This window comes from Hominiventricola filiformis (genome assembly GCF_020686965.1).
GTDB classification, from domain to species: domain Bacteria; phylum Bacillota; class Clostridia; order Lachnospirales; family Lachnospiraceae; genus Hominiventricola; species Hominiventricola filiformis.
The window spans coordinates 57,672-173,014 of record NZ_JAJEPS010000006.1 but is presented as its reverse complement, the minus strand read 5'-3'; the positions used below and the strand labels follow the sequence as shown (position 1 = coordinate 173,014).

General features: G+C 43.8%; 105 protein-coding genes and 1 other annotated feature (2 of these 106 cut by a window edge). Of the genes, 98 read left to right on the top strand and 7 right to left on the bottom strand.

What is annotated here, in order from left to right; genetic code table 11:
* The 12 genes from LKD36_RS08335 to LKD36_RS08280 form a co-directional block, all read left to right on the top strand.
* Positions 1–189 carry the 3' portion of a DUF3791 domain-containing protein gene (locus LKD36_RS08335; protein WP_118769930.1) on the top strand. 51 nt of this gene lie to the left of the window's left edge, so the window shows 189 of its 240 coding nt (coding positions 52–240); the start codon falls outside the window, past its left edge; it ends in the stop codon at positions 187–189.
* On the top strand, positions 186–656 hold the full coding sequence (locus tag LKD36_RS08330) for a DUF3990 domain-containing protein (RefSeq protein WP_118769931.1): 471 nt from the start codon (positions 186–188) through the stop codon (positions 654–656). Before LKD36_RS08335 ends, LKD36_RS08330 begins: the two co-directional genes overlap by 4 nt.
* Entirely contained in the window at positions 653–877 is a 225-nt protein-coding gene (locus LKD36_RS08325) for a DUF3791 domain-containing protein (protein WP_118769932.1), read from the top strand. The genes LKD36_RS08330 and LKD36_RS08325 overlap by 4 nt, the downstream gene beginning before the upstream one ends.
* 477 nt (positions 878–1,354) lie before the next feature.
* Positions 1,355–3,997 (top strand): BREX-1 system phosphatase PglZ type A, encoded by a 2,643-nt coding sequence (gene pglZ, locus LKD36_RS08320; protein WP_308459313.1) that lies wholly within the window; start codon positions 1,355–1,357, stop codon positions 3,995–3,997.
* 485 nt (positions 3,998–4,482) lie between these two features.
* Positions 4,483–4,857, top strand: coding sequence for a GntR family transcriptional regulator (locus LKD36_RS08315; RefSeq protein ID WP_118769934.1), 375 nt, complete (start codon positions 4,483–4,485; stop codon positions 4,855–4,857).
* Complete coding sequence (locus tag LKD36_RS08310) at positions 4,857–5,702, top strand: ATP-binding cassette domain-containing protein (protein ID WP_118769935.1); 846 nt, start codon at positions 4,857–4,859, stop codon at positions 5,700–5,702. The genes LKD36_RS08315 and LKD36_RS08310 overlap by 1 nt, the downstream gene beginning before the upstream one ends.
* 1 nt (position 5,703) lies before the next feature.
* Positions 5,704–6,372, top strand: a complete 669-nt coding sequence (locus LKD36_RS08305; protein ID WP_118769936.1) for an ABC-2 transporter permease — start codon at positions 5,704–5,706, stop codon at positions 6,370–6,372.
* A gap of 107 nt (positions 6,373–6,479) precedes the next feature.
* Positions 6,480–7,160: a GntR family transcriptional regulator gene (locus tag LKD36_RS08300; protein WP_308459312.1), complete on the top strand. Its 681-nt coding sequence runs from the start codon at positions 6,480–6,482 to the stop codon at positions 7,158–7,160.
* Positions 7,161–7,187: 27 nt separating this feature from the next.
* On the top strand, positions 7,188–8,396 hold the full coding sequence (locus LKD36_RS08295) for an NADP-dependent isocitrate dehydrogenase (protein WP_308459311.1): 1,209 nt from the start codon (positions 7,188–7,190) through the stop codon (positions 8,394–8,396).
* 76 nt (positions 8,397–8,472) lie between these two features.
* Entirely contained in the window at positions 8,473–9,948 is a 1,476-nt protein-coding gene (gene spoIVA / locus LKD36_RS08290) for a stage IV sporulation protein A (protein WP_308459310.1), read from the top strand.
* Between the two features lie 86 nt (positions 9,949–10,034).
* Entirely contained in the window at positions 10,035–12,092 is a 2,058-nt protein-coding gene (gene recG, locus LKD36_RS08285; RefSeq protein WP_308459309.1) for an ATP-dependent DNA helicase RecG, read from the top strand.
* A 148-nt stretch (positions 12,093–12,240) separates the two neighbouring features.
* Positions 12,241–12,444 (top strand): alpha/beta-type small acid-soluble spore protein, encoded by a 204-nt coding sequence (locus tag LKD36_RS08280; protein ID WP_308459308.1) that lies wholly within the window; start codon positions 12,241–12,243, stop codon positions 12,442–12,444.
* 48 nt (positions 12,445–12,492) lie between these two features.
* Here the strand turns inward: LKD36_RS08280 and LKD36_RS08275 are convergent, their stop codons facing one another.
* Genes LKD36_RS08275 through LKD36_RS08265 form a run of 3 tightly spaced genes read right to left on the bottom strand, consistent with a single transcriptional unit; the run spans position 12,493 to position 14,418 of the window.
* Positions 12,493–13,104 carry a histidine phosphatase family protein gene (locus tag LKD36_RS08275; RefSeq protein ID WP_118769941.1) on the bottom strand — a complete coding sequence of 204 codons (612 nt, stop codon included), beginning with the start codon at positions 13,102–13,104 and terminating at the stop codon, positions 12,493–12,495.
* Between the two features lie 21 nt (positions 13,105–13,125).
* A complete protein-coding gene (locus tag LKD36_RS08270) occupies positions 13,126–13,545 on the bottom strand; it encodes a Fur family transcriptional regulator (protein WP_118769942.1) in 420 nt (139 codons plus the stop codon).
* 24 nt (positions 13,546–13,569) lie between these two features.
* The gene (locus LKD36_RS08265; protein WP_118769943.1) at positions 13,570–14,418 is read right to left on the bottom strand and encodes a putative manganese transporter; all 849 of its coding nucleotides are present in this window, start codon (positions 14,416–14,418) and stop codon (positions 13,570–13,572) included.
* Between the two features lie 476 nt (positions 14,419–14,894).
* Between LKD36_RS08265 and LKD36_RS08260 the strand changes: the two genes are divergently transcribed.
* From LKD36_RS08260 to LKD36_RS08185, 16 genes are all read left to right on the top strand, one after another.
* Positions 14,895–15,284: a cobalt transporter gene (locus LKD36_RS08260; RefSeq protein WP_118769944.1), complete on the top strand. Its 390-nt coding sequence runs from the start codon at positions 14,895–14,897 to the stop codon at positions 15,282–15,284.
* A 16-nt stretch (positions 15,285–15,300) separates the two neighbouring features.
* A complete protein-coding gene (locus LKD36_RS08255; protein ID WP_118769945.1) occupies positions 15,301–15,495 on the top strand; it encodes a CooT family nickel-binding protein in 195 nt (64 codons plus the stop codon).
* Between the two features lie 58 nt (positions 15,496–15,553).
* Positions 15,554–16,486 carry a methylenetetrahydrofolate reductase gene (locus LKD36_RS08250; protein WP_118769946.1) on the top strand — a complete coding sequence of 311 codons (933 nt, stop codon included), beginning with the start codon at positions 15,554–15,556 and terminating at the stop codon, positions 16,484–16,486.
* Between the two features lie 35 nt (positions 16,487–16,521).
* Positions 16,522–17,292: an ATP-binding protein gene (locus LKD36_RS08245; protein ID WP_118769947.1), complete on the top strand. Its 771-nt coding sequence runs from the start codon at positions 16,522–16,524 to the stop codon at positions 17,290–17,292.
* 25 nt (positions 17,293–17,317) lie between these two features.
* Positions 17,318–19,210 (top strand): anaerobic carbon-monoxide dehydrogenase catalytic subunit, encoded by a 1,893-nt coding sequence (gene cooS / locus LKD36_RS08240; RefSeq protein ID WP_118769948.1) that lies wholly within the window; start codon positions 17,318–17,320, stop codon positions 19,208–19,210.
* Between the two features lie 44 nt (positions 19,211–19,254).
* Positions 19,255–20,022 (top strand): ATP-binding protein, encoded by a 768-nt coding sequence (locus tag LKD36_RS08235; RefSeq protein ID WP_308459307.1) that lies wholly within the window; start codon positions 19,255–19,257, stop codon positions 20,020–20,022.
* A gap of 19 nt (positions 20,023–20,041) precedes the next feature.
* Positions 20,042–22,171 (top strand): acetyl-CoA decarbonylase/synthase complex subunit alpha/beta, encoded by a 2,130-nt coding sequence (acsB, locus tag LKD36_RS08230; RefSeq protein WP_118769950.1) that lies wholly within the window; start codon positions 20,042–20,044, stop codon positions 22,169–22,171.
* A gap of 172 nt (positions 22,172–22,343) precedes the next feature.
* Positions 22,344–23,285, top strand: coding sequence for an acetyl-CoA decarbonylase/synthase complex subunit delta (gene acsD / locus LKD36_RS08225; RefSeq protein ID WP_118769951.1), 942 nt, complete (start codon positions 22,344–22,346; stop codon positions 23,283–23,285).
* A 25-nt stretch (positions 23,286–23,310) separates the two neighbouring features.
* Complete coding sequence (gene acsC / locus LKD36_RS08220; protein ID WP_308459306.1) at positions 23,311–24,657, top strand: acetyl-CoA decarbonylase/synthase complex subunit gamma; 1,347 nt, start codon at positions 23,311–23,313, stop codon at positions 24,655–24,657.
* 64 nt (positions 24,658–24,721) lie between these two features.
* Positions 24,722–25,507 (top strand): carbon monoxide dehydrogenase/acetyl-CoA synthase methytransferase subunit, encoded by a 786-nt coding sequence (gene acsE / locus LKD36_RS08215; protein WP_308459305.1) that lies wholly within the window; start codon positions 24,722–24,724, stop codon positions 25,505–25,507.
* Between the two features lie 102 nt (positions 25,508–25,609).
* Positions 25,610–27,541: a corrinoid activation/regeneration protein AcsV gene (gene acsV / locus LKD36_RS08210; protein WP_308459304.1), complete on the top strand. Its 1,932-nt coding sequence runs from the start codon at positions 25,610–25,612 to the stop codon at positions 27,539–27,541.
* A gap of 1 nt (position 27,542) precedes the next feature.
* Positions 27,543–28,181 (top strand): DUF3786 domain-containing protein, encoded by a 639-nt coding sequence (locus LKD36_RS08205; protein WP_308459303.1) that lies wholly within the window; start codon positions 27,543–27,545, stop codon positions 28,179–28,181.
* Between the two features lie 174 nt (positions 28,182–28,355).
* Positions 28,356–30,044, top strand: a complete 1,689-nt coding sequence (locus tag LKD36_RS08200) for a formate--tetrahydrofolate ligase (RefSeq protein WP_308459302.1) — start codon at positions 28,356–28,358, stop codon at positions 30,042–30,044.
* A 106-nt stretch (positions 30,045–30,150) separates the two neighbouring features.
* Positions 30,151–30,780, top strand: a complete 630-nt coding sequence (locus LKD36_RS08195) for a cyclodeaminase/cyclohydrolase family protein (protein ID WP_308459301.1) — start codon at positions 30,151–30,153, stop codon at positions 30,778–30,780.
* A 26-nt stretch (positions 30,781–30,806) separates the two neighbouring features.
* Positions 30,807–31,688, top strand: coding sequence for a bifunctional 5,10-methylenetetrahydrofolate dehydrogenase/5,10-methenyltetrahydrofolate cyclohydrolase (locus tag LKD36_RS08190; protein ID WP_118769958.1), 882 nt, complete (start codon positions 30,807–30,809; stop codon positions 31,686–31,688).
* Between the two features lie 3 nt (positions 31,689–31,691).
* A complete protein-coding gene (locus tag LKD36_RS08185) occupies positions 31,692–33,194 on the top strand; it encodes a PucR family transcriptional regulator (RefSeq protein ID WP_308459300.1) in 1,503 nt (500 codons plus the stop codon).
* Positions 33,195–33,443: 249 nt separating this feature from the next.
* On the opposite strand, the gene LKD36_RS08180 is transcribed toward LKD36_RS08185, so the two are convergent.
* Positions 33,444–33,782, bottom strand: coding sequence for a helix-turn-helix domain-containing protein (locus LKD36_RS08180; protein ID WP_118769960.1), 339 nt, complete (start codon positions 33,780–33,782; stop codon positions 33,444–33,446).
* Between the two features lie 140 nt (positions 33,783–33,922).
* On the opposite strand from LKD36_RS08180, the gene LKD36_RS08175 reads away from it, so the two are divergent.
* The 69 genes from LKD36_RS08175 (at position 33,923) to LKD36_RS07835 (ending at position 113,344) form a co-directional block, all read left to right on the top strand.
* On the top strand, positions 33,923–34,333 hold the full coding sequence (locus LKD36_RS08175) for a hypothetical protein (protein ID WP_308459299.1): 411 nt from the start codon (positions 33,923–33,925) through the stop codon (positions 34,331–34,333).
* A gap of 19 nt (positions 34,334–34,352) precedes the next feature.
* A complete protein-coding gene (locus LKD36_RS08170; protein ID WP_308459298.1) occupies positions 34,353–35,024 on the top strand; it encodes a YARHG domain-containing protein in 672 nt (223 codons plus the stop codon).
* An 18-nt stretch (positions 35,025–35,042) separates the two neighbouring features.
* A complete protein-coding gene (locus tag LKD36_RS08165) occupies positions 35,043–35,609 on the top strand; it encodes a zinc ribbon domain-containing protein (protein WP_118769962.1) in 567 nt (188 codons plus the stop codon).
* Between the two features lie 12 nt (positions 35,610–35,621).
* Positions 35,622–36,554, top strand: coding sequence for a zinc ribbon domain-containing protein (locus LKD36_RS08160; RefSeq protein ID WP_308459297.1), 933 nt, complete (start codon positions 35,622–35,624; stop codon positions 36,552–36,554).
* A gap of 25 nt (positions 36,555–36,579) precedes the next feature.
* Positions 36,580–37,110: a zinc-ribbon domain-containing protein gene (locus LKD36_RS08155; protein ID WP_308459296.1), complete on the top strand. Its 531-nt coding sequence runs from the start codon at positions 36,580–36,582 to the stop codon at positions 37,108–37,110.
* A 24-nt stretch (positions 37,111–37,134) separates the two neighbouring features.
* Positions 37,135–37,599, top strand: coding sequence for a zinc ribbon domain-containing protein (locus LKD36_RS08150; protein ID WP_308459295.1), 465 nt, complete (start codon positions 37,135–37,137; stop codon positions 37,597–37,599).
* Between the two features lie 24 nt (positions 37,600–37,623).
* Positions 37,624–40,575 carry a S8 family serine peptidase gene (locus LKD36_RS08145; protein ID WP_308459294.1) on the top strand — a complete coding sequence of 984 codons (2,952 nt, stop codon included), beginning with the start codon at positions 37,624–37,626 and terminating at the stop codon, positions 40,573–40,575.
* Position 40,576: 1 nt separating this feature from the next.
* Positions 40,577–41,194, top strand: a complete 618-nt coding sequence (locus tag LKD36_RS08140; protein WP_118769967.1) for a zinc ribbon domain-containing protein — start codon at positions 40,577–40,579, stop codon at positions 41,192–41,194.
* A gap of 55 nt (positions 41,195–41,249) precedes the next feature.
* Positions 41,250–43,754 carry a leucine-rich repeat protein gene (locus tag LKD36_RS08135; protein WP_308459293.1) on the top strand — a complete coding sequence of 835 codons (2,505 nt, stop codon included), beginning with the start codon at positions 41,250–41,252 and terminating at the stop codon, positions 43,752–43,754.
* Between the two features lie 56 nt (positions 43,755–43,810).
* Entirely contained in the window at positions 43,811–48,472 is a 4,662-nt protein-coding gene (locus LKD36_RS08130; RefSeq protein ID WP_308459292.1) for a hypothetical protein, read from the top strand.
* A gap of 125 nt (positions 48,473–48,597) precedes the next feature.
* The gene (locus LKD36_RS08125; RefSeq protein ID WP_308459291.1) at positions 48,598–49,830 is read left to right on the top strand and encodes an ATP-binding protein; all 1,233 of its coding nucleotides are present in this window, start codon (positions 48,598–48,600) and stop codon (positions 49,828–49,830) included.
* 47 nt (positions 49,831–49,877) lie between these two features.
* On the top strand, positions 49,878–51,794 hold the full coding sequence (locus tag LKD36_RS08120) for an ABC-F family ATP-binding cassette domain-containing protein (protein ID WP_308459290.1): 1,917 nt from the start codon (positions 49,878–49,880) through the stop codon (positions 51,792–51,794).
* Between the two features lie 70 nt (positions 51,795–51,864).
* Positions 51,865–52,509: a redox-sensing transcriptional repressor Rex gene (locus tag LKD36_RS08115; protein ID WP_118769972.1), complete on the top strand. Its 645-nt coding sequence runs from the start codon at positions 51,865–51,867 to the stop codon at positions 52,507–52,509.
* Between the two features lie 85 nt (positions 52,510–52,594).
* Positions 52,595–53,440, top strand: coding sequence for an NAD(P)H-hydrate dehydratase (locus LKD36_RS08110; protein WP_308459289.1), 846 nt, complete (start codon positions 52,595–52,597; stop codon positions 53,438–53,440).
* On the top strand, positions 53,437–54,621 hold the full coding sequence (gene alr, locus LKD36_RS08105; protein WP_308459288.1) for an alanine racemase: 1,185 nt from the start codon (positions 53,437–53,439) through the stop codon (positions 54,619–54,621). The genes LKD36_RS08110 and alr overlap by 4 nt, the downstream gene beginning before the upstream one ends.
* 52 nt (positions 54,622–54,673) lie before the next feature.
* On the top strand, positions 54,674–55,021 hold the full coding sequence (locus LKD36_RS08100; protein WP_118769975.1) for a type II toxin-antitoxin system PemK/MazF family toxin: 348 nt from the start codon (positions 54,674–54,676) through the stop codon (positions 55,019–55,021).
* 102 nt (positions 55,022–55,123) lie between these two features.
* Positions 55,124–55,852, top strand: coding sequence for a YebC/PmpR family DNA-binding transcriptional regulator (locus tag LKD36_RS08095; RefSeq protein ID WP_308459287.1), 729 nt, complete (start codon positions 55,124–55,126; stop codon positions 55,850–55,852).
* Positions 55,853–55,854: 2 nt separating this feature from the next.
* Entirely contained in the window at positions 55,855–56,778 is a 924-nt protein-coding gene (locus LKD36_RS08090) for a CFI-box-CTERM domain-containing protein (RefSeq protein WP_308459286.1), read from the top strand.
* Between the two features lie 75 nt (positions 56,779–56,853).
* A complete protein-coding gene (locus tag LKD36_RS08085) occupies positions 56,854–57,510 on the top strand; it encodes a ClpP family protease (protein WP_118770106.1) in 657 nt (218 codons plus the stop codon).
* Between the two features lie 93 nt (positions 57,511–57,603).
* Positions 57,604–59,052: an aminoacyl-histidine dipeptidase gene (locus tag LKD36_RS08080; protein ID WP_308459285.1), complete on the top strand. Its 1,449-nt coding sequence runs from the start codon at positions 57,604–57,606 to the stop codon at positions 59,050–59,052.
* 151 nt (positions 59,053–59,203) lie between these two features.
* A complete protein-coding gene (gene rsxC, locus LKD36_RS08075; RefSeq protein WP_308459284.1) occupies positions 59,204–61,168 on the top strand; it encodes an electron transport complex subunit RsxC in 1,965 nt (654 codons plus the stop codon).
* A gap of 1 nt (position 61,169) precedes the next feature.
* A complete protein-coding gene (locus tag LKD36_RS08070; protein ID WP_308459283.1) occupies positions 61,170–61,790 on the top strand; it encodes a methylenetetrahydrofolate reductase C-terminal domain-containing protein in 621 nt (206 codons plus the stop codon).
* Positions 61,791–61,811: 21 nt separating this feature from the next.
* Positions 61,812–62,690 (top strand): methylenetetrahydrofolate reductase, encoded by an 879-nt coding sequence (locus LKD36_RS08065; RefSeq protein WP_118769981.1) that lies wholly within the window; start codon positions 61,812–61,814, stop codon positions 62,688–62,690.
* 188 nt (positions 62,691–62,878) lie between these two features.
* Positions 62,879–63,604, top strand: coding sequence for an ABC transporter ATP-binding protein (locus LKD36_RS08060; protein WP_308459282.1), 726 nt, complete (start codon positions 62,879–62,881; stop codon positions 63,602–63,604).
* A complete protein-coding gene (locus LKD36_RS08055; RefSeq protein ID WP_308459281.1) occupies positions 63,585–64,982 on the top strand; it encodes an efflux RND transporter periplasmic adaptor subunit in 1,398 nt (465 codons plus the stop codon). Before LKD36_RS08060 ends, LKD36_RS08055 begins: the two co-directional genes overlap by 20 nt.
* A 3-nt stretch (positions 64,983–64,985) precedes the next feature.
* Entirely contained in the window at positions 64,986–66,200 is a 1,215-nt protein-coding gene (locus LKD36_RS08050) for an ABC transporter permease (RefSeq protein WP_118769984.1), read from the top strand.
* 126 nt (positions 66,201–66,326) lie between these two features.
* On the top strand, positions 66,327–67,937 hold the full coding sequence (locus LKD36_RS08045; protein WP_308459280.1) for an acyl-CoA carboxylase subunit beta: 1,611 nt from the start codon (positions 66,327–66,329) through the stop codon (positions 67,935–67,937).
* A 113-nt stretch (positions 67,938–68,050) separates the two neighbouring features.
* The gene (locus tag LKD36_RS08040) at positions 68,051–69,025 is read left to right on the top strand and encodes an L-lactate dehydrogenase (protein WP_308459279.1); all 975 of its coding nucleotides are present in this window, start codon (positions 68,051–68,053) and stop codon (positions 69,023–69,025) included.
* A 51-nt stretch (positions 69,026–69,076) separates the two neighbouring features.
* Positions 69,077–69,323: a binding site (T-box leader), on the top strand.
* Between the two features lie 111 nt (positions 69,324–69,434).
* Positions 69,435–70,373, top strand: coding sequence for a bile acid:sodium symporter family protein (locus tag LKD36_RS08035; RefSeq protein WP_118769987.1), 939 nt, complete (start codon positions 69,435–69,437; stop codon positions 70,371–70,373).
* Between the two features lie 114 nt (positions 70,374–70,487).
* Positions 70,488–70,922: an efflux RND transporter periplasmic adaptor subunit gene (locus tag LKD36_RS08030; RefSeq protein WP_308459278.1), complete on the top strand. Its 435-nt coding sequence runs from the start codon at positions 70,488–70,490 to the stop codon at positions 70,920–70,922.
* Positions 70,923–71,320: 398 nt separating this feature from the next.
* Positions 71,321–72,829, top strand: coding sequence for a Y-family DNA polymerase (locus LKD36_RS08025; protein WP_308459277.1), 1,509 nt, complete (start codon positions 71,321–71,323; stop codon positions 72,827–72,829).
* Positions 72,826–73,239 (top strand): hypothetical protein, encoded by a 414-nt coding sequence (locus LKD36_RS08020; RefSeq protein WP_331465195.1) that lies wholly within the window; start codon positions 72,826–72,828, stop codon positions 73,237–73,239. The genes LKD36_RS08025 and LKD36_RS08020 overlap by 4 nt, the downstream gene beginning before the upstream one ends.
* Before the next feature lie 125 nt (positions 73,240–73,364).
* On the top strand, positions 73,365–76,025 hold the full coding sequence (gene mutS / locus LKD36_RS08015) for a DNA mismatch repair protein MutS (RefSeq protein ID WP_308459276.1): 2,661 nt from the start codon (positions 73,365–73,367) through the stop codon (positions 76,023–76,025).
* Positions 76,026–76,040: 15 nt separating this feature from the next.
* On the top strand, positions 76,041–78,086 hold the full coding sequence (gene mutL, locus LKD36_RS08010) for a DNA mismatch repair endonuclease MutL (RefSeq protein ID WP_308459275.1): 2,046 nt from the start codon (positions 76,041–76,043) through the stop codon (positions 78,084–78,086).
* A gap of 54 nt (positions 78,087–78,140) precedes the next feature.
* Entirely contained in the window at positions 78,141–78,965 is an 825-nt protein-coding gene (locus LKD36_RS08005) for a hypothetical protein (protein ID WP_308459274.1), read from the top strand.
* Positions 78,962–79,906 carry a tRNA (adenosine(37)-N6)-dimethylallyltransferase MiaA gene (gene miaA / locus LKD36_RS08000; RefSeq protein WP_308459273.1) on the top strand — a complete coding sequence of 315 codons (945 nt, stop codon included), beginning with the start codon at positions 78,962–78,964 and terminating at the stop codon, positions 79,904–79,906. The genes LKD36_RS08005 and miaA overlap by 4 nt, the downstream gene beginning before the upstream one ends.
* Positions 79,903–81,189 (top strand): methionine gamma-lyase family protein, encoded by a 1,287-nt coding sequence (locus LKD36_RS07995; protein WP_308459272.1) that lies wholly within the window; start codon positions 79,903–79,905, stop codon positions 81,187–81,189. Before miaA ends, LKD36_RS07995 begins: the two co-directional genes overlap by 4 nt.
* Before the next feature lie 6 nt (positions 81,190–81,195).
* Positions 81,196–81,936, top strand: a complete 741-nt coding sequence (locus LKD36_RS07990) for a zinc ribbon domain-containing protein (RefSeq protein ID WP_308459271.1) — start codon at positions 81,196–81,198, stop codon at positions 81,934–81,936.
* The gene (locus LKD36_RS07985) at positions 81,926–82,099 is read left to right on the top strand and encodes a hypothetical protein (protein WP_308459270.1); all 174 of its coding nucleotides are present in this window, start codon (positions 81,926–81,928) and stop codon (positions 82,097–82,099) included. Before LKD36_RS07990 ends, LKD36_RS07985 begins: the two co-directional genes overlap by 11 nt.
* Entirely contained in the window at positions 82,089–82,763 is a 675-nt protein-coding gene (locus LKD36_RS07980) for a hypothetical protein (protein ID WP_308459269.1), read from the top strand. The genes LKD36_RS07985 and LKD36_RS07980 overlap by 11 nt, the downstream gene beginning before the upstream one ends.
* Entirely contained in the window at positions 82,760–83,176 is a 417-nt protein-coding gene (locus LKD36_RS07975) for a hypothetical protein (protein ID WP_308459268.1), read from the top strand. The genes LKD36_RS07980 and LKD36_RS07975 overlap by 4 nt, the downstream gene beginning before the upstream one ends.
* 3 nt (positions 83,177–83,179) lie before the next feature.
* Positions 83,180–84,406: a BaiN/RdsA family NAD(P)/FAD-dependent oxidoreductase gene (locus LKD36_RS07970; protein WP_308459267.1), complete on the top strand. Its 1,227-nt coding sequence runs from the start codon at positions 83,180–83,182 to the stop codon at positions 84,404–84,406.
* Positions 84,407–84,409: 3 nt separating this feature from the next.
* Positions 84,410–86,026 (top strand): NAD(P)/FAD-dependent oxidoreductase, encoded by a 1,617-nt coding sequence (locus LKD36_RS07965; RefSeq protein WP_308459266.1) that lies wholly within the window; start codon positions 84,410–84,412, stop codon positions 86,024–86,026.
* A gap of 29 nt (positions 86,027–86,055) precedes the next feature.
* Positions 86,056–86,310 (top strand): DUF4321 domain-containing protein, encoded by a 255-nt coding sequence (locus LKD36_RS07960; RefSeq protein ID WP_118770000.1) that lies wholly within the window; start codon positions 86,056–86,058, stop codon positions 86,308–86,310.
* Positions 86,311–86,374: 64 nt separating this feature from the next.
* Complete coding sequence (gene radC / locus LKD36_RS07955; protein WP_308459265.1) at positions 86,375–87,064, top strand: RadC family protein; 690 nt, start codon at positions 86,375–86,377, stop codon at positions 87,062–87,064.
* Between the two features lie 24 nt (positions 87,065–87,088).
* Positions 87,089–88,096, top strand: coding sequence for a rod shape-determining protein (gene mreB / locus LKD36_RS07950; RefSeq protein ID WP_118770002.1), 1,008 nt, complete (start codon positions 87,089–87,091; stop codon positions 88,094–88,096).
* 18 nt (positions 88,097–88,114) lie between these two features.
* Entirely contained in the window at positions 88,115–88,990 is an 876-nt protein-coding gene (gene mreC / locus LKD36_RS07945; RefSeq protein ID WP_118770003.1) for a rod shape-determining protein MreC, read from the top strand.
* A 16-nt stretch (positions 88,991–89,006) separates the two neighbouring features.
* Positions 89,007–89,528 carry a rod shape-determining protein MreD gene (gene mreD / locus LKD36_RS07940; RefSeq protein WP_308459264.1) on the top strand — a complete coding sequence of 174 codons (522 nt, stop codon included), beginning with the start codon at positions 89,007–89,009 and terminating at the stop codon, positions 89,526–89,528.
* Positions 89,521–92,415 (top strand): penicillin-binding transpeptidase domain-containing protein, encoded by a 2,895-nt coding sequence (locus LKD36_RS07935; protein WP_308459263.1) that lies wholly within the window; start codon positions 89,521–89,523, stop codon positions 92,413–92,415. The genes mreD and LKD36_RS07935 overlap by 8 nt, the downstream gene beginning before the upstream one ends.
* Positions 92,416–92,425: 10 nt before the next feature.
* Positions 92,426–93,094 (top strand): septum site-determining protein MinC, encoded by a 669-nt coding sequence (gene minC, locus LKD36_RS07930; RefSeq protein WP_118770006.1) that lies wholly within the window; start codon positions 92,426–92,428, stop codon positions 93,092–93,094.
* Positions 93,095–93,136: 42 nt separating this feature from the next.
* Entirely contained in the window at positions 93,137–93,922 is a 786-nt protein-coding gene (gene minD / locus LKD36_RS07925) for a septum site-determining protein MinD (RefSeq protein ID WP_118770007.1), read from the top strand.
* A 12-nt stretch (positions 93,923–93,934) separates the two neighbouring features.
* Complete coding sequence (gene minE / locus LKD36_RS07920; protein ID WP_118770008.1) at positions 93,935–94,207, top strand: cell division topological specificity factor MinE; 273 nt, start codon at positions 93,935–93,937, stop codon at positions 94,205–94,207.
* 14 nt (positions 94,208–94,221) lie between these two features.
* Entirely contained in the window at positions 94,222–95,325 is a 1,104-nt protein-coding gene (locus LKD36_RS07915) for an FtsW/RodA/SpoVE family cell cycle protein (RefSeq protein ID WP_308459262.1), read from the top strand.
* Between the two features lie 18 nt (positions 95,326–95,343).
* Complete coding sequence (locus LKD36_RS07910) at positions 95,344–95,739, top strand: methylglyoxal synthase (protein ID WP_118770010.1); 396 nt, start codon at positions 95,344–95,346, stop codon at positions 95,737–95,739.
* Complete coding sequence (locus LKD36_RS07905; RefSeq protein WP_308459261.1) at positions 95,723–96,712, top strand: D-alanyl-D-alanine carboxypeptidase family protein; 990 nt, start codon at positions 95,723–95,725, stop codon at positions 96,710–96,712. The genes LKD36_RS07910 and LKD36_RS07905 overlap by 17 nt, the downstream gene beginning before the upstream one ends.
* Before the next feature lie 69 nt (positions 96,713–96,781).
* A complete protein-coding gene (locus LKD36_RS07900; RefSeq protein WP_118770012.1) occupies positions 96,782–97,192 on the top strand; it encodes a twitching motility protein PilT in 411 nt (136 codons plus the stop codon).
* Positions 97,193–97,280: 88 nt separating this feature from the next.
* Entirely contained in the window at positions 97,281–98,687 is a 1,407-nt protein-coding gene (locus LKD36_RS07895; RefSeq protein WP_308459260.1) for an HlyD family efflux transporter periplasmic adaptor subunit, read from the top strand.
* 13 nt (positions 98,688–98,700) lie between these two features.
* Positions 98,701–99,393, top strand: coding sequence for a YggS family pyridoxal phosphate-dependent enzyme (locus LKD36_RS07890; protein ID WP_118770014.1), 693 nt, complete (start codon positions 98,701–98,703; stop codon positions 99,391–99,393).
* An 18-nt stretch (positions 99,394–99,411) separates the two neighbouring features.
* Complete coding sequence (locus LKD36_RS07885; RefSeq protein WP_308459259.1) at positions 99,412–99,930, top strand: cell division protein SepF; 519 nt, start codon at positions 99,412–99,414, stop codon at positions 99,928–99,930.
* Between the two features lie 72 nt (positions 99,931–100,002).
* Entirely contained in the window at positions 100,003–101,115 is a 1,113-nt protein-coding gene (aroB, locus tag LKD36_RS07880; protein WP_308459258.1) for a 3-dehydroquinate synthase, read from the top strand.
* Positions 101,099–101,632: a signal peptidase II gene (lspA, locus tag LKD36_RS07875; protein WP_408610916.1), complete on the top strand. Its 534-nt coding sequence runs from the start codon at positions 101,099–101,101 to the stop codon at positions 101,630–101,632. Before aroB ends, lspA begins: the two co-directional genes overlap by 17 nt.
* Positions 101,629–102,552, top strand: a complete 924-nt coding sequence (locus LKD36_RS07870) for an RluA family pseudouridine synthase (protein ID WP_118770018.1) — start codon at positions 101,629–101,631, stop codon at positions 102,550–102,552. The genes lspA and LKD36_RS07870 overlap by 4 nt, the downstream gene beginning before the upstream one ends.
* A gap of 105 nt (positions 102,553–102,657) precedes the next feature.
* On the top strand, positions 102,658–105,249 hold the full coding sequence (locus LKD36_RS07865; RefSeq protein WP_308459256.1) for an FtsK/SpoIIIE family DNA translocase: 2,592 nt from the start codon (positions 102,658–102,660) through the stop codon (positions 105,247–105,249).
* 23 nt (positions 105,250–105,272) lie between these two features.
* Positions 105,273–106,145, top strand: coding sequence for a chitobiase/beta-hexosaminidase C-terminal domain-containing protein (locus tag LKD36_RS07860; RefSeq protein WP_308459255.1), 873 nt, complete (start codon positions 105,273–105,275; stop codon positions 106,143–106,145).
* Positions 106,146–106,296: 151 nt separating this feature from the next.
* Entirely contained in the window at positions 106,297–107,181 is an 885-nt protein-coding gene (locus LKD36_RS07855; protein ID WP_118770021.1) for a sulfide/dihydroorotate dehydrogenase-like FAD/NAD-binding protein, read from the top strand.
* The gene (gene gltA / locus LKD36_RS07850; protein WP_308459254.1) at positions 107,181–108,569 is read left to right on the top strand and encodes an NADPH-dependent glutamate synthase; all 1,389 of its coding nucleotides are present in this window, start codon (positions 107,181–107,183) and stop codon (positions 108,567–108,569) included. The genes LKD36_RS07855 and gltA overlap by 1 nt, the downstream gene beginning before the upstream one ends.
* Before the next feature lie 305 nt (positions 108,570–108,874).
* Entirely contained in the window at positions 108,875–111,397 is a 2,523-nt protein-coding gene (locus tag LKD36_RS07845) for a UvrD-helicase domain-containing protein (RefSeq protein WP_308459253.1), read from the top strand.
* Positions 111,381–112,100, top strand: coding sequence for a hypothetical protein (locus tag LKD36_RS07840; protein WP_308459252.1), 720 nt, complete (start codon positions 111,381–111,383; stop codon positions 112,098–112,100). The genes LKD36_RS07845 and LKD36_RS07840 overlap by 17 nt, the downstream gene beginning before the upstream one ends.
* 59 nt (positions 112,101–112,159) lie before the next feature.
* Positions 112,160–113,344: an MBL fold metallo-hydrolase gene (locus LKD36_RS07835; protein WP_308459251.1), complete on the top strand. Its 1,185-nt coding sequence runs from the start codon at positions 112,160–112,162 to the stop codon at positions 113,342–113,344.
* On the opposite strand, the gene LKD36_RS07830 is transcribed toward LKD36_RS07835, so the two are convergent.
* The gene (locus tag LKD36_RS07830; protein ID WP_308459250.1) at positions 113,339–113,923 is read right to left on the bottom strand and encodes a pseudouridine synthase; all 585 of its coding nucleotides are present in this window, start codon (positions 113,921–113,923) and stop codon (positions 113,339–113,341) included. The genes LKD36_RS07835 and LKD36_RS07830 overlap by 6 nt on opposite strands.
* A 5-nt stretch (positions 113,924–113,928) precedes the next feature.
* On the bottom strand, positions 113,929–114,387 hold the full coding sequence (locus tag LKD36_RS07825; protein ID WP_308459249.1) for a hypothetical protein: 459 nt from the start codon (positions 114,385–114,387) through the stop codon (positions 113,929–113,931).
* Positions 114,388–114,566: 179 nt separating this feature from the next.
* Here LKD36_RS07825 and LKD36_RS07820 point away from each other — a divergent pair, with 179 nt between their 5' ends.
* Complete coding sequence (locus LKD36_RS07820; RefSeq protein WP_118770025.1) at positions 114,567–115,175, top strand: ATP synthase subunit B family protein; 609 nt, start codon at positions 114,567–114,569, stop codon at positions 115,173–115,175.
* Here the strand turns inward: LKD36_RS07820 and LKD36_RS07815 are convergent.
* Positions 115,081–115,343 carry the final stretch of a nucleoside recognition domain-containing protein gene (locus tag LKD36_RS07815; RefSeq protein ID WP_308459248.1) on the bottom strand. Its footprint extends 691 nt past the window's final position, so the window shows 263 of its 954 coding nt (coding positions 692–954); its start codon lies off the right edge, out of view — the gene reads right to left on this strand; its stop codon occupies positions 115,081–115,083. The two genes, LKD36_RS07820 and LKD36_RS07815, sit on opposite strands and share 95 nt — an antisense overlap.

The following is a 115,343-nucleotide window of genomic DNA, read 5'->3' as shown; positions in this document are numbered from 1 at the left end:
TTTTGTATTGAAAATGTAGCGGCAAAGTTGGGCGTAGATGCAGAGCGTGTTTATCAGGCATTTACTGAACAAAGCAATATTCTGTACGGTTACATTGTGCCGGAATATGAAGTGCTACATACTCAGAGTCGGGAATATATTGTTGACGACCTCCTTGATGTGATGAAAGAAAGGGGTGTGGAAGTATGATTCTCTATCATGGTTCTTTTTTAGAGATTGCAAAGCCGGATTTGGTTCATTCCCGCCCCAATGTGGACTTCGGGCGTGGCTTCTACGTCACGCCGCTGTATGAACAGGCGGCGAAGTGGTGCGGCAAGTTCAAACGCCGTGGGAAAGCCGGTATTATCTCCCGGTATGAATACAATGAAAGCCGGGAATCCGAACTGAAAACACTGAAATTCGATTCTTATTCCGAAGAATGGCTGGATTTTATTCTGAACTGTCGCAGTGGAAAAGATTTGACGGATTATGACCTTGTTGTAGGCGGTGTTGCCAATGATAAGGTGTTCAATACCGTGGAGCTTTTCTTTGACGGACTGATTGATAAAACGGAAGCTATCAACCGCCTGTGTTATGAAAAGCCGAACCTGCAAATATGTTTCCGCACAGAAAAAGCACTGTCTCTGCTGCGTTTTGAAGGGGGTGAAACACTATGACAGCGAATCCGATTTTGCTTCAGAGAAAATATGCCCGTGTTATTGAATGCTTTGCTAAACAGCAGGGACTTTCACTGGATGCGGCATTGGATTTCTTTTATCATTCCCAAGTCTATCAGCTGATCCGTGACGGCGTTTCTGATATGCATTGCATGAGCGATCTGTATCTTGCAGAAGAACTGGAACAAGAATATGTGGAAAAAATGGCGAAGAATAAATAATCTCATAAAATATGAAAAAAGTCCCCGTGATTCAAGCATCTGCAGGCAGACACCATCACGGAGACTCCAAAGGCTGGAATACAGGCAACATAGCATCTGTAAACAGATACCAGAAAGGATGCTCTATAAACCTATTTATAGTATATAAAATGAAAAGATAGTTGTCAAATTTTGGAAACAAAATAAAAAACCGGTAATCGCAATACGAAAACCGGATTCTCCTTCTAAACGTGTTAGATGAGTTAATATTATTATATGCGTTACAAGGGAAAAAAGTCAATGCGAAAAAACAAATAACGCCACCATTAACGCCATAAACAACGCCAATGGCACTGAAAATGGCGTTAATGATAGAGAGTGTGCCGGATAATGGCGTTAAAGTGCCAGATAAGTGCCGATAAAGTGCCGGATACTGAAAAAAGTGCCGGATAAGTGCCGATAAAATGCCGGATACCAAGGAAGGAAAGAAAGTGACTTATGGATACAGACAAAGTAATACAGGACTTGAATCGCAGATTTGCTGCACCTCTGCCGGAGTTTTATCAGCGTCGTATCATCTTCTGGTATGATGAAGATAAGGAATTTGAGGATAAGCTGGACGAAGTGGTTCTGGAAAATGCAAAGGTCATTGCTCTGACTGGCAATAATGCGTTTTCTGTGAAGAAACTGCTTTCGGTAGATGATCTGACCACAAACTATCTGGTTTACAGTCCTTGTAGCTATAACCGCCCGGATGATAACTGGCTTCTGGATGTGGAGCTTTACAGTGAGGAGTTCCGGGCAGACCTGATTTCCATTTGGATGGATGAGATGGGTCTTGCATCGAATCCGGCCATGCGCAAGCAGGTCAAGAATTACCGTGCTTATTTTAATGCGAAAGACCGCCGCTTGAAAGTCAGCACACAGAATAAAGTTCCGGCAACTCCGGCACAGCTGCACATAGCTGTCATGGCGGCAATCTGCGGATTGAAAGACGCACAGCCGAACCGGATTCTCCGCAGCGTGTTCCGTGCCGGACTGGATATGAAGAACAATACGAGTTGTCAGGATTTTGTAAAATATCATGCAGACGGTGCATTTTGGGCGATGGTTCGTCAAGGATGCGGATTTGCAGAGGAAGAACCAGACCTCGGACGGCTGGCAATTCATTTGCTGTTGACTGCCGCTACCCGTACCATGCGGCAGGAGTATCTTGCCGGACTGGATGGATTCATTTCCATGCCACATCAGGCATATTGCTATGATTTTATTTCTGAATGGCTTCACAGCGAGGACATTCAGCAGCTTTATGATGTGGCTCGGTATGTTGAGGATGAAGCCCGTTTGAATCAGCGTTTTGAGAAGCTGACAGTGGATGATCTGGCAGGAACCGAATGCTTTCCGTGTATCAACGAAGTGATTCTGACAAAGCTGATGACAGAGATCAGCGACCATATTATTGATGTGGATGCCATTACTTCCACTGTTGAGAAGCGGAGAACCTGTGCATGGTATGAGCCATTTAAGAATTTCTATGACGGTATCCTGCAAGTAGCGAATATGCAGAGCTTCTTCAAGGAACATTCTGCCGGATTCCATACCGCAGAAGCAAAAGGCATCTGGAAAGAATATACGGAAAGCTACTATCAGATGGATACCTATTATCGTTTGTTCCATCTGAGCTTCCAAAAGAGCCTGGAGACTTCCAATATTTTGTTGGACGATTTGTTTAAGCACGTCGTCGATAAAGTGGAAGGACTTTATACCCATTGGTTCTTGGGCGAGCTGGGCAACAACTGGTCAGATGTATGTGCAGATGAACTGGCGAATTACGGTAAAGTTTTGGAAGTACCGCAACAGGAGGAGTTTTATCGTTCCCGCATTCAGACTTCGGATACGAAAGTATTTGTAATTGTCTCAGATGCCATGCGGTATGAAGTGGCAGCAGCTATGGCAGATCAGCTTCAGAGAGAAACACAGAGCAAGGTTTCTATCAGCAGTATGCAGAGCATCTTCCCTTCGATTACAAAGTTTGGTATGGCAGCACTATTGCCGCATAAAGAACTGACAGTAGAAGTTCGGAACGATATTTTGACGGTTTTGGCAGATGGCCAGTCTACGGCGAGCCCTTACCGGGATAAGGTTCTGAAATCAGAAGATCCGGCAAGTGTGGCTTTAAAGTACAATGAGATTATTGCTATGAAGCGGGCAGAACGAAGTGCGCTGGTAAAGGGCATGGATGTGGTTTACATTTATCACGATACCATTGATGAAGCCAGCCATACTTCTGATACTGCGGTTTTCGCTGCCTGTGAGAAAGCAATTTCGGAACTGAAGAACCTTGTGCGTATTATTGTAAATGAATTTGGCGGAACGAATATTCTGATTACGGCTGACCATGGATTCCTCTATACATACAGTCCGCTGACTGAAGACGATAAAGTAGGAAGAAATGAGTTTTATGATGTAGACAGGGGTAATACCAGCGACTTGAAAAAAGAAAATGCGAGACGTTGTGTGGAATATGGAAGACGTTATGCCATCATGAAGAAGGGCGCACAGCCGAATTATCTGCTGCCTGTGAAGTTCTTGGGTGGAAATACGGAATTTGATGGATTTGCACCGAGAGAAAGCATTCGTATTAAGATGAATGGTGGCGGCATGAACTTTGTGCATGGCGGTATCAGCTTGCAGGAAATGGTTGTTCCGGTGATCGAATATCACTATCTCCGCAATGATTCGATGGAATATAAGCGTAATAAACAGAAATACGATACCAAGCCGGTAATGGTCAATTTGCTGTCCGCAAACCGTAAAATCAGCAATATGATTTTCTCATTGAACTTCTATCAAAAGGACGCAGTCAGTGCAAACCGAGAAGCGGCCACCTATCAGGTTTACTTTACGGACGAAAACGGCAAGCAGATCAGTGATGATCAGAAGATTATTGCAGATAAAACCAGCGATAACGGTGCAGAAAGAACATTCCGCTGCCAGTTTAATCTGAAGTCTCTGAAATACAGCAATACCGCTACTTATTATCTGGTAATTGCGGACGAACAGGGATTGCAGATGCCGCAGCGGGAGCCGTTCCAGATTGACATTGCCTTTGCGGTGGATGAGTTCGATTTCTTTAGTTAATACCGCAAGAGGAGAGAAAGATGGAGCAATTTACAGAGGGTGAAAGTACCCGTGAAGAAGTATTGTTCTGAATTAGAATAATATCTCTGTGGAAATGGCATTTTCGAGCTGCTTGCGGGTATTATGAGAGGATCTTGTTTGAAATACCCATGGAATTTCAGGTAAAGACTTTACCTTGGGTATTATAGAAGCTTATGAATTGCAATACCCTGAAAAATTATATACATTTCCCGAATAGTCAATAGTTTCTATGCTTTTCAGGAAAATTTGCTTAATCTGGCGGGTAGGATACGACATATGGGCGTATTTTACCCACTAGATTTTTTTTCATATTTTTGTAAGGGTAAAAAATTTAGAAGTTCCTCTGATTACCCGCCAAACGAAATATATGATTTCGCACAAAGCATTCCTTCGAATAAACACCATATAACAGTTGACAACAGTTATAAACTGTTATATACTGTTTGTAGACAGGAGGGAAGAAGATGCAGTTTATTATCAATCATTCTTCTATGGAGCCCATCTATGAACAAATTATGGGACAGATTCGTTCCGGAATCGCAAAGGGAACCATGAAAGAAGGCGATGCGCTGCCGTCGGTGCGTGCACTGGCAAAGGATTTGAAGGTCAGTGCGTTGACCGTTAAAAAAGCCTATGACGGACTAGAGCAGGAAGGCTTCATTATGACTGTTCACGGGAAAGGCAGCTTCGTGACCTGTTCCGGACAAGACATTTACCTGGAAGAGAGGCGGAGAGAAGTCGAGGAGGAACTGGCAGCAGCGGTCCGAAAGGGCAGAAGCTGCGGCATGGAGCAGGAGGAACTGCTGGAATTATTTCAGATGGTATTGGAGGAACCGTGATGATCAGACTGGAACAAGCAGAAAAACAATATAAAAACTTTCACCTGGACTGTTCTATGGAGGTGCAGGAAGGTATGGTAACTGGCTTGATTGGCCCTAATGGAGCTGGCAAGAGTACCACATTCCGGCTGCTCACCGGACTGGCAAAGCCGGAGGCCGGACGGGTCGAGATCTTTGGAAAAGAGATTTCAGAGCTTATGGCAGAAGACCGGAGGAAGATTGGCGTGGTCTGGTCAGATGCTGGATTTTCCGGATACCTCATGGGAAAAGATCTGATTGCCGTATTAAAAAATATGTATCCGGCATTTGATGAAGGCTGGTTTCAAAAGAAATGTGAGGAATTTCATTTGCCGATGGATAAGAAATTAAAAGATTTTTCCGCAGGCATGAAAGCAAAGCTGAAAGTATTGTCAGCTGTTGCCAATGGAGATGTCAGACTTCTTATTCTGGATGAGCCGACAGCAGGGATGGATGTGATGGTGAGGGAACAGATTCTTGATCTTTTACGGGAATTTATGATGCCGGGAGATCGGTCGATTCTCATCAGTTCCCATATTTCCAGTGATCTGGAAGGATTCTGCGATGATGTTTATCTGATGAATCAAGGAAAGATCATTCTTCATGAAGATGTGGATACACTTCTGGAACAGTATGGAATTCTGAAGGTAACAACGGAACAGTATGACACTCTTGATAAAGAATATCTTCTTCGAGTGAAAAAAGAAGATTATGGTTATGCCTGCCTGACTGGACAGAAAGATTTTTATCAGGAAAACTGGCCGCAGATAATTGTTGAAAAAGGAACCATTGATCAGATCATGACCATGATGGTGGAGGGAAAGTAAGATGAAAGGATTATTGATCAAAGACGGAAGACTGATGATTACACAAGGGAAAACACTTCTCGGAATTGCTGTTTTTATGATCGTATGCTCTTTTTTACAGGGTGACAGCTTTCCTCAGTTTGCAGCCAGTTACAGTATTATGATGACGACTATTTTTACAATCAGCACGGTCAGTTATGATGAATACGATAATGGAATCAAATACCTTCTGGTGTTGCCGGTAGAGCGGCGAACGTATGTGAAGGAAAAATATTGTTTTGGTATCCTGATGTCCTGCATGGTATGGGGAATCTGCAGTTTAATAGGAATTGCAGGCGCATTTTTTCAAAATGCAGATGGGTTGGAAGAATATCTGATTTCCAGCCTGTCTGTAGCCATGCTGGCAGTTCTGCTTCTTGGTATTTGCCTTCCGGTTATCTTCTATTATGGAGCCGAAAAAGGAAGAGGCATCTATACCGGAATGCTGGCCTGCATCTTCTTTGCAGCGATTGCATTTTTCAAATTGAAATGGAATGTAGCATTGATGGAAAATGAATGGTTCCAGCAGATGTTGTTAATGATGGGGCGCAATCGTTTCCTGTTCATAACAGTCGGTGTATTCATATACCTGGGGATTCTGTCGATAGCCTATCAATGTGCTGTGAAGATTATGGAGCGTCGGGAGTTTTAATTAAATTACTCAAACTCATTGACATCTTCCTCTAACATGGTAAAATGTATACGAAGTTAGATTGTATACAATAATGCAAAAACTGAGGAGGACATGGAACAACTAACATGAGCAGTACACAGGGGCAAAAAGACGGACGTGATAAATATTCTCTCAGAGGAAGAGTTTTTCAGAGCATTCGGGAAGATATTTTGAGCGGACGTTATGAGCAGAATACAGAATTAAAAGAAGCAGCTATCGGAGCAGAACTTGGCGTGAGCAGAACACCGGTCAGAGAGGCCCTTCGACAGCTGGAGTTAGAAGGTTTGGTGACGATTATTCCCAACCGCGGCGCTTATGTCAATATGATTACCGCAAAGGATGTGCAGGATATCTATGTGATCCGTTCCATGCTGGAAGGATTATGTGCCAGATGGGCAACCCAGTCTATTACGGCAGAACAGTTGGATTCTATGGAAGAAACGCTGTGTCTGTCGGAATACCATACCAGTAAAAAGAACTATGAAAAGCTTTATGAGCTGGACAGCCTGTTTCATGAGCAGCTCTATGAAGCAGGAGGAAGCCGGATTTTAAATCATATACTGTCAGATTTTCACGATTATGTGAAGATGGTAAGAAAAGCAACCATTTCCACCAGCAGCCGTTCCGTGACATCCACGGAAGAACACAGGGCAATTTTTGAAGCAATCAAAGAGAAGGATCCTGATAAGGCGGAAGCTCTGGCAAAGGAGCATGTAAAACATACCATTGAAAGTATTCAGGCATACGGACTGGAGAAAATATTATAACTGCAGAATGAGGAGGACATGATTTCCATGGCAAAGATTGAGATGAAGACCCCGCTGGTAGAGATGGACGGAGACGAGATGACCAGAATTCTCTGGCAGATGATCAAAGATGAGTTATTACTTCCTTTTGTGGATCTGAAAACCGAGTACTATGATCTGGGACTGAAGAAAAGAGACGAGACGAACGATCAGATTACGATAGATGCAGCAGAAGCGACGAAGAAATACGGTGTAGCTGTCAAATGTGCAACCATTACACCAAATGCAGCACGTGTCAAAGAATATGACCTGAAAGAGATGTGGAAGAGTCCCAACGGAACCATCCGCGCCATTCTGGATGGAACGGTTTTCCGTGCTCCCATCATCGTAAAAGGAATTGAACCTTATGTAAAGACCTGGAAGAAGCCGATCACTTTGGCAAGACATGCTTACGGTGATGTATACAAGGCTTCCGAGATGCAGATTCCGGGACCGGGAAAGGTAGATCTGGTTTACACAGCAGAAGACGGAAGCCAGACTTCCGTTCTGGTACATGAGTTTAAGGGACCGGGTGTAGTACAGGGTATGCACAATCTGGATGCTTCCATTGAAAGCTTTGCAAGAAGTTGTTTCCAGTATGCCATTGATACAAAGCAGGATGTATGGTTTGCAACGAAGGATACCATTTCCAAGAAATACGACCATCATTTCAAGGATATTTTTCAGGAAATCTATGAAAAAGAATACAAGGCACAGTTTGAAGCAGCCGGACTTACCTATTTCTATACACTGATTGATGACGCAGTAGCCAGAGTTGTAAAATCCGAGGGCGGTTTCATCTGGGCCTGCAAGAACTATGATGGTGATGTCATGAGCGATCTGGTGGCAACGGCATTCGGTTCTCTTGCCATGATGACCTCCGTTCTGGTATCGCCCAAAGGATACTACGAATATGAGGCTGCTCACGGAACCGTGCAGAGACATTACTATCAGCATCTGGAAGGAAAAGAGACTTCCACTAATCCCATGGCGACCATCTTTGCATGGAGCGGTGCCTTGAGAAAACGTGGAGAACTGGATGCCATTCCGGAACTGGTACATTTTGCAGATGTACTGGAGCAGGCGTCCCTGAAAGTGATTGAGTCCGGAAAAATGACGAAAGACCTGGCATTGATCACCAGCCTTCCGAATCCGCAGGTTCTGAATTCTTCTGATTTTATTAAAGAGATTCGAAAAGAAGTGGAAGCAGCGCTGTAAAAAGAGCTTTTGCGGTCATATGAATAAAAATACGAACCCTCCCATATATTAGGTACAAATATGGGAGGGTTTTTGAATGGACAAAGAATTTCATCTGTATAATGATATCAGAGAGCGCACAGGCGGAGAGATCTATATAGGAGTAGTAGGACCGGTTCGTACCGGAAAATCTACCTTTATCAAACGTTTTATGGATGTGCTGGTACTGCCAAATATGGAAGATCGTAATGAGCGGGAGCGTGCGACAGATGAACTGCCCCAGTCTGCGGCGGGCAAGACGATTATGACAACAGAACCCAAATTTGTACCCAAGGAAGCAGTGGAGATCAGAGTGGCAGATGGAATTCCGGTCAGAATCCGTCTCATTGACTGTGTCGGATATATGGTGGAGGGGGCAGCCGGGCATCTGGAAAATGATAACGAACGGATGGTAAAGACACCGTGGTATGACAGTGAGATCCCATTTACAAAGGCGGCAGAGCTTGGCACGCATAAGGTCATTCATGATCATTCGACGATCGGAATTGTGGTGACCTGTGACGGCAGTTTTGGTGAGATCCCTGCAGAAAATTACCGTCAGGCAGAAGAGAGGACCGTAGAAGAATTGAAATCTATCGGAAAACCGTTTGTGATCCTTTTAAATACAGTCAGGCCATACAGTGATGCCGTGCGGAAGCAGGCGGAAGAAATGTACCATAAGTATCAGATTCCTGTGCTTCCTGTGAATTGTGAGCAGCTGAAAAAGGATGATATTACAATGATCCTTGAGCAGGTGCTGCTGGAATTCCCGATGGTGGAGATTCGTTACCAGATTCCGGGATGGGTGGAAATGCTGCCATTGGACCATCCGGTAAAGCAGGAGATCATTGAAAAAGTTCGTGCCACGATGGATGGCTTCCGCGTGCTCAGAGATGTGGGAAAAGGACTGCCGAACTGTGACAGTCCTCATATCAGCCGAATCAAACTGGATCAGGTACATCCGAATTGTGGAATCGCAACCTATTCCGTGGAGATGGAAGAAAACAGCTATTATGAGATGCTCAGTGAACTGACCGGCATGGAACTTCATGACGAATATGATCTCTTAAATCAGCTGAAGGAACTGTCCTCCATGCAGAAAGCATACGGAAAAGTGATGGCTGCCATGGATACTGTCAGGCAGAAAGGATACGGCATGGTGCTGCCGGAAAAAGAAGAAATTCGGATGGAAGATCCGGTGCTTATTCATCAGAGTGGAAAATTTGGAGTAAAATTAAAGGCCTATTCCCCGTCAGTTCATATGATTCGTGCCAATATTGAGACGGAGATTGCTCCGATTGTGGGAAGCGAGGAGCAGGCAAAAGATTTGATTCAGTACATTCAGGAGGGACGGAAACAGGAAGATGGTATCTGGCAGATTAACATTTTTGGAAAAACTATCGAGGAACTGGTAGAAGACGGTATTCGCAGCAAGCTTTATCAGATAGGGGAAGAAAGTCAGGTGAAATTGCAGGATACCATGCAGAAGATTGTAAACGATTCCAATGGCGGTCTGGTATGTATTATTATCTGAAAATGAAATTAGCTTGCAACCGGGGAGAAAACTGCTTATAATAAAGAGAACAGATGTTCTGAAAAGTACAGGATAGGAGAAAACATATGAACCTTCATTCGCCAGTGACAGATTTGAAAGGAATTGGAGAAAAAACAGCAGTTCCCTTTGCAAAAGCAGGAATCCATACCGTACAGGATCTGATCGAATATTATCCAAGGGCATATGAACTTTTTGAGGAACCGACAGAACCGGAAGAAATGGAAGATGGTAAAAAATATGCAGTGCATGCGTGGGTGCAGTCGGTTTCCCCGGTAAAGAGGTTTAAACGCTATCAGATTTTCAGCGCTCAGTTAAAAACAGGAGATACCGTTATTCAGGCTGCCTGGTTTAATATGCCGTTTCTTCGGAATTATTTTCAGAAAGGCGGGCAGTATATTTTCAGAGGAGTTGTCACGGTCAGAAACGGGCAATATCGAATGGAACAGCCGGAGCATTACACGCTGGCTGATTATGAGAAACTTCTGTATATAATGCAGCCAAAATATCCGCTGGTTTCCGGACTGACAGAGAAGATGGTGACGAAAGCTGTCCGTCAGGTGCTGGCAAATGATCAGATCCGGGTGCCGGAGTATCTTCCTGATGCCTGGCTTTCTGATTATGATCTGGAAGAAGAATGGGAAGCTTTAAGACAGATCCATTTTCCAAAAGACGATGGGGCTATGAGAAAAGCAAGAAAACGGATCGTATTTGACGAATTCCTGATGTTTATTCTCGGAATCCGGAAAATGAAGGAACACCAGGAGGAGCTGGTGAGCCAGATTTCTATGGTGGAAGTAGCAGAAACTTCACGTCTGATAGAAACCCTTCCTTATGAACTGACCGGTGCACAGAAGCGCGTCTGGAAGGAAATTGTATCTGATATGACTGGCGGTAAAGTCATGAGTCGGCTGGTACAGGGAGATGTTGGTTCCGGTAAGACTATTCTTGCTGTGCTGGCACTGATTATGACCGGCTGCAACGGCTGCCAGGGAGCGTTGATGGTGCCTACGGAAGTGCTTGCCCGACAGCATTTTGAATCTGTAAAAGAGATACTGGAAGAGCATCAGATTCCGCTCGTTCCGGTGCTGCTCACAGGTTCCATGACAGCAAAAGAAAAGCGTCTGGCGAAAGCGGAGATCGAGAGCGGCAGCGCTCAGATTATCATCGGTACTCATGCGCTGATTCAGGAAGATGTACAGTATTACCGTCTGGCTCTTGTGGTTACGGATGAACAGCACCGGTTTGGTGTGCGTCAGAGAGAAACTCTGGCAGATAAAGGAATTACGCCGCATGTGCTGGTTATGAGTGCAACGCCGATTCCTCGGACGCTGGCAATCATTGTCTATGGTGATCTCGATATTTCAGTAGTAGATGAGATGCCAGCACATCGGCTTCCAATTAAAAACTGTGTGGTGGATGAGTCCTATCGACCAAATGCATATCGTTTTATGGAAAAGGAAGTTGCTGCAGGCCATCAGGTTTATATCATCTGTCCCATGGTGGAAGAAAGTGATGAACTGGAGCTTGAAAATGTAACTGATTATACAGAAAAGCTGCAGAAGATCCTTCCGATGATCCGAATCGCATGTCTTCATGGAAAAATGAAGCCAAAAGAAAAAAATGAGATCATGGAACGGTTTGCAGCGGGGGATATTCAGATTCTGATATCGACTACTGTTATTGAGGTAGGGATCAATGTACCGAATGCCACGGTTATGATGGTGGAAAATGCAGAGCGGTTTGGCCTGGCGCAGCTTCATCAGCTCAGAGGACGTGTGGGAAGAGGTTCTGCGCAGTCATACTGTATTTTTATGAGTGGAAGCAAAGGAAAAGAAACTAGGAAGCGTCTGGAAGTTCTGAACAAATCCAATGATGGATTTTATATTGCAAGTGAGGATCTGAAACTTCGGGGTCCTGGCGATCTCTTTGGAATCCGTCAGAGCGGAATTCTGGAATTCCGGATGGGTGATGTATTTCAGGACTCGGCAGTGTTGGGGCAGGCAAGTGAGGCAGCCGGAAGACTTCTTAAGGAAGATCCGCAACTTCTTGATCCGTTATATGAAGGAATCCGAAAAAAACTGGAGCACATCATCAGCCAGAGCAGTGAATCTCTACGATTGTAGGCAATTTGTATGATTTTGTCAGATTAACAAGAACTTGGATGGTTTATTTCTGAATAGATGCACATACTAACACCGTAACAAACAACAACAAATTGCGAAGCATGTGTTACAGATTACAAATCAGCTTTGCAGTAAGGAGGAGTTTATTATGGCAGGTTCTACAAACAAAGCAGCAGTACCAGAGGCAAAAGGTGCACTTGACCGTTTCAAATATGAGGTGGCAAGCGAGATCGGTGTTCCGCTGACGGATGGCTACAATGGAGACCTGACTTCCAGACAGAACGGATCTGTCGGAGGTGAGATGGTAAGAAAGATGATAGAGGCGCAGGAGCGCCAGATGTCCGGTAAATAAACCGGTATAGGAAAAGCGGCATAGCCATTGGACTGTGCCGCTTTTTTACTAATAATAGAGTCTATTCTCGAATTCAATGTTAAATTTACCATGTTCCACATGGAGCTTGGTCACGCCACAGTTTTTATGTACCGGTCCGCTCCAGAATTCAGCCAGTGGAAGATTCTGCAGTCCGGAGAGAATGCCGCGGATAGCAGCGCCGTGGGCTGTCATCAGAAATGTCATGTTTTCGTTGGCAGGGTCATCCATAATACTGCGTACAAAGGAAGAGGTTCGTTCTCTTAGATGAAGAAGGCTCTCTCCGTGAGGAGGTGTATCATAGTGTTCCGGATCATCAAAAAATTTACGAAATCCGGGTTTGGGAATGGTGTAATTATCCGGAAGATAGCAGAGTCCTTCGTAATCACCAAAGCTGATTTCTTTCAGGCCGTCTGTTTCGATGATTTCGATGGGGCGGTCTCCGCGAATGATTTCTGCAGTCTTTCTGGCCCGGATCAGAGGGCTTGTATAGATACGGTCAAAAGGAACAGCTTTTAACCCTTCAGCAGTTTTCTCTGCCAGTTCGATTCCATATGCATTCAGGGGAATATCGGTAGTTCCCTGCAGTTTCTTCATGCGATTCCAGTTGGTTTCACCGTGGCGGATCAGATAAATATCCATGATAGTACTCCTTTTTATCTCTTATACGTTTTTTACCTGACATTCTCTGCAGATACCGTATAAAATAGAATTTTTGCATTGCAGGGAAAATCCGTGATCCTTTTGGATGTGTTCGGAGATTTCTTTCATGAATTCGCAGTCCAGGTGAAGAATTTTTCCACATTTTACACATTTCAGGTGCAGATGACCTTCGCATCCCTGACCCTGTTCTACATATTGATAAGAAGCCTGTGTACCCTGGCCGGAAGCATAACGGATCACAGTTCCATCTTTTTCCAGACGGTCAAGATAGCGGTAGACAGTTGTGATATTGACTTCACTCTCCATGGCTTTTAGCTGGTCACCGATCTGTGCAGCTGTGATGGTTTTGTCTTTGCTTTTTTTTAAGATCTCAAGTATTTTTTTTCGGCTTGATGTCGAATAATGATTTTCTCCTGACATAATTTCTCCTTCGCAATTGCACTATCAGAATAACACTCCTGATGCCTCTATGACAAGCCCCCAGAAGACACCCAGTCCGTAAAGAATGGAAATAATCCGGAAAATATCTTTTTTGTCATGATCCAGACGGAACAGGACCAGAAGTCCAACACCGGCATTGACCAGCAGGCCGGACATCATGGCACCGGCACTTAAGATTCCGGACAGATAAAGCTCCGTAAGTATGACAGAAGAAGCACAGTTTGGAATGAGCCCCACAAGAGCAGCTGCAAATTCTCCGACGACAGGAAGCCCGGTAAAAATACCTGCCAGAGTCTGCTCGCCGATCAGAGCAATCAGAAGATTCAGTAGAAAAGAAATTACAAAAATATAAAAGAAGACTTCTGCTGTATGTCTGAGGGCAGAGATGAGCAGATGTTCCTCGCAGTCCGGTTCTCCGGTATGGCTGTGGTGCTCGTGGTGGTCTGCATTTTTTTGCTGATCCCTGATCAGAAGATCGATAAGCAGACCGGATATCATTGCGATGATGACTTTGACAGCCAAAATACGGACAATTCGTGTGATTCCAACAGCAGAGGATATTAAAATAGGAAGCATTTCGTCGGAGGTGGAGAGAAAGACTGCCATCAGAGTACCAAACGTGATGATATGCCCACAATAAAGCCCTGATGCAGCTGCAGAAAAACCACACTGAGGGATAATGCCGAATAAAGCCCCCCAGACAGGTCCGGATGCATTTGCAGCTCCGATTCTGGCCCGCCCGGCTTCTCCGGCGCGATGCTCAAGAAATTCCATCAGGAGATAAGTGAGAAAAAGGAATGGCAGCAGACGGAGGCTGTCGAACACGGTGTCTTTTATAACTTCCAATAACATAAAGATATCTTCCCTTCTATTGTATAGGATCATGAAAGTGCAAATGCAATTTGACTGCATTTGCAAATCATTTGCAAATTCACAGAAATAAATTATATGCAAAACAGAGAAAATGTCAAGAGAGTTGGAAAAATGTTTCTGGCTGAGAGTGAGCATAGTGGAAAAATTCCGGTAAAAAATTCACAATGTTCGTCTCTGAAATACATAAGATGCCCCGAAAAACACAATTGTTAGATAATTCACAAAATATTCAAATATTGTCATTAATTTAACGAGATATAAATCTATTTGGCAAAAGTTACATAACCTGATTTCATACAATATTCGCTTTGGTTAAAATGAATGAAACTGCTTGCAAAAAGCGGGGGGAGGGGATATAATAAACACAACTATTCCAGACAGGGATACTTTGTACTTTGAAATGTTAAAAAAATAACGATTCAGAAGCTGGAAGTTAAAAGGAGGATAGATAGACAATGCATATGACAAACGAAGAACACAGCCATTGCGGATGTGGATGCGGCGGACATGATCATGATCATGAGCATGAGCACAGCCATGAGCATACTCATGATGGAGTAACGCACACTCATGCACATACACATGAGGGCGAGCATCAGCATGATCATACACATGGAGAATGCGGATGCGGTCATCATCACGGTGAACAGCCGAAAGATGAGGATACAGCAGTACTTGCATACATGCTTGACCATAACCGCCATCATGCTCAGGAGCTTGCAGCCATTGCAAAGCATTTAAGAGAGCAGGGCAAGGATGATGCGGCGCTTCAGATTGAGAAGGGCGTTGAAGATTTCGAAAAAGGAAACATGAGACTTTCCATCGCTCTTTCCCTGGTACAGTAAGGAGGTTGACTTTAAGATGTGTCTTGCAACTGTATATGGAAAGAAAAAAGAAGGTGAAAGCATTCTGATCAAGAATGCCAGCCGGATGGATGTGGATGGAACAACGATCCGCATCAGAGACATTATGGGTGCAGAGATTGAAGTAGAGGGAGCCATCGCCATGGTGGATCTGGCGAACTCTGTAGTAAAGATTAACTGCATCGAAGACTAATTCAGTTTGGTAGTTTTTTGTAGGTTACAATTTAAATAAGATGTGGAGGTATGTAACTATGAAAATCTCACAGGCACTGAGAGAGAAGACTCTTCTTTCTTTCGAGCTCTTCCCGCCGAAGACAGAGAAAGGAATGGAGAATCTGCCTGGTACCATCGACCATCTGATGAAGTACAAACCGGCATATATTTCCTGTACCTATGGCGCAGGTGGCGGAAACGTCGGCGCTAACAGAGAAGTATGTCAGATGATCAAAAAAGCAGGTACCACACCGGTTACCCACTTTACGGTTATCAAAAATACCAAAGAGGGTATCAAAGAGCAACTGGATCAGTATCTTGCAGAAGGTGTTGATCACATGCTGGCACTCCGTGGAGATATTCCGCTGGGTGAGACCACGACTTGTGGTGACTTTAATTATGCAACGGACCTTGTAAAATTTGTTCGTGATACTTACGGCGACAAATTTGAGATCGCAGTAGCAGGATCTCCGGAGGGACACATTGCATGCCGCAGCCTGGATGCAGACATTGCAGTCCTGAAACAGAAGCAGGACAATGGCGCTGACTACATCATGACTCAGCTTTGCTGGGATATGGAGCAGTTCAGATACTGGCTGGATGCAATCCGCGAGGCAGGTATTACCATGCCGGTAGACGTGGGAGTTATGCCAATTCTTGATATGGGAGCTACCATCAACATGGCACTTTCCCGTAATGGCTGTGTGATGGACAGCGAGCTTTGCAGAATGATTTCCAGACACTGGCTGTTCCCGAATCCGTTCGCAGCAAAAGATGCAGACGGAAAACCGTTCGACATGTTCTATGATAAGAAAGTCGAAGAGTTCAAAGAGGAAGGTATCCAGTATACCATCAGACAGATTGATGAGTATCGTGCAATGGGCGTAAACGGAATTCATCTGTATGCTCTGAACAAGTGGAAAGATGTATCCCGCATCATCGACGAGTCCGGACTTTGCACTCTCGTTTAAGAAAAAGACAATAGACAGATTTAGGAGATGACAATATGCCATATACAATTGCAGTGGCAGGAAAAGGCGGCGTGGGCAAAACCACGCTGACCGGTATGATGATTCAATATTTGGCTGACAAGAAGGAAGGCCCGATTCTGGCAGTTGATGCCGATGCGAATTCTAATTTGAATGAGGTCCTAGGTGTGGATGTGGAAATGACACTGGGAGATATCCGAGACGAGCTCTCAAAAGCGGAAGTTTCTGATGACAGCCCGATTCCGAAAGGAATGTCCAAGCAGGATTATACCGAGTTCAAGTTTGATTCCGCATTGGTAGAGGAAGATGACTACGATCTGCTGGTTATGGGTCATACACAGGGAAAAGGGTGCTATTGCTTTGTAAATGGTCTGCTGTCGGCTCAGGTCGGAAAGCGTGCCCAGAATTACAAGTACATCGTGGTAGATAATGAGGCTGGTATGGAGCATATCAGCAGAGGAATTCTTCCGGGTGTAGATGCCGTGATTCTGGTCAGCGACTGTTCACGCAGAGGAATTCAGGCAGTAGGACGCATTGCACGCCTGATTCCCGAGTGCGGACTGAAACCGAAGAAAGTCGGTCTGATCGTAAACCGCGCTCCGGGCGGAGTTATTAATGACGGTGTCCGCGAGGAAATTGAGAAACAGAATCTCGAACTTCTGGGAGTGGTTCCCCAGGATGAAGGTGTATTTGACTATGACAGTGCCGGAACTCCTACAACGCAACTTCCGGCAGATAATCCTGTCAGACAGGAATTGTATCATATTTTAGAAGGTCTTGGGCTTTAAAAGCCTGACTATAAAGGAGATTTATATGGGAGACTTTAAATTAACCACAGTCGAAGAAATGGAAGCAGCTACCAACCGGCTGCTCGAGACCGGCGCTAAAGTCGGTGCTGATGCATGGCAGATTCGTGTAAAGAATCAGACTCCGCACTGTAAATTCGGTGAGCAGGGTATCTGCTGCCGTATCTGTGCAATGGGACCGTGCCGTATTACCCCGAAGGCTCCGAGAGGAATCTGCGGATGCGATGCTCATGGTATCGTAGGACGTAACTACCTGAAATTCACTGCAGGTGGTGCAGCTACTCACTCTGATCACGGACGTGAGATCTGCCATACTCTTTACGCAGCTGATCCGAACGGCGCTTACAAAGTAAAAGATCCTGATAAACTGATCCGTATCGCAAAAGAGTGGGGCGTAGAGACCGAAGGAAAAGATATCTACGATCTGGCACATGAGATGGCAGAACTGGCTCTGATGGAGTATGGTAAACCGTTCGGCGTTCAGAGATGGCTGAAGAGAGCACCGGAGCATACCCAGAAGCTGTGGCATGATGCTGAAATCGAGCCGCGGGCAATTGACCGTGAGGTTGCTACTTCCTTACATATGACCCATATGGGATGTTCATCTAAACCAGAAGCACTGGTTCGTCAGTCCTTAAGAGCAGGTCTGGCTGATGGATGGGGCGGTTCCATGTGTGGTACCGAGTTCTCTGACGTACTGTTCGGAACTCCGAAGCCGATTGATACTGAGGCAAACCTTGGCGTTATGAACGCTGAGAACGTAAACATCGTAGTACACGGACATGATCCGTCACTGTCTGAGATGGTCTGTGAATATGCAGACGATCCGGAGATGATCGCTTATGCAAAGAGCATGGGCGCTAAGGGCATCACCGTATCTGGTGTCTGCTGTACTTCCAACGAGGTAGCAATGCGTCGTGGTATTCCGATGGCTGGTAACTTCCTGCAGCAGGAGAACGTAGTTCTGACAGGAGCATGTGAGGCTATCGTAGTAGACGTTCAGTGTATTTTCCCGGCACTTGGACCTCTGAGTAAATGTTTCCACACCAAGTTCATCACCACTTCTCCGATCGCTCAGATGCCGGATTCCGATTACATCCGTTTTGATGTAGGAACCGCAGCAGAGAAGGCAAAACAGATCGTTAAGACTGCATGCGAGAACTTCAAGAACCGTAAACCGGAGCTGGTATACATTCCGGATATGAAACAGAAAGCAACCGTTGGTTACTCTCTGGAAGCTCTTGTAAAAGTACTTGACGGTGTTACTAACAGCCAGGTAGATGTAACCGGAACAACCAAACCGCTTCTTGAGTGTGTTACTTCCGGTGTTATCCGTGGTGCAGTTGCAATGGTAGGATGTAATAACCCGAAGGTTCGTCCTGATACCGCACATATCGAAATGATGAAAAAACTCATTGCTAACGATATCGTAGTTGTAGCTTCCGGATGTTCCGCACAGGCTGCTGCAAAAGCAGGTCTGATGGACAAAGCTGCAAAAGATCTCTGCGGCGCTGGCCTGAAACGTGTATGTGAGCTGGCAGATATCCCGCCTGTACTTCATATGGGATCTTGTGTAGACATCAGCCGTATGATGATTCTGGTATCTGAGCTGGCAAAAGACTCCGGTCTTAAGATTTCCCAGCTGCCGGTAGTTGGATGTGCTCCGGAGTGGATGTCTGAGAAGGCAGTTTCCATCGGTAACTACGTAGTAGCAACCGGTATCGATACCTTCCTTGGCGTTGATCCTTATGTATCCGGTTCCAGCGAGATGGGTGAGTGGCTGACCAATGGCGTTCGCGATTGGGTAGAGGCTGCTTACACGGTTGAAACTGATATCGATAAGCTGTGTGACAAGATGATCGAGCGTATCGAAGAGAAGAGAACCGCAATCGGAATCTAATCCGGATAAGAAAGTAAATTGATATAAGACCGGAGGGAAAGACATTGAAGATAGCAATTACCGGAAAAGGCGGCGTTGGAAAGACGACCTTTGCGGCCACACTTGCGAGATTATATGCGGAAGAGGGACGCACCGTTCTGGCAGCTGACGTAGACCCGGATGCCAATCTGGGACTGGCGCTTGGATTTCCGGAAGAGGTGTTGGACTCCATTATCCCCATCAGTAAGATGAGAAAACTGGTGGAGGAGCGTACAGGAGCCGGACCGGATAATCAGATGTATAAACTGAACCCGAAGGTGGATGATATTCCTGATACATACAGCAAAACCTATAACGGCGTGAAGCTCCTGCTGCTGGGCACGGTGGAAACCGGCGGCGGCGGGTGCGTCTGCCCGGAGCATGTGATGCTGAGAAGAATCATCAGCCACCTGATGCTGAGAAGCAAAGATGTAGTAATCATGGATATGGAGGCCGGTCTGGAGCATCTGGGCAGAGGCACCTGTGAATCCATGGAGCAGTTCATCGTTGTGATTGAGCCGGGAGCTAGAAGCGTTCAGACCTATAAGAATGTAAAACGTCTGGCAGCAGATCTGGGAATCCGTCAGGTGCGCGTAGTCACAAATAAAGTCCGAAGCGCTGAGGACGAGGAGTTCGTTCGTTCCAAGATTCCGGCAGAGGATTTACTGGGATTCATTCATTATAATACAGAGGTAATCGACGCGGATCGTCAGGGAAAAGCTCCCTATGATGTAAGTCAGTCCGCGACAGATGAGATTCGGAAAATCAAAGCGATTCTCGATGAGTCAAAATAAATTTTGGAGGTATAATACCGTGACACTTTTTGATAGAGTATTCAGCGGAAATGATGCAGTTTATGGTTTAACTGAAGCTGCCATCGACAATGCAATTGCGCAGTACGGCGCAGATCAGGCGGTATCTTTTCCGCATACCGCATACAGCCTTCCGTGCTACTATGCAGTAACCGGAACCAAGGTTGCTAATCTTGGAGAATTAAAAGAAGCTCTCGGCGTTGTAAAAACTCTCATGACCAGAGAGCAGAAACTGAATGATGCGTTCATGAGCGGTGTTGCTACTGCACTTTGCGCAGAGTTCATCGAGGTTCTGAAATACATCAATGGTGCAGAACCGTATGCAGAGCCGTACTACGGACATCTGGCAGATGCCATTATCCGTGAGCTTGGTGTACCGCTGGTAACCGGAGATATCCCGGGTGTAGCAGTTATTCTTGGAAAAGCTCCGAGCAACGAAGAAGCAGTAGAGCTCGTTAAGAGCTATCAGGCACAGGGTATTCTGGTAACTCTGGTTGGTGATGTGATCGATCAGTGTGTAGAAGCAGGCCTGAAGATGGGATATGCACTTCGTATCGTACCGCTTGGTAAAGATGTGACTTCCGTAATCCATGTTGTATCCGTAGCACTTCGTGCAGCTCTGATCTTCGGCAACGTAACACCGGGTGATGCAGGCGCTCTGATGAAATACACCATGGATCGTGTACCGGCATTTGTAAACGCATTCAAACCGCTGGATGACGTAGTAGTAGCTTGCGGTGCAGGCGCTATCGCACTTGGTTTCCCGGTAGTTACCAACGAGACCGAGAATATCTTCCGTGTACCGAAGAGCCTGATTGTTCAGGAAGACGTATCCAAATTCAATGCTACCTCTCTTGAGGCACGTGACATTAAGATTAAGATTACCAAGATTGATATCCCGGTATCCTTCGCATCCGCATTCGAGGGCGAGATCATCCGTAAGGGTGATATGCAGGTTGAGTTCGACGGTTCCAGAAAAGACTGCTTCGAGCTGGTTTGCACCAAAGATGCAAGCGAGGTTGAGGATCACAAGTTCACTCTCATCGGACCGGATTTCGATCAGATGGAAGTAGGAAGCAAACAGCAGATCGCTTACATCGTAGACGTAGCCGGAAAGAATATGCAGTCCGACTTCGAGCCGGTATTTGAGCGTAAATTCCACAGCTATGTAAACTGTGTAGAGGGTGTTATGCATACCGGACAGCGTGATATGATCCGTATCCGTATCAGCAAATCTACCTTTGAGGCTGGTTTCCGTGCAAAAGACCTTGCAGAGGTTCTGTACGCAAACATTAAGAACGAGTTTGACGCAGTAGTAGATAAATGTGCAGTTACCATCGTAACTGATGAAGCAGAGTGTACCAAACTTCGTCATGAGCTGGCTATCCCGGCATATGATCGTCGTGACGAGCGTCTGACTTCTCTGACAGACGAATCCGTACCGGTATACTACAGCTGTATCATGTGCCAGGCATTCTCCCCGAGCCATGTATGTGTAGTAACTCCGGAGAGACTTGGACTTTGCGGTGCTGTTTCATGGCTGGATGCAAAAGCAACCAACGAGCTGGATCCGCAGGGACCGTGTCAGGTAATCACCAAAGAGAGAGTTATCGATGAGAACCTTGGACGTTATGAGGATGTTGATGAAGCAGTTGCTAAATTCTCACAGGGTGCTCTGGAGCACGTTACTCTGTACTCCATCATGGAAGACCCGATGACATCCTGTGGATGCTTCGAGTGTATCTGTGGTATCGAGCCGTTCTCCAACGGTGTTATCATTACCAACCGTGAGTACACTGGAATGACTCCTCTGGGAATGACCTTCGGTGAGCTGGCATCCATGACCGGTGGTGGAGTTCAGACTCCTGGATTCATGGGACATGGAAAACACTTCATTTCTTCCAAGAAGTTCATGAAGGCTGAGGGTGGTATCGAGCGTATCGTATGGATGCCGAAAGAGCTGAAAGAGCAGGTTGCTGAGAGAGTAAACAAGACCGCACAGGAACTGTACGGAATTGAGAACTTCTGCGATATGATCGGTGATGAGACCATCGCAACTGATCCGGAAGCACTGCTTGAGTTCCTGACCGAGAAAGGTCATCCGGCACTCGGCATGGATCCGATGATGTAATTAGAAGGCGGAAAATCAAGCACGAGCGTGGCGAGTATTTGATTTTACCCAATTTTGGGCACCCTGCATAGCAGGGTTGCCCTTTTGGAATGCATAAAACTCTTTACGAAAAGGAGTTTTATGGTATAATATAGTATTTGTGTGATATATTTTTTGAGGAGGAGAATTACCAATGCCATTCAATGGAAAATCAGGAAAATTCAACGCTTCCATCAATGCAGTTGAAGTAGGCTGCGGCGAGAAAGCAATTAAAATTGGCGGCGAGAATGTATTACCTTTCTATACATTTGATGCACCGATTGAGAACGCACCGAAAGTTGGTGTTATGATCACAGACCTCGGTCTGGACAACGAGCCGGAAGGTGTAAAAGCATACTATGCTGGATGCAGCACCATGGGCGAGATCGCTAAGAAAGCATCTGAGATGCCGGGTGCAGATTTCGTATGTCTGAGACTGATCGGAGCTGATCCGAACGGAGCAAACAAATCTACAGAAGAATGCATGGAGATCGTAAAAGAGGTCATTGACGCCATCGATGTACCGCTTGTAATCGAGGGATGCAAGAATGTAGCAAAAGATACTGAGCTTCTGTCCAAAGCTGCTGATGTAGCTCAGGGCAAAAATGTCATCATCCTGTCCGCAAGAGAGGAAGATTACAAAGGTATCGGTGCAGCAGCAGGTCTGGCTTACAATCAGAAAGTCGGCGCTGAGTCTGCAGTAGATATCAACCTTGCAAAACAGCTGAACGTGCTGATCACCCAGCTGGGTGTACAGCCGGCAAATATTGTCATGAACGTAGGTACCGCAGCAGTTGGATACGGTTTTGAGTACGTAGTTTCTACGATGGACCGTGTAAAAGCTGCAGCACTTTCCCAGAACGACGCACAGTTACAGATGCCGATCATTACTCCGGTAGCAGAGGAAGCATGGAACGTAAAAGAGGCTATGGCTTCTGAAGAAGATATGCCTGAGTGGGGTCCGGTTGAGCAGCGTGGTATCGATATGGAAGTTTCCACAGCCGCTTCCGTACTGGCTTGTGGTTCCAATGCTGTAATCGTGAAACATCCGGTTACCGTTGCCACCATCTCCAAGATGATCAAAGAACTGATGTAATTGTGGTAAGGAGGGAAATAAGACAATGGCATTAAAAGGCTTAGATATCTTTAAAATGACACCAAAAACAAACTGTAAAGAGTGCGGAAGCCCGACCTGTATGGCATTTTCCATGAAGGTTGCTCAGGGTGCTGTAGACATTTCCAAATGTCCGCATATGTCCGCAGAAGCTCTTGCAACTCTGTCTGAGGCAACTGCACCGCCTATGAAATCCATCAAAGTTGGTACCGGCGACGCAGAGTACACCCTTGGTGGTGAGACTGTACTGTTCAGACATGAGAAAACCTATGTTAGCAAACCTAGATTCGCTGTACGCATCACTCCGGATATGGATGCAGATGCTGTGCTTGCAGCAGTTAACAAAGTTGACTATGACCGTATCGGTGAGAGAATGCATGCAGAGATGGTATTCGTTGAGTATACCGGAGATGCAGCTGCTTACGCTGAGACGGTAAAACATGTAACCGGTATTGGCAAAACCATCGTTCTGGAGTGCGCTGATGCAGAAGCAGCAAAAGCAGCTCTGGAAGTATGCAAAGCTGAGAAACCGATCCTTGATGGAGCAAACGCTTCCAACTACGCTGAGATGGTTGAAGTAGCAAAAGCAGCAGGTGCTGTTCTGGGTGTATCCGGAGCATCTCTGGACGAGCTGTATGATACTACCGCAGCAATTGAGAAGCTTGGCTATAAAGAGCTGGTTCTGAATACGACCGGTGCAACGATCAAAGAGACCTTCGCTAATACCGTTCAGGTAAGACGCGCATGTCTGGACAAGAACCCGGACAGAACCTGTGGATATCCGTCCCTGGTAAATCTGGCAAAACTTGCTCCGGCAGATGAGGCTATGCAGACTGCACTGGCTTCCCTGTTTGTTCTGAAATATGGTTCCATCATCGTTATGGATACCATGAACTACGCAGAGGCACTTCCGCTGTATGGTTTAAGACAGAACGTATACACCGATCCGCAGAAGCCGATGAAGGTAGAGCCGGGTATCTATCCGCTGAATGGCGGAGATGAGAACTCCGTAGTTCTGACTACCGTTGACTTCGCACTTACATACTTCGTTGTATCCGGTGAGCTGGAGCGTTCCGGTGTTCCGTGTAACCTGGTTATCAACGATGCAGGCGGACTTTCTGTACTGACTTCCTGGGCTGCAGGTAAATTCTCCTCTACTTCTATCTCTAAATTCATCATTGAGAACGTAGAGCCGAAGATCAAATGCAGAAAACTGGTTATCCCGGGTAAGGTAGCAGTCTTAAAGGGCGATCTGGAAGCAAAACTTCCGGGTTGGGAGATTATCGTAGCTCCGAACGAAGCTGTACAGCTTGTAAAATTCCTGAAGGATATGAAAGCAAACGGCGAAATCTAGAATAGATACGACTGCCGGTTTTAACCGGCAGCCGCAAATAATATAATCAAAGGAGATTACTACCATGGCAAAATTCATTACGATTGGTGAAAGACTTTCCACTACTGCTCCGGCAGTCAACAAGGCTTTTCTTGAGAGAGATCCGGAGCCGATTCTGAAAAGAGCAAAACAGCAGCTGGATGCAGGTGCTACCTATCTTGACGTAAACATCGGACCGGCTGAGTCCTATGGTGAGGATCTGATGAAATGGGCAGTTCAGTTACTGCAGAGCGAGTTTGACAACGTTCCGCTGGCATTGGATACTTCCAACAAAGCAGCTATCGAGGCTGGTATCTCTGTTTACAATCGTTCCAAAGGAAAACCGATCGTAAACTCTGCAGACGCAGCAGGAAGAATTGAGAACATCGATCTGGCTGCAGCAAACGATGCAATCGTTATCGCTCTCTGCAACGGCGAAGGAATCGCAAAAGACAACGACGAGCGTATGGGATATTGCCAGATGCTTCTTGAAAGAGGTATGGAGCATGGTATGGAAGCAGAGGACATGTGGTTTGACCCGTTATTCCTGGTTATCAAAGGAATGCAGGACAAACAGATGCAGGTTCTTGAGGCAATCAAGATGTTCAGCGATATGGGTCTGAACACTACCGGTGGTCTGTCCAACAACTCCAACGGTATGCCGAAACACATCCGTCCGATTATGGACTCCGCTATGGTAGCTATGGCTATGATGTGTGGTCTGACTTCCGCAATCGTTAACCCGAATGATCTTCGTCTTATGGAGACCATCAAATCCTGTGATATTATTAAGAACAACACTCTGTACGCAGATTCCTATCTGGAGATCTAATAATCAGAGCGATTTTGCAATACTGTCAGTGTTTTCACTGGCAGTATTGTGCTATATGGGAAAATACAAAACCTGAAAACCCAGTTTATGGAGAAAAAGATTATGCCGAATGTTATATTTCGATATGAAGATGGAACTGCCACAAAAGTAGCAGTGACAGCCGGAGAGAACCTGTTGGAGGTGGCTCGGAAAGCGAATGTGGCCATTGATGCACCTTGTTCAGGCAACGGTTCCTGCGGTAAATGCCGGGTAAAATTCATCAGTGGAGAACTGGACAGTGTCCAGACAAGACATATTACGGACGAAGACTATGCAGAAGGATGGAGACTTTCCTGCTGCAGCAAGGTGACCGGCGACGTGGAGGTGCTGGTACCGGACATTGCATCTGCCTATAAGAGCCGCATGAAAGTGGCTGATTTAAGTTCACCGGAGGAAGTTGCCATCTTTGACCGGGCAAAACAGGATGTTGCAGATGCAGGAATTACGTTTGAAAATGATTTCTCGGTTGTGGAACTTCAGATGACGGCACCGTCACTGGAGGATACCATGCCGGATAATGAACGGCTGTCCTGGGCCATCGAGGCAGCCACGGGAATAGAGAGTGTAAAATTAACCTATCATGTATTGAAGAAATTGCCGGATGCACTTCGGGACAATGAGTTCCATGTGAATGTAGTACTGAAGAAACTTCATCACAGTGTTCTCGTTTATGACGTAGTGCCTGTTACGGAGGAGAGAATCTGCGGAGCTGCCATCGATATTGGTACGACTACCGTATCGGCTGTGATTCTTGATCTGAGAGATGGAAAGATTCTGGCGAAGGCATCTGCAGGAAACGGACAGATCCGTTATGGAGCTGATGTAATCAACCGCATTATTGAATCCAGAAAAACCGGTGGAGAAGCAAAACTTCAGAAAGCCATCATTGATGAGACTCTGAATCCAATGCTTCATAATATGTGCCGCGCTGCAGGTATTCAGGGAAGCCAGATATATCATCTGTGTGTTGCTTCCAATACGACCATGAACCATCTGCTCCTTGGCGTGAATGCAGATCCGCTTCGTATGGAACCGTACATTCCGGATTTCTTTGAGACAGAAGATGTCAGTGCCTATGACCTGAGACTGGATGTACATCCCAATGCAAAGGTCATCATTGCTCCGAATATTGGAAGCTATGTAGGAGGAGATATTACGGCTGGTACATTGGTCAGCATGATCTGGAATAAACCGGAATTCAACCTGTTTATTGACCTTGGAACCAACGGTGAGATCGTATTTGGCAACTCTGATTTTATGATGAGCTGTGCATGTTCTGCAGGACCGGCCTTTGAAGGCGGAGATATCAGCTGCGGTATGCGTGCAACGGATGGAGCCATTGAAGCATGTTCTATTGATGCAAAGACCATGGAACCGACTTTCTCCGTGATCGGAAAAGAAGGACAAAAACCGGTGGGATTATGTGGTTCTGGTATCATTGACGTAATCGCAGAGCTGTTCCGCTGCGGCATCATCAGCCCGAAAGGAAAGTTTGTCCGGGAGGGTGATCGTGTCCGCCACGATCATTACGGAATCGGAAGCTATGTGCTGGCATTCAAAGAAGATGCAGCGGGTCATAAAGATGTAGAAATCAATGAAGTAGATATTGATAATTTCATCCGTGCAAAGGGAGCTATTTTCTCTGCAATCTGTACAATGCTTCGTTCTCTGGACTTTGATGTGTCCATGATCGAAAATGTATATGTAGCAGGTGGTATCGGAAGCGGTATTAATATGAGAAATGCCGTGACCATCGGTATGTTCCCGGATGTAGAGATCGACAAGTTCCATTATATTGGAAACTCTTCTCTGACCGGTGCCTACAACATGACCCTTTCCACAGAAGCAGAACAGAAAGTACATGACCTTGCTCACAACATTACCTATATGGAGCTGAGCACGGATCCGAGCTATATGGATGAATTTGTGGCTGCATGCTTTATTCCTCATACGAATACTGCGCTGTTCCCCAGCGTAAAACAGGAGGAGATTTAATTTGGAAATCGAAAACCACAAAGAAGAAGTGCCCTTTGAGCATTACTTGGAAAAATATAAATCTTTGGATCCGAAAGAGGCTGCTCAAAGATTGAACATAGTGTATGATGAAACTGAGCAGAAATTTGGCATTCGTTTCATGGGACATCCTTATGAAGTGCATTTTCCGGAGTTTGAAATTAAGGCGCTGGATGAGGAAGAGAAGGATGGCCTCCTTATGACCAGCCTTCCGGCCAAAACCTTTATTTTACGGTATCTGCTGGAAGGGCAGTATGTACAGTCCAGTGGAAAGTTCATGACCTTCCGCGAGGTTCCAACTTATGGAGAACTGTATATTCAGCCTTTTACGGGAAGATGTATTAAGCGTCTGACCTATGGATTCGGATTTAAGCTGAAAGCCTTCGCCGAGGGCATGGAAAAGATCCCGGGAGTGAAGAAGATTCCCATGGGAGATGTGGCATACGAGTTTGAACTCATTGACGGATATCGGATGCGGTTTATTTTCTGGGCAGGAGACGAGGAGTTTCCACCCTCTGCCCAGATTCTTTACAGCGATAATTTCCAGTTCGGATTTCACGCAGAGGACATGGTAGTGGCGGGAGATCTGTCCATTACCACGCTGAAACGACTGTGTGCATAAAATAAATGTTATTGTACAAAGTGTAGGATGTCAAAAAATTATCAAAGTTATATAATGCATTCGTACACAAGGAACGGATGAGTTCTTTGGAATAACAAAAAAGCAAACCTTGCGCGATATGCGCATCAGCCGCAGAGTTCTGATTCTTTGCGGATAAAGAAAGGAGAAGTTTTTATGGGATTCAAATCTGACATCGAAATTGCACAGGAGTGCGAAGCAAGACCAATTACCGAGATTGCTGCAAAAGCAGGTATTGATGACAAGTATCTGGAGCAGTATGGTAAGTACAAGGCAAAAATTGACTACAATCTGCTGAAAGAGGTTCCGGGAGAGAACGGAAAACTGATTCTGGTAACTGCAATCAATCCGACTCCGGCAGGAGAAGGTAAGACCACTACTTCCGTAGGTCTGGCAGATGGTATGAGCAGGATCGGCAAGAAAGTTATGGTAGCACTTCGTGAGCCGTCTCTTGGACCGGTATTCGGAGTAAAAGGTGGAGCAGCAGGCGGCGGATATGCGCAGGTTGTTCCTATGGAAGACATTAACCTTCACTTCACTGGTGACTTCCATGCAATCGGCGCAGCTAACAACCTGCTGGCAGCTATGATTGATAACCATATTTTCCAGGGCAATGCACTGAACATTGATCCGAGAAAGATCACCTGGAGAAGATGCGTGGATATGAACGATCGTCAGCTTCGTAATGTAGTAGACGGACTTGGCGGAAAGACCAATGGAATGCCGAGAGAGGATGGCTACGATATCACCGTTGCTTCCGAGATCATGGCAGTTCTGTGTCTGGCAAGTGATATCACTGATCTGAAGAAGAGACTTGCAAGAATCATCATCGGATATACATATGGCAAAGTAGCTGAGCAGAAACCGGTAACCGCTGGTGACCTGCACGCAGAGGGTGCTATGGCAGCACTTCTGAAAGATGCACTGAAACCTAACCTGGTTCAGACTCTGGAAGGAACTCCGGCTATTGTTCATGGCGGACCGTTCGCTAACATTGCTCATGGATGCAACTCCGTAACTGCAACCAAGATGTGTCTGAAACTTGCTGATTACACCATTACTGAGGCTGGATTCGGTGCTGACCTTGGTGCAGAGAAATTCCTCGATATCAAGTGCCGTATGGCAGGTCTGAAACCGAATGCCGTTGTTATCGTAGCTACTGTACGTGCTCTGAAATACAACGGCGGTGTTGCAAAAGCAGATCTCAATAATGAGAATCTGGAAGCTCTGGAGAAAGGTCTTCCGAACCTGCTGAAACATGTAAGCAATATCACAAACGTATACAAATTGCCGTGTGTAGTTGCTATCAATGCATTCCCGACCGATACCAAGGCAGAGCTTGACCTGGTAGAGGCTAAATGTAAAGAGCTGGGTGTTAACGTTGTCCTTTCTGAAGTATGGGCAAAAGGCGGAGAAGGCGGCATGAAACTTGCTGAGGAAGTAGTACGTCTCTGCGAGCAGCCGAATGATTTCACTTATTCCTATGAACTGGAAGGAACTTCTATTGAGGATAAGCTGAATGCAATCGTTACCAAGATCTATGGCGGAAAGAAAGTTGTCCTGACTGCAAATGCTCAGAAACAGGCAAAACAGCTGGAAGATATGGGATTTGGAAACTGCCCGATCTGTGTTGCCAAGACTCAGTACAGCCTGACGGATGACCAGACCAAACTGGGTGCACCGACTGACTTCGAAGTTACCGTTCGTAATCTGAAGATTTCTGCTGGTGCAGGATTTATCGTAGCACTGACCGGAGAGATCATGACCATGCCTGGTCTGCCGAAGGTTCCGGCTGCAGAGAAGATCGATGTAGATGAGAATGGTAAGATTACAGGACTCTTCTAAATAATATTATACACAAATCTATATGGCGGCAGGGAACACAGGATGTTCCCTGCCATAAGCCATGCTCAGAATTAAAATGGCGTAAGCCTTAAACATGGAGGTATGTATGGGATTCACAACAAAAACCTGTGAAGAATTCGTGGATGTACTTGCATCCAAAGCGCCGGTACCGGGCGGTGGAGGAGCATCTGCACTGGTAGGAGCCATTGGTATGGCACTTGGCAACATGGTAGGAAGTCTGACTGTTGGTAAGAAAAAATATGCAGATGTAGAAGCTGATATTATTGCACTGAAAGAAAAAGCAACTGCGCTTCAGGCAGATTTTCTTCATCTGGTAGAGGCTGATGCGGAAGCATTTGAGCCGCTGGCAAAAGCATATGGTATGCCGAGAGAGACTGAGGAAGAAAAAGCAGAAAAAGCACGTGTGATGGCGATTGTTCTGAAAGATGCATGTGCAGTTCCTATGGAAATCATGGAGAAATGCTGTGAGGCCATTGATGTGATCGAAGAGTTTGCTGCAAAGGGTTCTGCTCTTGCAATCTCTGATGCAGGCGTAGGCGTTACATTCTGTAAGGCAGCACTTCTGGGTGCATCCCTGAACGTGTTCATCAACACCAAGTCTATGGCTGACAAAGAGTACGCTGCATCCCTCAACGAGAAAGCAGATAAGATGATTGCTGACTATAGTAAAAAAGCGGACGATATTTTTGCAGCTGTTAATGCAAGACTTCGCTAGTATAAGAAAACAGGAGAGTAGAAACCATGGCAAAACAGTTATTAGGTAAAGAAGTAACCGCAGCCCTGAACGAGAAGATTATTGGACAGGTAAAAGAGTTAAAAGAAAAAGGAGTATCCCCGAAGCTTGGCATTATCCGCGTTGGAGAGAGACCGGACGATATTTCTTATGAGACCGGTGCAACCAAGAGATGTGATACCCTTGGTGTGGAAGTAGAGAAAATTCTTCTGCCGGAAGATGTATCCAAAGAAGAGCTTCTTGCTGTCATTGATAAAGTAAACAAAGATGATACCATTCATGGGGTTCTGATGTTCCGTCCGCTCCCGGCTCACTTAAAAGCAGTTCAGTCTGAGATCGAGAATGCGCTGGATCCGGCAAAAGACGTTGACTGTATGACTCATCTTTCTCTGGCAGGCGTGTTTGAGGGCAAACCCCTTGGATTCCCGCCGTGTACTCCGCAGGCATGCATGGAGATTCTTGATTACTACGGAATTGACTGCAAAGGCAAAAATGCAGTAGTCATCGGAAGAAGCCTTGTAGTAGGAAAACCGGCAGCTATGATGCTCATGGGCAAGAACGCAACGGTAACTGTATGTCATACCAAGACTGTGGATGTTCCTGCTATCGCAAGAGAAGCAGATATCCTGATCTCCTGTGCAGGTGTGCTGAACAGCCTGACGAAAGAGTATGTTCGTCCGGGACAGATCGTAATCGACGTTTCCATTAACTGGGATCCGGAAAAGATCAACAAAAAAGGCGGCAAGGGCGCTATCGCAGGCGATGCTGTATTTGATGAGGTTGAGCCGATTGTTGAGGCAATCACTCCGGTACCGGGCGGCGTTGGAAGCGTTACCACTTCTGTTCTCGTAGGACATGTTGTAGAAGCAGCTATGAGAAAGTTTGCATAAGCTATGCGAATCAGTATGCAGATTCTGGCGGATCGACTCCGCCAGAATTATCCGGAGTGCCGTTTGGGAAAAATGTCAGAGGACATGAATCTCAAACGGCCTCTTTTTTATCAGAACGGGACAGAGTTCAGAAAAAATAAAGTATACATTGCCAGAACTGATGATCTGACACTGGAACAGCTTGCTGAACATGGTGATAACCTCATACTGGCAGTTGGTGATTTTTCGGAAATGGATATATTGCCGGATGGAGTCGGATGTTTTCCGCAGGAGGCCAATCCAGAAGTGCTGTTTAATACGACACAGCGGGCATTTGACGCATATGATGCCTGGGATGAGCGGATGCAGAGTATGGCACTGTCAGAGAGTACTCTGAAAAGTCTGCTGGATGCATCCTACCGTATTTTCCATAATCCGCTGATGGTCAGCACGACAGAAGGATTTATGGTGGATTACAGCAGTCTCATGGATACGCTGCCAGAATTTCAGGAAATTCTGTCGCATAATCAGGTAAGTGTGATATCCTGCAGTGAGGAAAATCAGGAGCCGTTTGCCGTCCAGCATTATCAGGATCCAGTCACGAAGAGAAATAATCTTTTTGTGGAGATCTATGACAAGAACCGGAACAGTTATCGGGTAATTCTGGTAGAAGCTTCCAGAAAACTGAAGCTTTATGATGAATATCTCCTGCAGCATCTGGCAAAATATGTGCAGCAGATGCTGGAACGCTATACGGTGGTGCAGGAAGATATCAGTTACACGCTCGACCGGCTGTTGTCCAATATTCTGACAGAGGAAAGTATTGAGGCTGATTCTCTGGAATCCCGGTTTGAAAATTTTCAGTGGAAGGAATCACACAGCTATTTCTGCATGAATATTCATGTATCCACGGTGGACCGCCAAAACCTGACGGTTGTTCGCTTTATTTGTAACCGTATTGAGAGCCTCATGAAGGGAAGTTGTGCCTTTCTGCTTCATGAAAATATTGTGGTTTATGTAAATCTTAATGATTACGGAAAGTCTCTGGAAGAAGCATTGGAATCTGTAAAGCAATTCCTGAAAGACAGCTATCTGAAAGCAGGAATCAGCTACAGCTTTACCGGATTCAGATCATTGAAACAGTATTATATCCAGTCCCGGATTGCTCTTGAGGAGGGAATGAAACGTTACCCTCTGCGTTGGATTAATCGATTTGAAGACATTGCTCTTGACTATCTTCTTGGAAAGTGTACGGAAGTGCTGGAACCCGAAGTTGTATGCAGCAGGGCAGTGCTGGATTTGAAAAAATATGATCAGGAGCACAAGACAGATTACTATCTTACGCTGAAGACATATATTACCTGCCAGATGAACGCTGTGCAGGCAGCGAAGAAACTGTTTATCCATCGAAGTACGTTTCTATACCGGATGGCCCATATCAAAGAATTGGTGCAGATTGATCTGGAAGATCCGGATCAGCTGCTGTATTTGTTGATGACCTATCGGTTATTGGAGAAAACGGAATAAAACAATGGGAGGACGAAGTGCCAAGCTGTGAAAAGGAACCGCTTGCGCTAAGTCCTCGATCCAGCGGTACTAACATTCGAACATCGCCTGTCGGCTTGTTCTCATGAAGTACCGGGACTGCGGACGTTCCTTTCACAGGTTGGCACTTCGCCGACATAGCATTGCTATTCCGTTGCTTAGAAAAATAAAAAGAGATAAAAGAGACTGATGTAAAATAGATGATTATTTACTATTTTGCATCAGTCTTTTTTATTTTCCAGATGGTGTTGAATATCGGCTGTCTCTTGTTAGACGACGTATATTCCCTAAAATGAGCAGAAGATCGTCATCGTCCAATTTTTTTAGTTCTGTAATAGTTGTTTCAAGTAAAGCTGAATTTGGAGATGAAGTATCAAAAAACTGGGCAGGGGTAATGTTGAAATAATCACATATTTGAAGAAATTCCGTCATTGGAGGTAGTGCTCGCCCGGAAGAAATATTATAAATATAACCTCGGCTATGGCCAAGGTCATAACTCATCTGATATTCAGATACTCCTTTTTCAAGTCTCAACTGGGTAATTCTTTCCCGAACAAATTCTGGATTCATATTTATTATTCCCCTCCTTTAAACAGTCTAACGGAGATACCTTTGTATATAGTAGAAAAATAAATGTCTTATAGTATTTAATAATCCAAGAATATATGTTATAATCCAGTTAAATATGTTATGAGAAGGAGATAAAAGAAATGAACAAAATAAAATTAGGAGTGTCAGCTGGGCTTACAGGAGCAATTTTATATTTTCTTGGAGCAATCAGTATCATTCCAGCAGTCATATTGGCAGGGTATATTTTATTGAAAGAAGAAAATGACTGGTTAAAATATCAGGCAGTAAAAATGGTAATGATTGTAGTGATATTTGGAGCAATAAATATAGGATTAAATTGCATTGATGATATATTTGCAATATTTAATCAAGTGATTGGTATTTTTGCGAAGAATGTGCATATAGCAGTTCCATTAGGATTAACAGGAATTTTAAGCACTGTTTGCTCGCTGCTCAGAAATATAGTATTGATTTGGTCCGGAATAAATGCTTTGAATTTTAAGACAGTGTATGTTGCTTCTATTGATGAACTGGTTTCGAAAAATATGTAAATACGTATGGAGATAAGAAATGTATTGCAGAAAATGTGGTCAGAAATTAAAAGAAACCTCCAGATTCTGTAAGAAGTGTGGGACTCCGGTAATGATGGAGTCAACTATAGAAGATGAAGTAATAATTCCTATGAAGCATAAGAAGAGATGGCCAATCGTTTTAATGATATTTTTTGGTGTTTTTCTTATAATACTGGCAGCTTTTATTTTGAAGTACAAAATGAATGAAATATCGGAACAAAGTGAAGTACCAGATAATCAGGTAATTGCTAATGAATGGTCGAGTCAGACTGATGACTTTGAAACCGATTTTTCTACAGATAATTCAGAGGAAGATATTTCTGAATCGGTGGAAAAAGAAGTTTCAGAAGAAGATCAAAAACAAACGGAAGAAACAGAAATGCAGGATGAAGCATCAGAGTATTTCATCCCTGACAGTGACAGCAAATACTTGACAATGAAAGATTTGGAAGGATACTCAGCAGATGATTGCAGAATTGCCCGTAATGAATTATTTGCCCGACACGGACGAAAGTTTACTGATGAAAATTTAAAATCATATTTTGAATCAAAAAGCTGGTACGAAGGAACTATTGAGCCGGAAGATTTTGATGACAGTGTATTTAATGAATATGAAATTGCGAATAGAGATTTAATTGTAGAATACGAAAAAGAAAAAGGTTACAGATAAAGAAAGAGGGATATTATTATGGCATTTTTTGATGAAATTGGAAAAAAGATTACGGATGGAGGTCAGAAAGCAGCTGAGCAGGCGAGAATTTTTGCAGAGGTTAGCAGATTAAATGGTTTGATTACAGAGCAGGAAAGGATTATCAGTCAATTGTATTCCAGAATCGGCCAAAACTATTATGAACTTCATAAATTAGATGCGGAGGCCTGCGTTCAGGCGGAAGTTGAAGGAATTACCATGGCTGAAAAAAGAATAGAAGAAATAAAAGCACAGATTGTCTTGGTGAAAGGCGTGGAATCCTGCCCTAAATGTGGCTGTGAAATTGCTAAAGGAACTGTATTTTGCCCTCAATGCGGAGAAAGAATACCTGAAATATCGTCTAAGGAACGCTCTGAAAACATGGTAAATTGTTCTAAATGTGGTAAGGCAGTTCCAAAGGGACAGAAGTTTTGTATTTATTGTGGAAGCTTAATATCAGAAAATGATCAGGGAGACACATCTAAAAAAATTTGTTCTGGATGTGGTGCGGAAGTCGAACCGGGATCAAAGTTTTGTATGAAGTGTGGCCAGATGATTGAAGAATAAGAGGGTTGCAGAATGTACTGTCGAAACTGCGGAAGCAAATTAAAGGAAAATGCAAAATTTTGCGGAGAATGTGGATGGAAGATAGAGGATGTAACAGAATCAGAGATTATTTCCGATGAAGGACGGCCACAAAAGAAAAAAGGGGTCAAAAAGATTATCTTGCCTGTGATTTTAATGGTAATTCTATTAATCTCTGTCGTTGTAGTTATTTATTTAAAACAGCAAAGTACAAAAGAAAACTTATTGGGAAATACATCATCACAAAATTTAGATGAGTCTACAGAAACAGAAAAAAATGAAGTTTTACAGGAGGATATAAAGGAACCTGACAATGAAAATGTGAACGAAAATGAAGAAGAACAGAAAAAAGAAGAAGAGGGAGACGCAGCAGAAATAGAAACGATGGATGAGGAGATACCATTATCGGAGAGTGAAGAACAGCAAAAAAATGAACAGGACAATATTCAGAACGAAGAGGATGAAGAGGGAAGATTGTGGGAGGATGATTTCCAAAATTTCTCCATTCAGGTTAGTTCTCAATCAGATTCATCTGCAAAAATAGAATGTGATGGGGAACATGTTAAATGGTCTGTGTCTACCCCTGACTGTGGGATTGGAGAAACAGTTACTATAAAAAATTTAAATCCTGGTGAACCAATAGAAGGAATAGGAATTGATCCGTGGGACTGGGAGTCGAAAACAGATTATCAAGCTTGTAGTGCCCCTTCGGAACTTCTTGTTTCTGCTGGCGAGTATGAAGAATCTGTTGAATTTTCTGATTGTGTAGAAGAATGCGATGCAGGAGATGATCTTTTTGGCACGATGATGTCCTTTAATGAACCAATTTACGCGGATGAGATTACGATACAGATTAAGAATGTGCGTAAGGGAACAGAGAATGAAAAACTTTGCAAAACGACAATTTATTTTTACCGCAGTAAATAAAAAATGACATAGGGGGACTGCTGACATGGAAAAATCACAAAATAATAAAATTGAAGAACTCGAGAAAAACAGTAAACAGCTTCTTGAACAGGCAGAAGAGTTTTATAAACAGATAGGAAAGAAATATTATGAGCTTCATTCAACAGATGCAGAAGAATGCATCAGGGATGAGGTAGAAAAATTAAATGAAATTAATATACAATTGAAGTACATATCAGAACAGATTGAGGCTTACAAAAATGGGCATATTTGTACAGCATGTGGAGGCGAAATATCAGAAGATGATCGATTCTGCCCGAATTGTGGGAAACAGATTATTCGTGAAAATACTTCTACTGATAATGGAAATATGCAGTGCCCGAGATGTGGTGAAGTTTATGAAGAGCACCAAAAATTTTGTTCTAAATGTGGTTTCCTGTTAAGTGGTGAGGAAATGAAACAGAATATTTTAAAAGAAGAACAGAAAGAATCTATGCAACATGTGTGTCCTAACTGTGGTGCGGAAACAGACGAAAATATGAAGTTTTGCATTATTTGTGGAAAAAAATTGAAATAAAAATTTGTATATTGGAGGAAAGTTATGTTTTGCGGAAATTGCGGAAAGAAAATACCTGATGATTCTATGTTTTGCCCTGATTGCGGGACTCCGGTGAAGCGAGTATCTTCTCAAAGTGTCCAGAAGGCTGAAGCAAAAAATAAAAATCACAAGATAGTAGGTATTATTGCAGTAGGTGTGTTAATAGTTCTTATACTGGTTGTGTTGTTTTCAATATTTGGTGGTGGATCAAATTACGAAAAGAAATTAGTTGGTGAGTGGTACTCGGAAGACAATGATGACCCGGAGTTTATATTTTATAGTGATGGGACCTGTGAAATAGACAATTGGAGCGGAGCCTGCAAATGGAATGTTGTAAATGATGATCAACTGAAATTGACGGATATTTGGGGTGAAAGCAGAACGTCTACGATAGAAAGTATTAAGAATAATTGTCTGACACTCAGGGATGGAGACCGTGCAGCAGAATATTACAAGAACGGAAAATAAGGCAGTGGGGGAAAGACAGGCGGAATGAAGAAGCTATGTGCAAATAAAAAGGGAAATTTTTGCGCAAAATGTGGTTCAAGACTGGATGAAAAAACGGGACTGTGTCCTGAATGTGATAAAAGTAGATTAAAAAAAGCAAATCGGAAGAGGAAACTCAGACATATTATAACAGTGTTTTTGCTGATCATCGTCATAATCGGAATTGTAATAATTGGATTAGTTCATTTTAAAATAATTGATATTACTCTAACCAATATAATTTCGGATCAACAGAAAATATACTATAACAATGAAGCAGAGGATATAAACAAAGAGATTCCACCTACAGATACCGAAGGAATTACTTATTATCAGACATCGGATGATTCTGTTGAACAGGACAGTGATACAGGAATTCTATATGTAAATAATGAAGTACTTGTAATGTTGGAGAACGATTTTTCAAAAGAAGAATTCACTAAGTATCTGGCACCATTGGGAGGGAAGATTGTTGGTGAACTATCTGATATAAATGAATATCAGATACAGTTAGAAAGATCATTAACCTATTCTGAATTGTCTTCTTTAGTAAATGATCTTCAGAACAGAGACGAAGTACTTTATGCATCTCCTAATTATGCATTTCAGATAAGCGAAAATTATTACCCGGATGATTCCAGATGGAAAAATGAGTGGAGTAATATTCCTGGTGGAGAAAACTGGGGGATGGAAGCAATTGATGTGCCAGGGGCATGGGAGTATAGGAATCAGATGCAACCAGTGAATGTGGGAATACTGGATCTCATGTTTGATGTAAATCATAAAGATCTGAATTTTGTAGAACAACCTTTGGGAAATGTAGCGGCCACGTCTGGAGAATGGGATAACCATGGAACACATGTTGCAGGAACAATTGCGGCTACTTTTGACAATGGGACTGGAGTTACAGGAGTCTTGCCAAAAGTAAATTTGTACGGAGTGTCAATACGCGGATTTGAAATACGTGGAGAAAAAAATAAGTATTGCAATTATCAGGCATGGAAGACGGCTTTTTACTATTTAATTGTGAAAAAAAATTGTTCGGTTATCAATTTAAGTGTAGGGTTGGATACACTTACATTTTGTGCATCTAGGAATGAGGTCTATAATGAGGCATTAAAAATTATTGCTGAAAAAATTTCAATATTTTTGAAACAACTAATTAAAGATAATTATTCATTCATAATTTGCAAGTCAACAGGAAATCAAAATGAAGTGCATGGAGAATATCAGTATTTCAAGAAGGACGAAGAAGATAACTCAAAATATCCGTATTTGTATTATCGCTATGAAGATTTTGAGAAGTATTTAAACGGAAACAAAACGGACGAAGAGTATTTTGCGTTTTACAAAAACAAAAAGAAAGAAATAAAAAAACGGCTTGAGAGCGGGAATGTGGATGCAAAATACGATATTCTTGGGGCTATTGATGACGTAGAAGTACAAAAACGAATTATTATGGTTGGTGCCGCAGAAAATTTAACTCATAGAGAAGGTGGCTTTTTAGGAATTGGTAGTAAGCTTGTTCATGACGGATATAAAATAGCAGCATATAGTCAGGCTGGAAAATGTGTTAATGTAATTGCACCAGGAACCGATATATACAGTACGATAAAGGATTCATATGGAATAAACTCTGGTACTTCGATGGCGTGTCCGCATGTGTCAGGTATAGCCGGGCTTATCGTTTCTGTTAATCCAGATATAGACAGTGACCTGGTAAAAGAAATCATTCGCGAGAGCGCGGTTGGAAAGTACGGGGAATATGGATATGGCATGGCCAATGCGAAAAATGCGGTCGAAATGGCATTAGAATATAAAAATAAAAAGAAAACTGATCAACAATTGCCGCGGACAACAGCACTTTCCAACGAAAGAAATATCGTGCTCACATTAGACACTTCCGGAAGTATGGATGGAACGCCGATACAGGAAACAGTGAAAGCCGCAAATAAGTTTGTAGATACTGTGTTGGAAGAAGATGCGAGTATAGGAATTGTAACTTATGAAAGTTCGGCTCATTGCATTTCAGAGTTTTCTGGAAATAAGAGCGTTTTAAAAAATGCACTTTCAGAAGTATATGCTTTGGGCGGCACCAATATTGACGAAGGACTGCAACAGGCATGTGAAATGCTTTCATCTGGAAATGCCAGGAAAAAAATGATTATTCTTATGACGGATGGAGAACCAAATGAAGGAAGATGTGGAGACGATCTCATAGCCTATGCGGACGAAATCAAAAAGACAGGTATATTAATCTATACCATTGGTTTTTTCGAAAATAGCGATGGAACAAAATCTTATGAGCAGGCTTTGATGGAGGCGATTGCCAGTGAAGGATGTCATTACGAAGTAGCAAGCGCTGATGATCTGATATTTTTCTTTAAAGATATTGCAGATCAGATGAATGGACAGAAATATATTTACGTCAGAATTGCATGTCCGGTGGATGTCTCAGTCAGTTATCAGGGACAGACCCTAACCTCGTCAGAGGATGCATTAAATCTTAGAACAGATTTTGGAACATTGTCATTTGAAGATGTTCAGGATTCGGAGGGTAATGTATCTGAAGATCAGGTCAAGATCCTGCGTTTGAAAGAGGGCGTGGATTATGATGTTAAGATTACAGGCACTGGAAGAGGCCTGATGGATTATACTATTGGCTTTATGGATGATGATGGAAATTATAGCGATTTTAGAAAATTTGAACATGTAAAAATAACAGGAAAAACAAAAATAGATACGGTTGCAGCTGTTTCTGAAGTAAGTGTATTGAACATTGATGAAGATGGGGACGGAAAATATGATGTAAAACTTCAAGCAGGAAAGAATGGATATGGAGAAGAAATTCATTCGAACATTATCATATATGCAGGAATTGCTGCAGGTGCAGGAATTATTTTAGTGGTCAGTGGTGTAGTAATATTACACGCAAGAAAACGAAAGAAGGTACAGTAAAATGGCAAAATATTGTGGTAATTGTGGCAATAAACTTGATGATGATGCGCGAGTATGTGATCAATGTGGAACCCCCTGGGGTGGTCAGAATGTGAATCATCATTCAGAAAAAACGAAGTCAAAAAAAAGAACAGGTTTACTGATATTAGTTTTACTGTTTATTATTGGAGTTTTAGGTGCGGTGAAAATAATCCCTCAATACACCGGATATCGTGGATTTTTACGAAAAGTGATGTCTGCTTATGAAAAGTATGATATTGATGCGCTGGTAGCTATGTCCAGTGATGTATATTATTACTTTGATGCAGAAAACGCAGCGGAAGAAAGCTTTAAAGATTCAATTGGAGATACAATGGATTCTTTTGAAACCTATGTAGGAAACAATTATTCTTTATCCTATGAAATCAATGAGATCTATGATATGTCGCCAAGAAAAGTAAGTAAACTTATGGATGGAATAAAATCGTCTGTCCCGGATTTTGATGTCGATTCAATTGAAAAAATTATGGAAGCTGAGGTCACAGTTACTGCAAAGAAGGGTGATGAATCCAATGAGCAAAATATTACAGTATGTATAACAAAAGAAGGAAAACACTGGAAATTATTTTACTTTGAATAATGTAACTGTAATTTAAAGTTATTGATATTCATATTAAGGAGCAAATATATAAAAGATGTTTTGCGAAAATTGTGGAAAGATAATTCCGGACGGAGCTATGTTCTGCCCGGATTGTGGAAACAGGTTAAAGGAGAAACCAAAAAGAAAAAAGAAACCTTTGAAATGGATTTTGCTCTTAATGGTCGTTATTATTCTGGCTGTTGCTGCAAGAACCGCATTAAAAGACTGGAATTATAAAACAAAATATCCGGCCGGATATGCCATGGATAAGTTAGTGAAAAGCGGTGCCTGGAATCCTTCGTATACTGATGATGCGGCGATGAATAATTATCTTCAACAGATGGCATTTGTATGTAATGGAGAAGATGTTTATTTTCAGGATAATGTTAATTATTATCATCTTACAGATAACGATTCAATATACTATATGCCACGTTATGCTATGAAAGACAGAGATGGAAATGAAATAGAGGAAGAAGGAATACAGGGAATTTTCATTAATGATATTCTTTACAGCAATACGGATGGATTAATGAGTTATCTGGACAAGGATAACAATGTAAATGTATGGGAGATGGAATACAAAGTTTCAGATTATCATTACAATGTTGCATCAGAAATTTTGCCTTATGACAATAGTTTATATTTTGTGTATGATGGAACACTCTATCGGTGCATGTATAAGAATATAACGGCGCAATCTGTTTCTATAGAGAATGGAATTAATTGGTTTAGCACAGATAAGGAAGAGGTGGTTTTCGACGAAGCTGAGATAAGGAAATTTGGAATTTATGCAGATACCATCGTTATGTTTGGCGGTGATAATTCTATTTGGACATTAGATATTTCATCAGGAAAAGCAGTTTGTGTTTTGGAAGGAGCCAAATATAGGGATCAACGCTGCAGTGTTGCAGATGGGTATATTTACTATTATTTCACTGACGATAGTTGGAACGAAAAGGGATCATTTAATGATAATGGAAAAACAGATTATATAGGGCGAGTAAAATTTGATGGCACGGATAATAATCCCAAATATTTTGCATTGGTTTCGGGGGATAATGTTTTTAATATGTCAGATTCTTACATATATTACCTGCAATATAATGAATTGTATGACGAGTATTTTCTGATTCAAACCCCGATTGAAGATACAACAAAACAGACAGTGTTGGCGACGGGTGAAGAACATGGTCTGGATGAAATGGTTTATAGCTTATATATAAATGATGAATGGATTTATTATGTTTCTACTGAAAGCGGTTTCTGGAGAGCAAAGATAGATGGAACGTTAGTTGAAAAGCTTCAGGAATACAATAGTGAAGAAAAACAGGAAAAAAATATGATTTATCCGTTAAAAGTAGAGGAGCATCCATCAAAGTTTGAAATACAACAATTTACATTATCAGGCAATATTGATCCTGATTCTGTGAGTGGTTATTGTGGAGATGATTCAGATCCAGAAAGCGTTTCATGGACTTTGACAGATGGTGTTCTGACAATATCAGGAAATGGGGCAATGGCAGATTTTTCATCACAGGATAACCAGCCTTGGAAACAGCAACGAAACCATATAACCTCAGTTATAGTAGATCAGGGCATTGCTTCTATTGGAAATGAAAGTTTTGCTGGTTTGTCAAATGTTACAAAAGTTACATTAGCTGACACGGTAACCAAGATTGGAGATAGAGCTTTTATTAATACCAAGATTGAAACTATTTCTTTCCCGTCAAAGTTAACCTCAATAGGGAATATGGCTTTTTATGATCTTCCTACTTTAAACGGAGAATTGCATTTACCGGATGGACTTGTACACGTAGGTGAAGAAGCATTTGCCGAATGCAGTGGACTGACAGGAGAATTGCATTTACCAGAATCCATGAATACGATTGGAGAAGGTGCTTTTCATGGATGTGGAGGATTAACAGGAGATCTGACCATTCCCGGAGGCATAGAATATATTGACTACAGCGTATTTGGAGGTTGCACAGGATTAAACGGAACGCTTACACTTTCAGAAGGTGTAAAAAATGTGGAACAAAATGCTTTTGCAGGGTGCCAGATTCAGAGGATTGTACTTCCTGACAGTCTTGAAAGTATTACGCCTACAACTTTCAGCCAGTGTGATCATGTGAAGGAAATTGTCTGGAATGGAACAAAGAAGTTTGATGGATATTCATATTTGCCGGCAATAGAAGAGGGTACTTCTGATGGTGATTATAATGAATTGGAAAGTTATGAATATGAAAAAGGAGAATATTTATCCAGTTTGGAAATATACGAAGTGAATGGGATAAAGTCAGCCTATTTGGGATTTTGGCATAATTATGGAGACAGTGCATCGGATGAGGATTATATTTTTGATTTGGAAGACGGAAAGACAGAATATTCCGTTGTCGGAAACCGTTCCGGGAAAAATTTCCTTCTCGATATTTTGCCGACGGATGACGGAATGAGAATAAAATTAATCGAAAAAAATCAGGAAACACAATATTCATGGCCTGATGGAGAAGCTACGGATGCAATTATTGACGAGGTATATCATAAAGCAACGTCTTAAATGCTATTGTTTTAATGTAAATGGATCATGAAATGATAACAGAGTGGGGAAAAAGAATGAAAAGAACGATTGCGCATATACTGGTGGTTACTATGATGATAAATGCGATGTCATTACCAGTATATGCAGAGGCTGATCATGATGTGGAGAAACAGGTTGTTACAGATAGTGAGAAATCAGAAGAAATTGATGGGAATATAAAACCTGAAGAGGTCACAAATGAAATACAGGAAGATGAGGCTCTGAATAATAATAACGAAATTAAAGAAGCTGAATCAGAAGAAAGTGAACCAGAAAATCTTGGTGGAAACACTTCTGAAGATCAGAAGATACAAAAACAGGAGAATGACAAATTAGAAGATACAGATATTAGCAAAAATGATGAATTGATTCAGAAAATAGATCAAGAAGATACAGTTCCTGAAGAAATAATAGAAGATTATGGCGAAAATCTTTCAGAGAATGTTATAAATGAAAATAATTTAGAAAATGTATTAGAAAGCGAAGAAGACTCTTCTTTAGAAGAAACTGAAGAAAATTTGGATGAAAATGCAATATTGAATATATCAGAAAATATATCGAATTTAAATATATGGGATGGTACGGTATCGGATACTTTTTCCAGTGGTGAGGGAACACAGGAAAATCCCTATATTATTTGTAATGGTGCAGAACTTGCACATCTGGCATCTGAGATTAAAAATAAGCGAGGGAATAGTGCCTATTATGAATTGAAAAATGATATTTATTTGAATAATGTTTCTGATGAAAAATGGTACATGGATCAATGCAATGAATGGATCCCTATAGGAACGTTGCAAGATCCGGGAAGTACAGTGTACAATATACACATGGAGTATGAGTTTACAGGTCATTTTGATGGTAAAGGCCACACTGTTTATGGAGTGTTTATCGATGGAACAGAGAATGGAGTTGGATTATTCGGAAGTGTTGAAAATGCAGAAATTTCAAATGTTAATTTAGAGAAATCATATATTGCTGGAGAAAATTATGTAGGCGGTCTTGTCGGAAGCAGTCATTTTTTTAATAAAATACGGAACTGCCATGTCAATGCACAGGTGTATGGAAATGACTGTGTAGGTGGAATTGCCGGAGGCGATTATTGCGGTACCTATCAGGGATGCAGTAATTCGGGAGTCATTAATGGTTCAACAAATGTAGGAGGAATTACTGGAAAACTTGGAAATGGAAGCGCATCCGTAGAGAGATGCTATAATACTGGAAAAATATATGGAAAAGAAAATGTGGGCGGAATTACAGGAATTATTAAAAATTATGATGGAAGTTCTTATATCAGTAATTCGTATAATGCGGGAGAAATTAATGGTGAAGAAAAGTGTGTTGGTGGAATTACAGGGTATTTAGATGCAAATAGAAGCATTCAATATTGTTACAATGTTGGAAAAATAACGTGTGCTGCGGGAGAAAATCGTGTAGGAGCGCTGATTGGATTCAGAGAATTTATTGCAGGAGTATCGAATTGCTATTACCTGGATACATCCTATAAAACTGGAACTGGTACTGGAAGTCATGGAAGTAATGCGGGAACTGAATGTACGATGGAGGAAATGCAGCTCACAGGCACATTCAAAGGATTTGATTTTGATAACTTATGGTATATACATGGTACAGAAGGATATATATATCCGCAGCTCCATGCAGATGGCGAACGGTGGTATGCCAAGTTACTTATAATTGATGGAAAAACGGGAGAGCCTACAACGGATTATCAGATCACAGTTGAAAATAGTAATGATTTGGATGGTGTGGTAGTTGAACAATATGGATATGTAGTAGGAAGGTATTCAGCATATCAGTCATCAGCCCAGGTAGTGATTTCCAAAAATGGTTATAAAAATTTTATTATCAATGCATCAGATTTAAATATTTCTATTTCGGTGTTGGAAGCAGAAAATAATGTAATAACACTTGAACCTGATTCAGAAGATATATCTGAAGAGGAAAAGAATCAAATGCAATTTGTTGCAGATCATCTTGATTTTGCACAAAACAGGTATGACAGTTTTGTGAACGCACGAGGATTTAAAAACGCTTACTGGCAATTTGATAATGGAGATGAGTTTGCGCTATGTACTGTGGCAAACTGGATGAAAAATTTAACCAATGTTTCTGATATTCTTGATTTTCAATCAGATAATATTAAGATTTCTGTATCGTATTATGATATTTATCTTGCAGATTTAATTACGTCCATGTCAGAAACAAGTACAGCTGAAACGGATTTAGGCCTTTCGGGTTTTGAAATGTACAAAGAATGTTATGGCAATATATTGGATAACTGGATTGTAAAATTTGCCAGTATAGATATTAAGAAGAATGATTTATTTAGTGCAGAAGAAAAACAGGAATGGGATAATATTATTGCACAGGTAACTACGAATGTGGGAGACTTGGACAGTAAAGAATTTAGAAATAATCTGGAAAACCTGTTGGCAGGAAGTCAAAAAGGTTATGAAGTGGATGATTCAGTAAAAAAATTAATTTCATTTGTTGCAAGTCCTTCTTTTTATAAAAAATATGAAAAAGAATTTTCTGATATATTTGAGGGCCTTGAAGTTGCAAATGAAGCAAGTACTTATATTTGTAATGCCGCAGATGCGATAAAAGCATTTCAAACGGTTTCCCAGGCATATATTGCTGCTAAAACGGTAAAAAAAATGCATACGGAATTTTATGATATCCTGTATAAAGTGCGAGATGAAATGAACAGTAAAAATCAATATCAGGCGTCAGCATTTTCAACAGCACTTAATAAGTATGCTGCATCGGCAAATAATGATGCAGCATTGTATATGAACTGTATTGAAGAACTTACTTCTTCGGTAATTGATTTTACATATGACAGTTTTATAAAAAAATATATACAGAAGTCATGCTATGATGAGATTGCCATTTTTTTAGGCTGTACTCCAGGTATGTTAAAAGCAGTAGTCTTGGCGTACAAATTAGGATATGCGATAGGGGATAAAATTACAGATTTGAGTACAAAAGCAGATCAATATACAAATATGTATTATGTATCAACAGTCGAGGAAGCGTTGGAAAATGTAAGCAAAAAATACGGGGATATACTGATACAGAATCAAACATATGAAGATGCAAAAATATATGATTGTGCATATAAGATGCTTGCAATGACCAATAAATATTTGTATAACTGTATGTACAAAATGTCAGCCAGCGATAAAGGTTTGAAAATAGGGGATAAGCATTTTTTCAGAGTGCCGGAATTGATGAAACTTGGAACGATATATACAAACATGTGGAATCGCAATAAATGTCATGGAAAGGTACTTACAAATCGATATAAGTATACAAGCATTCAGTGTCCGGTTGATGTGTATATATATGATGCGCAGAATCAGTTAGTACTTTCTATTATAAATGAACAGGTTGAATTAAATGATGATGAGTTATACGTAATGGTTAGTAATGGAAAGAAATCCATTATATATCCTTATGATCAGGAATATCAAATTAAACTTGTGGCAAGAGAATCCGGATTAATGGATTATTATGTAGCTGAAATAACAGATACAGAAACCAGAAATATTGATTTTTATAGTATTCCTTTGGAAGAAGAAAAAGAATATACAGGTGTTATACCAGCTGGAATTCCTGTAGAATCATCAGAATATATGCTTCATACAGATGGAAATGACGTTCAAGCAGATTATGATAGCAGCGAAGAGTGTTTGCCGACTCCTTCAACATGTAATTGGGAAGGAACTACGGCCAATTGGGAAAAAGTTTCTGATGCAGAAAAATATGTTGTTTACTTATATAAAGATGGGCAGATACTAAAAATAGTGGAAGCTGCGGATAATGATTATGATTTCGCGAAAAATATTACAGATCCTGGTCTGTATGCATTTTCGATAGTAGCCGTTTCTGGTATTCCAGAATATAAAAACAGCCGACGAACAATACCTGGTGATATTCTTCAATATGTAAAAATATCAGGAGTGGAATCTGTAAAGAAGTGTACATATAATAGAAAATCACAGTTGGGTTATGAAGGCAATCCAAGCAGTACTTATGAAGGAACGTATCAGATAAACTATAGTGGAAGAAAAGAAACGGTTTATCAAAGCAACAGAGGACCTGTGGATGCAGGAGATTATACAGTAACTATCGCTATTCCTGGGGATAATTCTCATTATGCAGGTTCCATTTCACTTGATTTTTCGATAGAGAAAGCTGATTCAAATCTTAGAGTGGAAAAAACATACATAAGCAAATCAATAGGAGATGCAGATTTTTGTTTATCTTATTCTACTGATAATTTAGAAACTCTGCCGACTTTTAAATCTGATAATGAGAAAATTGTGAAAGTTGGAAGTGATGGAAAAGTATCTATTGTTGGAGAAGGAGATGCAACAATCACTGTTTCGCAGGAAGAAAGTAAAAATTATAATGCGGCTGCATGTGTCGTGAAAATAGAAGTGAATAAAGCGGCAACGAATCTTATAGAAAAAGATAATAACAAGAGTTCAGAAAAAGAAAAAGTAAAAAATTCAAGAACATCTGAGACGATTGAATCAAAAGATGAAAGTAACTACTTTGTGGAATCTGCAGAAACATCAGATACAAACTTTGTAGGAGGATGGTTATTAATATTAGCATTGTCGATGTGGAGTATAGGAATTAATATACAAAGAAAAAGGAAAAACTGATATCATAGATTTTTCTTCACGACCAATCTGAAATTAAACTTTCGGATTGGTCGTTTTTATATATTGATTTTTTTGACCTTCACGACTATAATAAACTTGTATTTTAGATTTGTCGGAGGTGTTCTATGGCTTATATTGAAAGAGCAATTACATCCGTACTGAAGAAGAGAGTTGCATCCAGCAAATGTTCCCTGATTATTGGGGCAAGACAGGTTGGAAAATCAACACTTATCAAACATGAGTTTACAGAATACAACAGGGCGAATTTTGATGACAAGCTGACGAGGCTGCAGGCAAGAGAAGAGCCGAAGCTTTTCTTTTTAAACAATCCCTGTCCGCTTTTTATCGATGAAGTCCAAAAGGAAAATGAGATATTAGAAGAGATTAAGAAAATCGTAGACGACTCTGATGAACGCGGCTTGTTCATTTTATCCGGGTCGCAGAAACTGGAACTGATGAAAGGAATGAGTGAATCTCTGGCAGGAAGAGTGGCAATTTCTGAATTGTCAGGACTGTCCATGAGAGAGATCTATGGGGTACAGTTTAACCGGCATTTTATCCCTACAGATTTTTATATAAAAGAGCGGGAAAAAGAAATAAAACTTTATCGTGATCTCTGGAATATCATTCATAAAGGTTCCTATCCGGAACTTTACGATGTGGAGAGAGACTGGCAGGAATATTATTCTTCTTATGTTTCCACGTATCTGGAGAGGGATATTAATGAGCTGATTTCAGCAGATAGTATTACCTTTACGAAATTTCTGACCGCAATTGCGGCACGGACTGGAGAAATTCTTAATTATACAAACCTGGCAAGTGAAACAGGGGTAAGTGAGCCTACCATAAAGAACTGGGTTTCGATTCTGGAAAAAACAGGGATTATTTATTTATTACAGCCATACAGCGCAAGTGCGTTGAAACGGGCCATTAAAGCACCAAAAATATATTTCCGGGATACGGGACTGGCCTGTTATCTTACCAGGTGGCTGACAGCGGATGCTTTAAAATGTTCTGCTGTTGCTGGAAATATGTTTGAAACGTTCGTGGTATCGGAAATTTTGAAATCCTATACTAATGAGGGAAAAGATTATCGATTCAATATTTTTTATTACAGGGGAAAAGATAAGAATGCATCAGGAGAAAATGAAATAGACCTTGTGATAGAAGAAGACGGGGTGTTATATCCTATTGAAATTAAAATGTCAGGAAATCCCAAAGCAAATATGGGAGCGGCAAATCTTGTTTTAGATAAAGTGGAAGGAAAGACAAGAGGATTGGGCGTCATTATGTGCCTGGTTGACAAAAAAACGTATTTGAGAGAAAATCTTGTTGCTCTGCCAATTGAATATATTTGATGGATTTTAGCCGTCCGCAGGATTTATAGAAACGGAGATTTACAAAAATGATTTTAGCATGTCAGAATATATGCAAAGCATTCGGGGACAACGAAGTCCTCAAAAATGCTTCTTTTCATATTGAAGAGCGGGAGAAAGCGGCGATCGTTGGTATCAACGGTGCCGGAAAGTCTACGCTTTTAAAAATTATCATAGGGGAGATGGCGGCAGATGACGGGCAGACGGTGATCAACAAAGGTGCCACCATCGGATATCTTGCTCAGCATCAGGAGATGCAGAGTGGAAACACGATTTTTGATGAGCTTCTGACGGTGAAGCAGGATGTGCTCGATCTGGAAGCTCGGATCCGCAGCATGGAGCTTTCCATGAAACAGGCAGAGGGTGCCGAACTGCAGGAGCTGATGGACCAGTATGCAAGACTGAGCCATGAGTTTGAGCAGAAGAACGGATATGCCTGGAAAAGTGAGATTACGGGTGTATTAAAGGGCCTCGGATTTACGGAAGAAGATTTTTCCAAGCATGTGGATACCCTGTCCGGTGGACAGAAGACCCGTGTTTCACTGGGTAAACTGCTGCTCTCCAAACCGGATATTATTATGTTGGATGAGCCCACCAACCACCTGGATATGGGTTCTATCACCTGGCTGGAGACGTTCCTTATGAATTATCAGGGAGCCGTACTCATTGTCTCCCATGACCGGTATTTTCTCAACAGAGTTGTGACCAAAGTTATCGAGATTGATCAGGGACAGGTGACCACCTTCATGGGCAATTATTCCGATTATGCCCAGAAAAAAGCCATGCTCCGGGAAGCACAGATGCAGGCGTACTTAAACCAGCAGCGGGAAATCAAACATCAGGAGGAAGTTATTGCCAAACTGAAATCCTTCAACCGCGAGAAATCCATCAAGCGTGCCGAAAGCCGTGAGAAAATGCTGGACAAGCTGGATGTGCTGGACAAGCCTTCTGAAGTAAAGGCAGATATGCATATTGAACTGGAGCCGCGGGTGGTAAGCGGTAATGACGTACTTACAGTATTGGGACTGTCCAAGGCATTTCCGCCCCAGACGTTGTTCACGGATCTTGATTTTGAAATCAAGCGCGGTGAGAGAGTGGCGCTCATCGGAAGCAATGGTACGGGAAAGACCACGATCCTGAAGATTTTGAATCAGGTAATTCCGGCGGATGCAGGAGAAGTGCATCTGGGTTCCCGGGTGCAGATTGGTTATTACGATCAGGAGCACCATGTGCTTCATATGGAAAAGACGGTATTTGAAGAACTTTCGGATGCCTATCCGACATTGACCAATACAAAAATCCGTAACGTACTGGCTGCCTTCCTTTTTACAGGGGATGATGTATTTAAACGGATTAAAGATTTAAGCGGTGGCGAGCGTGGCCGTGTTTCTCTGGCGAAGCTCATGCTTTCCGAGGCAAACTTCCTGATCCTCGACGAGCCCACCAACCATCTGGATATCGTTTCGAAAGAAGTACTGGAGGATGCGCTGAACCATTATACCGGAACGGTGCTGTTCGTCTCCCACGACCGTTATTTCATCAATACAGTAGCGACCCGGATTCTCGATCTGGAAAATCAGGGACTGACCAACTATATTGGAAACTACGATTATTATCTGGAAAAGAAAGAGACCATGGTAAATTTCACTGCGGCTCCCACGGAGACGGTTTCGGCAGCAGAGACAACCGCAGACACAGATTCCAAGCTGGACTGGAAGCAGCAGAAAGAACAGCAGGCACAGCTTCGTAAGAAACAAAATGAGCTGAAGAAAGTAGAAAGCCGCATTGAAGAGCTGGAGAACCGCGATAAAGAGATTGATGCGGAACTGGAGAAGAAAGAAGTTTTCACCAATGTGGCGGAAGTGACGAAGCTTTCCAAAGAAAAAGATGCCATCCAGACGGAACTGGAAGAATTATATGAAAAATGGGAAGAACTGTCAGAATAACTGACAGAAAAGTTTGACAAAAAATAAACAGCGTTTTATAATATATAAAGTATATGATTGGAGGCGTTTTATGGAAGAAAGACGCATATCAAAAGCGGTTATAAAAAGACTTCCGCGATACTATAGATATCTCGGTGAGATGCTGAATAACGGAGTAGAACGTATCTCCTCCGGAGAATTAAGTAATAAAATGCAGGTAACAGCTTCCCAGATACGTCAGGACTTAAATAATTTTGGTGGATTTGGACAGCAGGGATATGGATATAATGTACAGTATCTTTATGATGAGATCGGCAAGATTCTTGGAGTGAATACGACTCATCCAATGATTATCATTGGTGGAGGTAACTTCGGACATGCACTTGCAAACTATGATTTCAGCAAGAATGGATTTATCACGAAGGCAATTTTTGATATCCGCCCGGAACTGGCGGGTACCTCAATCAGAGGAATTCCGGTTCTGATGATGGACGAATTGGAAGAGTTTGTGGAAGAAGAGCAGATTGAGATTGCGGTACTGACTCTGCCGAAGAGTAAGGTACAGGAAGCGGCAACCAGACTGGCAGCCTGCGGAATCAAGGCTCTGTGGAATTTTGCACATCTGGATCTGGACGTTCCGAAGGATGTGGTAGTGGAGAACGTACATCTGGTAGACAGTCTGATGCAGCTTTCCTATCGGATCACCAGTTATGAGCGTCCGGAAGAAGCGGAATAACTGACAGGTATATGAAATGACAAAGGGGCCAATGCGAACGGACAAACCTTCGCAGAAGCCCCTTTTTTACGGGAAAACAGAAAAGATGGAAGAAAAAATAATGCTGGATATGCTGCCGAAGCGGACAGCGCGTTCACACAAAGGAATTTATGGAAAGGTCCTGTGTATTGCAGGCAGTAAAAATATGGCAGGAGCAGCATATCTCTGCGGATATGCTGCACTTCGTACTGGAGCCGGTATGGTACGAATTTTCACGCCGGAAGCGAACCGTATCATTTTACAGACGCTTCTTCCGGAAGCGATCATGACGACGTATGAAGACAGAGACTCCATGCTTGAGCAGCTGACAGAAGCTTTTTCCTGGGCAGATACGGTGGCAATTGGTCCGGGACTTGGAAAAAGCGATAATTCTGCAGTACTGCTTGAGCAGGTGATGAAGAAGTGGAATCATCCGATGGTCGTGGATGCGGATGGACTGAATCTTCTGGCAGAACGTATGGAACTTCTGGAACAGCATGAAGGACCGCTGATTGTGACTCCTCATGTGGGAGAATTTTCGCGGCTGACCGGTCTTACAATGAAAGAAATATCAGAAAATATTCCCGGACAGGCGCAGGCATTTGCCAAGGCTTATCATTGTATCTGTGTTCTGAAAGATGCCCCGTCTGCGATCGGTGATCCTGACAGAGTGACAGTGAACACAACGGGAAATAACGGAATGTCCACGGCAGGAAGCGGAGACGTTCTTACCGGTATTATTGCAGGACTTCTGGGCCAGAGGATGGATGCAGAAGATGCAGCAAGACTTGGCGTATGGCTTCACGGACGCGCCGGTGATCTGGCAGCTGAAAGAGAAGGAACCTATGGATTACTGGCCAGACATTTGATCGAATATCTGCCCCAGGCTATGAGAAAAGGAGAAGAGTCATGAAACATTATTTAAGAATCTGTGCTGAGATTAATCTGAATGCAGTTGCATATAATTTTAAAAGTATGAAAGATCGTCTGGCTCCGGAGACGAAGATGATCGCGGTAGTCAAGACGGATGGATACGGACATGGAGCAATTCCTATTGCGCATATGGTTCAGGAATATCCGTATATCTGGGGTTTTGCGGTGGCGACTATTGAAGAAGCGGTGCTGCTAAGAAAGGCAGGAATCGAAAAACCCATCCTGATTCTGGGATTTGTATTCCCGGATGCGTATGAAGACGTAGTGCGTTATGATATTCGGCCTGCGGTCTTCAAACTGTCTATGGCGCGCCAGCTTTCCGAAGAAGCAGTCCGCCAGCAGAAAAAAGTATATTTCCATATTAAAGTGGACACAGGAATGTCCAGAATCGGATTTTCGGATACAGCAGAGAGTGCGGATGTCGTAAAAGCGATCAGTAAACTCCCGAATGTGGAGATGGAAGGACTGTTCACTCATTTTGCAAGGGCAGATGAGAAAGATAAACAGTGGGCAAATCTGCAGTTTGAAAGATACCAGGCATTTTCACAGATGCTGAAAGACCGGGAGGTGCCGATTGCTATTCACCATTGCTCCAACAGTGCCGGTATCTATGACATGCCGGAGGCTAATATGGATCTGGTGCGTGCGGGTATCTCCATCTATGGAATGTATCCGTCAGAGGAAGTGAATAAGCTGGCAGCTCCCATTGTTCCGGTTATGAGTCTGAAGAGCCATATTGTCTATATTAAGGAACTTCAGCCGGGAAGCCAGATCAGTTATGGAGGAACTTTTGTGGTGGAGCATCCGATGAAAGTTGCAACAATTCCCGTGGGGTATGGTGATGGCTACCCTCGTTCTCTCTCAGGAAAAGGCCGTGTGCTGATTCGTGGATGCGAGGCTCCAATCCTCGGCAGAATCTGCATGGATCAGTTTATGGTGGATGTAACCGAGATTCCGAATGTCAAAGAGGGGGATATGGTGACTTTGATCGGATCAGACGGTGGTTATGAAATTACAATGGAGGAACTGGCGGAAAAATCCGGTCGCTTCCATTATGAGCTGGCCTGCGATATCGGCAAACGTGTTCCCAGACGTTTCTGGAAAGACGGAAAGATCATTGCAACCCAGGATTATTTTTCAGAAAATGGAATAAATGAGTAATCATCCGGAAATACTCTGACTGATAAAACAAGAACAGATCGGAGTGAAACAGTTGATGATCAGACGCGGAGATGTCTATTATGCGGATTTAAGTCCGGTGATCGGTTCAGAGCAGGGCGGCGTCCGGCCTGTGCTGATTATCCAGAATGACATCGGAAACCGGCACAGTCCTACCGTAATCTGTGCTGCTATTACTTCCAGAATGAATAAAGCGAAACTTCCTACACATGTGGAACTGAATGCCTCCACGTCTAATATGGTGAAGGATTCCGTCATATTGCTGGAGCAGCTTCGCACGATTGATAAGAAAAGACTGAAGGATAAAGTCTGTCATCTGGACGATCGGATTCAGAAAAAAATAGATATTGCATTGAAAATCAGCCTGGAATTGGATACATAGGCTTGCAAACATTGATTTTGCGTGATAAGATAGATAGCATGCATAGATGGCGGTCAATTATGACCGTTGAAGAACGAAAGACGAGAAAAGGAGATTTTGTTTATGTCAGGACATTCCAAGTTCGCAAATATTAAACATAAGAAAGAGAAAAATGATGCAGCAAAAGGTAAGATCTTTACCATTATCGGAAGAGAACTTGCAGTTGCAGTAAAAGAGGGCGGTCCGGATCCGAATAACAACAGCCGTTTAAGAGATGTCATCGCAAAAGCAAAAGCTAACAACATGCCGAACGATACGATTGACCGTGGTATTAAACGTGCAGCCGGTGATGCCAATGCTGTAAACTATGAGCATGTTACATATGAAGGATATGGTCCGAGCGGAATCGCTATTATTGTAGAGGCTCTGACTGATAATAAGAACCGTACCGCTTCCAATGTGCGTAACGCATTTACCAAAGGAAACGGAAGCCTGGGAACCAGCGGATGTGTATCCTACATGTTCGACCAGAAGGGACAGATTATCATTGACCGCGAAGAGTGCGATATGGACGCTGATGACCTGATGATGATGGCTCTGGACGCAGGGGCCGAGGATTTCTTCGAAGAGGAGGACAGCTTTGAGATCCTGACAAATCCGGATGATTTCTCTGCAGTCCGTGAGGCATTGGAGAAAGAGGGAGTTCCGATGGCTGAGGCAGAGATTACCATGATTCCGCAGAATTATGTATCTCTCAGCGATGAGAACGATATTAAATACCTGAACCGTACACTGGATCTTCTTGATGAAGATGATGATGTTCAGGCTGTTTACCATAACTGGGATGAGTAACTATGATGTTTAAAGAAGGTACATGTCCGAAATGTCATGAGAAGATTCAGGTACCGGAGGACAGAGAGCAGATTATCTGTATGTTCTGCGGTGAGGAGATTCGTGTGGCAGATGCGCTCGGCGAAAAGAAAACCATCAGAGAACCGCTTGCAGAAGCGGAATATGTAAAATACGCAGAATGTGCAGAGAATGGTCTGCGCAGTCTGATCCGTACCTGTGACAAACCGATGATGAACTTTAAGAAAAACCTTTATACAGGTCAGTTTGAGGAGTTTTACGGAGCGAACAGCAGTGTGTTTGAAGCTATGGATAAGCTCTGCGGAAGCACAGATAATCCGGAGGATAAAATTCAGGAAATGGTCAGCTGGATGACCGGAACAGCAAATGAAGAGCTGGGAAAACTGAAATTTAAGGGTCATAAAACCCAGAAGCAGATGGATTACAATTTTATGATATCTATTTATCTGGTTCCGGCGGTACGAAAATATCCGTCTGATTTTTCCGAGCCATTTGCCGATCAGCTGCTTGCTGCATGGAATGAAATGTTCAGTGTTAATCTGGGCAAGGCATCTTATGAGGATATTGCAGGCGGATTCAAACGGAAACTTTGCTATGTGACGACAGCAATCTGTGAAAGTCTTGGAAAAGAAGCAGACTGTTATGAACTGCGTCTTCTGAAAGATTACAGAGACCAGTATATGGAGAGTGATCCAGAGCGAAAAGAGATGGTTGATGAATACTATGATATTGCGCCTACGATTGTAAAAAGAATGGATCGCTGTGACAACAGAAAAGAACTTTATCAGGATCTTTATGACAGATATCTGATGCCTTGTATCCATGAGATTGAGGATGAAAAATACGAAGAGTGCTGTAACAGATATCAGGATATGGTGATGGAACTGAAATCCCGCTATATGAACTGAGACAGTGTGCATAAAATGCCGGTTTTTCAGCCATACTTGGAAGAAGAAAAGTATGGTGGAAAGGCTGGTTTTTTTATGTCAGAAAATGAAGACAAATTGGAGAAATACGGACAGCCGGAGGGATTAAAGCAAGCATCCCACATCCGAATCCTGACGATCATCGGGGAAGTAGAGGGGCATGAGAATCTGGGAAACAACAGTAAAACAACGAAATATGAGCATGTGATTCCTCTGCTTGCAGCTGCAGAAGAAGATAACGATGTACATGGACTTCTTGTGCTTATCAATACCGTGGGCGGGGATGTGGAGAGCGGACTTGCCATTGCGGAAATGATTGCATCTTTAAGCAAACCGGTGGTATCCCTGGTGCTTGGCGGCAGTCATTCCATCGGTGTTCCACTGGCGGTGTCTGCAGATTATTCCTTTATTGTTCCGACCGGAACGATGATGATTCATCCGGTCCGTATGACCGGACTGATTATTGGCGTGTCGCAGACGTTTGATTATTTTAAACGGATTCAGGAACGGATTGTAAGTTTTGTGGTGTCTCACAGTCAGATACGAAAAGAACGGCTTACAGAGCTGATGCTTGAGACCGGGGAATTGACCAAGGACGTAGGAAGTATTCTGGTAGGCGAACAGGCAGTCAGGGAAGGACTGATTGATGAGGCAGGTGGCATTCAGGATGCATTTCGGAAACTTCACGAACTGATGAAGGCAGAAAGAGATTGAGTTTTGTCTGGTTTCTTGCTATAATAGGCGCATGTGAGCCGGGATGGGTAACTCTGGCGAGTGATGAATGTACGAGAGAAAAGGAGAGATACGATGGCAGTTTTAACAGGATTAGAGCCGGCAGGCGTATGGAAATATTTTGAGGAACTGAGCAATATCCCAAGAGGATCTTATCATGAAAAGGCAGCCAGTGATTACTGCGTGGCATTTGCAAAAGCACACGGGCTTGAAGTCTGGCAGGATCAGGCCTGGAATATTATGATGGTGAAAGAAGCATCGGAAGGATATGAGGATGCAGAACCCATTATTTTACAGGGACATCTGGATATGGTGTGCGAGAAGAAACCAGGCTGCAGCATTGATTTTGAAAAGGACGGTCTGAAATTGGCCATTGACGGCGACAATGTCTATGCAGAGGGAACGACCCTTGGCGGAGATGACGGAATTGCTGTTGCCTATGCACTGGCACTTCTTGACGATGAAAGTATTCCTCATCCCCGTCTGGAAGTGATCTTTACCACCAGCGAGGAAGTGGGAATGGAAGGTGCATCTGCACTGGATCCGTCCGTGCTCAGAGGACATACCATGATAAATCTGGATTCTGAGGGTGAGGGTGTGCTGTTGGCAGGCTGTGCAGGCGGATGCCATATGCAGGTAAATCTGCCACTTAAAAGAGAAACTGTAACCGGTATCTTTGCAACGCTGAAAGTAGATGGTCTGAAGGGAGGACATTCCGGCACCGAGATCAATAAAGGCCGTGCCAATGCCAATCAGCTGCTTGGTCAGGTGCTCACAGCGTTGGCAGAGAAGGTTCCGTATCATCTGGTAACACTGGCAGGCGGACTGAAGGATAATGCCATTACCCGTGAAGCAGAGGCACAACTGGTATTTGCATCCCGTGAGGCAGCAGCAGAGGCAGAGAAAGTGGCAGCTGCCAAAGGAAAAGTATTCCGCGAGAACTGCAAAGAGACAGATGCAGGGGTGACGGTGACACTGACCGTTGAGGGAGAAGAAACAGCGGCGGCTATGACCGCAGAAAGCGCTGCTAAAGTAAGAGCACTGCTCATAAGAATTCCAAATGGTGTGGTTCGCATGAACCCGGATATTCCGACGCTGGTACAGACGTCTCTTAATGTAGGAATCATGACCTGTGAGGATTCCTTGCTGAATCTCCAGTATACAGTCAGAAGTTCTGTTGGAGATGAGAAGGAAAAACTGATTCAAGAGATTACTACTATTGCGGAGGAAGAGGGGGCTTCCATTGAGCGGAACGGCGAATATCCGGCATGGGAGTATCAGAAGGACTCCCCACTTCGCGCAAAAATGATGAGAATTTACGAAGAAATGTTTGGAAAAATCCCGACAGTAGAAGTGATTCATGCAGGACTGGAATGTGGTATTCTTTCCACGAAGATTCCGAATCTGGACTGTGTTTCCATCGGACCAAATATTTATGAAATTCATACCACAGAAGAACATATGAGCATTTCTTCTGTGCAGAGAATGTGGAATTATCTGGTGGAAATTGTAAAAACCAAATAATAGTACTGGTTTAACCGGTTTGCAGGGGAGATTTATGCAGACCGGTTTTTTACTTATAAAAATAATTTATGATTTTTATTATTAAAGCTGGATAAAAAGTTCATTTTATGATACATTTAATAAATAAAATCATCATAAGGAAGGTGAGCAATTGGAAAATTATACAAAGTACAAGCTGAAAAGCAGTGATGAGCTCGCATCCGTCCTGGAGGGAAAGGACAATCTGTTTGTGATTGCCTGCAACAAGTGTTTCAAAGAATTTGACACTGTTGATGAGCCGGATTGCGATGAGTTCCTGAAGATCGCTGCTGAGCAGGGCAAAACCGTTACGGGCAGTGCAAAAGTTGATTTCCTGTGCAACAAGATGCACACAGAAAGAAAATTACAGGATCTGATTCCGGAAGGAACAGAGCACGTGGCAGTCATTTCCTGTGGTCTTGGTATTCAGACGGTTGCAGACCTGGCAGGAAAGCCAGTGATTGCTGCAAGTAATACACTGAACTACAGAGGACATCACGGTATGGCTCTTACTAAGAAGAGCTGTGATGCATGCGCACAGTGCTATCTGAATATTACCGGAGGCGTCTGTCCGATCGTCGACTGTTCAAAGAGTCTTGTCAATGGACAGTGCGGCGGCGCAAAGAATGGAAAATGCGAAGTCGATCCTAATAAGGACTGCGCATGGGAGAAAATTTATCAAAGACTGGCGAAACAGGGGCGGCTCGAAGAATTTTTGAACCAGCCGGTGCAGGTTCGCGATTTCTCCAAAGTAAATTTCAAAGTGATCAACGAGTATGTGAAGTCGATCAGAGACGACAGGCTGAATGGATACTATGGCGGCGTTCATCCGTCAGAGCATAAGGAATTCAGTGAGCATATTGCACTGAAGAAATTCCCGGAGCCAAAGACACTGGTGATCTCCATGTCACAGCATCTGGGCGCTCCGGCCAATCCGATCGTTCAGGTGGGCGATACAGTCAAAGTTGGTCAGAAAATCGGTGAAGCAGCAGGATTTATCAGCGCTCCGGTTCATTCCAGCGTAAGCGGAACCGTTGTTGCAGTGGAACCGCGTATGCATGGAACAAGAGGCAGCGAAGTAATGGCTGTTGTCATTGAGTCCGATGGAAAAGACACACTGCATGAGTCTGTACAGCCCCATGGTGATCTTAACAGCCTGACTCCGGATGAGATCATTGAGATTGTCAAAGAAGCAGGAATCGTTGGTATGGGTGGTGCAGGTTTCCCGACCTGTGTCAAACTGAAACCCGCCAAACCAGTTGATACCATTCTTCTCAATGGATGTGAATGTGAGCCATATTTAACAGCAGACCACAAAGTTCTCCTTGAGTTTGCAGATGACATTATTTTTGGTCTGAAAGCAATCCTGAAGACAACCGGTGCTGAGAAAGGTATCATTGTCATTGAGGATAACAAACCGGATGCCATCGAACTGCTGCAGGAAAAAATTGCCAACATCGGCAACATGGAAGTCTTCGTTGCAAGAACCAAATACCCGCAGGGTGCTGAGAAGACTCTGATCAAGCGCGTGATGGGACGAAAGGTTCCAAGCGGCGGTCTTCCGGCAGATGTTGGTGTTATCGTAGATAATATCAGTACTGTAAAGGCAATTTCCGATGCGATCCAGAAAGGCATGCCTCTGATCGAGCGTGTTACAACGATAACAGGCGAGAAGATCAAGAACCCGGGCAATTTTATTATCAAGATCGGCACCAGCGTAAAAGACCTGATCGATTATTGTGGGGGATTCACTGACGATGACGTACTGGTCAAGATGGGCGGACCGATGATGGGATTCCCGCTGAATACACTGGACGTACCGATGATGAAAGGCTCCAACGGTATTATTGCCATTGAACCGGATGAGACAAAAGAGCAGCCGTGTATTAAGTGCGGACGCTGTGTCGATGTCTGTCCGATGGAACTTTCTCCGCTGTATTTTGTGAAATATGCAAAAGAAGAGAACTGGCAGGGAATGAAAGACATGAACGTCATGGATTGCGTAGAGTGCAGATGCTGTCAGTATATCTGTTCTTCCAAGATTCCGATCATCAACAGTATCAAAGCCGGAAAAGGTGCAGTAAGGGGGATGAAGTAATATGTTGATTACCCAGTTAAAAGCAAAAGAAACGATCACTTCCCTGACAGCTGGAAAAAAGGTGTTCATCATCAACTGTCATGGATGCAAAGAAGTTCGTTTTCCGGAAAAAGAAGCTGTTGAACTTCAGAAGGAACTTGCCGCTGAAGGAAATGTGACAGGAATCATGACAACGGATTATATCTGTAACCCGGAAAACATGGAATTACGTCTTAAAAAACATATGAGCAAGATTCAGGAAGCAGATTTGGTGTTAGTATTCTCCTGTGGTGTGGGTGTACAGACCGTGGCAGAATATCTGGCTGACAAAAAAGTCTGTGCAGCTTGCGATACATATCCGGTACCTGGCTTCCAGGGTGTGACTCCGCTGGAGTACAAATGTGACCAGTGCGGTGAGTGCTATCTGAACCTGACAGGCGGAATCTGCCCGATCACGGCATGTTCCAAGAGCCTTGTGAACGGACAGTGCGGTGGTTCCAAGAATGGAAAATGTGAAGTAGACAGTGATATGGAGTGCGGCTGGGAGCGTATTTACAGACGTCTGAAAGAAATCGGACGGCTTGACGCGCTGAAATGCCCGACACAGATTCATAACTTCGCAACAGACGATGAGGTAAAATAAAAGGATTGGAGCAATAATAGAATGAAAATGAAAGAATTATTTGACCGTGGTGAATTCGTAGTTTCTGCTGAAGTAGGACCGCCTAAAGGAATCCATGTAGAGGAACTGGTAGAGGAAGCAAAAACATATCTGAAAGGTGTTCATGCCGTAAACGTAACAGATAATCAGTCTTCTGTTATGCGTCTTGGTTCTCTTGCAATGTGCAAGGTCTTAAAAGATGCAGGAATGGATCCGATCTTCCAGCTGGCATGCCGGGACAGAAACCGTATCGCTCTGGAGTCAGATCTCTTAAGCGCTGCTATGTTCGGTATTGAGAATATTCTCTGCCTGACCGGCGATCATACAAAGATGGGTGATCATCCCCAGGCAAAACCGGTATTTGACCTTGATTCCGTATCCCTTCTTCACACAGTGAAACTGCTGGAGTCAGGCGTAGATCTTGGTGGAAATCAGCTGGTAGGTGAGCCGCCGAAATTCTCTAAAGGTGCGGTTGTATCTCCGTGCAGTGATTCCGTTGATGCACAGCTTGCAAAGATGGAGAGAAAAGTGGCTGCAGGTGCTGATTACTTCCAGACCCAGGCTGTTTTTGAGCCGGAGAAATTTATTAAGTTCATGGAGAAAGCAAAACAGTTCGGAAAACCGGTACAGGTTGGTATCATTATTCCGAAATCTGCCGGAATGGCAAAATTCATGAACAACAACGTTGCCGGTATTCATGTTCCGGATGAGATGATCGAGGAACTGAAAGCAGATAAAGAAAAGACCAAAGCAGGTATCACTGGTGTTGAGATTGCTGCACGTATTATTAAAGAGTGTAAGCCCTACTGCCAGGGTGTACATATTATGGCCCTTGGTTGGGAGTCCAAGATCCCGGCACTGCTGGAGCAGGCTGGAATCTAATTCCAAGTTTTATAAAAGAGCTGTCCGAATTCCGGACAGCTCTTTTTTTCAGAAAGACTAAAATTCCTTTGATATTCTTAACATTTCTAAAGATTCTCCGAAATCCCACATATTTGAAAAAATTTATGGTAAGGTATAAAAGCTTTATAAATTCTGATTGTTAATCAAAGAGAGGAGTGTTCTCTATTTTGAAACCACTTGTAGAAGTACGGGATATGTGTAAAATTTATAATCCTGGTGAAAATGAGGTGCGTGCACTGGATCACGTGAGTCTCACCATAGATCAGGGAGAGTTCGTGGGAATCATCGGTCATTCTGGCTCTGGAAAATCAACTTTGATGAACATGCTGGGATGTTTGGATATACCGACTTCCGGATCCTATTATTTGAATGGAAAGGATGTCTCTCATATGTCAGATGACGAATTGTCGGATATCCGGAATGTGGAGATTGGTTTTATTTTTCAGGGATTTAATCTGATTCCCAACCTGACGGCGCAGGAAAATGTGGAATTGCCGTTGATTTACCGGGGAGTAGGCAAGAAAGAGCGGGAGGCACTGGCTCAGGAATCCCTGAAAATGGTAGGACTTGCCCAGCGAATGGATCATAAGCCCAGCGAGATGTCAGGAGGACAGCAGCAGAGGGTAGCCATTGCAAGGGCCATCGCGGCAAAACCTCCGGTAATCCTGGCAGACGAACCGACGGGAAATCTCGACTCCCGGTCGACCCAGGAAATTATGAACATTTTAAAAGATCTTCACAAAGACGGAAGAACAGTGATTCTTATCACCCATGATGATGAGATCGCAGCGCAGGTACACCGGGTAATCCGGATCAAAGACGGAAAAGTAGAAGCTGATTTTTATAATGAAGAGGCAAAGGGAGGACATGAAGATGATTTTAAAGAAGTCTAAGGCGAAAAAAGAAAAGAATACGACGGAACTTACAGTACAGAAGAAGACGCTGACGCCGGAGCAGAAAAAGAAACGGAAGAAACGGATCATCGCCGGTGTGGCAGCCGTTGTTATTGTGGGATTTGCAGTGAGCAGAATGCTTACTCCTGCAGCGCTTCCCATGGTGTCGGTCCGCTCTGCACAGGTAGGAAATATTGAGCAGAGTGTAGATGCCAGCGGTACCGTGACCACGGAGGAGTCAAAGACGTATTTTTCACCGGTGGGAGCGAAGATATCCGAGTGTAAGGTGCAGGCGGGAGATGCAGTGGCAGCAGGAGATGTGATGCTGGTCTATGATGCACAGGATCTGGAGGAAAGACAGAAGGAAGCAGAGCTTCAGAATGATGAAGCAAAATATACCTATGAGAACACGGTAGGTAAGAGCAACAAAGATGCTTCCGAATACAGCCGTTCCAGCCATGATGTGGAGATTCTGGAGCAGCAGGTGGAGGATTGGAAAGCAGAAGTCCATGCACTGAAGCAGTACATTACGGATATGGGATGTTTCTTGCGAGAAGCCCAGAACGAAGGCCATGAAAATGATGTGGAAGAGTATCAGAATAAGATTGACCAGGCAAATAACACATTGATGGTAAAAGAAGAAGAGCTGGCTGATTTCCAGAGCAATCTGTCTGAGCAGAAAGGGATCAAGAACTCCACGGAGGATTCCATGCTCACGGCCAGCGGAAAGAAACAGATCGAGGCAACCAAAGATCTGGCAGCATTAAAGGCTTCCCAGGTGACGGATGCAGTAGCGCAGATGAAAGATGGACTGAAAGCAGAATTTAATGGTGTTGTCACGGATGTGAAGGCTGTGAATGGCGGAACAGTGGAAGAAAACGGAGAATTACTCACCGTGGAAAGTACAGAAAATGTCTGCGTGAAGGTGTCACTCAATAAGAGTGATCTGGAGAAGGTAAAAGAAGGACAGAAAGCAGCAATTACGATTGTTGGTAAACCGTATGAGGGAACCGTTACCCGCATCAGCCGTTCTGCGACAAAGAATGAAAAAGGCGCTGCTCTTGTGACGGCGGAGATCCACATTGACAATCCGGATCAGGATCTATATCTGGGCGTGGACGGGAAAGTAACGATCCAGGGAAATAAGGCAGAAAATGTGGTAACGGTTCCCATCGAGGCAGTCAACATTGGAAAAGACGGAAGCTTTGTTTATATCGTTAATGAAAATGGGATGATTGAAAAACGAATCATCACAACCGGACTTTCCTCCGCAGAGGCAACGGAGGTGAAAGAAGGTCTTGACGGAACCGAACAGGTGGTATTAAGCGTGGATGCCGGAATTGAGGAAGGAATGCAGGTTACGCCTGTGGAGGAATAAAGCATGGGACAGCTTTTCGAATACATAAAAATGGCATTGTCCAATATTAAAATGAACAAGGGCCGGTCGTTCCTGACCATGCTCGGCATTATTATTGGTGTCTCTTCTGTTATTCTGATTATGTCCATCGGAAACGGAGCAAAATCCGAGATGGAGAATGAGCTCACTTCTGTGGCAGGAGGACAGATATATATTTATGCCAATTCCAATCTGGATGGTGAAATACCGACGGTGACGGCAGAAGACAGGGATGCATTAAGAAAACTTCCGGGTGTAAAAGGAGTCAGTTCCATGGCAGGCTCCATAGTGAACAGCGTTAAGACCGGAAAAGGAAATTTCGAAGCAGTAGTCGATTATACGGACCCGGATTACGAGTATTCCACGAATCCAACCATGCTTTATGGACACTGGTTTACCTGGGATGATTACGACAGTGGATTGGATGTGGCGGTTCTATCAGAAAAAGATGCTATTCGGATGTTTGGGACTGCTGATGTGGTGGGGCTTACGTTTGAAATGGATGATGGAAGTTCCATTAAGGATGTCCGGATTGTAGGCGTGAAAAAAGCACTGGATGGAACTTTTGTAAATGAAGGGTATGGCGATTATCTTGGTATAACAGTGCCGCTTACATCGGATTCCTACTGGGCAGAAAACCAGGACTTTGATTCGGTATATCTATTCTCTGAGAATACATCTGCGACGGCTGAGCTTGCAGAAAAGGGTGTCAATCTGCTAAATGCCCGCCATGGAATGACAGGACAGGATGCGTTTCTGACAGAGGATTTTGAAAGCCAGATGGCATCTATTATGCAGGTACTCGATATGATTACCATTTTCATTATGCTGGTGGCGGCTATTTCTCTGTTGGTCGGCGGCATTGGCGTTATGAATATTATGCTGGTATCCGTTACCGAGCGGACACGGGAGATCGGAATCCGAAAAGCATTGGGAGCCCGGACGAAATCAATCCTGCTGCAATTTCTGGCAGAGTCCGCCATTATTACCGGCATTGGCGGCATGATTGGAATTGTAATTGGAATTGCAGGGGCCTATGCCGTCTGCGCACTGCCTATGGTCAGCTTTGGGCCTGCAGTCAGTGCAGGAGCTGTCATTGGAGCGACTGTATTTTCCTGCACCGTTGGTATCTTCTTCGGAATTTATCCTGCAAGAAAAGCGGCACATTTGAGCCCGATTGAAGCATTACGCAGGAATTAGAATAAATGGACACTTACAAATACAATATAGTTTGAAAGTCAAAATATATTGACAAATAATATCGAATGTTATATACTTTGAGAGTCAAAATAATATAGACTAAGAAATATAAGAGGTGTATAACATATGTGGAAGGAAAGACTCAGTGCCCTGGACAAGAGAAGGAAACGTATCCTGCAGGCAGGCGGACAGGATCGTATTGAGAAGCAGCATAAGAGCGGCAAACTGACCGCCAGAGAGCGAATTGAAATGCTCTTTGATCCGGGCACTTTTGTGGAAGTAGATAACTTTATTGAATCCCGAATTGATGATTTTGGACTGGACAAGAAAAGAGTGCCGGGTGATGGCGTTGTGACTGGTTACGGTGAGATCGGCGGTAAGACTGTATTTGTATCTTCTGAAGACTTTACGGTTATCGGCGGTTCCCTGGGTGAGTACCACTCTATGAAAATTGCCCGTATTCAGGATATGGCGTATGATATGAAAGCTCCGATCATCATGATTAACGACAGCGGCGGAGCACGTATTGAGGAGGGAATTGATTCTCTGAGCGGTTATGCGAATATTTTCCTGAGAAATACCAAAGCATCCGGCGTCATTCCGCAGATTGCCGTAATCGTAGGCCCCTGCTCAGGCGGAGCATGCTATTCTCCGGCGATCTGTGATTATATTTTCATGGTAGAAGATATCGGCAAGATGTTTATTACCGGCCCGCAGGTAGTAAAAACTGTTGTAAATGAGACCTGCACTGTAGAGGAACTGGGCGGGGCTGCTGTTCATGCAACAAAGAGCGGTGTGACTCATTTTACCTACAAAGATGAGGAGACCTGTTTTGCAGGCATCCGGAAACTTCTTTCTTACCTGCCATCCAGTTATCTTGAAAAACCGAAGATGATCAAAGACAAAGAAGATACTTCGGCAAAAAAATCTCTGCTGTATAATTTAAATAATCTGGTAAGAAGAAATAAAATTGAGCCATATGACCACTGTGAGGATCTGACAGATATCGTGCCGGACAATTCCAGAAAAGCATATGATGTACTGGATGTGATTGACCGGATCTGTGACAAAGATTCCTTTATGGAAGTGCAAAAAGATTTTGCAAAAAACATTGTGGTTGGCCATGCCCGTATTGGTGGACAGAGTGTCGGCATTGTAGCTAATCAGCCCATGGTACTGGCAGGAAGTTTGGACTGCGATTCTTCTGATAAAGCGGCCCGTTTTATTCGAACCTGTGACTGCTACAATATCCCTCTGGTCGTTCTGGTGGACGTGCCTGCTTTTATGCCGGGAACTGCCCAGGAACACAAGGGAATTATCCGTCATGGAGCAAAAATGCTGTATGCATTTTCCGAAGCAACCGTGCCGAAGATTTCTGTCATCATGAGAAAAGCATACGGTGGAGCTTACATTGCCATGAATAGTAAGAACATGGGAGCGGATGTTGTCTACGCATGGCCGGGAGCAGAGATTGCGGTTATGGGAGCAGAAGGTGCTGTTAATATTGCATTTAAACGTACGATCAGCGAGGCAGAAAATAAAGAAGAGACCAGAGAGCAGTTGGTACAGGAATACAAGGAAAAATTTATGAATCCGTATGTAGCTGCATCCCGTGGTTTTGTAACGGAAGTCATCAAGCCGTCTGAGACGAGAAGAAGACTTATGGCAGCTATGAAAATGCTGAAAAACAAACAAGTAGCTGAAATTCCGAAAAAACATGGTAATATTCCGTTGTAATGAACTAATATATAATTCCCGGAAATCAGATTTCATCTGACAACCGGGAATTTTTTGCATTCTTTTCAGAAATGTGATAGACTTCTGAAAAAGAATGAGAGGAGAAAACTGTTATGGGAAAAGTATCCTATGGAAAAATGGTCATTATCGGAGCTGGAAATGTAGGAAGCGCGATTTTAAATTCGGTGCTTCGGATGAATATTTTGGATAATATTGTGGTTGTAAACCGTAATCAGAAGAAAGCGCTGGGAGAGGTGCTGGATGCCAGCCATACAACCGCATTTGCCTACAGTGCTAATGCAGACATCCGCGTAGGTGGTTATGAAGAGTGTGCAGATGCACAGATCATCGTCATTACAGCAGGTCCCAGTATTCAGCCAGGTAATTCAAGAGACCGGATGGTGCTTCTGGAGAAAAATGTCAGCGTTATGAACGATATTATGGAGCAGATTACCCGATATACGCGAGAGGCAATTATTATTGTTGTATCTAATCCACTCGATATTCTCACTTATATTGCACAGAAAAAGTTCAATTATCCGGCAAATAAAATTTTTGGAACCGGAACCTTGCTGGATACGGCACGTTTTAATAAGATGCTGGGTGATTTGTGCGGTGTTGACGCTAAGAACGTGACGGGATTTGTATTGGGTGAGCACGGTTCTACTTCTTTTATTCCGTGGAACACGGTAAATATTGTAGGTGTGCCCTTTGACCAGCTGAAAGAGCAGTTTAACCTTGAAGAACAGCCGGATAAAGAGAAACTTCTTCATGATACCAAGGTCATCGGACTGGATATTGTGGAACTGAAAGGTTATACCAGTTCCGGCGTGGCATTAAGCGCCTGTCGTCTGATTGGAAGTATTGTCCGGAACGAAAAATCCGTAGTGCCGGTATCTACTGTTCTGTCAGGACAGTATGGTATGACCGGAGTAGCCATGAGCCTTCCCTGTGTTATTTCTAAGAATGGAATTGACCGGGTATTGGAGCTGCCCCTTGACGAAAATGGTAAGAAAGATCTAGAGAATTGCTATGAACATCTGCGGACGGCCATTACCAGTGTCTATCCGAAAGAAAAAAATTTGTAAAATCCTATTGACATGCTTTAGAAACAGGAGTACCATAACAAGCGTTATATGAACTTCGCAATGACGAGGACGAGTAACTGGAAGGAATTCTACAGAGAGCCGCGGATGGTGGAATGCGGTGATGCAGTTTCAGCGAAAATCACCTCTGAGCATCCGGTTCGAGAAGCATGTTACCGCGTAGATCCGGACGACTGACAGTCGTTATCCTGTCGCTCATTAGTAGATGAGTAGAGAGTGGTCATGGATTCCATGGCAAGAAGAGTGGTACCGCAGAGGATTTTAAACCTTTGTCTCTTGTATTAGAGATGAAGGTTTTTTTATTTGTCCGGACAACGTAAAAATACCTGTGGAAGCATTTGCGCTATGGTGTGAAGATGCATATACAAAAGAGGAAAAGAGGAGACTAGAAATGAACGTACTGAAAAAAATCACTAATTTTGTAAGCCGTTATATGGCGGCCATTGTTATTCTTATGGCAATGATTGCATTGTTTGCACCGTCCAGTGTCAGCTTTATTAAGACAAGCTATGTCAATACATTGCTGGGCATTGTTATGTTTGGTATGGGACTTACCCTGAAGCCGGATGATTTCAAAGTAGTCTTCAGCCGCCCGAAGGATGTGATTATCGGCTGCATTGCCCAGTTTACCATTATGCCGCTTCTGGCATTTGGACTGACAAAACTGTTTCACCTGAGTCCGGAACTGGCAGTCGGTGTCATTCTGGTAGGTACCTGCCCGGGAGGAACTTCTTCCAACGTTATGACTTATCTTTCCAAAGGAGATGTGGCACTGTCCGTTGGTATGACTTCTGTATCAACGATTCTTGCTCCGTTCCTGACTCCGCTGCTGACCAAGCTGTATGCAGGACAGACGGTAGATGTGAATGTAGTGAGCATGTTCGTATCCATCATTAAAGTCGTGATTGTACCGATCCTGCTTGGATTTGTCATCAACCATTTCTTTAAGAAATTTACCGAGACAGTAGTAGAAATCCTTCCGCTGATCTCCACCACTGCGATTGTAGCGATTGTAGCAGCTGTTGTATCCGCAAACTCCGCAAAGATCATGACTTCCGGCCTTCTGATCATCGGTGTAGTTATTCTTCATAATGTACTTGGTTACACGGTTGGCTATGGCGTAGGAAAAGTTTTGAAACTGGATGAGAGCAAATGCCGTGCAATCTCCATTGAGGTCGGTATGCAGAACTCCGGACTGGCAACTTCTCTTGCAACCGTACATTTTGCACAGTATCCGCTGGCAACCATTCCGGGAGCAGTCTTCAGTGTATGGCACAATGTATCCGGAGCAATCTTAGCAAACTTTTTTGCGAGAACTGCGGAACGCTAATTAAGAAAATAAGAGATACACCTGGATTACAGGATTGTATCTCTTATTTTTTTGTGCTATACTCTCTGCAGATAGATTAGGCATATCTAACCACAAGGAGAAAATAATGGAAGAATGGATACTGAAGGGAACGGATGTGAGGCGATGGTACGGAGAGGGAGAAGTGGCTGTACATGCGTTGAATGGGGTTTCTTATCTCCGGTATCCACGGAAGAACTGTCCGTTCTCGGTATTGAGGAGAACAGAAGTAAAGTAATCCTTACCGTAGATGGCCTGTCCGACCGCATCGGTGCCGGACATCAGGCAGACCTTACCTTCCATGCCGTACATAAAGAGCAGGTACTGCAGGTACCGTCCGCTGCTATCGTGCCGGATACTGACGGAGATGCTGTCTATGTGAAAAAAGGCAGCCGCGCCATACTGACTTCGGTAGAGACCGGTGAACAAAGTGACGGCAGAACCGAGATCGTCAGCGGCCTGGAAGAAGGACAGGAAATAATCACGAATCCCTATGATGTGGATATAAGTGATGGAAAACGGGTGAAATAAATGATTGTATTTTGATGGGCGTGGTTCTCCATGAATACAGCCTTAGCCGGGCGTGGGTCTCCACGCCCGATTTGTTTGTAAAAATTCCTGTCATTTTCAAAAAAGGTGGGATTTTTGGCTGATGAAGCTATTTTCTGGCCCATTTCACGTATAAAAGCTTGTTTTGGCGAAGAAAAACAGGAACTGGGGGAGAGACATTTTTATATAGACCCATGCGTTGAATTGCATTTTGGATAAAATAGGAAGATAGTACGCAAGATAATACGTAAGATAGTGTGATTAGTTTTGATAGAAATCAGAACATATGTTTACATCACGTTTGCCGTATGGTATAGTTCAAGTATATAAGTAGAAATTGGATTCACGGCAAAAGAAGAAATTTGAAAGGAGGCATAGTCATGAAACAACACACCTACATTGCAATCGACTTAAAATCATTCTATGCCTCGGTGGAGTGCCGGGATCGGGGACTGGATCCGCTGGATACGAATCTGGTGGTGGCGGATGAAAGCAGAACGGATAAGACCATTTGTCTTGCAGTGACTCCTACATTGAAATCATTCGACATTCCCGGCCGGGCGCGTCTGTTTGAAGTAAAGCAAAGAGTCCAGGAAGTCAATGCAGACCGAAAGCGAAATCTGAGGGGCAGAGAGTTCGCTGGTTCTTCTCATTTTTATTCGGAATTGTCAAAAGATCCCTCTCTAGAGTTGGATTTTATCATTGCACCTCCGCGTATGGCCTATTACATGGAATACAGCACCCGGATTTATGAGATTTATATGAAATATGTTGCACCGGAAGATATCATTGTTTATTCCATAGACGAGGTATTTATGGATGTGACGGACTATTTGCAGACCTATCGTATGTCTCCTCGTGATCTTGCCATGAAAATGATTTTGGAAGTGCTGGAGACAACCGGGATTACGGCCACGGCAGGAATTGGAACCAACCTGTATCTGTGTAAGGTAGCCATGGATGTCATGGCAAAGCATATTCCTTCCGATAAAAATGGAGTCAGGATTGCATTTCTTGATGAAATGACTTACCGAAGAGAATTGTGGTCACACCGGCCGATTACAGACTTCTGGAGAGTGGGCAGAGGATATGCAAAGAAACTGGAAACCTATGGCATTTATACAATGGGTGACGTAGCCCGTTGTTCGGAGCAGAATGAAGAGTTACTGTACCGGCTGTTTGGAAAGAATGCAGAGCTTCTGATTGACCATGCATGGGGATGGGAACCCTGTACGGTGGAAGCGGTGAAGGCATACCGGCCGGAGAGCAGCAGTCTTGGTTCCGGTCAGGTGCTGCAGTGTCCATATGATGCGGAAAAAGCAAAGCTTGTAGTAAGGGAGATGGCAGATGCTCTTTCTCTTGATCTGGTTGAAAAGCGTCTTGTCACTGATCAGATTGTCATTACTGTTGGCTATGATATTGAAAATCTGACAGATCCGGAACGCAGAAAGAAATATCGAGGTGAGGTGGTTACGGACCGTTATGGAAGACAGATTCCAAAACATGCCCATGGAACGGAGAATCTGGAAAGCTTTACTTCTTCCACGCAAAAGATGGTAGAGGCGGCTTCTGTTCTGTACGACCGTATTGTGGACAAGAATCTGCTGATCCGAAGAATGAATATTACGGCAAACAATATCGTGGAGGAGAAAGCCGCTCAGCAGAAGAACAACAGCTATCAACAGCTGGATTTATTTACAGATTATGCGGCTGAAGAGGAGCAGGAAAAGCAGGAAGCACTAAGACTGGACCGGGAAAGAAAATTACAGGAAGCTACAATTACGATTAAGAAAAAATTTGGCAAAAATGCAATTCTGAAAGGAATGAGTCTTCAGGAAGGTGCAACTGCCAAAAATCGAAATGAGCAGATCGGAGGGCATAAGGCGTGAGTGAATATGATGATATCATCCATCTTCCCCATCATGTATCAAGAATACATCCACAGATGTCCATGGAAGACCGGGCGGCGCAGTTTTCACCATTTGCTGCTTTGACAGGCTATGATGCTGCAATTGCAGAAACAGCAAGACTGACAGATCAGCGTGTGGAGCTGGATGAATATGAACGGCAGGCTTTAAATGAGAAATTACAGTTCATTTCCGAACATTTGAAAGAGCATCCAAAAATCAGTATCACCTACTTTATACCGGATCACTGCAAAGAGGGCGGTGAATATGTTACCGTGACAGGAAATATAAAAAAGCTTGACGACTATGAGCACAGCATTGTTCTCATGGATGGAAGTCGGATTTTGATGGAAGATGTGACGATGATAGATATGGATTTATTGAGAATATGATGCAAAAACCCCTGCCACCGGAAATTTTGCGGTGGCAGTTTTTATTTTAGAATTGTGTTCAGAAGGATTTGCGGATATAATAACGTTGGATAAATATGAAAATAGATAAATACCAAGGAGAATTCATGGATAAACAGAATTTGACACCAATGATGCAGCAGTACATGAAGACCAAGGAAGAATATAAAGACTGCATCTTGTTTTATCGTCTCGGAGATTTCTACGAGATGTTTTTTGATGACGCAAAGATTGCCTCCAAGGAACTGGAACTGACGCTGACCGGAAAGAACTGCGGTCTGGAGGAACGTGCTCCTATGTGTGGAGTACCATTTCATGCGGTAGAAGGATATTTGAGCAAACTGGTATCCAGAGGCTACAAGGTTGCCATCTGTGAGCAGGTGGAGGATCCGGCTCTTGCGAAAGGATTGGTAAAGAGAGAAGTGATCCGTGTGGTGACACCGGGAACGAATCTCAATGCCCAGGCACTGGATGAGTCAAAAAATAACTATATTATGAGTATTGTCTATGTGAGTGACCGGTTTGGCATTTCCTTTGCGGATGTAACGACCGGTGATTATTTTGTGACGGAAGTAGATTCTTCCAGAAAACTTATGGACGAGCTCTATAAATTCACACCACGCGAAGTAATCTGCAATGAGGCACTTCTTATGAGCGGCGTGGAGCTGGATGATTTAAAAGAACGGTTAAATCTGGTGATGTACCCACTGGAGAGCTGGTATTTTGATGATGAACTCTGCAAAAACACTCTGCTGGAGCATTTTCATGTGAAGTCTTTGGAAGGACTGGGTGTGGTGGACTTTGGATGCGGAGTGATCGCAGCCGGCGCGCTGCTGAGGTACCTTACAGAGACCCAGAAGACGTCCCTGGCTCATATAACGAAACTGCTGCCCTATGTATCCGGCAATTATATGATTATCGACAGCTCCAGCCGGAGAAATCTGGAACTAGTAGAGACCCTGCGGGAGAAGCAGAAACGAGGTTCCCTTCTCTGGGTACTGGATAAAACAAAGACAGCTATGGGAGCCAGAACACTCCGAAGCTATCTGGAACAGCCGCTGATTGACAAGGAAGAGATTGAAAAACGTCTGACAGCCATAGAGGAACTGAACAGTCAGATGATTACCCGCGAAGAACTCCGAGAATATTTGAATCCGATTTACGATTTAGAACGTCTGATAGGAAGAATCAGCTATCAGACAGCCAATCCAAGAGATCTGATCGCATTTAAAGCTTCTCTGGAAATGCTGCCTTCGATCAGGACTCTGCTCACGGAACTGAAAAGTCCGCTGATGCAGGAGATTCTGGAAGAACTGGATCCATTGGAAGATCTGCATACGCTGGTGGAAGAATCCATTCTGGAAGAACCGCCCATTTCTATCCGTGACGGCAATATGATCCGTGACGGTTACAATACGGATGTAGATAAATATCGTACGGCCAAGACAGAAGGAAAGACCTGGCTTGCCCAGATCGAAACGAAGGAGCGGGAACGCACCGGAATCAAGAACATGAAGATCAAATTTAATAAGGTATTTGGTTATTATCTGGAAGTAACCAATTCTTATAAGGATCTGGTGCCGGATGATTATATCCGCAAGCAGACTCTGACAAATGCAGAGCGGTATATTACGCCGGAATTAAAAGAACTGGAAGATACCATTCTGGGCGCGGAAGAGAAGCTGACCGCCCTGGAGTATCAGCTGTTCTGTGAAGTGCGGGATCAGATTGCTTCTGAGGTGTTACGTATTCAGAAGACAGCGAAGGCAGTGGCGAAGCTTGATGTCTTTACTTCTCTTGCTTATGTGGCAGATAAAAACCGTTATGTGCGCCCGAAGATCAATACCCGCGGTGTTATTGATATCCGCGGAGGCCGTCATCCGGTAGTGGAGAATATGATCTCCAATGATATGTTCATTTCCAATGATACTTATCTGGACAACGGAGCCAACCGTATCTCCATTATTACCGGACCGAACATGGCAGGTAAATCTACCTATATGAGACAGACCGCCCTCATTGTGCTGATGGCTCAGGTGGGAAGCTTTGTTCCGGCAGACAGTGCAGATATCGGTATTGTAGATCGGATTTTTACCCGCGTGGGTGCATCGGATGATCTGGCCAGCGGGCAGAGTACCTTTATGGTGGAGATGAACGAGGTATCCAATATTTTAAGAAATGCCACTTCTAACAGCCTCCTGATTCTTGATGAAATCGGCCGTGGAACCAGCACCTTTGACGGACTGTCCATCGCCTGGGCGGTCATTGAACATATAGCAGATAAGAAATTACTTGGGGCCAAGACCCTGTTTGCCACCCATTACCATGAACTGACTGAACTGGAAGGCACTATGGAAGGTGTGAATAACTACTGTATTGCTGTCAAGGAAAAAGGTGACGATATTGTATTTTTACGGAAAATTGTCAAAGGCGGTGCAGATAAATCCTACGGTATCCAAGTAGCGAAGCTGGCAGGTGTGCCGGAAAGCGTCATTTCCCGCGCCAAAGAACTGGTGGAGGAATTAAGCCAGGCGGATATTTCTGTGAAGGCAAAAGCGATTGCTGAGGAAAGCCAGGCAAAGGCGAAGCAGAAGACCAAGCCGAAGACCTATGACGAAGTAGATCTGGAGCAGATTTCTCTGTTTGATACAGTAAAAGATGACGATGTGGTGAAGGAACTGCAGGAACTGGATATTTCCAATATGACACCCATGGACGCCATGAACACTTTATACCGGCTTCAGAATAAGCTGAAAAACCGCTGGTAACATAGGAGAATGATCGTGGGAAAAATTGCAGTATTAGATCAACAGACCATTGATAAAATTGCAGCCGGAGAAGTAGTAGAACGTCCGGCCTCTGTCGTGAAAGAATTGGTGGAAAATGCCATTGACGCAGGTGCTACCCAGATCACGGTAGAGATTAAAGAGGGGGGTATCGGATATATCCGGATTACGGATAATGGAAGCGGTATGGAAAAAGACGATATTCCCGTGGCATTTTTACGGCATTCCACCAGTAAAATCCGGAGTGCGGACGACCTTTTAGGGGTTTCTTCTCTGGGATTCCGTGGTGAGGCGTTGTCCAGCATTTCTGCCGTTGCCATGGTGGAACTGATTACGAAGACGAAGGAAAATGATCTGGGAAGCCGCTGCTGTATCGAGGGTGGTGTGCAGAAAAGCCTGGAGGAGATCGGTGCGCCTGACGGAACCACCTTTATTATCCGGAACCTTTTTTACAATACGCCGGCCAGGAAGAAATTCCTGAAGAGTGAAATGAGTGAGGCTTCGGCCATTCATGAGCTTATGACCCATCTGGCCATGTCCCACCCGGAAGTGGGATTCAAGGTGCTTATCGGCGGGCAGATGCGGATTCAGACTTCAGGGAATGGAAACTTAAAAGATGTGATCTATCATCTCTATGGAAGAGATGTGGCCATGCGCCTGATTGAAGTAGACCGGGAGGAAGGACCGCTTCATGTGAGAGGCTTCCTTGGAAAACCGGAGATTTCCAGAGGCAACCGGAATTATGAAAATTATTTTGTAAATGGCCGCTATGTCAAGAGTAAGATCATTGCAAAGGGCATTGAAGATGGTTATAAAACCTTTATGATGCAGCATCGGTATCCCTTTGTGTGCCTGGATATTCACATGGATGGGAAGATGCTGGATGTGAATGTGCATCCGACTAAGATGGAACTGAGGTTCAGTAACCAGAACCTGGTCTATGATCTGTTGGAGCGGATGACGAAGGACGCTTTGTCCGGCCGGGAACTGATCCCGGAAGTGACGCTGGATGAACCGAAGAAACAGGTGGTTATGCCGGAAAAAGCGCCGCAACAGGTGCCTCCGGTACAGACACTGCGGGAGCCGGAGAGTACCTATCAGGTCCAGAAGCCAGCAGCGGTTCCGACCGCATCCGTAGAGCGGACGATTCCGTCGTACCAGAAGCCGGGACAGAAAGTGCCGCTGGAAAAGATGTGGACCACACCGGAACCACAGAAGGAGCCGGTCAAACCCCAGAATAAGAATCTGGAATATTTTATGGAACAGATGCGGAAGCGAGTAGAGGAGCGTTATAAGGTGCCAGAAGCACCTGCAGCGGCTGAGCAGACGGAGACCATTGAAACCGCGCAATCGACAGTGCCTGAGCAGTCAGCCACTGCCCCAGAAACATCTGTGGAGGAGAAGCCTCCGCAGAAACCGGAGCAGCTGGACCTTTTTGACGGCAAACTGCTATCGAAAGAAGCCGCCGTCCATCATGTGATCATCGGTCAGCTGTTTGATACCTACTGGTTAGTGCAGTTTGGTGAAAAACTTTATATTATTGATCAGCATGCAGCCCATGAGAAAGTGCTATATGAGCGTCTTATGAAAGATCTGAGGAACCGGACCTTCCAGTCCCAGATGCTGTCTCCGCCTATTATTCTGAACCTGAGCATGCAGGAAGAAGAGTTGTTCCTCAAATACCGCAGCTGTTTTACGGAGATGGGATTTGAGATCGAAGAATTCGGCGAGAAAGCCTATGCCGTGCGTGCGGTACCCGCTAACCTGCCAGGAGTGGCAAGACGGGAGATTCTCATGGAACTTCTGGACAGCCTCTCTGACATTACGGGAAGCGGCAATTCTGAGTCCCTGATGGACAAAGTGGCATCCATGTCCTGTAAGGCGGCGGTAAAGGGCAATCATCAGATGTCTGCCATGGAGGCAAAAGCGCTGATTGATGAATTGTTGTCTCTGGAAAACCCTTACAACTGTCCTCATGGACGGCCAACGATTATTTCCATGAGCAAATATGAGTTGGAAAAGAAGTTTAAACGAATCGTATAGAAACGGATTCTGACGGTTTGCGTAAAATAAAGAAAAACCAGCAGAACTGTGAGTATGACAATGATAAGTCAAATACCTGTCATCTGCACACCCGGAAAACGGACGTTGAAAAATTTTCTGGCAACCGCCATGCAGCCGGTGGGAACGGTTCTCTATGTTTATGGAGGCGGCTGGAATTTTGAAAATACCGGGGCATCCAAAGAGGCCTGTTCCATCGGAGTTCCAGGCAGTTGGATTCGATTTTTTCAGAAACAGGGTACGGATTATACGTATAAAGAATACAATCCTGCCCATAATCAGAACGCATATGGATATGCCGGTGCGGACTGTACCGGATATGCAGGATGGGCTATTTATAATACACTGGAGACGGTATCAGGAAAAGCCGGTTATGTGATCTTTTCTACGGAGATGGCGTATACGCTTGCGAAGGGGCGAAAGCTTGGAACCTGGACACAGAAAATCAGCAGCTGCAGGGATTTTAAGCCGGGCGACCTGTTCAGTATGAATGGTCATGTCTGGATCTGTCTTGGGTTATGCACAGATCAGAGTATGGTGATCCTGCATTCCTCACCAACAGACAGCCGTACCGGACATCCGGGCGGAGGTGTGCAGCTATCGGCTTTAAGTGATGATCCGACTTGTCAGGCGATGGAATTGGCGCAGCACTATATGAGCCATTACTGCCCGACGTGGAAGGAACGCTATGAAGCCGTCTGGAAGTCATACCGGAAATATACCACTTTTACCGGCAAGAGAGCCGGTCGTTTCTCCTGGTATTTGGACGAACGCGGACTTTTGGATCAGGAGTATTACAGAGACAAAGATGCAGAAGCCATTCTGCAGGATTTATTTGAAAAAGGGGGATCTTCTCTTTGAAAGAACCGTTAATCATACTGACCGGCCCAACTGCGGTCGGCAAGACAAAGCTTTCCATTGCACTGGCGAAGGCGGTGAATGGAGAGATTATATCTGCAGATTCCATGCAGGTCTATAAGCACATGGACATTGGTTCTGCCAAGATCATGCCCAAAGAAATGGATGGCGTCCGCCATTACTTGGTGGACGAACTGGAACCTTTTGAAGAGTTCCATGTGGTCCGGTTTCAGGAGATGGCAAAATCGGCCATAAAGGAGATCCGAAGCCGGGGACATATTCCGATCCTGGTGGGAGGAACCGGATTCTATATTCAGGCCGTGGTACGGGACATTGACTTTACGGAAAATGAAGCAAGTCCCTACCGGGCAGAGCTGGAACGGCTGGCAGAAGAGAAAGGAAGTACTTGGCTTCATGAAGAACTGAAAAAAGTTGACCCGGAATCGGCGGAAGCCATTCACGAAAATAATATAAAACGGGTGATCCGTGCACTGGAGTTTTATAAGCTTACCGGGAAAAAGATCTCTGAGCATAATGAAGAGCAGCGGGAACGACAGTCACCTTATAATTTCGCTTATTTCGTGCTCAATGATGAGCGTGAGCATCTCTATCGGCGGATTGAGCAGCGTATTGACCAGATGATGGAAGCAGGACTGCTGGAAGAAGTCCGGAGATTAAAAGAGATGGGCTGTCATCAGGAGATGGTGTCCATGAAAGGGCTTGGATATAAGGAAATTCTGGAGTATCTGGACGGTACCTATACGCTGCCGGAAGCCGTAGAAATATTAAAACGGGATACCAGGCATTTTGCAAAGAGACAGATTACATGGTTTAAGAGAGAAGAGGATGTAATCTGGATGAATAAGCAGGATTATGCATACGACGAGGAGAAGATTCTCGAAGCAATGCTTACAATATTAAGAGAGAAGGAAATACTGAAATGAATTTAAATGAAATGTATCAGAAAATGGGCATTGATAACGATGTCTATACCTATGGACAGAAAATTGCAGAGGAATTAAAGGAACGTTTCGCAGCCATTGACGAGACAGCAGAATATAACCAGCTGAAGGTTCTGCATGCCATGCAGAAGAACCGCGTCAGCGATATTCATTTTGCAGCCACCAGTGGATATGGTTACAACGATCTCGGAAGAGACACAATGGAAGACGTCTATGCGGATACGTTCCATGCAGAAGCCGGGTTGGTGCGTCCGCAGATCACCTGCGGTACTCACGCTCTGGCAGTGGCCCTGGCTGCCAACCTGCGTCCTGGTGATGAACTTCTGGCGGTTTCAGGAAAACCCTATGATACGCTGGAAGAAGTCATTGGAATACGTCCCAGTAACGGAAGTCTTGCAGAATACGGAATCACCTATCATCAGGTGGATTTGAAAGCAGACAGCAGTTTTGATCTGGATGGCATCCGCGCAGCCATCAACGAGAAAACGAAAATGGTACACATCCAGCGTTCCAAAGGTTATCAGACCAGAAAGACATTGTCTGTGACGGAGATCGGCGAGGTTATTGCATTTGTCAAATCCATCAAACCGGATGTAATCTGCATGGTAGACAACTGCTATGGTGAGTTTGTGGAGCGGATCGAGCCGACCGATGTGGGTGCAGATCTGTGTGTTGGTTCTCTGATTAAAAATCCGGGCGGCGGACTGGCTCCCATCGGTGGTTATATTGTAGGAAAAGAGGCATATGTAGAGAACTGTGCATACCGCCTGACTTCTCCGGGTCTTGGAAAAGAAGTAGGTGCGACCCTTGGCGTCATGCAGTCCTTCTATCAGGGATTTTTCCTGGCTCCGACGGTAACGGCCGGTGCACTGAAAGGTGCTATTTTTGCCGCTAATGTCTATGAAAAACTGGGATTTGATGTACTGCCAAATGGTACCGAGAGCCGTCACGATATTATTCAGGCCATCACTTTTGGAAAACCGGAAGGTGTCATTGAATTCTGTAAGGGAATTCAGGCAGCAGCCCCGGTAGACAGTTATGTGGAGCCGGAACCGTGGGCAATGCCGGGATATGACAGTGATGTTATCATGGCAGCAGGCGCATTCGTGCAGGGCTCTTCCATTGAGCTTTCAGCAGACGGTCCTATCAAACCGCCTTATGCCGTTTATTTCCAGGGAGGGCTTACCTGGGAGCATGCCAAGTTCGGCATTCTTATGTCTTTACAGAAACTGAAAAATGCAGGAATTGCAAAGCTGGAAGCGTAAATAAATATGAAATGTAAATACTGCGGCGCTAATCTGCAGCTGACGGATGCGGTCTGCCCCTATTGTGGGAAGCCGAATCCGCGGGCAGAACGCTATGCAAAAGACAAACAATATTATGAGCAGGATTATGCGGAAACCAGCCAGAAGGTAAAAAGAGTCTGGAAACTGTCCTACGACTGGATGACCAGAGGTATCACACTTGTGGTACTTGGCGTACTGGTTTTTGGTCTTTTATTTGTCACGTTTCTTGCGGATGACCATTCTTATTATAAGAAGCAGGATGCAGCTGTGGCCGACTTTACTTCGGTATCTGAGCAGATGGACCAGTATCTGGCGGCTGGAAAATATGAGCAGTATTTTGCGTACTGCAAATCCTACAATCTGACTGGCTGGACCTCGGGACCGTTTCTGCCCTGGCAGCCCCAGACCAAATGTATTGAAATTGGACGCTTTATCAAAGAGCATCTAAACGGGTATCTGGCGGCAGACAGTATTTATGAACAGAATGATCATCTGGAGACCATCGGCGGGTTGCTTCCGGAATTTTATGATACGGACTCCCTCTGTGCGGTGGCAAAAGATGTGATTGACCGTGAGAAAACGGAAACGGATCTTCGAAATATCCAGAAAGACCTGGAACTGTCCTTGAAAATATGCTTTGGACTGACAGACGAGGAATTAGCAGAGTTGCCAACCATGACAGATGAAGAGGTTCTGCTTTTGCTGGAGGAAAAACATGAACGGTAAGAGACAGCGCTCATTTGGAAGCGCATGGATGCATATGGTGCGGCTGGTGGCAGTCACGATGGTAGTCGTACTGTTGGCGGCATTTCTTATATTTCAGTACAGTAATTATGAGGAGCAGAAAAACAACCAACAGTTAAAGGAAAGTATTCTCAATGAGCAATAATACAACGCAGCATGACAAAGACATGCGGAAATTTCAAAAAGAATACGAGAAAACCAAAGCGGACGTCTGGAAGAAAACCCGGCATTTTGAACTGCGTTCCCATAAAAGAGCGGTGCTGGGAGTTCTGGTGTTTATTGTACTGTTGGGCATGTTTTTGGTGGCAGAGGTCAGTTCCGGGTACGTGGAGAAAGTTTCCAGAAGATGGAAGGCGGGCAGGAATTACGAGAAAACCTGCAGCCAGATGGAAACTTATCTGGACAAAGGGGCTTATGGAGATTTGTTTGAGTATGGGGAATATTACCATCTGACGGACAGCGAATCCGGAAAGTTTGCATCCTGGTATCCCATTCTGTGGTGTGCCTGGCGTTATGATGTGACGGAGAAAGCAGCGGAAGATCTGGCCCAAAATGTGGAGATTTCTCTTGATAGGATATATGATGGAAATATTACATATTTTGCAGATACACTGGCGGCGTTTTATCGGGAAACCTATGAAGATGCAGAGAATGCAGATAATCCGGAAGTTTTTGAAACCATGCGGCAGCGGATGGCGGAAGTACTGAAAGAGATGATTCCCCTGACAGACGAAGAGATTTCTGAACTGGACGGCATGACTTCTGCAAGAATCAGCAAACTGTTGAGAGAGAGGTATGGGCTGGAATGAAAGAAAGCATGAGAAAGCCGGTTCTGTTTTTTATGGACCTTATGGTTGTATTTCTGGCGGTGATTCTGACTATTGAGCTCATTGCCATTGCAGGGTTTACCTTTCCGTTTATGGAAACCGGTCACAGAACATCCGCATTTTTAAGACGGATACAGGATCAGGAATACCAAAAATGTGTAGAATATTATTATGAAAATGAAGCCAATGGCGTCGAACCGGATGAGGAACTGAAGGAATGCTACGGCGTGGCAAAATACTACGAAGCTGCCTGGCAGAGAATGCGGTATCTGGCATCCGGGGAGCAGGTGCTTGCAAAAGAGGCAGAAGCCGGAATGGAAGCTGCAGCAGAAGAAATGGGAGAGCTGCAGCCAGTGCGGGAACGGATTGATGAGATTCTGAAGCAGGGGAGATAAGCGGTGAAGAAAGTATTGATTATCGGAGGTGGTGCTTCCGGCCTGATGGCAGCCATTGCGGCAGCGGAGCAGGGCGCGAAGGTGACGCTTCTGGAAAAGAATAAGCAGACCGGGAAAAAACTGCTGGTGACAGGAAATGGCCGATGTAATTTTACTAATAAAGATCAGAAACTGGAACATTACCGGAGTGAGGCACCGGAATTTGTCAGAGAAGCGTTGTCGCAATTTTCCATGGGCGATACGGTGCGTTTCTTTGAAAAACTTGGAATTCGGGTAAAAGACAGAAACGGGTATCTTTATCCGGCCAGTGGACAGGCTGCTTCTATTGCGGAAGTGCTGCGGCTGGAAGCACTGCGGCAGGGTGTGAAGCTGGCTTGCAATACAGAGGTGCTGGAAGTTCATAAGAAGGATGGACAGTTTCAGGTAGTGACAGAAGGATGGACCTATGAGGGAGATGCATTGATTCTTGCCTGTGGTTCCAAAGCAGCACCGGAGACGGGAACCGTGGGAGACGGCTACCGTTTTGCGGAAAGTTTCGGCCACTCTGTCGTAACACCGCTTCCTGCTTTGACAGGACTCTGCGCGTCAGAGAAAGACTGTGGAAAACTGACCGGGGTACGCACCGATGCAAAAGCTACGTTGATCACAGAACCGGGACATGCTGTATATGAGGAGGAGGGAGAGATTCAGTTTGCTGCCTATGGGCTGTCCGGAATCCCTGTATTTCAGCTGAGCCGATATGCAGCACGTGCACTGGAACATGGCGGCAGCTGTCAGGTGACATTGGATCTTTGCCCGGAGCATACGGCAGAGGAACTGGAAGAAATCTTAAAAGACAAGGCAGAATTTATCGGAGAACGGTCGGGCACGGATGTGCTGCTTGGCATGTTCCCGGAAAAATTATCAGATGTGATTTTGAAACGGGCCGGTATTTCCATGAAGAAGAAAAGCCGGGAGTGGAAAGAAGCGGACTGGAACCATTTGATTGGTCAGATCAAAAAATTTACCTTCCATATTACCAGATGCCGCAGTTATGAGCAGGCGCAGGTGTGTACAGGCGGAGTGCCGCTTGCAGAGTTGAAGAACTGTTCCATGGAATCGGCAAAAGTACCGGGACTTTACCTGTGTGGCGAACTTCTGGACGTGGATGGAGCCTGCGGCGGTTACAATCTTCAGTGGGCGTGGACCAGCGGTTATCTTGCAGGAAATGCTGCAGGAAGTGAGGAGTAGCAGATGCTTAGAATTCAACAGCTGAAGCTTCCGGTGATACATACGCCGGAGGATTTAAAAGCGAAAATGATAAAGATATTGCGGATTCGGCCGGAAGACCTGATTCGTTATGAGATCATACGGAAATCTCTGGATGCCAGGGGCGGTGAGTTAAAGTACGTCTATCTGGTGGATGTGGAAGTGAAAAGAGAGCCATCTGTGCTCAAACACTGTCCGAAGCAGGTGAGCAAAGCGGTAAGAACCTGGTATCAGTTTCCTGCTCACGGAGAGAATCCGCTTAACCGACGTCCGGTGATTATCGGAGCTGGACCGGCGGGATTGTTCTGCGGACTGATGCTGGCAAGAAATGGCTATGCTCCCATTATTCTGGAACGGGGCGAACGGGCGGAAGATCGTGCCAGAACGGTGGAGACTTTCTGGCTTACCGGGAAATTGAATCCTACATCTAATGTACAGTTTGGAGAAGGCGGTGCCGGAACTTTTTCTGATGGAAAGCTCAATACGATGGTTAAAGATCCGGTTGGAAGAAACCGGAAGGTACTGGAACTTTTTGTGGAAGCAGGCGCACCGGAAGAAATTTTATATGAAAATAAACCCCATCTGGGAACAGATCAGCTTATTGGGATTGTAACCCGGATGCGAAAAGAGATAGAAGATTTAGGAGGAGAAGTGAGGTTTGGCTGCCGGGTCACCGATCTTCTGACGACAGATCGCGGAAAGATCCGGGGCGTGTCTTATGAGCAGCGCCAGACAGCCGATAGGGTGGAAGAACAGGAATTGCGGACTGACGTGGTGGTGCTTGCCATTGGCCACAGTGCAAGAGATACGTTCTCCATGCTAAAGGAAAAAGGCATACCTATGCAGGCAAAATCTTTTGCGGTGGGAGTCCGCATGGAACATCCTCAGCATATGATCAATGAAAGTCAATATGGAAAAGACTATCCGGCAATATTGCCTGCAGCTGCTTACAAAGTGACGCGGCAGACCGGAGGGGGAAGAGGTGTCTATTCTTTCTGTATGTGTCCGGGGGGATGGGTGGTCAACGCTTCTTCCGAAGAAGGACACCTGGCAGTAAATGGTATGAGCTATCAGGCGAGAGACAGCCGGAATGCCAACAGTGCCATGATTGTTACGGTGACACCGGATGATTTTCCGGGGACAGATGTGCTGGCTGGTGTGGAATTTCAGCGAAAGCTGGAAAAGGCAGCTTATGGATTATGTGACGGTAAGGTGCCGGTTCAGTTATTTGGAGATTTTTGCAGGAATGTGCCAAGTACCATGCTTGGGGAGGTAGAACCCTGCATCAAGGGACAATATGAACTGTCCAATGTACGGACGATTTTTCCGCAGGAGTTATCATCGGCACTGGAAGAAGGAATCAAAGGATGCGAAGCTCTGATCCATGGATTTTCCAGATCAGATGCGGTGTTATCCGGTGTGGAGAGCCGGACTTCTTCTCCGGTTCGCATTATAAGAAATACAGAGTTTGAAAGCGAATTATCAGGACTTTATCCATGCGGAGAAGGTGCCGGTTATGCAGGAGGTATCACCTCCGCAGCTATGGATGGACTAAAGATTGCAGAAGCAATTGCAAAAAAATATGTGCCGTGTTATGATTAACTGAATCGGTATTTGGAGGTAGTATACATATGAGAGGTGCGAAAAATGGCTGGACACTGCTTTTGCTTGTACTGGCAGGAGTGGTACTGGGAGGCTTTATTGGAAGTCTGGCAGCCAATGTTTCCGGTCTTAGCTGGCTGAATTACGGACAAGCCTTCGGACTTGAAAACCCGCTGGTACTGTCACTTGGACTGGTTGTGCTGACCTTTGGACTGACCATTAAGATTACCATTGCCAGCATCATTGGAATAGTTCTGGCAATTCTGATTTACCGCTGGATATAAGGACATACTAACAAGGTAACCTTCGGGGTGTCTGGAGAGAGACAAACTTAACGGAGGTATTACCATGAATGAAAATTTCAGCAGTCTGCCGCAGGAAGACAGACCTTATGAACGGTGCATCCGTCATGGAGTGCAGTCATTGTCAAACAGGGATCTTCTGGCGGTGATTTTAAGAACCGGTGCAAAAGGAAGAAATGTGCTGGAACTGGCCGGAGATCTCTTAAAGCTGGTTCCGGAGAGAGAAGGCTTTACGGGAATTCGAAGACTGAGTCTTGATGAACTTTCCAAAGTAAAAGGCATCGGAAAAGTGAAGGCCGTTCAGCTGAAATGCCTTCTGGAAATTGCCAGAAGAATGGCTAGAGAAGAAGCCGGAGAAGGCACTCATTTTACATCGCCATCAGCGGTGGCAAATTATTATATGGAAGATCTGCGGCATGAGGAACAGGAAGTCCTGTTGCTTCTCATGCTCAATCAACGAGGCAGACTGATCAAAGAGCGATATATGTTCAAAGGGACAGTGAATGCATCGGTGATTTCACCGCGGGAAATTTTTGTGGAGGCGTTGGCTTCAAGGGCAGTGCAGATTATACTGCTTCACAATCATCCAAGCGGCGATGCCAGTCCCAGCCCGGAAGATCTGAATGTAACCAGACGCATAAAAGAAGCAGGACAGCTTCTTGGGATTGCTCTGACAGACCATATTATTATCGGAGAACATGCTTATGTGAGTCTCCGGGAGGAACACTACCTATAACTTAGAAGAAAGAAGGAATATACCATGAATAATCATTGTTTTGGCTGCGATTTTGGTTCTTACCATCTGAAAATTTATCATAAAGAACAGGACAGCTGTCTGATGCAGCACAATATGGTGGCAGTACAGGACAAAAAAGAGATGCTCGCATACGGAGATGAGGCATATGCCATGTATGAAAAGGCTCCGGCCAATATTCAGGTGTCCAGCCCAATGTCCTATGGAAATCTTGCAAGTATCAGCAATATGCAGACGTTCCTGAAACGTTTTCTGGAGAGTTCCACAAAAGGACAGTTGAAGGGAGCAGAGTATTTCGTTGCACTCCCGACGGATATGCAGGAGCGTATTTTTACAACCCTGATTCAGGATTCCAGTATGAAGCCGAAGACTGTTTATCTGGTAGACAAACCGGTAGCAGCAGGTCTTGGACTTGGAATCAATGTAAAAGAAGCACAGGGTGTGTTAATCGTGGATATCGGTGCAGAAACAACGGAGATTTCCGTCCTTTCCCTGGGTGGAATCGTTATCAGTCGCCTGATCCAGACAGGAGGACGCTCCATTGATGATGCAATTCAAAGTGCAATCCGTAAAGAACATAACTTCTTCATTGGAAGCAAGACAGCAGAATCTATCAAGAAAGAACTGGCCTATGCCATCAATCCGGAAGAGGCGACGATGAAGATTTGTGGGCGCAACATGGTAGTGGGACTTCCGCAGATGCTGGAAATTTCCGCGTCCTTTGTATATGATGCAATCAAAGAGCAGCTGGGCGTGATCGTTGATGCTGTTAAAACCATTCTGGAGAGAACACCACCGGAGCTGGGCGTGGATATTATCCAGAACGGTATCTATTTGACCGGCGGTTCTGCAAGAATCCGTAAGATGGATGAGCTCCTTCAGGAAAAATCCGGTATCCGTGTGACCGTTGATCCAGAACCGGAACTGAGCGTGGTTAAAGGACTGTCCCGCGTAATCAATGAGCGTGATTTCCGTTCCCTCGCTTTTGTAACCAAGGAGCAGAAATATGAATAAAGACTGGAGCCGGAGACGATGAGAAGAAAAAACCGTACGACGATTCCAAGTAAATATATTTTGTTTGCAGTCACGGTTCTATGTATCGGAACCATGTCTCTATCCTTCCTGACTAACTTTGACGGAGGCCCGCTGAATGTGGTCTCCGGATATGTGCTGATTCCTGTTCAGAAGGGAATGAATGCGGTTGGCGGATGGGCCAGAGATAAGGCTGATAATCTGGAGGACCTGAAAAAAGTTCGCAGTGAAAATCAGGCACTGCAGGAACAGGTGGCTGAGCTGACTCTTGAAAATAATGCACTGTTGCAGGAACGTTATGAGCTGGAGGAGCTGAAAAATCTCTACCAGCTGGATAAGGATTATTCCAGCCTGAACAAGATTGCAGCCAATGTTATCGGGAAGGATTCCGGAAACTGGTTTCATATGTTTATCATAGACAAAGGAACGGATGATGGAATTCAGGTAGACATGAATGTAATCGCAGGCGGAGGTTTGGTTGGTATTGTGACAAAAGTCGGACCTGACTGGGCACAGGTACGTTCCATCATTGATGATATGAGTAATGTCAGTGCCATGATTCTGAAAAACTCAGATCTCTGTTACGTGAGAGGAGATCTGCAGATGATTACCGAGGGAACGTTGCAGCTTAATCAGCTTCGCGATGAAGATGACGAAGTAGTACAGGGTGACAAAGTTGTCACTTCCTATGCCAGTGCAAAGTATCATGAAGGTATCCTGATTGGATATGTCAATGAACTTTCCACTGATGCAAACAACCTGACTAAATCAGGAAGTCTGACTCCGGCAGTGGATTTTGAGCACCTGAGCACAGTACTGGTCATTACGGATTTAAAACAGCAGGTAAATACAGATGACCTGAATTCCGCAGAATAGCAGGGAGGAAACTGACATGAAACGTAAGATCGTAATTGTACTCATGATTCTGGTATGCTTTCTCCTTCAGAGCACGGTATTTCAGAGCCTTTCTATTGCTTCTATCAGTCCGAATCTTCTGATTATCCTCACCTCTGCCTATGGATTTATGAAGGGCAAGAAGGAGGGAATGGCAGTCGGATTTTTCTGCGGACTGTTGGAAGACATCTTTTTCGGGCGGCTTCTGGGAATGCACGCCCTCTTGTATTCCTATATTGGCTATGCCAATGGATATTTCAATCAGATATTTTACGGAGAAGATATCAAACTGCCTCTTGCGCTGATCTCAGCCAGTGAACTGGTCTACGGACTGGGAACGTACGGTATTATGTTCCTTATGCGCAGCCGGTTTGATTTTTTCTATTATTTCAGAAGAATTATCCTTCCGGAACTTCTATACACCATCCTTGTAACTTTATTTTTGTACAGGGCCATTTATATGATTGATCAGAAACTGGAACCAAAACGAGACCTTAAGGAGCGGATTGACATTGTTTGACGACTGGAAAGAAGCGTTTTTAAGTTTTATTACTTCCCGTATATTTGTACTGATGGTTCTGTTCTGCGGATTTTTCGGCATTCTGATGAGCCGTGTTTTTGTGCTGCAGATTATTGACGGAAAGCAGTATGCGGAAAGTTTTACCATGAAGATACGGAAAGAAGTGAGCATTGCCAGTACCAGAGGCCGGATTTTTGACAGAAACGGAGAGGTACTTGCGGACAATGTGCTTTCTTATTCCGTGACCATTGAAGATAACGGAACCTATCAGACAACCCGTGAGAAGCAGGCTACTCTGAATCGGACGATTTTGAAAGTGATTGATATTATGGAATCTCATGGAGATTCCTCCATCAATGATTTTGGAATTATTTATCAGAACGGACATTATGCATATACCCAGGAGGGAACGTCCCTTCTTCGTTTTAAAGCAGATGTTTACGGATACAAAACAATTGCCGAGCTGGAAGATAAACCGGAAGAGTATGTATCTACCGCAGATCAGATGATGGAATATCTCTGCGGCAATAAAAAATATTTTATTTCACCGGATGCTTATTCAGAAGATCAGATTAAACAGTATCATGTCCCGACAGATCTGACGCCGGAGCAGATTCTGAAACTGGTCACGGTCCGGTACCAGATGAGCACCAACAGTTACAAACGTTATGTGGCCACCACGATTGCTTCTGATGTCAGTGATGAGACGGTTGCTGAGATACTGGAAAATCAGAGTGAACTGCAGGGCGTGGATATTGCTCAGAACAGTCTGCGTGTCTATCCGGATGCCGAATATTTTGCCAATATTATCGGTTATATCGGCAAACCGGATCAGGATGAGCTGGAGTCTCTGCAGGAAGAGAATGAAGACTATGAGGCCAACGATATCGTGGGAAAAGCAGGTATCGAACAGTATATGGAGACAAGTCTTCAAGGAAAAAAGGGTCAGCGTACAATCTACGTGGACAGTGTCGGAAACGTATTGGAAACGGAGAGTGAGACGGCGCCGGAATCCGGAGAGGACCTGTATCTGACCATTGACAAAAATCTTCAAAAGGCAGCTTATGATGTTCTGGAACAACGGGTGGCTGGTATTCTTGTGTCCAAGATTCGGAATATGAAAACATATGATAAATCCGCAGGACATTCTGCTGCGGATATTCTGATTCCGATATATGATGTTTATTATGCGCTGATTGACAATCATATTATAGACACTACACATTTTTCGGCGGACGATGCAACCGATCTTGAAAAATCCATTCAGACCCGTCTCGAAAGCAGACGTGCTTCTACCATAGACCGGATCCGGGCAGAGCTTACGTCGGATCAGCCGGCAGCTTACACTGATCTTTCCATTGATATGAAAAATTATATGAGCTATATCGTATCGGATATTCTGATGGGAAGCCATCAGGTGCTGATGAAGAGTGCGGTCAATACGGAAGATCCTACCTATATTGCATGGGCACAGGATGAAACCATCAGTTTGAAGGAGTATCTGGAATATGCCATTTCCATGAACTGGGTGGATGTTTCAGGACTGGATGTAAAAGCATCTTATTTAAGCTCCGAGGAAATTTATCAGGTAGTTGTTGATTATATTTCGACAGAGCTGGAAAATGATGTCGATTTTCAGACTATGCTGTATAAATATATGCTTCTCGACGATATTGTGACGGGAAAAGAGATTTGTTTACTCTTGTATGAACAGGGAGTTCTGGAGTATGATGAGGAGACGGTTGGAAGACTTCAGAATGGTTCTTACTCTGCCTATAATTTCATGCTCGATGAAATCGGAAAACTGGAAATTACACCCGCTCAGCTTGCGCTGGAACCGTGCAGTGCCGGATGCGTGATTACAGATCCGAATACTGGTGAAGTGCTGGCCTGTGTGTCTTATCCGGGATATGACAATAACCGGCTGACCAACACCATGGATTCTGCTTATTTTGCATCTCTGAATCTGGATCATTCCAGTCCGCTGTACAGCAAGGCAACACAGCAGCAGACGGCTCCCGGATCTACATTTAAACCGGTAACCGCGGTGGCTGGACTGGAAGAGGGGGTTATCTCGCCATCTGAGATTATTCATGCGACAGGTGTCTTCACAGATGCCTATGGTTCTCCGACCTGCTGGATTTATAACCAGTATCATGGAAGTCATGGAAATATTAATATGGTAGATGCAATCCGTGTTTCCTGTAACTATTATTTTTATGAAGTAGGATTCCGGTTGGGCGGCGGAAGATCAACCGGTTACTCTTCCGAAAAAGCACTGTCTCTTCTTGCCAAATATGCAACAGAGTTTGGATTGAATGCAAAATCTGGAATCGAACTTTCAGAGAGTGACCCGCAGCTGTCCTCACAGGACGGAATTCGTTCTGCGATCGGACAGGGTAACGCGTTATTTACCGTTTCTCAGCTTGCAAGATATGTTGGTACTATTGCAAACAGAGGAACTGTTTACAACCTGACGTTGTTGGATAAATTGACAGATTCTGAAGGAAACACTATTGAAGATTATCCTTCGTCAGTATATAATAAAATGGAAATTGCAGATGTTGACTGGAATACTATCCAGGAAGGCTTGCATCAGGTAGCCCTGAATACCAAGGCTTTCGACGGACTGGATTTGACCATTGCAGGAAAGACCGGTACGGCACAGCAGTCAAAGAGTCATCCCAACCATGCACTTTTCATGGGTTATGCACCATATGAAAATCCGCAGATTGCTCTTGCTATTCGAATTGCCAACGGTTATACTTCCGCAAATGCAGCAGCTATGGCATCTGATATCTTCAAGTATTATTTTAATCTGGAAGGTAAAGAGGATCTGTTTAATGGCGGTGCTTCGCAGGCAACATCAGAAGTAATTAATGACTAGGGAGAAAGTAATGAATCAGCAGACAGTTGTGATCAAAAGCAATAAATATGGTATTACGCTGTTTCTGGATAAGGATACGGAGTTTTCTGAACTGTTGAAAGATATTGGAGAGAAATTCAAAGCATCTTCCAAATTTTTCAAAGATGCCCAGATGGCGATTGCCTTTGAGGGACGTATTTTAAGCCAGGAAGAACAGATGGATGTAATCCGTGTGATTCAGGAGTCTTCAGGCCTGGAGATTCTCTGTATACTGGAGCAGGATGCATTAAAAGAAGCATATATGAAACGTGTTCTGGAGGAACGGCAGCAACAGCAGGCTTCCAGTGATGGCAGATTTTATAAAGGGACGCTTCGATCCGGACAGGTTCTGGAATCAGAGACAAGCATCATTATTCTTGGTGATGTGAATCCGGGAGCTACCGTTGTTTCCAAGGGGAATGTTGTAGTTCTGGGAGCACTGAAGGGAACGATTCATGCCGGGGCTACCGGTAATGAAGCTTCTTTTGTAGCAGCATTGAATATGAATCCTATGCAGATTCGGATTGCAGACTGTATTGCACGTTCTGCAGACGGACCGTCTATGAAAAATGTGACAGGTCCCATGATCGCCTACACGGAAAATGGCAATATCTATATGGAGCCGCTTACCAAGGAGGTTATTAACGACATCCGGATCTGATACCAGGCCGGGTTATAGATATAAAATATTGGAGGATGCAAAATGAGTGAAGTAATTGTTATTACATCGGGAAAAGGCGGCGTTGGAAAAACAACAACGACAGCCAATGTAGGTACCGGACTGGCAAAATTGAATCAGAAAGTAGTCATGATTGATACGGATATCGGACTTCGTAACCTTGATGTTGTTATGGGACTGGAGAACCGGATCGTCTACAATCTGGTTGATGTAGTAGAAGGAAACTGCAGAATCAAACAGGCGCTGATCAAAGACAAGCGTTATCCGAATCTTTACCTTCTTCCTTCCGCACAGACCCGCGATAAAACCGCAGTCAGCCCGGAGCAGATGGTAAAGCTGATTGATGAATTGAGAGAAGAATTTGATTACATACTTCTGGACTGCCCAGCCGGTATTGAGCAGGGATTCAAGAACGCTATTGCAGCAGCAGACCGCGCACTGATTGTTACTACACCAGAAGTATCTGCGATTCGTGATGCAGATCGAATCATCGGCCTTCTGGAAGCAAATGAAATCCGTAAGATTGATCTGATCGTCAACAGAATCCGTATGGATATGGTAGAAAGCGGAAACATGATGTCCATGGATGACGTTGTGGAGATTCTTGCTATTGACATGATCGGTGCAGTTCCGGATGATGAGAATATCGTCATTGCAACCAATCAGGGTGAGCCATGTGTTGGTGATTCCTCTCTGGCAGGACAGGCTTACATGAACATCTGTAAGCGTATTATGGGTGAAGAAGTACCATTTCTGGATCTGAAAGTCCGGACAGGTATTTTTGAGAAACTGAAGAAATTATTCAAATAGGGGGGGATAATCATGGGATTCATGGATTTCTTTCGAAAGAAAAATTCAGGGGAAGTAGCAAAAGACCGTTTAAAACTTCTGCTTATTTCCGACCGCGCAAACTGTTCTCCGGAAATCATGGAAGCAATCAAAAATGATATTATCAAGGTGATCACCAAATACATGGATATTGACAGTGAGGGTCTGGATATCCAGATCACCCAGACCGAGTCGGAAGGCGGAAACGGATCCGTTCCTGTTCTCTGTGCAAACATTCCGGTTCGGGATATGAAAAAAAGAAGTTAGAAATCAGGTGAAATATGTTCAGACAATATAAACTGAGGGATTTCAGACTGCGGTTGGTAATGCTTGTATATGCGATTTCCATTCTCAGTGTATTTGTTGTCGGCAGTGCAGCGGAGGAGTATCAGAACCAGCAGATTATGGGGATTGTCATTGGTTCGGCTGCTATGCTTGTACTGACCTTTATGGATTATCGTATCTTACTGAATTTTGCCTGGGTTATTTATACCGGTAATCTGGTGCTGCTCCTGCTTGTCGATCTGATCGGACAGGAATCAAACGGTGCGAAACGATGGTTGAAACTTGGATTTTTAAGATTCCAGCCATCCGAGCTTACCAAGCTGGCTCTGATTGTATTTTTTGCTTATTTCTTTACGAAATACAGGGAAAAGCTGAACAGTTTTCGGGTCATTCTGGCATCACTTATATTGCTTGGAATTCCGCTTGCACTGATATTATCACAGCCGCATCTGTCGGCAACTATCACGATTATGTTCATTTTCTGTGTGTTGATTTTTGCCGCAGGTCTGAGCTATAAAATTATCGGAAGTATTTTCGCAGTTATGATTCCTTCTGCAATCATATTTATCAATCTGATCATGCAGGAGGGACAGGAAATCTTAAATCCTTATCAGCTGAAACGAATCATGGCATGGCTGGATCCGGCAAAATACGCGGATAACGCCTATCAACAGCAGAATTCTATTATTGCCATCGGGTCAGGACAACTCTATGGAAAAGGATTATATAACACAGATATTTCTTCTGTAAAAAACGGCAATTTCATTGTGGAACCGCAGACAGACTTTATTTTTGCGGTAACCGGAGAGGAACTTGGGTTTATTGGCTGTGCGGCGGTCATTATTCTTCTGGCTCTGATTGTACTGGAGTGCCTGTGGATTGGAAGCAAAGCAAGAGACTATGAAGGCATGTTGATATGCTGCGGTTTTGGGGGATTAATCGCATTTCAGACTTTTGCAAATGTCTGTGTGGCTACGGGGCTGATGCCAAATACGGGTGTTCCGCTTCCGTTTGTCAGTTATGGACTGACATCCTTGGTTATGCTTTATATGGGGATAGGAATTGTATTAAATATCGGGCTTCAGCCCAAAAAATATTAACAGGGGGTATCTGATACCATGAACATTGGATTAATTGCACATGATGCAAAGAAAGTTCTGATGCAGAATTTCTGTATCGCATACAGAGGAATTCTCTGTAAAAATGAATTATATGCAACCGGGACAACCGGTCGCCTGATTGAGGAAGTTGCCAACCTGTCAGTTCATAAATTTCTGGCAGGCCATCTTGGCGGCGAACAGCAGCTGGGTGCCCAAATCGAGCATAACCAGATTGACCTGGTCATTTTCCTTCGTGATCCGATTCAGCCGAAGAAGCATGAGCCGGACGTAAACAATGTCGTATATCTCTGTGATGTACACAATATTCCCATTGCCACAAATCTGGCAACGGCAGAACTTTTGATTAAATCACTGGACAGAGGAGATCTGGAGTGGCGTGAAATGTATAAATAGAAGATGCAGCACAGCGGCAGCGATGCTGGCATGCATTCTCTGTACATCTCTGGTGACCGGCTGTGGAAAGACGGAAGTACTTTCTGACTCTTTCACAGCCGATTCGCTTGAATACGGAATTACGGCAGGCGATACGGATACGGATATTTCTTATTTTGCGAAAGACCTGTGTGTGACAGATGGAGATGTGGAAGCAGTGTCTGCAGATACGTCAGAGTCCTATGCGGCTCTTTTCTTTAATGTGGATACCAGAGAGGTACTCTACGCGAAAAATATCTATGACCGGTTATACCCGGCCAGTACAACAAAACTTATGACAGCTCTCCTTGCTTTGGAACACGGAAATCTTGATTCGCAGGTGACTGTCAGTCAGGAAGCCATCACATTCCATGAGAATGGTGTATCAACAGCGAAACTGAAAGCTGGAGATTCTCTGACAGTTCGGCAGCTTTTGTATGCCCTTCTTTTGCCATCTGCAAATGATGCGGCCAATGTAATTGCGGAAGCAGTCGGTGGAAGCGTGGATCAGTTTGCTGCCATGATGAATGAAAAAGCACAGGCGCTTGGCGCAACTGGAAGCCATTTTGTGAATGCCAATGGTCTTCAGGATGAAAATCATTATACGACAGCCTATGATCTCTATCTAATCTTTCAGGCGGCTATGAAGTATGATGATTTTATGGAAATCTTACAGACACCAGAGTATGAGGCTTCTTATCAGGCAGCTGATGGAACTGCCGTATCCGCTGTCTGGAAAAGCACCAATCAGTTTACCGCCGGAAATACAGCGGTACCGGAAGGAGTATCTGCAGTAGGTGGAAAAACTGGTACTACAACAGCAGCCCGATCCTGTCTCGTACAGCTTTTTACAGATGCTCAGGGACAGCGTTATGTGGCAATTATCCTTGGATGTAAAGAACGTGCAATTCTCTATGAAGAAATGCTTAGTTTTTTATCTAATTTGAACAATTAATCCTTGTATTTCGCCCTCTTGAATGGTATAATCTTACTAACAAGATAGTAACCTAAGGAGGGCACCGATATGGTACAATTAATTGTAGGAGTAAAGGGCGCAGGAAAGACCAAGAAAATGCTGGATCATGTACATGATTCCATTAAAAACGTGGATGGCAACATCGTATATCTTGACAAATCCTCTCAGAACATGCATGAACTGGACAACAAAGTCCGTCTTATCAATGTATCGGAATATCCGATTCAGAATACAGATCAGTTCCTCGGATTTGTATGCGGAATCTGCTCTCAGGATTATGATCTTCAGGAAATATATCTCGACGGTTTCCTGAAAATTTCCGGACTGGAAGGAAAAGATATTTCTGATGCACTGAAACAGCTCAATAAGATCAGCGAGCAGTTTAAAGTTAATATGATTTTAAGTGTATCGATGAACGAAGAAGATTTACCAGAATTTGCCAGATCTCAGGTGATTTAGGTCTGAAATAGATGGAACTACCAAAAGCGGGTGCCCCGAAAGAGGACATCCGCTTTTTATCATATAAGAAACAGGAGGAAGTTTATTCATGTCGGGAAGACATAAAAAAATCGTCAGAGTAAACAGCAGAAGACCCATCAACATCGATCAGGTATTCTTCGGCGCGGTAGCTGTCTACCTTTGTATTGTATGCTATATGGGACTTACAACAACCCATGTTTCAGGATATGAAGTAAATACCGGAACACTGTCAGTCAATCATTCCTATACCGGTTTTGCTATCCGGCAGGAAACGGTCTACCAGACAGAGATTCCCGGATACGTCAGCTATTATGCCAGTGCGGGAGACCGTGTATCAGGATCGTCGCTGATTTATACGGTAGATGAAAAAGGTGAAGTGAATCAATTGATTCAGGAGAATGCGGAAAGCGTGGATCTGACTGATGATAATTTTTCCATGATCCGAAATGACATCAGCAGTTATATGAATAATTACAGTAACCTTCAGTTTCAGGATGCCTATAGTTTTAAATCTTCCATGGAAAGTTCTGTGCTGGAGCTTCTGAATCAGAATATGCTGGACAGCATGGAAGCAGCAGGGGATGATTCCATGTTTACCAAAGTCTATTCCGGAGGAATCGGTATTCTGGAATACTATACGGATGGTTATGAAGATGTATCGATAGATTCTCTGACGGAAGATATGATTAATAAAGTTTCCTATGAGAAGACAGATCTGAAAAAAGAACTGGTGCAGTCCGGCGAAAATATCTATAAGCTTGCCCAGTCTGAAAAATGGAGTCTGATTGTCCCGCTGACAGAAGAAGAAGCAAGCCGTTATCAGGCAGACGGAACCAGTTACATGCAGGTGGAATTTCTGCGTGACCATACAACGGCATGGGCTTCTTTCTCCGTCATTCAGGTAGGTGCGACTTCCTGCGCCAGATTGGACTTTAATAATTCCATGGTTCGGTTTGCGGATCTTCGATATATTGATGTCAAATTCCTTGTAGATGACAAACAGGGATTAAAAATACCGAATACTTCCATTGTGGAAAAGGAATTCTATCTGATTCCGAAGGATTATGCGATTGTCAACGAAGAGAATAACAGCAAGAGCTTTCTGAAGGAAGTATACAGTGATGACGGAACGGCAGGTGCTGACAGTCTGAATATGACAATCTATTACGAAGATGATGACTACTATTATCTGGATCCCATGGAGACAGATTATACGACTGGTGAGCTGAAGCTGACGGCGGGGACCTATCTGTTGAAAGAAGACAGCTCTGATAAATTTGCAGTGGGACAAAAAGGGTCTTTACAGGGCGTTTATAATATTAATAAAGGGTACACACAGTTCCGCCAGATCAGCATTCTTGCACAAAACGAAGAATACACCTTGGTGGAAGAAGGAACCAGCTACGGTCTGACAGTCTATGACCGCATTGTGCTGAATGGTTCTACGGTAAGTGAGGATCAAATCATACAATAAGGAGTGAATAAAAATGGTAGCAGAAAATTACAGAATGGTAGATAAAAAGGTACAGGAAGCATGTGCACGTGCCGGAAGAGACAGAAATGAAGTGACACTGATTGCTGTCAGTAAAACCAAACCGGTAGCGATGATACAGGAAGCCATGGCTGCAGGTGCGAATGTATTCGGTGAAAACAAGGTACAGGAGCTGTGCGATAAATATGAACTGCTTCCCAAAGATCTTCACTGGCATCTGATAGGGCATCTTCAGAGAAATAAAGTAAAATATATTATCGGCAAAGTGGATCTGATCCATTCTGTAGATTCTCTTCGTCTGGCTGAGGAGATCAGTAAGGAAGCGGTAAAAAAAGAAACTGAGGAAAATATTCTGATTGAAGTCAATGTGGCAGAAGAGGAGAGCAAATTCGGAGTTTCTGTTGCCGACACGGAAGAACTTGTCCGTCAGATTGCTGTTCTCCCCGGAATTCACATTCAAGGTCTTATGACAATTGCACCATATGTAGAAAATCCAGAGCAAAATCGTCCTGTTTTTCGTGCATTAAAGAAATTAGCTGTTGACATCAAAATGAAAAACATTGATAATGTTCATATGGATGTCCTCTCTATGGGTATGACAGGAGACTATGAAGTTGCTGTTGAAGAGGGAGCTACAATGGTACGCGTAGGAACCGGTATCTTTGGTGAGAGAGACTACTCTATATAAAGGAGATTGAATTCGGATATGAGTATATTTGATAAGATTATGGACACCATGCATCTCGGAAATGAATACGAATATGATGATGACGACGATTTCGATGATGATTACGAAGAGGATCGTCCGAAAAAGGGCGGTATCTTCAAGAAAAAAGATAAAGACTATGATTATGACCTTACTGACGATGTGGTAGAAAACGACAAACCGGCAAAACAGAAACCTCAGGCAAGAATCACTCCGATGCGTTCCAGAAAGAATGGCAACGGTATGGAAGTCTGCGTATTTAAACCGACACAGTTTGATGAATCCAGAGAGATTACGGATACACTGCTTTCAAATTGTACGGTGGTACTGAACTTTGAAGGACTGGATGTGGAAGTCGCACAGAGAATCATCGATTTCACTTCCGGTTCCTGTTATGCCATCGGAGGAAATCTTCGTAAGGTTTCCAACTACATATTTATCGTAACTCCCAAGAATGTAGATCTGGCTGGAGATTTTCAGGAGATCATGGCCGGAGCATTTGATGTTCCGTCTATCTAGTTTAGAAAAAGAAATCAGGGCATCAGATGATTTTACCGTCCGATGCCTTTTTTGATGAGGAGAGACTTGATTATGGACCAAAAAGATAAGATTCTCGATGTAAAAAAAGATGGAAACTACAGCTATTCTATCTGGTTGGAGCCGGATTTTCAAAAACTTCCGGAAGCACTGGAGCAGCTGCATGTCTCTGGGCGGAAACTCTGCATTGTGTCAGATTCCAATGTAGATACACTATATGGAACACAGCTGAAGGATGTTCTGTCCGGCATCTGTGGGAAGGTGACTTCTTATGTATTTCCGGCAGGGGAAGAGCATAAAACACTGGATACGGTAAGAAATCTGTATGAACATCTGATTCTGGAAAAATTTGACCGAAAAGACATGCTGGTTGCTTTTGGCGGCGGTGTTGTCGGTGATCTGACCGGATTCACAGCAGCAACCTATCTGCGGGGAATTGATTTCATTCAGGTTCCAACAACCCTGTTATCTCAGGTAGATTCCAGCATCGGTGGAAAAACCGGTGTCGATTTTGATGCCTATAAAAATATGGTGGGTGCATTTCATATGCCGCGTCTGGTCTATATGAATCTGAATCTTTTAAGAAGTCTTCCGGACCGCCAGTTTGCTTCCGGAATGGGAGAGATCATCAAACACGGACTGATTCAGGATCCTGCCTATTACAGCTGGCTGACAGAGCATTATCAGGAAGTCATGGACAAACAGTATGAAGCTCTCCTCACCATGGTGGAGGGAAGCTGCCGTATTAAACGTCATGTAGTAGAGGAAGATCCCACGGAACAAGGGATTCGCGCATGGCTGAATTTCGGACATACGATCGGGCATGCAGTGGAAAAGTTGAAAAACTTCACATTGAGTCATGGAGAATGTGTTGCTATCGGATGTATGGCTGCAGCTTATCTTTCTGAAAAACGTGGAAAGCTCACGGAATCGGAACTTAAGGATATCCGAAAAGTGCTGAAATCTTATCAGCTTCCAGTCTGCACTGAGGGATTGGATGCAGAAAAGATCCTGTCAGCGACTAAACATGATAAAAAAATGGATGCCGGAAAGATCAAATTTGTTCTACTCTCCCGTATCGGCGAAGCATATGTGACCAAAGATGTTACCGATGATGAAATACTTGACGCAGTCCGTTATATTCTGGAGGATGGCAAAGATGAATAATTTTCTCAAAAAGCCGGCCGGAATTGCCGGGCTTACAGTTCTGCTTGTGATTTTCGACCAGTTTACCAAATATCTGGCAGTCCTCTTTTTAAAAGATCAGGATCCCTTTGTGATTTTGCCGGGTGTTTTTGAACTGCATTATCTGGAAAACCGCGGTGCAGCATTCGGTATGATGCAGGGACAGCAGACCTTTTTCCTGATCATAGGCATACTGGTCTTTGCAGGGGTTATTTATCTGTTCCGACATATGTCAGAGGAGCCGAAATTCTGGCCCATCCGTCTTATTGCCATTGCCATTTTGGCAGGAGCATGGGGCAATATGCTGGATCGCATCCGTCTCGCCTATGTGGTAGACTTTTTCTATTTCAAACTGATTGATTTTCCAATCTTTAATGTGGCAGATATTTACGTGAGCGTTGCAACGGTGGTTCTCATTCTACTGGTTTTGTTCTACTACAAAGATGAGGATCTGAATCATATTCTGAAAAACAGGAAAAAAAAGGAGTCAAAGTCATGAGCCTGATTCATCTTGATGCAGATGAAAACTGGATGGATGAACGGATTGATAAATTCTTAAGTGCTCAGCTTCCGGAACAGTCCCGGTCCTATCTTCAGAAAATCATCAAAGAGGGCAGTGTTCTTGTAAATGGCAGTCCTGTAAAAGCCAGTTATCGGATGGATGACCAGGATGAAGTGACCATTGACCTTCCGGAACTAAAAGAGCCTGAAATTGAAGCAGAAAATATTCCTCTGGATATTCTCTATGAAGACGATGATCTTCTGATGGTCAACAAACCAAAGGGAATGGTGGTGCATCCGTCTGCCGGACATACGACAGGAACACTGGTGAATGCGGTTATGTATCATTGTAAGGAAGATCTGTCCGGTATTAATGGTGTCATGCGGCCAGGTATCGTACATCGGATTGATAAGGATACCACCGGTGTGCTGGTTATCTGCAAGAATGACAAAGCTCATAATTTTGTGGCTGAACAATTGAAAGAGCACTCCATCACCCGGAAATATCGGGCCATTGTAAATGGTGTGATCAAAGAAGATGAGGGAACGGTAAATGCCCCCATTGGACGTCATCCGACAGAGCGAAAAAAAATGGCCATCAATGAAAAGAACGGAAAACATGCGGTGACTCATTACCGGGTACTGGAACGTTTTGCCAATCACACTTATATTGAATGCCAGCTGGAAACCGGACGGACACATCAGATTCGTGTACACATGGCGTCTCTGCATCATCCGCTTCTTGGAGATACGGTCTATGGTTCTCAGAAAAATCCTTATCATCTGGAAGGACAGACTCTGCATGCCATGGTACTCGGACTGATTCATCCGTCTACCGGCAGCTATCTGGAAGTGACAGCACCGCTCCCTGAGTATTTTCAGAAACTTCTGAAACGTTTTTCTGCTGGGCAGGAGTAATTTTGACATTCGCAATTTTACATGGTATAATTATCTGGTAAGGACTGGTCCTTTTGGGCGAGTCCTTTTTGTGGACTAGATATCAGGAGGGGACATCAATATCGTATGAGTACGACAAAAAAGAAATCAATCCGGACAGGGACTTCTACCGCCCGGAAAACAAATACATCAGCAAAAAGAAAAACAAAAACAAAAGCGGAAGTGAAACCGGAGAACAGTATTATGGATGAGATTGCACTTGTTGCGCTGCTTGTAGTCTCTGTATTCCTGTTTGTCAGCAACTTTGGAATTGGAGGAGCTGTTGGGGGAGCTGTCAGTGGAGTTCTCTTTGGCCTTTTTGGCCTGTTTGCTTATGCTGCTCCTGTTTTTATGCTGATTCTGGTGCTTTTTTCACTTGCCAATAAAGACAGTCTGGCAGTAAAAATCAAGATTGCGGGATTTCTCATTGCCAGTATCTCCCTGAGTGCGTTCTGCCATCTGCTGATCATGTCAAAGATTCCGACGGAAAAGATTGCCGATATTTTTTCCTACTGCAGCCAGCATAAAAGCGGCGGCGGAGTACTTGGAGGCCTGCTTGCCACACTGCTGAAAAATGCTCTCGGTATCGTTGGAACTTGCCTGGTACTTGCGGGAATTCTTATTATCTGTACGGTTGTAATCACCGGTCGTTCTTTCGTAAAAGCAATGTCAAACGGCAGCCAGAAAGCCTATGAATCTGCCCGTGATGATATGAAGAAACGACGCGAAATTTCCGAACAGCGGAAGGAAGAACGCAAAGTCCAGCGGCTGGAGAAACGGGTCAGCGGTGTCGGACAGGATCTTGTAATCCCGAAGGATGCTTCTAACGGTCTTCAGGAAGTGAAAGAGGAACCGGCGATGAAAGAAGCAGTTCCGGAAAATGCCAGAGTTCCGGCCGAAATTCTGGTCGGTGACGATTTTGATTTTCCGGTACATGACGTGATTCCGCGGAAAACGGAAAAAGAAGAGAAAGAAGGCAATCCGATCGGCGGAATTACTGAAATTTCGTTCAGCGAAGAGGATCTTATGAAAAATGCGCTGAGCAGACAGGAGCTTCAGGAGGAGAAAGAGCGTGAAACACAGAGAGAGGCGGATCCTGTTGTTCCGGAGACCACGAAACCTGTTGTCAAGGCACCGGTAGATACAGAACCGGAAAATGCACAGAAAACTATTTCAGTGTCAGGAACGGAATATCAGTTTCCTCCTGTCACACTTTTGAAAGAACCAAAGGGTTCCCAGAATCAAAAAGAGGGCAAAGCCGCACTTCAGGAGACTGCAGAACATCTTCAGCAGATCATGGATGATTTCGGTGTCAACGCCACCGTTACGAATGTCAGTCGCGGACCGGCTGTCACCCGATATGAAGTACAGCCTGCACATGGTGTCAAAGTCAGCAAAATTGTTGCTCTGGCGGATGATATCAAGCTGAATCTGGCAGTGTCAGATGTACGTATTGAAGCCCCGATTCCCGGAAAAGCGGCCGTTGGAATCGAAGTGCCGAATAAAGAGAATTCCATGGTTATGTTCCGTGAACTCATTGAATCCAAAGAATTCCGCAGTGCCAAATCAAAACTTGCATTTGCAGTAGGAAAAGATATCGGTGGAAATATCATGATTTCCGATATTTCTAAAATGCCACATCTTCTGATTGCCGGTGCGACCGGTTCCGGTAAATCCGTCTGCATTAATACGTTGATCATGAGTATTCTGTACAAAGCCCGTCCGGATGAAGTCAAATTAATCATGATCGACCCAAAGGTTGTGGAACTAAGTGCTTATAACGGAATTCCTCATCTTCTGATTCCAGTTGTAACGGATCCGAAGAAAGCGGCAGGAGCACTGAACTGGGCAGTGAACGAAATGATGGGACGTTACAATCGTTTTGCGGAAGTCAATGTCCGCAATATTCAGGGATATAATGAAAAAGTTGATTCCATCGCAGATATTGAAGATGAAAACAAGCCGCAGAAAATGCCGCAGATCGTCATTATCGTAGACGAGCTTGCCGATCTGATGATGGTGTCTCCGGGTGAAGTGGAGGATGCCATCTGCCGTCTGGCACAGCTTGCGCGTGCCGCCGGTATTCATCTGATTATTGCCACACAGAGACCGTCAGTCAATGTCATTACCGGTCTTATTAAGGCAAATATGCCATCCCGTATTGCATTTGCCGTATCATCCGGCGTTGACTCCAGAACAATTCTCGACATGAATGGAGCAGAGAAACTTCTCGGAAAAGGAGATATGCTTTTCTCACCTTACGGTATTCCCAAGCCGCTTCGAGTGCAAGGCGCCTTTGTATCCGATGCGGAAGTGGGCGCTGTCGTTGAATTCTTAAGCAGCCAGAAAGCAGAAAACCAGGAAGACAGCCAGATAATTGCCGAACAGATGCAGCAGATGCAGAATTCCATTGAAAGTGCTGTTTCCGCTGATTCCTCCTCTGCTGGAGGAAATGACAGAGATGTGCTGTTTATAGAAGCTGGAAAATTTATTATCGAAAAGGATAAGGCTTCCATCGGCATGCTGCAGCGCTGGTTTAAGATCGGTTTTAACCGTGCAGCCAGAATCATGGATCAGTTGGCAGATGCAGGCGTTGTCGGTGAAGAAGAAGGAACAAAACCGCGAAAAGTACTGATGTCCTTGGAACAGTTTGAACAGTACATTGATGAATACGAATGACAGGAAGGAGTGCATCATTCCACATGAAATGCCAGAAATGCGGAACTGATATTCCCGAAGGAAAAATTTACTGTGAAAAATGTGGTTCGGCAATCCAGATGGTGCCGGATTACAATCCGGTTGACGACATTTCCATAGACACAGACACACCGGATGCGCAGCCAGATATGGAAGCAATTTCGAAACCGGATACTGAGGAACAGCCTCAGCCGCGAAAAATCCACTGGAAGCGCTGGGCAGTTGGCACTCTTCTTCTGGTTCTTGGAGGGTATACCACCTACCAGATCGCATACCGTTCTTTTGGATCAGTGCAGGAAACAGCAGAAGATGAAATCATTCTTCTTGAAAAGCCAGAATTCAGTACCAGTCCGGGCTGCTATACACATTCCCTTCAGCTTATCCTGTCTCATACTGACCGGGCAAATGGTGTTATTTACTATACACTGGATGGAAGTACGCCGGATGCTGACAGCAGTGTTTATAATGGACCGATCACAATTGAAGAGGGAACCACCGTCGTGCGCGCTGTCTTTATTCGCAACGACGGAGTGCAGAGTGAGGAAGCTGACGGTACTTATAAAGTTATGTTCGAAACTCCGGATGAGCCTGTGTTCAGTGTACCTGAGGGAACATACAATGGAAGTTTTTATGTCACGATCCGTGCAGGGGCAGAAAGCAACATCTACTATACCACCAATGGAGAAGAACCTGATCGGTATGCAACCCGCTATACAGGTCCTATTCAGATCAATCCGGGACTGACTGTATTGCAGGCGGTGGCTGTTGATTATGAAGACCGGGAGAGCGGTGTGGTAGAAGTGATCTACAGAGTAAATGAATTATCTGAAAATCAGCCGGTATCTATTCCCGCAGATTCTCAGTCAATCACGCCTTAATGAATAAACACAGGTGTTACTGCGCGACTGGTAAAAAAATACAGTTGTTTGTGAAATTTTTGTTGAAATATGCACGGATTTGCATTATTATAAAATGTAATGATTTGTAATCTGCAGTGTATATAACACGGCAAGATATAGGAGGCTATGTATGTTCAAGATTTTAGAGGCAGAGCAGCTGTCTGCAAACGTCTACAAACAGGTCATTCTCGCTCCGAGAGTGGCAAAGTCTTGCGAGCCGGGTCAGTTCATTATTTTAAGAGTGGACGAGCACGGAGAGCGCATCCCGCTTACTATCTGTGACTATGACAGAGAAGCAGGAACAGTTACCATCGTATTCCAGCCCATCGGTGTATCTACTAACAAACTGGTTGCACTGAAAGCAGGCGATTCCATCGCAGATTTTGTTGGACCGCTGGGACATCCGTCTGATCTGGTTACCGATGACTTTGAAGAAGTTAAGAAGAAAAAAGTTGTTTTCATTGCTGGTGGAGTAGGTACTGCTCCGGTATATCCGCAGGCAAAATGGCTTCATGAGCATGGCATTGAGTGCGATATTATTGTTGGTGCAAGAACCAAAGATATCCTGATTATGGAAGAAGAGATGAGCAAGGTTGGTAACCTGTATCTCTGTACTGATGACGGAAGCTACGGCTTCAAGGGTGTTGGTACTGCTATGCTTGAGAAACTGGTAAGCGAAGGTCATCACTATGATCTGTGTGTTGCTATCGGACCGATGATCATGATGAAATTTGCATGTCTTACCACCAAGAAGCTTGGTATCCCGACTGTTGTCAGCATGAACCCGATCATGGTAGACGGAACCGGTATGTGCGGTGCCTGTCGTGTGATGGTTGGAGACGAAGTGAAGTTTGCATGTGTAGACGGACCGGAGTTCGACGGCCACAAGATCGACTTTGATCAGGCTATGAAGAGAGCAGCAATGTACAAGACCGAAGAGGGAAGACGTTTCCTTGCATTCAAAGAGGGAGCAACCCACCACGGCGGCTGCGGAAATTGCGGAGGTGACAAATAATGGCACAGGGACTGACAAGAGTACCGGTTAGAGAGCAGAATCCGAAGGTTCGTGCTACAAACTTCGAGGAAGTATGTTACGGTTACAATAAAGAAGAAGCAGTAGAAGAGGCAAAGCGCTGCCTTGGCTGTAAAAAACCGAAATGTGTAGAAGGATGTCCGGTTTCTATTAATATTCCGGAGTTCATCGCAGCAGTAAAAGAAGAGAAATTTGACGAAGCATTCAAGATCATCAGCCAGTCTTCCGCTCTTCCGGCCGTTTGTGGACGTGTATGCCCGCAGGAGAGCCAGTGTGAGGGTAAATGTGTACGTGGAATCAAAGGTGAACCGGTAGCAATCGGTAAACTGGAGCGTTTCGTTGCTGACTGGGCAAGAGAAAACGGTATCAAACCGGAAGCTCCGGCTGAGAAGAATGGTAAAAAAGTTGCAGTTATCGGTTCTGGTCCTTCCGGACTGACCTGCGCAGGAGATCTTGCAAAACTTGGTTATGATGTAACCATTTTTGAGGCATTACATAAAGCAGGCGGCGTACTGGTATATGGTATTCCGGAGTTCCGTCTTCCGAAAGACCGCGTTGTCGGACCGGAAGTTGAGAATGTAAAATCTCTCGGCGTTAAAATCGAGACTGACGTTATCATTGGAAAGACTGTTACCATCGATGAACTGATTGAGAACGAAGGATTTGATGCAGTATTCATCGGTTCCGGTGCTGGACTGCCGAAATTCATGGGTATTCCGGGTGAGACCGCTTGTGGAGTTCTTTCCGCAAATGAGTTCCTGACCAGAAATAACCTGATGAAAGCTTTCGATGAGAGCTATGACACTCCGATCGTACACGGCAAGAAAGTCGTAGTCGTTGGTGGTGGTAACGTTGCTATGGATGCTGCACGTACTGCACTGCGTCTTGGCGGTGAGACTCATATCGTATACAGAAGAAGTGAGGAAGAGCTTCCGGCTCGTAAAGAGGAAGTTCATCACGCTAAAGAGGAAGGTATCATCTTTGACCTTCTGACCAATCCGGTAGAGATCATCGTTGATGAGAATGACTGGGTAAAAGGTGTGAAATGTATCAAGATGGAACTGGGTGAGCCGGATGCTTCCGGAAGACGTCGTCCGGTAGAAGTTCCGGGATCTGAATTCGTTATCGATTGTGATACCGTTGTAATGTCCCTGGGTACTTCCCCGAACCCGCTGATCTCCTCCACAACCAAAGGTCTTGAGATCAACAAGAGAAAATGTATCGTTGCTACCGAGGATACTGGCGCTACCTCCAAAGAGGGCGTTTATGCCGGTGGTGATGCAGTTACCGGAGCAGCTACCGTTATCCTGGCAATGGGCGCAGGTAAAGCAGCAGCAAAAGGTATTCATGAGTATCTGAGCCAGAAATAATTGAATTAGGTTCAATCCAAACTCTAATAAAATTCTGTGTGCTATATACACGATTGTATGTAGTGTATCGAAACAAATAGAAGAAGGACTGTGTGTCCAGTACGTACACTTAACAGTGTTCGTCCTGTTCCCACAGTCCTTTTTATTTGTCCGCTCCAATAGCATACAATTTCGTGATATAGACACACAGAATAAAGAAAGATTTTGATTGAAATAAATTAGAAATGTCGGGACAGCAAAACAGTACATGGAAATGCTTATTTTGAAGTGGTATAATTTGGTATAATATCATTTGAGGTGTTACTATGAATTTTTGGAATAAAATGTTATCAAATATTACAGACACAGTTTTACCAAAGAAGTTGGATGATGATACTCTCTTTTTGCAAATAGAAGAGGCTTTACAAGAAGAAAAAAATTTATGGAATTCTCAGCAAAGCTATATCGATCCTTATACGGTTAAATGCTTTCAGGATAAATGGCACTCAGCATATAGTTCTGCAAAAAAGAAAACAAGAGGTGTATTGTTCTCTTTGGGGCTGTCTGGACAGAAAATTCATAGTTTGGCACCAAAGTTTATTGATATTTATGAACATATTTCTTCTAAGGCACAAGCATTTAATGAGTGCATGATAAAGCATAGAGTAGCAGAAGCAGCACAGCTAATTTTGCCAGTAGAAGGAAAAATGCTTGATGATCAACAGATGAGATGCATTGTAAAAAAAGTTCATAATCATCTGGTTCTTGCTGGTGCTGGCAGCGGAAAAACTACTACCATCGTTGCTTATGTCAAATATCTCTTGAAGAGTAACATCTGCATGTCTAATGATATTTTGGTTTTATCATTTACGAATGCATCCGCCTTAGAAATGAGTGAACGACTGAACAAAGAAATTGGTACACCAGTTATTGCACAAACATTCCATAAACTCGGACTGGATATTATCACCTCTGTACAGAGTAAGAAACCTAAAATATATTCTGGAGATATTCGACTATTCGCCAGAAAGCAGCTGAATGTTTTAGTACAAAATGTTGAATATTTAAGAAAACTATGTACATATCTAATTTATGATGGAGTAACACAGAAGTCGGAATTTGATTTTCAAACAGAGGAAGAATATCAGTCCTATTTGAAATATAATTCGCCTATAACATTAAAAAAAGAAAGAGTAAAAAGTTATGGAGAGTTGAAAATTGCAAATTTTCTGACACAAAATGGAGTTTCATATGTTTATGAGCAAGCATATCCCATTGATACACGAACATCAGAGTTCGGACAGTATCATCCGGATTTTTATCTGCCAGACTATGATTTATATATAGAATATTTTGGTATTGACAGGGAAGGAAAAGTCCCAGCTTATTTTTCAGAAAAAAATGGAATGTCAGCAACACAGGTTTATCAGGAGGGAATCAAGTGGAAACAAGAATTGCACAAGAAAAATGAGACCCATCTGATAGAGGTCTATGCATATGAAAATTTGGAAGGACATCTTTTATCAAAATTAGAAGAAAGGCTAAGAAATGCAGGTGTAATTTTTTCGCCTATGTCTCCGAATGAGATGTGGAGCATGCTCAATGGTACAGAGAACCAAAAGTTAGATCGTATTGCAGAATTGTTCGGAACAGTCATTACTTTAGCCAAAAGCAACGAATGTTCCTTGGATGAAATGCACAGTAGAAATGCTAGCCTTAAGAATTTGGCAAGTATTGATATTGTGATAGATTTGATTAAACCAGTATACAACAATTATCAAGCAATGCTTTCTGCTTCAGAAGAGATTGATTTTAATGATATGATTAATCTTGCATCTCATTATGTCCAGAATAAACAGTTTATCCATTCATATAAATATGTAATAGTTGATGAGTACCAGGATATCTCTCAGGCTCGTTATCGATTGCTTGATTCAATGAGAAAACAAAATGCTTTTCACTTATTTTGTGTAGGTGATGACTGGCAGAGTATTTATCGATTTAATGGCAGTGATATTGGTTTTATTCTAAACTTTGAAAAGTACTGGGGAATCTCAGAAGTCAGTCGTATTGAAACGACATATCGTTTTCCGCAAAGTTTGATCTCTGTTAGTAGTAGCTTTATTATGAAAAACCCAGAACAAAAACAAAAGAAACTTCATAGTGCTATTGCAGATCGCGGTTTTTCCATGGGAAAAATTACAGGATATACAGATGCGTATGCTGTTGAATTTCTTGCTGACAGACTAAAAGATTTACCACCTAAAAGTTCTATACTATTTATTGGACGATACCGTTTTGATATAAAAATATTAGAAAGCCAAAAACAATTTACGTATCGATACAATACAGTACTTGGGAAAACGGAGGTGTTTTTCAGCAGACGTCCAGATTTACAAATCTTTTTTATGACTGTACATGGTTCAAAAGGTTTACAGGCTGACTATGTTTTTTTGCTGAATAACAAAGCACAGGGCATGGGGTTTCCAAGTCAAATTGCAGATGCACCTGTGTTACGACTTTTTCTTGACAACAGTGACCATTATCCTTATGCAGAGGAACGTCGTTTGTTTTATGTTGCAATCACAAGGGCAAAGAAAAAAGTATGGCTTGTTACGATCAAAAATAATGAATCAGTTTTTGTAAAGGAAATTGATGAAGTCTATGGAAAAGATATGCAAAAGGAACAGTATATCTGTCCTTTGTGTGGCGGGCGACTTATCCGAAAAAGTGGACCATATGGAGAATTTTTTGGATGTTCTAATTACAGCTCTAAAGGATGTCGATATAAAAGAAATATTAATAGAAGTAAAAATATAGGAGGTTTCAGAAATGGGCATACAATATAATGAGAAAACGATTATTGATAAATGCGAGGAAGCAATGAAAAATCCAGCCTTATTTTATAAGCAAGGACTTGTAAACTATAAGGGTATTTGTTCAGATACCAATATCCCCTATACAGAGGTAATTGCGGATTATTTGATGGAGCATTTTGAAGAATTTGAAAGAGGAATCCCTAAAATTCAGCGCAAGAACTCCTATTGTACAGGTACACACGAAAGCAGGTATGATCCAACATCCAATCGCACAGAAGAATTGACAGCAATAAAGCTATGCAAGGCTGGCAGAAAATATGAAAAAATCGGAACAATTTTGGATTATCAAATTCCTTTGAAAGACAAGCAAAGCGATGTTGCCGGAAAAATCGATCTGCTCGCGTACGATGGCAGGGTATTGCATATATTGGAATTGAAAAAACCTGGCATAAAGAGTAATCAGGAAACGATGCTTCGTTGTGTGCTGGAAGGCTACACTTATTTGCGCATAATTGATACGGTGAAGCTGATTTCTGATTTTAATGAGAAGAAAGGAGTAAATATTCCATTGGATACACCGGTTAAGGCCAGTCCGCTTACATTTAAAGATAGCCTTCCATATCGAGAGTGGAAGGAGATTGATAGACGTCCGAAGTTAAAAGCATTGATGGAACTTTTGGACAGTGAGCCATTTTTTATTCGGGAAGTTTCCGAAAACTATGAAATTTTTTGATTTTCTAAAATCATATGATGATTCTTCTATACGGAAACATATGAGAGGAGCGTGTAGAAATGAAGCTCTGCATTCATCGAGGTACACACCAGATCGGCGGAATTGCTACGGAGATTGCCACGGAAAAAACACGCATTATTATTGATATGGGTGATGTGCTGTCTCTTGAACCGGATTTTGTGTCCGCTCCGTTGGACATTCCCGGTGTGACTGACACAAATGGACACTGTGATGCAGTGCTTTTTACCCATTATCATGGTGACCACACGGGTCAGATGCTTCGTATACGTCCGGAAATACAGATCTATACCGGTGCATTGGCAAAAGACATCATGCGTCTGTCCAGCGCGCACAGCTATCAGAAAGATGAAGTACTCTGCAAGCGAATGGAAACCATCCGTACTTTTTCCGCAGGAAAGCCACTCTGGATTGGTGATATGAAAATCACACCGTTTTGCATTGATCACTCTGCAGTGGACAGTTATTTGTTTCTCATAGAGACAGAGGGTAAACGTATTTTGTACACGGGTGATTTCCGTCTGCATGGTGTGAGGGGAAAAACGATGGATAAAATTCTGGACAGGTGGGTTGGAAAGGTTGACGTCGTTGTTACTGAGGGGACGACGATATCCCGCATGGATAGTAAAAACGTTACGGAATGGGATCTTCAAGCGCGTTTAAAGGCATATTTGCAACAGTATAAGTATGTATTTGTGCTATGTGCAACCACCAATCTGGATCGCATCATTGCCTGTGCAAGAGCGGTTCCCTGTGGAAAATACAGTCTGTGCGATGCGTATCAGTTTGAACTTGTAAAAACAGTATCTGAACACTGGCATGAGTTTTCTGGATTTTATGAGATGCCAAAGCTTACTTATTTTCATCAGGATCCGCCAACGCGTTTCACTGAGCTGGGTGGTTTGATGTTTGTCCGTGCCAATTCAAAGTTTAAATCCATCATCCGCCAATTTGATCCAGGACAAAGTATCATCTTATATTCGATATGGGATGGCTACCGTACGAAACCAGGCAGCTCCATTCCGGGTTTTCTGGCGCTGACCGATACATGGGAGCCATTGCACACCAGTGGACATGCTTCGCCGGAGGATCTGCGCCATGTCATTGAAAAGGCAGACCCGGATTTTGTGATTCCGATGCATACGGATGCGCCACAGAAGATTCAGACACTTTTCCCGGACCGTACCGTTGTTCTTCTGAAAGACGGAGAAGAATTTTTACTATGACAATTCTATTTCTTTATATTCTCCGGGAGCCAGTTTTTCATCCAGCACAATAGAACCCATAGAAATGCGTTTCAGACGAATCACACAGCAGCCGACGACTTTCAGCATGCGGCGGATCTGGCGTTTGCGGCCTTCGGAGATGGTGATGGTGCCGAATACTACAGGATGATCGGGAAGGTTATATTTTAACTTTTCCTGCATATCCGGATGGAGATGAGGCACGACTTTAGAGAGGATGGAAGTACCGGTGACTGTGACAGAGGCGCCTGTAGTGGGGCGGTCAGAGCCGATGAGCAGGACGCCTTCGGATAATCTTTGAAGATTCTCTTCATTCAGAGTGCCGAGGGCGGCAAATTCATAAGTTTTCGGTACGTGGAAAGCAGGATTCGTCATCTTCTGATTCCAGATACCGTCATCGGTAATCATAAGAAGACCTTCGGTCTCACGGTCAAGACGTCCCACAGGGGAGAGACGGTCATTTTCCAGGGAACGGAAATAATCCATTACCACTGGAAAACGATCATCCCTGTGGGCCGTGACACAGCCGAAGGGCTTATTGAACATATAATAGTGTTTCATAAAAATTAACCTTCAGGGAACAGTTCGTTATAATAACGTTCCGTCAGTTCTTCTGCATAAGCATCATCCAGTTCAGGAAATGCATGCATCATACGTTCCCTCATTAACTCTGTCACCATAAAATATTTCATTTCACTGGTAGTATTCTCATCCAGATCCACAGTCAGGGATTCTGGTGCCAGATTTTCTTTAGCCCAGACACTGATTTTTTCTTCCAGGGTAGATTCCCGTGAAATGTCCTCCAGCATTTTCATGGCTTTCTTAAAAGAAAGCCCGGCAATAACAAGGAAAATCAGGAACATTCCTTCCATAACTGCCAGTGCAAACATATTCAGAGGCAGCTTGATAATTCCAATAATAGCCAGTGTGATTATCAGAAACCCGCCGCTTCCTACCAGCAGAAATGTCCAGGCAGAAGATTTTGTTTCTGACTGCTTGTCCTTTGCAGATGTATGAGTACTCATGGATCACTCCTCCTTCGTATTCTTCATATAGTTCATTATAACCGAAAGTTTCCGGGGATTCAATCCTCAAAGAGACCTTGCGTAAATCCCTCTATTCGGGTATAATATCGTAAGATAATACGAAAGAATTTCAGAATTGATTCAGGATAGAAAGAAAGCAGCAAAAGGAGAATAAAAGAATGAGCAGCAGCCGTATTGAACAGATTATTGAAGAGATTGAAGATTATATTGATACATGCAAAGGACCTTTATTTTCATCGGGAGACAAGATTGTGGTGGAGCGTGAGCGCATGGAAGAACTTCTGCGTGAACTTCGTCTGAAGACGCCGGAGGAGATCAAGCGTTATCAGAAAATCCTTGCAAATAAGGATGCAATTCTGGCAGATGCCCAGCAGAAAGCAGAAGCCATTATTGCTCAGGCAAATATCCAGAATCAGGAGCTGGTCAATGAGCATGAGATTATGCAGCAGGCTTATGAGCAGGCAAATCAGGTCATTGAAATGGCTACTAATCAGGCACAGGATATTCTGGATAATGCAACCAGAGATGCCAATGAGATCCGTCGTGGCGCTATCCAGTATACCGATGATATGCTCGCCAACATGCAGACCATGGTGCAGGAAGTAGTAGAGACTTCCAACAGCCGTTACAGCGCAATGATGAAAAATTTTCAGGATTTCTATGACACTATCATCAGTAACCGCCAGGAACTGGCACCGGAGACAGCTTCTGTAAAAGAAGAAACAGAAGAAACGACAGAAGAGCCAGAAACAGACGACCAACAGTAAATGACCGTATTCTGATTCCGGCATGACAGAGGACACTTTTTGTCTGCGCAAAAATACATAATCCACCAAAAGAAGCGCAGGAACAGACTGCTGCCAGACGGACGGACAATGCTCCGGAAAAGAAACTGCAGACTGCCTGTATGCCACAGCTGATTTCCAGAATGGACT

Bases quoted from the DNA above. Each gene is read 5' to 3' on its own strand.
- pglZ (WP_308459313.1), top strand. From the start codon at position 1,355: ATGGATACAGACAAAGTAATACAGGACTTGAATCGCAGATTTGCTGCA.
- LKD36_RS07885 (WP_308459259.1), top strand. From the start codon at position 99,412: ATGAGTATATTTGATAAGATTATGGACACCATGCATCTCGGAAATGAA.
- LKD36_RS08095 (WP_308459287.1), top strand. From the start codon at position 55,124: ATGTCAGGACATTCCAAGTTCGCAAATATTAAACATAAGAAAGAGAAA.
- minD (WP_118770007.1), top strand. From the start codon at position 93,137: ATGAGTGAAGTAATTGTTATTACATCGGGAAAAGGCGGCGTTGGAAAA.
- recG (WP_308459309.1), top strand. From the start codon at position 10,035: ATGAACCTTCATTCGCCAGTGACAGATTTGAAAGGAATTGGAGAAAAA.
- minE (WP_118770008.1), top strand. From the start codon at position 93,935: ATGGGATTCATGGATTTCTTTCGAAAGAAAAATTCAGGGGAAGTAGCA.
- LKD36_RS08305 (WP_118769936.1), top strand. From the start codon at position 5,704: ATGAAAGGATTATTGATCAAAGACGGAAGACTGATGATTACACAAGGG.
- LKD36_RS08040 (WP_308459279.1), top strand. From the start codon at position 68,051: ATGGGAAAAGTATCCTATGGAAAAATGGTCATTATCGGAGCTGGAAAT.
- LKD36_RS08065 (WP_118769981.1), top strand. From the start codon at position 61,812: ATGAAAATGAAAGAATTATTTGACCGTGGTGAATTCGTAGTTTCTGCT.
- LKD36_RS08310 (WP_118769935.1), top strand. From the start codon at position 4,857: ATGATCAGACTGGAACAAGCAGAAAAACAATATAAAAACTTTCACCTG.
- LKD36_RS08265 (WP_118769943.1), bottom strand. From the start codon at position 14,418: ATGTTATTGGAAGTTATAAAAGACACCGTGTTCGACAGCCTCCGTCTG.
- acsV (WP_308459304.1), top strand. From the start codon at position 25,610: ATGCCGAATGTTATATTTCGATATGAAGATGGAACTGCCACAAAAGTA.
- LKD36_RS07990 (WP_308459271.1), top strand. From the start codon at position 81,196: ATGAAATGTAAATACTGCGGCGCTAATCTGCAGCTGACGGATGCGGTC.
- LKD36_RS08325 (WP_118769932.1), top strand. From the start codon at position 653: ATGACAGCGAATCCGATTTTGCTTCAGAGAAAATATGCCCGTGTTATT.
- LKD36_RS08030 (WP_308459278.1), top strand. From the start codon at position 70,488: ATGGATACTGAAGGGAACGGATGTGAGGCGATGGTACGGAGAGGGAGA.
- LKD36_RS08120 (WP_308459290.1), top strand. From the start codon at position 49,878: ATGATTTTAGCATGTCAGAATATATGCAAAGCATTCGGGGACAACGAA.
- LKD36_RS08140 (WP_118769967.1), top strand. From the start codon at position 40,577: ATGGCAAAATATTGTGGTAATTGTGGCAATAAACTTGATGATGATGCG.
- LKD36_RS08110 (WP_308459289.1), top strand. From the start codon at position 52,595: ATGGAAGAAAAAATAATGCTGGATATGCTGCCGAAGCGGACAGCGCGT.
- LKD36_RS08170 (WP_308459298.1), top strand. From the start codon at position 34,353: ATGTATTGCAGAAAATGTGGTCAGAAATTAAAAGAAACCTCCAGATTC.
- LKD36_RS08070 (WP_308459283.1), top strand. From the start codon at position 61,170: ATGTTGATTACCCAGTTAAAAGCAAAAGAAACGATCACTTCCCTGACA.
- LKD36_RS07960 (WP_118770000.1), top strand. From the start codon at position 86,056: ATGAGAGGTGCGAAAAATGGCTGGACACTGCTTTTGCTTGTACTGGCA.
- LKD36_RS07895 (WP_308459260.1), top strand. From the start codon at position 97,281: ATGTCGGGAAGACATAAAAAAATCGTCAGAGTAAACAGCAGAAGACCC.
- LKD36_RS08035 (WP_118769987.1), top strand. From the start codon at position 69,435: ATGAACGTACTGAAAAAAATCACTAATTTTGTAAGCCGTTATATGGCG.
- LKD36_RS08270 (WP_118769942.1), bottom strand. From the start codon at position 13,545: ATGTCAGGAGAAAATCATTATTCGACATCAAGCCGAAAAAAAATACTT.
- LKD36_RS08280 (WP_308459308.1), top strand. From the start codon at position 12,241: ATGGCAGGTTCTACAAACAAAGCAGCAGTACCAGAGGCAAAAGGTGCA.
- LKD36_RS08255 (WP_118769945.1), top strand. From the start codon at position 15,301: ATGTGTCTTGCAACTGTATATGGAAAGAAAAAAGAAGGTGAAAGCATT.
- LKD36_RS08085 (WP_118770106.1), top strand. From the start codon at position 56,854: ATGTCAGAAAATGAAGACAAATTGGAGAAATACGGACAGCCGGAGGGA.
- LKD36_RS07890 (WP_118770014.1), top strand. From the start codon at position 98,701: ATGGTAGCAGAAAATTACAGAATGGTAGATAAAAAGGTACAGGAAGCA.
- LKD36_RS08180 (WP_118769960.1), bottom strand. From the start codon at position 33,782: ATGAATCCAGAATTTGTTCGGGAAAGAATTACCCAGTTGAGACTTGAA.
- radC (WP_308459265.1), top strand. From the start codon at position 86,375: ATGAATGAAAATTTCAGCAGTCTGCCGCAGGAAGACAGACCTTATGAA.
- LKD36_RS08185 (WP_308459300.1), top strand. From the start codon at position 31,692: ATGCGAATCAGTATGCAGATTCTGGCGGATCGACTCCGCCAGAATTAT.
- LKD36_RS08275 (WP_118769941.1), bottom strand. From the start codon at position 13,104: ATGGATATTTATCTGATCCGCCACGGTGAAACCAACTGGAATCGCATG.
- LKD36_RS07835 (WP_308459251.1), top strand. From the start codon at position 112,160: ATGAAGCTCTGCATTCATCGAGGTACACACCAGATCGGCGGAATTGCT.
- LKD36_RS08055 (WP_308459281.1), top strand. From the start codon at position 63,585: ATGATTTTAAAGAAGTCTAAGGCGAAAAAAGAAAAGAATACGACGGAA.
- LKD36_RS08145 (WP_308459294.1), top strand. From the start codon at position 37,624: ATGAAGAAGCTATGTGCAAATAAAAAGGGAAATTTTTGCGCAAAATGT.
- LKD36_RS07820 (WP_118770025.1), top strand. From the start codon at position 114,567: ATGAGCAGCAGCCGTATTGAACAGATTATTGAAGAGATTGAAGATTAT.
- cooS (WP_118769948.1), top strand. From the start codon at position 17,318: ATGGGAGACTTTAAATTAACCACAGTCGAAGAAATGGAAGCAGCTACC.
- mreC (WP_118770003.1), top strand. From the start codon at position 88,115: ATGAGAAGAAAAAACCGTACGACGATTCCAAGTAAATATATTTTGTTT.
- LKD36_RS08050 (WP_118769984.1), top strand. From the start codon at position 64,986: ATGGGACAGCTTTTCGAATACATAAAAATGGCATTGTCCAATATTAAA.
- LKD36_RS08130 (WP_308459292.1), top strand. From the start codon at position 43,811: ATGAAAAGAACGATTGCGCATATACTGGTGGTTACTATGATGATAAAT.
- LKD36_RS07910 (WP_118770010.1), top strand. From the start codon at position 95,344: ATGAACATTGGATTAATTGCACATGATGCAAAGAAAGTTCTGATGCAG.
- LKD36_RS07900 (WP_118770012.1), top strand. From the start codon at position 96,782: ATGGTACAATTAATTGTAGGAGTAAAGGGCGCAGGAAAGACCAAGAAA.
- LKD36_RS07975 (WP_308459268.1), top strand. From the start codon at position 82,760: ATGAAAGAAAGCATGAGAAAGCCGGTTCTGTTTTTTATGGACCTTATG.
- LKD36_RS08125 (WP_308459291.1), top strand. From the start codon at position 48,598: ATGGCTTATATTGAAAGAGCAATTACATCCGTACTGAAGAAGAGAGTT.
- acsC (WP_308459306.1), top strand. From the start codon at position 23,311: ATGGCATTAAAAGGCTTAGATATCTTTAAAATGACACCAAAAACAAAC.
- LKD36_RS08080 (WP_308459285.1), top strand. From the start codon at position 57,604: ATGGCAGTTTTAACAGGATTAGAGCCGGCAGGCGTATGGAAATATTTT.
- aroB (WP_308459258.1), top strand. From the start codon at position 100,003: ATGGACCAAAAAGATAAGATTCTCGATGTAAAAAAAGATGGAAACTAC.
- LKD36_RS08160 (WP_308459297.1), top strand. From the start codon at position 35,622: ATGTACTGTCGAAACTGCGGAAGCAAATTAAAGGAAAATGCAAAATTT.
- LKD36_RS08025 (WP_308459277.1), top strand. From the start codon at position 71,321: ATGAAACAACACACCTACATTGCAATCGACTTAAAATCATTCTATGCC.
- alr (WP_308459288.1), top strand. From the start codon at position 53,437: ATGAAACATTATTTAAGAATCTGTGCTGAGATTAATCTGAATGCAGTT.
- acsE (WP_308459305.1), top strand. From the start codon at position 24,722: ATGGCAAAATTCATTACGATTGGTGAAAGACTTTCCACTACTGCTCCG.
- LKD36_RS07855 (WP_118770021.1), top strand. From the start codon at position 106,297: ATGTTCAAGATTTTAGAGGCAGAGCAGCTGTCTGCAAACGTCTACAAA.
- spoIVA (WP_308459310.1), top strand. From the start codon at position 8,473: ATGGACAAAGAATTTCATCTGTATAATGATATCAGAGAGCGCACAGGC.
- mutS (WP_308459276.1), top strand. From the start codon at position 73,365: ATGGATAAACAGAATTTGACACCAATGATGCAGCAGTACATGAAGACC.
- mreB (WP_118770002.1), top strand. From the start codon at position 87,089: ATGAATAATCATTGTTTTGGCTGCGATTTTGGTTCTTACCATCTGAAA.
- LKD36_RS08295 (WP_308459311.1), top strand. From the start codon at position 7,188: ATGGCAAAGATTGAGATGAAGACCCCGCTGGTAGAGATGGACGGAGAC.
- LKD36_RS08330 (WP_118769931.1), top strand. From the start codon at position 186: ATGATTCTCTATCATGGTTCTTTTTTAGAGATTGCAAAGCCGGATTTG.
- LKD36_RS07840 (WP_308459252.1), top strand. From the start codon at position 111,381: ATGGGCATACAATATAATGAGAAAACGATTATTGATAAATGCGAGGAA.
- LKD36_RS08175 (WP_308459299.1), top strand. From the start codon at position 33,923: ATGAACAAAATAAAATTAGGAGTGTCAGCTGGGCTTACAGGAGCAATT.
- minC (WP_118770006.1), top strand. From the start codon at position 92,426: ATGAATCAGCAGACAGTTGTGATCAAAAGCAATAAATATGGTATTACG.
- LKD36_RS08005 (WP_308459274.1), top strand. From the start codon at position 78,141: ATGACAATGATAAGTCAAATACCTGTCATCTGCACACCCGGAAAACGG.
- LKD36_RS08245 (WP_118769947.1), top strand. From the start codon at position 16,522: ATGCCATATACAATTGCAGTGGCAGGAAAAGGCGGCGTGGGCAAAACC.
- LKD36_RS07915 (WP_308459262.1), top strand. From the start codon at position 94,222: ATGTTCAGACAATATAAACTGAGGGATTTCAGACTGCGGTTGGTAATG.
- LKD36_RS08115 (WP_118769972.1), top strand. From the start codon at position 51,865: ATGGAAGAAAGACGCATATCAAAAGCGGTTATAAAAAGACTTCCGCGA.
- LKD36_RS08200 (WP_308459302.1), top strand. From the start codon at position 28,356: ATGGGATTCAAATCTGACATCGAAATTGCACAGGAGTGCGAAGCAAGA.
- acsD (WP_118769951.1), top strand. From the start codon at position 22,344: ATGCCATTCAATGGAAAATCAGGAAAATTCAACGCTTCCATCAATGCA.
- LKD36_RS08150 (WP_308459295.1), top strand. From the start codon at position 37,135: ATGTTTTGCGGAAATTGCGGAAAGAAAATACCTGATGATTCTATGTTT.
- LKD36_RS08195 (WP_308459301.1), top strand. From the start codon at position 30,151: ATGGGATTCACAACAAAAACCTGTGAAGAATTCGTGGATGTACTTGCA.
- LKD36_RS08250 (WP_118769946.1), top strand. From the start codon at position 15,554: ATGAAAATCTCACAGGCACTGAGAGAGAAGACTCTTCTTTCTTTCGAG.
- LKD36_RS08135 (WP_308459293.1), top strand. From the start codon at position 41,250: ATGTTTTGCGAAAATTGTGGAAAGATAATTCCGGACGGAGCTATGTTC.
- LKD36_RS07985 (WP_308459270.1), top strand. From the start codon at position 81,926: ATGAACGGTAAGAGACAGCGCTCATTTGGAAGCGCATGGATGCATATG.
- LKD36_RS08260 (WP_118769944.1), top strand. From the start codon at position 14,895: ATGCATATGACAAACGAAGAACACAGCCATTGCGGATGTGGATGCGGC.
- LKD36_RS08165 (WP_118769962.1), top strand. From the start codon at position 35,043: ATGGCATTTTTTGATGAAATTGGAAAAAAGATTACGGATGGAGGTCAG.
- LKD36_RS07965 (WP_308459266.1), top strand. From the start codon at position 84,410: ATGCTTAGAATTCAACAGCTGAAGCTTCCGGTGATACATACGCCGGAG.
- LKD36_RS08190 (WP_118769958.1), top strand. From the start codon at position 30,807: ATGGCAAAACAGTTATTAGGTAAAGAAGTAACCGCAGCCCTGAACGAG.
- LKD36_RS07995 (WP_308459272.1), top strand. From the start codon at position 79,903: ATGAATTTAAATGAAATGTATCAGAAAATGGGCATTGATAACGATGTC.
- LKD36_RS08155 (WP_308459296.1), top strand. From the start codon at position 36,580: ATGGAAAAATCACAAAATAATAAAATTGAAGAACTCGAGAAAAACAGT.
- LKD36_RS08045 (WP_308459280.1), top strand. From the start codon at position 66,327: ATGTGGAAGGAAAGACTCAGTGCCCTGGACAAGAGAAGGAAACGTATC.
- LKD36_RS07865 (WP_308459256.1), top strand. From the start codon at position 102,658: ATGAGTACGACAAAAAAGAAATCAATCCGGACAGGGACTTCTACCGCC.
- LKD36_RS07825 (WP_308459249.1), bottom strand. From the start codon at position 114,387: ATGAGTACTCATACATCTGCAAAGGACAAGCAGTCAGAAACAAAATCT.
- lspA (WP_408610916.1), top strand. From the start codon at position 101,099: ATGGCAAAGATGAATAATTTTCTCAAAAAGCCGGCCGGAATTGCCGGG.
- LKD36_RS07980 (WP_308459269.1), top strand. From the start codon at position 82,089: ATGAGCAATAATACAACGCAGCATGACAAAGACATGCGGAAATTTCAA.
- mreD (WP_308459264.1), top strand. From the start codon at position 89,007: ATGAAACGTAAGATCGTAATTGTACTCATGATTCTGGTATGCTTTCTC.
- LKD36_RS07860 (WP_308459255.1), top strand. From the start codon at position 105,273: ATGAAATGCCAGAAATGCGGAACTGATATTCCCGAAGGAAAAATTTAC.
- LKD36_RS07830 (WP_308459250.1), bottom strand. From the start codon at position 113,923: ATGAAACACTATTATATGTTCAATAAGCCCTTCGGCTGTGTCACGGCC.
- gltA (WP_308459254.1), top strand. From the start codon at position 107,181: ATGGCACAGGGACTGACAAGAGTACCGGTTAGAGAGCAGAATCCGAAG.
- LKD36_RS07870 (WP_118770018.1), top strand. From the start codon at position 101,629: ATGAGCCTGATTCATCTTGATGCAGATGAAAACTGGATGGATGAACGG.
- LKD36_RS07845 (WP_308459253.1), top strand. From the start codon at position 108,875: ATGAATTTTTGGAATAAAATGTTATCAAATATTACAGACACAGTTTTA.
- LKD36_RS08315 (WP_118769934.1), top strand. From the start codon at position 4,483: ATGCAGTTTATTATCAATCATTCTTCTATGGAGCCCATCTATGAACAA.
- LKD36_RS08090 (WP_308459286.1), top strand. From the start codon at position 55,855: ATGATGTTTAAAGAAGGTACATGTCCGAAATGTCATGAGAAGATTCAG.
- LKD36_RS08300 (WP_308459312.1), top strand. From the start codon at position 6,480: ATGAGCAGTACACAGGGGCAAAAAGACGGACGTGATAAATATTCTCTC.